Genomic DNA, 115,343 nt, shown 5'->3' with positions numbered 1-115,343 from the left:
TTCCAATTGGTACAATAAAAAGAATAGCTTATCATGATAAAGGTCCAATTTACTGGATATAGGGAAATAGCTTACTGGATATTCCGTATTGTGATCCTCTTTTCTGATGGAGCAATAAGGTTTCTGCATCAGGTGAAAATTGGATATTCTTTGTTCAGGCTGATTTGTTGGATCGGTAATGATAAAGTTTAAGCCTAAATTGGCATTTGCATCCTTATTTGCTTTTACAAAGCCGGTTGATTGAATTACTTTGACATCGCCATGCCATTGAGGTAAAATGGGTTTGAAACTTTTGAAACGTCTCTTCCCGTTTTTTCTGTCTTTTAAATTGTGAAGTATGATGGTGACACCAATTTCAAGGCCAATGGCTGCAACAAACCACCATATAAACTCTTCAAGTATTAATATGATTTTATGGCTGTATGAGCCATTGATTTGGATTAATTCCCAATTCAAAACAGAAAAAGAATTGTTTGGATTTATTCCCGCTGTTTCAGCTACCTGATAACGCCAGGTAAGAAGTACGGCAACAATGATAATATTTACAAGTGCCGCAATAAAGTATTCTCCGTATATCGAGAGCTTTAATCGTCTTAGGATAGAACGCTGAATCACAAGATGGGCAAAATTTAACCATTTGAGGGAGGCGATATCCATTTTGCCGGCACGGTAAACGTATTCTTTAATTTTATTTTCATCGCTAACCAGTTTTATTAGTTTAAACGGATTGCGTGTTGTTGGGAAAGGAACAAGAAGTAAATCATCCATTTCAAGGTATTTGTCCTGACCAGGATAAATTTGCAGCTGTTCAATGCTGATGCTTTTGGGCAATGTATACAAAGCACTAACGCCTATTTCACCATTAAAGGTTTCGATGGCAAAATCGTGGAATTCGATATTGGCATTTGAGATGTTTTTGGCACGATACCCAATTTCTTCTTCAATTCCACGTTTAACACAGGAATGCAAACAGTATAGGTTGTGATCTGACTCAGGTTCATAGTCGGTTATGGAAAAAGTTTCGTTTACAGGTACATGGATCAGGCCATTTTTCATCTCTTCTACTTTTCCAGATCTGGCACACAAAAGAAAATGGTGTTTTTTGTTGCTGTCATATCCGTGAATGCTGATATCCAGTCCAAATGATGAAAACAAATACTTTAAACACTTAAAGATATACCTGAATTTTTTCGACTTTTTATTGTATTGATCAAGCAGAAAGATCAGCTCATCGAACAATGCCTTGTTTTCCCTATAGATTTCTTTAAAAACCAGCCAGGTGAAATGATCTGTTTTGTACAAACCCAATTCAACTTTCCCATTCTTTTTTTCATAGCTGTAAACCCCCAGTTTGTCACCATTAAACTGGTAGTTGTTTTGCGATGATAAATTGCGGTTCAGTTTTTCGATATTTCTTTTTATGGCTTCGAAGGAGTAGGCCTCAATTAAGGATTCTACAATTCCTTTTTGGGTACTTTCCAATAGGATGGAATTGATTACATTCGCATTGAGAATATCATTGTAATAAGTTCTTATACAATTCACCTTTTCTTCCAGTATGTCATCTGGTAATTCAGTATTTCGATTCTCGTAATTCTGTTCATAATTGCCATTTGTCAGATAAAATTCCTCACTGTCACTAATGGATGAAGGAGCAAAATCGGTATCTTTTTCCAGGAGTTTTACAGCCTTTACTTTGCGTAACATTCGAGCCTGTAGCCAAAGAATAATCTGATTAGGTATGAAAAAGAACTTACGGTATAAATTAAAGTGTATCGCAATAATTAGTAGAATGGTAGGAATAGCTACACAAGCTATTCTGATTAAAATTTCGTTGTGCATAAAAAGGTTCTTAATTAGATGGACAGGTGTTTTTCAATTTATTAGCCCTGTAATTTCAAAAAAAATAAATAATTATGCAACTTAATATTTAAGATAATTATTTTATTTTTTTTAAGTTTTTGCCTGTCTGCACAAATTAATTCTTGCCAATGGATTTTGGTTTATAAAGTCTGAAAACTGAAATGGTTATCTTTGAGGTCCTCCCATTAATAAAATTGACAAAGAACCTCTTTGTACCAATATGAGTGGCACAAATTCGAGTGACTTATGCCGTTTCACGCCATTGAAGAAATATTTATGAATGCAGTTGTCTTTACTGCGAGGAGCTTGGAGGTGCATTGCAAATGGAGTGGTGAGACATAAGGAGGCTTGTATCTTTTTCATCTCAATAAATAGCTTAAATATTATCCAATATTAGTATTAATTTGTATATTTAGCTAAAATATTAGCTAAATGTATTCGGTTTCTACAACACCATACGAAATGAGTAAAGCTTTGGCAGAACGTCACAAAGCTTTGCGTAAAAGATTAAAATTGTCTCAGTCAGAAATGGCAGAACGCTCCGGAGTTTCTCTGGGAAGTTTGAAACGTTTTGAATCCACAGGAAAAATTTCTTTGGAATCACTATTAAAGTTGGCTCACCTACTCAACCACCTGGAGGATTTTAATAAGCTGTTTCAAGCCCAGGATGATCAATCCCATATAGAGAATTTATTTACCTCAAACTTATAGGTCATGCATGAGGTTAAAAACATTTTGGTGACTCTTTCCCTGGAAGGTAAAACATACAATGTAGGAGAGTTGGTGATGAACAATCGGGAAATCTATTTTCGATATCACCAGGAATTCTTACAATCGGGATTAAACATTTCACCAGTAAAACTTCCATTTACAAATGAAATTAGCATGGCAGGAAAAGATCCTTTTGAAGGACTTTATGGCGTATTTAATGACTCACTGCCCGATGGATGGGGAAGATTGCTCTTGGATCGTAACTTGAGTGGAAGAGGAATTGATATTTACAGCATAACACCAATGGATAGATTGGCTTATGTTGGAAGTTCAGGAATGGGAGCACTTTGTTATCATCCTCAATTGGATGGGAAACATGATTTCGACAAACAACTGGAGTTGGATGTAATTGCCAGGGAAATGAAGCATGTTTTAAAAGGACAAAGCACTGAGATGATAGAAGAGCTTTATGCACTGGGAGGGTCTTCTGGTGGGGCACGGCCGAAAATCTTGCTGGGATTCAATAGGGATACCAATGAATTAATACATGGATACGAGCAAATGCCGGATGGATTTGAAGATTGGTTGATTAAATTTCCTTCATCTCAGGACAATTCAGAAATTGCGAAGATTGAATATGCCTATTACCAAATGGCATTAAAGGCAGGAATTGAAATGAGTGAGTGCAGATTGTTCCTTGGAGAGTCCGGTCAGGCTTATTTTGGAACCAAACGATTTGACCGAACAGAAAAGGGAAGGCTTCATGTACATACAGCTTGTGGGCTAATGCACGATAATTTCAGAATGAGTACCATGGATTACGGACATTTGATGGATTGTGCATTTCGTTTGGAAAAACATGTAAAGGCCTATGAGAAAGTTTTTCGTTTGGCTGCTTTTAATGTATTTTCTCACAATAGAGATGACCACAGTAAAAATTTTTCTTTTTTAATGGATGGAAAGGGGAGTTGGAGAATGGCTCCTGCTTATGATCTTACATTTTCAAGCTCAGCTTATGGAATACATAGTACAATGGTGGCAGGTGAGAGCAGAAATCCAGGAGAAAAACACTTGCTCGAATTGGCCAGGCATTTTGGGATGAAAAGACCTGAATGGATTCTGGAGCAGGTAAGTGAATCAATTTCTCAATGGAGAAGTATTGCCAAAGACTGTGAGATTTCAAAACATTTGGTTTCGGAGATGGAAAATACTTTTAATAAGTTACATAAAAGCCTGAGGAAATAGGGGAACTCATGCTAGGTGATTGCTTCGAAAAATCACCGGACTGAAAATCTTTTGCATTCTTAATTTGTGATCTAAAAGCCAGACTTTCAATAGAAGTTATTTCCGATTTTTTTTTGAGCTAATCTTGGGCTCCAAAAAAATCAGAATAACTTTATTTTCACCCTTTATGGGATACTTCTTGATCTTAGGAGGTATATGTCTCAAAATCCAATTTCAAGAGATTCTGATATGGGGGAAATGAGCCATGGATTACTATTTTCTTCATTAAGGGATTGGTAGAGAAAAGAGATGTGGGTGAATGCTATCTGTTTTTCAAAGGAATATCATGCCAATAAGTTTATCGATAAAGAGAAGTGTCAGTTTTTTGCGCAAAAAATTTGACATTCCATAAAACTTCAAAATTTGATGAGACATTTATTTGTACAACTCATCAGAGATGTCTGTTCTGCTGAGGAAATCGCATAAAGAGATGTATTGTTGAATCTTTCTCCCTACTTAAAACTGGAAGATCATACAGAGCTCGGAAGCATATTTAATCTCTTTTTTTGTTGTAATAAATAAATCAGTTCTGCTTTTAAGCAAGATTCTATTTTAACAATCATTTATTTTATTCTGTATAATTTTAGATTACAGAGAATAATATTTATGTTATTTTGGTTAATTTTATAATGGATTGCCTTTTGTCAATCAGAATTAAATATAAAATAGGGGGAAATCAATGATTGTTGAAGAAAATTTCAATTGCTTAAAAAATGAATTACTAAAAACCATTAGCGAGTTAAACAAGGAGTTAAAAGCAGGGTACACTTATTCGAGTCCTGAAGAATATGAGAAATTTCTGAATGGACTCTTTTTTGATTTTATCAAGGAGGTAAGGGACAATCTGAATCAAATTAAGGAGGAGAAGCAGAGGCAAACCTACCTGGAAAGCTTATCCAAGGTATTTGCCCATTTGAATGAACAGGTCTGTTTTGGGCGGATGCTTTACAAAGAGAAGCAGTCTTGCATGAATGGGGGAGCAAGCCCTAAAGAAGCCAATTTTGAGGAGGAGCAGTTTGTAATACTGGTCTTAAAAATGGCACAAAAGCCCATTGTAAAGGATGCCCTGGATTTTTTGAAAGGACTTTCCAATGCTGCCAAACGGGAACATTATTTGGGGAATTCACATCCCAAATCCTGGCAGGAGGAAAGACAAGAATTTGCCCCTGTAATTTCTCGAATAAAAAGTGAATTGAGCGTGATCACAAGTATTCGCAAACAAATGTCCTACCTGAAGCAAGAGCGGAAAAGCCTTGCGGAAAATTACCGAAAGGAAGGGATAGACATTTACAACACACCACTGAATGAGTTTTTTGAAGCCAGGATAGAAAGCTTAAAGGATGCTTATTTTATATTGAAAGGAGAGGTGCAAGCTGAGCATGGGAAAATGGATTCTTTTGATCCGGAAAATGGAGTGAACCTTCAAACCCCAATGCATGAACATTTGCAATGGATAGCGACCAAATCTGATTTGGTTGAATTGGTGTATGGAATATATCATTCCGGAGCTGTCCGTAAAAATAGGATCAGCATACAGGATTTGGCCTTGGCCCTGGGGAATCTTTTTAAGGTGGACTTAAATGATGTGTATCGTACTTTTTTGGAAATTAGAAATAGAAAATTGGTTCAAATCAAGTTTTTGGACCAGATGAAAAGTTCCCTTCAAAATAAAATCCACGAATTGGACGAAAAAATGTGAGGGAAAGTCAATTGTAAAAATAAAAAAAATGGATAAAAATAAACACCCAACTTGGGTTATACTTGGGTGTTTATTTTGAAGAAAATCTGGAAATTGGATCAAAACTATACTTGGATTCACTAATTAAAACCAGAATATTATGCCTACAGAAATTGTTACCACTGACGATTTAAGGGAATTCAAAATTGAGTTGTTGGATGAAATGAAAAAGATGCTCAATGAACTTCAAGCTCACCCTAGCAAGAAATGGTTAAAATCCTATGAAGTAAGAGAACTTTTGGGAATATCCCAGGGTACACTTCAGAACCTCAGGTCCAACGGTACACTGGTCTATACCAAAATAGGAGGGGTCATGTTCTATGATATTGAAGACATCAAGAAAATGTTGGAAAAGAACATGGTGAAGAGTGGCATTCGTATCAATCACTCCTGAATGAACTATGTCCGACATCTGAATGGATTTTTCAAAATATTGGAGAAGGATGAGAGGATGTCTGCTTATCACATTTCCTTGTATTTGACCTGTTTCCAGATTTGGAATCAGAACCGATTTGTAAATCCTTTTCCGGTAAGTCGCATGGAGATGATGCGACTTTCCAGGATCGGATCGGTGAATACCTATGCCAAATGCATGAAAGAACTAAAGGAGTGGGGATATGTGAAGTACTCCCCCTCTTCCAATATGTATCAGGGGAGTCATCTTGCCTGTATCAGATTCGATACGGCAAGCAATACCACAACTGATACGGCAAGTGATACACTTTTAATAAACTCTTTAAACATTAAAAAGGGGAGTTCCTCCTTTAAAAAATCCCGAAACAAAAATGGAGAAGGAAAAAATCCATTGCAGGCTACAACAGAAAAAGACTATGCCGAGCCCTTATGAGTGGGCAGCGGAACTGAAAGATGGTGTCTATCATTTTTCATTTTCGGAATGCCTGTCCTGGTTGAAGGCCTCCGGGAAACATCATTTTGGAGAAGGATTTTCTCTTTTTTCGGAAGATCAAGCCCTGATTTATCGACTGATTGTTTATGCCATAGGAGATGAGGTGGCCTGCAGGAAATATGGGATCCAGATGGATAAAGGGATCTTGCTCACAGGACCAGTAGGATGTGGAAAAACCACACTGATGCTGCTGATCAACTCTTTTTTTCCACCGATGAAACAATTTCAAATGAAGTCGGCCAGAGAGCTCAGTTTTGAGTTTGAAAAGCAGGGCTATGACCTCATTGGCAGATATGGGAAGCCAATGGTGCATGCAAGCACAGGAAAATATAGAAATGGGATTTATTGCTTCGATGATTTGGGGGTAGAACAAAGCCAGAAGTTTTATGGGAATGAGTGCAATGTGATGGCTGAAATTCTTTTGAGTCGTTATGAACTGTATGCCCAAAAAAGAATATTGACTCATGCTACCACCAATTTGTCAGCCTCAGAGCTGGAATCCAGGTATGGGAATCGTGTCAGAAGCAGGATGAGAGAACTCTTTAACCTGATTGCTTTTGACAGCAATTCCAAAGACAAAAGAAAATAGGTATTTCCTACTTGAAACGGCCTGTTTACATTCTTCCAACAAGCCTTTTCAACCCACTACAAAACCATCCTTCCACTTTCTTTCAGTCCTGGATTTACTTTTTCCCATCGCATAATAGTAATCCATTAGATTGTTAATTTTTTTAATAGATACAAGAGCTGGTAGTGGATGATTCCCAGGCAAAAGGACTTCTGCTCACAGGACTTGATTCGCTTTTGTATGGGGCTTAAAAATAGCCCTGCAAAAACTTAAATCGACGTCCTGAAATCAGAATACCTTTTTGCCACCCACAGCAAGATCATCCTTCCACTTTGTTGCAGTCCTGAACTTGCCCACTGCCAGCGCTATGCCTCCCTTTGTTTGCAGTTAATACAAAAAAGCGCAAATAAGAGACAAAAGAAAGGCAATCTAGCCATTCTTCCCGCAAGGCTCTCACTCTTTCAAATCCAAGACCAAGCCGCTGTGCTTTTCTTTGTGGAGAAGCCATTGATAGGAAGTAAGGAGCTTTTGAGATGGGAAAACCAGTCTTGGATTTGATCCACGAATGGCAATGGGAAGCACTTTCTTTTCTTTTTTTGAGCCTTTTTTCTCTTCTTTTGAATCAAAAAACAGATCAAATGAAATCAAAGGGATACATCCTAACATCCAGCTTGGGTGAAATCGGAAAACATGGGTGTCAATTCAGTGCAAAAAGGTACAAATCATGCTAATTTCATGGTTTTTTATTGAATCATATAAAACACCCAAGTAGAACCCAACTTGGGTGTTTTTCTAAAAGTGAAGTTGGAGATTTGCCTTATGGAAAATCGCAAGTACACTGCTTTGATTTTTCAGATCAAAACCATGTTTAACTTTTAGAAATGATCACATGTTTGGATTAGATCAAATTGCCTGGACTGATTTTATCAGTTTGATACTTGTTCTGCTTCTTTGCTGGTACCTGGGGCTGATGCTGATCCTGTTTTTCAAAAGCAGGCAGAAGCAAAATCAGCTTCATTTTGAACAGGAAGCAGATGATGCACCCCTCAGCCACAGTCTTCAACCCATTCGGGTATCTGCTGGTGATTTTCCTTCAGAATTTATCCCAGCCTACCCGGCAGGAGAAAGAGTATTGACGCATTCTTTTTATGAGGATATGGGTTTGGATGAAGGTTACAGCCTACATGAGCTGGAGGAGGGAAAGATGCCTCTGATACCGACTATATGACCCATGACTACTGCTTGAACCATTAAAAAATGACTTATGAAATTACTTTTAAAACCTTTCGTTCAAAAAGGAGCACTACTGCTTCTGAGCCTTGTCTATTCTTTTTCCCTTTTGGCCCAGTCCGCCTCAGGGATTGATCAAGCCACCACGGAGATCAATTCCTATGTGGATCCGGTATCCAATCTGATCATTGCCATTGGAGCAGTGGTAGGACTGATCGGTGGGGTGCGGGTCTACATCAAATGGCAATCCGGAGACCAGGATACCCAAAAAGCCATCATGGGCTGGTTTGGTGCCTGTCTCTTTTTGATTTTGGTGGGGGTGGTGATCAAGGCTTTCTTTTCCTGATGGAAAGTTATCCCATTGGGAAGGTAGATACCAGTTTGTACGTGAAAGGATTTTCAGGCAGACTGGTCTATCTGGCACTCTACTGCATACTGGGCTCTTTCCTGTGTTTTGTTTTGCTCTACATCCTGATGGGTGTATTTCCAGCTTTGCTGATCTGCTGTCCTCTTTCTTTTGGATCCCTGTATGGAATCAGCAAGATCCAAAAGAAATATGGTCCCAAAGGCTGGGAGAAAAAAAAGCATGCCGGGAAATTGCCAGACTTTATCCTGGTCAAAAGAAGAATCTGTCAATCCTAAAGCCATGAAAGTAAATTCCATAGAAAAAACAATGTCCGTGCTGGGCTTCCAGGGAGATTTTCTGATCTCCAACAACCTGGACCTGAGCTTTGGCTTGAAGCTGGAATTGCCGGAGCTGCTTTCCTGTTCAAAGGAGAGATTGTTGGAACTGCATGAGTGCTTCCAAAGGATGATCAATCTATTGCCTGAAAATTCACTGTATCACAAGCAGGATTTTTATTTTCTATCGGTTTACAAGGGAAAAGAAGATCAAAAGGATTCTTTATTGAACCAATCCTACAGGAAGCACTTCAGGGGAAGAAAATACCTGAAACAATCCTCTTACCTCTACATCTCCCTTTTGAACAAGGGGCTTTTGAAAAACTATCTCTCTTCCTCGCTGATCTTTTCAAGAAATGTGAAGCACAAACAGATCCAGGGAATGGAAAAGGCAAGGGAATTGCAAGCCAACCTGCTGACACTTTTCGGGCAGGCAGGCATAGGCGCAAAACTGATCACAAGAGAGGAGGCTGTGGGAACAGAAGAAAACAAGGGGCTGATAGAATCCTACCTGACCCTGAATTTTCAAAAGGGCAGCCCAATGCTTGGAGGGATAGATTTCAGGGACAGACTCAAAGTCATGGATCAGTTCGTGGAGATTGTAAGCCTGAGTGATTACTCCCATCTGCCGGGACAGCTATCTCCTGCAGGCAAGCACCCGGGAAATGGACTGCCGGTCTCCTTTGTTTATCCATTGGGACATCACCTGCCTTTTTCCCACATCTGCAACCAGTTCATTTATTTGCCCGAGCAGCAGGAGATCAAAGCCATGTTGGAAAGCAACTACAAAAAAATCTACAGCCTTTCCAAATTTTCTTCAGAGAACAAGGTGAATGCAGGATTGATAGAAAACTTCCTGGACCGTGTTCAGGTAACGGGAGAGAAGATTGTCAAGACACATTTCAACCTGGTCCTGATGGATGCTTCCCTGAAACGCCTGAAGCAAAACAAGAGTGAATGCTCCTCTGCATTTTCCCTTTTGAACTGTTTTCCCTATCAGCACAGTTTTGATCTGCCCTTTCTGTTTTTTGCCTCTGTACCTTTTTCTACCCAATTGCCGGAATCGGAACTTTTTATTACTCAGGTTCCCCAGGCGTGCTGCCTGACAAACTTTGAGGGGGAGATCCAAAAGTCGGATTCAGACTTTTACATTCAACTGTCCAACAGGCAGGAAGGCTGTCCGGTGAGAATTGACATCTCCGATGAGCCTATGGAGGAGCATCTGATCCACAACCGAAACAAATTGATCATTGGAGGATCAGGATCAGGGAAATCTTTTTTTACCAATCACCTGCTGCGTCAATATGCAGAATCCGGCAATTGCCATGTGGTGCTTTTGGATGTGGGAAGAAGCTATGAGATGCTGACCCGCTACCTGAATGAAAGCCTGAAGGAGCAGGGAGGAGCCATGATGGTGGAGTTCACCGCAGAGAATCCCATCTCCTTTAACCCCTTTGTGATGGAAGGAGAGCTGAATGTGGAGAGAAAGCAGACCATACTCTCAGTCATCTACACCATCTACAAGGAGAAGCTCACGGACATGGAAAAGGATGTGATTGCCCATTCAGTCACTTGCTATCTGAAAAGCAATCCCAGGGAGAAATCTTTCAATGCCTATTACAGGTTCTGTAAAAGTTTCATTCCTGAACTGGTGGAAAACCAATCCTTGGAATTCAATACGCACGAGTACTTCTTTATTCTAAGCAAATACCATGAGGGGGGAGAGTATGACTACCTGCTCAACAAACCCATGAAGACGGATGAATTTTTCAACTGTCCCTTCCTGGTCTTTGAGCTAGACAACATCAAGGATCATCCGGTAATCTTTCCGGTGGCAACCCTTATCATCATGGACATTTTTTTGCAGAAAATGAGAAGACTCACAGGCGTGAGAAAGCTGATCTGCATAGAGGAAGCCTGGAAGGCCATTGCCACACCTCAAATGGCTGCCTACATGAAATACTTTTTCAAGACCATTCGAAAATTCTTTGGAGAGGCCATGGTGGTCACCCAGGAGGTGGATGATGTGATCTCATCACCCATCATTCGGGATGCCATCATCAATAATGCAGATACAAGGATTTTACTGGACATGAGCAAATTCAAAAACAAATTTACGCAGATCTCCCAGTTTCTGGGGCTAACGGAATTTCAAAAGGAGCAGATTCTTTCCATCAACAAGAAGCTTCCCGGAGACAGAAAACTCAAGGAAGTTTTCATCGCACTGGGACAGTACTCCCGGGTCTTTGCCCTGGAGGTGAGCCAAAAGGAGTACTTCTGTTACACCACGGAACAAAAGGAAAAGGAACTCATCCTCTCACAGATTTCATCAGAAAAATCCCTGATGGATGTACTACGGAAAATGTAATCTCAAAAAGAAAGCCAATGAAACGAGCAAGGTTAAAATAATGATTAGCCATTCACGGCAATGATTATTTTAATCTTGTGGCTTCCTCCCGACGGTTATCGGGATGGCAAAAAATAAAATTATAGACCAATGAAAAGATATATCAAAACAGGCCTTCTGATCCTGATTGCTTTTTGGATCAGCTACAGCCCAATATTGGCCCAGGCACCGGTTACGGATGTGGGGGCAGGCATACAAAGAGAAGCCCTTTGGAACAGGGAGAAGAAGATCCTTTCCAAAATCAACTGGTACAATGTGCTGATCAAAGCCTTGAATGGAGACATCAAGGGACTTACCGGTGAGATGCTGGGCATAGACCAGAAAATGTTGGAGAGCCTGGAGAAAGTTTCTGCCCTGATCAAAGACTACAAGAGGGTAAAGGAGACCAAACAGATGCTGGACAAGGTGATGGAGATCTATACCCAGAAACTGCCCAAGCTCATACAGGATGAGAACTTTACCAATGAACAAGCCGTGGCCATTGTGCAGTCCTTTGACCTGATTCTGGATGACAGCCGACAATTGGTGAACAGCATTCTAAAAAACATCATCAAGGACAATCTGCTGATGATGGATGACAAACAAAGGTATGACAGCATCAATGCGGTCTACCTCTCAGTCAAGCAGCATTATGGAACCATTTGCTACCTCTACAACAAGCTTTTGTATGCTTCCTATTTGAGAAGTTATGAAAATGACAAGCTGGAAGGCTTTGCCATGTATTACTCTTTGTACAAGTAAATTTTTAAAAACCATGAAACACCTACTGATTAAAATCTTGTTTCTACTGTTTCTGTTTTTTCTTGGTTTTGTGATCTCTGCAGATGCACAATCCATCGCCATAAAAAAATGGAAGGGCAGGTACCCAAGGATGAACAATGACTACCCGGCGGCCTTTATCTGTTTCAAAGGCTGGTTGCCTCCAGTTCCGCATCTTTTTATCAAAACTCCAGGAACTCATTATTACTGGAAAGTAAAATCAGGACTGGTAACGGACTCCAAGGAGATTAGCGGAAAGCTGAAAACAGGAGCCCTTAGATTGTTGGCAAAAACATTGGAAAAATCCCAGTTCGAAGGACGTTATAAGGAAACCAATCAAACCAAAGGCATGAATGAGATGCAAAACTCTATCTCCAATTTGATTTACAATGCCCAAAAGGATGAGCTGGCAGATCTTTACAATACTGCAGCAAGCCTTTACACACTTTATCATGAGCTTGATAATTTCAAAGCTTTGAAAGAAGGGAATCGCATTCGAAAAATCCTAAAGAAAGAAGCCGATCAACTGCTCTCCCGATTTTTGATGATCAATTTATTGGAAACCGATCATGGAGAAAAGTTCAGGGCCTTTAGTGAGCTTCAAAAATCTCTCACTCATCTCAAAGGAGAAGTAGATTATACCTACAACAAGTTATTCTACTTCCAGTCTTTTGGAGATGCTACAAATAGAAATCTTGCCTTTTTAAGCCAATAAGCCATGATCCTACAAGTATTGTCAACTAATGATTTTTTTGCTTTTACCGATGCACTGGTAAACAGTGGAGTGGATAATGCCGCCTTGCTGGTGGATATGGCAAGAGCCATAGGAGGGATAGCAGCTTTCTTTTACATCTCCAAAAGAATCTATGAGGAGCTGATTGCTGATAGTCCCATTTCCATTTTGCCCTTGCTCCGTCCCTTTGCCTTTGTTTTGGTTTTATCCTTCTGGGGTGTCTTTGTCAACCTTTTGATGGTTCCCACCAAGGGACTGGCCAATCTCTCAGATCAGATCTATGCAGATAAAAAGCACATTGTCGCTCAAAAACTGGAAGAGAAACAGGATGCCATGCTGGCAGCAGACCTGCCCATTTTCTATGAGAATGAGGAGAAGGAAGCTGATCTCTGGGACAAGGGCATCAACTTGCTATTAACAACCTACAACATCATGACAGGAAGGGCCATTCAAAACCAGATCAATTTTTACATCATGGATGCCCTGCGTCAGGTCTTCGAAGCCTTGTTTGAGGCCATTGTCTATCTGATTGCCTTTTTAAGAACCATCTTTTGTGTCTTGTTGGTGATCTTTGGACCACTGGTCTTTGCCCTTTCCATATTTGATGGATTTCAGGACAATTATTTGCAGTGGATTGCAAGGTTTATCAATGTGAATTTGTATTTGCCCATCGCATTGCTCATTCTCTCATTGATTCAGGAAGTACTCATCTTTACCCTGGAGTGGGAGATACAGATGATCAATTCCAGTTTGATTTACCAGCCTCAGATGTTCTATGTTTCGGGACTCATTGTCCCTGTATGTGGGATTGTCGGTATGGGCTTGGTGCCTAAAATATCATCATGGATTGTTCAGGCAACGGGAACCAATTCAGGGGGAGGAAGGCTGTTCAGAACGGCAGCTACCATGGCCATAACCAAAGGCATGTTGAAGTAAAGTCAGAAAGGAGAAATCATGAAAAAAATCTTCGACATCCAAAGAAAATTTCGCTTCACGGTTTACGTGCTTTTAACAGTCAGTTTGGTGATGATGGGGCTGAGCTCCTATGTCTTTACGCTCTCCATGGAACTGGTGGAAAGGTCCAGGCAGAAGATCTATGTGCTGGACAATGGCAAATCCCTGCTTATGGCACTGCGGGAAGACATTTCAGAGAATAGAAATGCAGAGGCCAGGGATCATGTGAAAAGATTCCATGAGCTCTTTTTTACCCTGGAACCTGATCGGGAGTATATTGAAAAGAACATCCGTGAAGCCTTGCATCTTTCGGATGCTTCAGCCATGAGTCAGTATCAGGCCTTCAAGGAGAACAACCTCTACAATCAGGTCATTGCTTCCAATATCAGCATGACCCTGCAGACAGATTCCATTGCATTGGATTTTTCTTCCTATCCATATGGATTTTCCTACTACGGGAAACAGAAGATTGTCAGGAAATCCAATATCACCATCCGGAGTTTGAGCTGCAGGGGCAGCCTTAGAAATACCTCCAGAACAGATAACAATCCCCATGGATTTTTGATGGAGAACTGGAGAATAGAGGAGAACAAAGACCTGGAAACCATACGCCGCAAAACTTTCTAAAAATTCTAAAATCATGAAGCAGAATCAATCAAATGCAAAAGTGAGTTGGAAAGAGAGCTTCCAAAATTGGATCCAAAAAAGGGAGGAGGAAGATGGAAAGCTGGATCCTGAGATTCGAAAAAGAAAATGGGGGATCATCCTGTTTTTCTTACTAATCATTTTTCTGAGCTCTTTTTTGTGGACACCCATTCTGGATTTTCACAACAGGAAAATCAGTATGCCAATTCCAATTCAAGAAGATCAGTCCACCTATAAAGCACCTTACAGAAACTACGAGATGCCGGTGGACTCATTTGAAATGCAACTAAAACAAAATATTCATGAAAGAACAAGTGATTAAACACAAAGCCCTTCTGATTCTACCCCTCATGCTACTGCCCTTTGTGGTGCTCATCTTTTACATATTGGGAGGAGGAGAACATGCCCTGGCTGAAGCAGGGGGAGAACAGAAAAACAGAGGGGTAGAAAATGGGATGAACTACCAGCTTCCTCAGGCTGAAAAGTCCATAGAGATCTATGACAAAATGGAAGCCTATGAGAAAAGGGAAGAGATCCCGGGTGAAGCTGGAATCCCGGCAGCCCAAAGAAGAGAGCTTATGGAAAATGAGGGCCTCCTTCTGGAAATGGAAACAGACAGTTTGCCTGAGATTCTAAAGGAAGAACCCGAGCAGGTTCCTGCAAAACTCCTGGCCCATATCCGTAAAAAAGAGTTAAAGGTACAGGAAGAAATGAAAGAAGGGAGAAAGCCTCAATCAAAGGCTGTCATTCGAAGAGCAGCTCCTCCAAAAAAGGAGAGCATGGCAATTTCGACTCATCAGCCAGTAAAGGCCAAAACTCAGAATCTGGAAAGCCTGGAAGACTTGGAAGGGATCTTTGAGAGCCATGCAGAGCTGGAAAGAAGGAATGATTCCCTGCAATACTTCCTATCTCATGCTCAGGATGAACTTCAAAAGATCCAAAAAAGCAAGAGAAATGTTTTTCAATTGGAATCCAGGTCAGAAAGGTCTTTTAATGGAGAACAGACAGGATCATCCCTGATCAAAGCTGAAATCTATGAGGATGCCGTGGTGCTGGATGGAAATCGTGTCAAACTGAGACTCCTGCAGGAGTACCGGATTGCAGGCAAGAAAGTGGAACAAAACACATTTGTTTACGGCATCTGCAAGCTCAACAAGGAGAGACTGTTCATACAGATCAGCCAATTTCCGGTAAGAGGAGAATTCCTGCCCGTGGATCTTCAAGTACATGATACGGATGGTCTGCCTGGTTTGTACATACCCGACAGGGCAGCAAGAAAAGTTACAAGGGAGGTGGGAGCACAGACCAGTATCTCTCCACTCTGGGGAAGTTCTCAGGATGCTCTGACCCATATTGGCATCACTACGGCAGACCGTACTGCACAGACTCTGATTCGAAGGGTAAGACTCAAAAAGGTCAGGCTCAGGAAAAACAGCATTGTATACATCATCAATCAAAACTAAAAATCATGAAATACTCCTTGATCATTATATTCCTTCTTTTTGCCCAATACATCAGGGCACAAAAGACATTGCAGGTGCATGAGAACAAAGTCACACACATCATCTCCAAGCAGAAGATCTCCTACCTGCAGGTGGGATCTCATGAGCTGATTATGGCAGAAATTGTAAAAGAGCATCCCAATCTTCTTCGAGTAAAAGCCCTGAAAGAATTTGAAGGGGAATCCACCCTCTCATTGGTAGCGGAAGGGAAGCTGTACAGCCTTTCCCTAAGCTATGGAGTGGAGGGGAAGAATTCCTATCTGTTGGAGGAATTCACATTCCAGCCAGCAGATCTGCTGCTTAGCCAATCGCTTCGCAAGTCAGAAATGGAAATGGCCTGCATGAAACTACTGGGACAGAAAAAAACAGGAGCAGGAGCTAGAATATCCAAACAGGGACTTCAGCTTCATTTTAAAAATATCGCCTTCAAAGAGGATCTCATTTTTGTGCTCCTGGAACTGAAAAATGCAAACCAAATGGAAATAGAGCTGGAGGGATATAGGTGGTGGATCAAAGACAAAAAACAGTTGAAGGCATCCAATCATCAGGAGTACCAAATCCATCCCCAATACCGCTATTTTGAGCTGAAATCCATTCCGGGAAAGAGCAGCAGAAAAGAAATTTTTGTCTTTCCACGCTTTCGAATACCGGAGCAGAAAATCCTGCAAATCCAAATGCTGGAAAAGGCAATGGGCAATACGGGAAGAAGAATTAGCCTGGAGCTAAAAGCATCCGATCTAAAAAATCCAATTCAACTCTAAACCAAAAGAGCAAAAATGAGCGCTGAATCCAAAGAATTGAGCAAAATGCATGAAGGATTTCGATTCTTTTCCTATCTGCTACTTATCCTGAGTTTGTATTTGGGAGAGCTGAACTATTTCAGGGCAAAAGGAATCTGGATTCCAGAGTTTGAAGGATTGTTTGAAAAGCTTTTACAGCTGATTTACCTGGTAGACCCTGTATGTTCAAAGGCCACTTGTATGGGATTTTTGATCATCACCTGCATAGGCACCAGGGCTAAAAAAGACAGGGAGCTGAAAGTATCTGCCCTTGTCGTTCAGCTGGGGGTGGGACTCTTTGTCTTCTGGGGAGCACTTTTTCTGAATCAAAAACTGGAACTGCTCTACCTGGTTTTTTCTTTTACGGGCTTTGTGATTTTAAACATCGCCTTTGACAATATTTCCAAACTGATCAATGTAAACCTGATGAAGGACAGATTCAATCTGGAAAATGAAAGCTTTTCCCAGGAGGAGAATTTCATGGAAAATGAATATTCCGTGAACCTGCCTTCCCTTTACCAGCACAAGGGAAGAGAAAGAGAGGGCTGGATCAATATTGTCAATCCCTTTCGGGCAAGCATGGTCATTGGAACACCGGGATCGGGAAAATCTTTCTCCCTGGTGCTTCCCTTTATCAAGCAGCATCTGGAAAAAGGATTTGCCATGTGTGTTTATGATTTCAAATTTCCAGACCTGACAAAGGTGGTGCATCATCATTTTTTAAAGGCCAAAAGAAGTGGGAATTTGCCGAAATCCGCCCAATTTTATTGCATCAACCTGGATGACATTACAAGATCCTACAGGTGCAATCCTTTGGCTCCTGAGTACATGGAGTCTCCCATTGATGCCTTTGAAGCTTCCAGAACCATACTCTACAATTTGAACCGGGAATGGATCCGAAAACAGGGAGAGTTTTTCTCAGAATCCTCCGTTTCCTTCTTTGCAGCCATCATCTGGTTTTTGAAACGATACCAAAAGGGGAAGTATTGCACCCTGCCTCATGCCATTGAGCTTTTGCAACTGGATTATGAGGAACTGTTTGAAGTACTGTCACAGGAAAAAGATGTACGCGGGATCATCAATCCCTTTGTCAATGCCCACCAAAGAGGTGCCTCTGAACAGTTGGAAGGACAATTGGGATCCTTGAAAATTGCCATCTCCAAAATCATTAGCAGGGAGATCTATTGGATCTGCTCGGGAGATGATTTTTCACTGGACATCAATGATCCTGCTCATCCAAAAATCCTTTGCCTGGCCAACAATCCCCTTCGAATCGAAATGTATGGAGCCGTTCTTTCCCTTTTTATCACCCGCATGCTCAAAATCATCAACCGAAAGGGACAGCACAAAACATCACTTATTTTCGATGAGCTGCCAACCATCTACTTCAGGGGACTGGACGCTTTGATTGCTACAGCAAGAAGCAATAAGATCTCAACCCTTCTTGGCATGCAAACCATAGATCAGCTCATCCGTGACTATGGAAAAGAACAGGCCAATGCCATCCTGACCAATATCGGAAATTTGTTTGCAGGTCAGTCGGTGGGAGATACCGCCAAATTCGTTCAAGCACGAATGGGAAAAATTCTGCAGGAAAGACAATCCATAAACATCAACAGAAATACACAGTCCACCTCCATCTCCACGCAAATGGATTTTTTGGTTCCCGAAGGTAAGATTGCCACCCTTCCGCAAGGACATATGGTGGGACAGGTAACGGACAATTTTGGAGAGAGCATCTACCAGAAGAATTTTAATGCCCTGATCAAAGTAGATATCCAGCAATTGGAAAGGGAAGAAAGAAAGTATCAGGACATTCCCAAAGTCTATGAATTTGATGATAAGGAACAGGTCTTGGAAAACAATCGAAATAGAATTTGCAATGATATACAACAAATGGTGAAAGAAATTTTTACAAAGAGTAGTTCAGAATAAGATTGTAAACCATTAAAAACAGAAAAATTATGGAACAAAGTAGCACAAGGTTAAGTAAGGAACAGATTCCATTTTCCCAATTGGAAAAAATAGGAATCAAAAAAGAATTTGCGGACAGAATGGATAGCCAGGAGATGAAGGATTTTTTGAATGGATTCAGATCTGCGAAGCTCTATACCATTACTGCTAAAATCAATGGAGAAGAGCACAGGATTCCTGCCAAAATCCGATTGCAATTGGCAGAGGATGGAAAGGTCAATGTGAAGATTCATCCGATTCAAAGACTTCATATTCCGGATGAATACCTGGGACACAAATTCAGCAAGGATGAGAAAGCTGCCTTGATGGAGCACAAGAAACTGGACAAGCTGGTGGAGCTGACCAACCAAAGGGGAGAGAAGGACAAGTACTTTTTAGGCATTGATCCAAAGACCAACGAATTGATCCCACTTCGAAGCAAACACATCCGGGTACCGGAAAAGATCAAGGGAGCCATCCTCTCGGAGGAGCAAAGACAAAAACTGGCAGCTGGAAAGAAAATCAGCTTGGATGGGATGACCGGGAAGAATGGCAAGAAATTTTCCGCCACCCTTCAGGTGGATGCCGCCAACCGAAATATTAGTTTCTCCGGTTTTAAAAATCAAAAAGATCTGGAAGAGAAAACCGAAAAGAAAAGAGTGTCAAAACAAAAAGTTGGATAGTTCATGCTTGATTTTAAGGTGGAGGGAAGATCTATCCATTTAGGTGGAAGATCTTCCCTTTTTCTTGAAAAAAATGAGCCCGATGAATTGAGGTGAAAATGAATCTTAAGAGGGGGATGCAAGTTGTGTTTTTGTGGAACAAAAACCTTGTGCCTTTCAGCAGGAACTTTTCATCCGGGATGAAAAGCTGGATTGTCCAAGGACAAAATTCAAATAGATATGAGACCCAAAACAGATGAACATGAAAAGCTAAATCATGGAGTTCGGGTTCGACTGACTGATGCAGAAAAAAGAATCCTGATTATGAGATGCCGTGAGGAAGGATACCGAAATTTAAGCGAGTTTTCTCGGGCCAAACTGGTCAAAAAAAGAGAGGTTCGCAAGGTGGAAGTCTCGGATGAATTCCTGGAGGCAGTCAAAAAACTGGACCATGACCTCTGTAAGATTGGAGCCAATCTCAACCAGTTGGCCAAGGCCATCAATACCAATGCGGTTTATGGATTCGATGAACATGACAGAAAACTTCTGGGGCAGATTTTAAGCAAATTAAAGGACTGCTTCAAGACCTTTGAGGGCTTGGTTCACCTGATGGAATAAGGGGGCTAAAAACCAAAAAAAAATGATTATCAAGATTCATCAATCTCAGTCTGTGGAAGAGGCCTTTTTGTACAATGAAAAGAAGGTGGAAAAAGGAGAGGCTTCTTTCTTTCAGGCTGGAAATACACGCTTTCAAAATCCATTTCTATACAGCAAGTCAGAACGCTTGAAAGAATTTTTGAAAGTTGAAAAGTTGAACTCCAGAATTAAAAACAAGTGCCTGCACATTTCAGTTAATCCCTCACAAACAGATTGTGTAATGCTTAACGATGAGATCTTCAGAAAGGAGATTCAAAATTTTATGGAGGAAATGGGCTATGGTGCACAGCCCTACTTTGTCTACAAACACCAGGATTTGGACAGGCTGCATTTTCATGTTGTGTCCAGTAGAATTGATAGAAAAAGTGGAAAAAAGATCAATGACAGCAATGAGAGACACAGGGTACAACAATTTGTCAAAAAACTCCATGAGAAATACCAATTGAATCAGAACAGTCAAGGGGAGAAAATAGACTTTCACTTTTCACCCCACAGCAGAAATATCAAACAAAGCCTGGAAAATCTGTTTTACCATTTGAATCATACTAAGGAAATTCAAAGCAAAGAAATGTACGAAAAGACCCTAAAGCTATTTAATGTAGAGGTTAGGAAATCAGGAAGGGGACACATTGTGCTGGTAACGGATGATCAGGGAGAAGCCATACGATATCCCATTCGTTTGTCCAGGTTTCAGGAAAAACCTCGTTTCTGGACAGAGGAGAAAAAGGAAATCGGGAAACAGTCTGTCAAAAAGAGTAAAGCCGGATCAAGGCATCATGGCTTATTGGAGGATTTCATCAAAGAACTGAACCGGAAATTAAGACATCAGAAACAGGGCCATCAAAAAGGCAGAATGAATAAACTGAAAAAGAAAGCTGGTAAAAAGAAATACAGGCTGAGACCTTAATTGTATGTAAAAGCATATAATGAAACAATTGTCAGAATTTGTAAAGAAGCGAAGAATGAAAAATTTTTCAATGATTGAAAGTAAATCAGCTTGGGTATTTTCCCCCGCTTATGATCTACTGAATGTAAGGATTGTGTTGCCAGATGATAAGGAAGAGCTGGCTTTAACCCTTGGTGGAAGGAAAAGAAAGTTAAAAAGGGGGTGTTTTGAGCAGTTTGGAGGAGGTATGGGACTGACGAAATAACAGGTTGAAGATGTTTTTGAATCAATGGTAAAAAACAAATCCAAAGCTTTAAAATTAATCAAACAATCATTTTTATCTGAAGAAATGAAACTGGCTGATCAGGAAGTTTTGGAAGCAAAATACAAACAGATGGAATTGTAAATAAATGGATGATTTACTGGGATCTCAATAGCATTGACCCATAAGAAGACCTCCCCGTCATATACAGGGAGGTCCTTACAACTATCAACTACGGTTAATATTAATTATTTACCAATATTAAAAGTAGTTAATGTTTTGTTGAATACCAAAGCTTTTGAGTCTTGTTTTCTAATGTAAAATACAGTTTTTTTTGATCAGCTCAAAATAATGCTGGCGATTCCCCAAATGATATACGGTCATGTGAAATTGTTTTCCAAATTTTTGAGTGATCACAACATAAAAGTCGGCACCCACAACCTCATAATTGAATTGCCAGTTTTGTTCATTGCTCCAGGAATAATCAGCATGTTGATCCAAGCCATAGATTTTATCAACATCGGATAAATAGTGCAACTCCTTTTTTTGAAAGCTTTTGTGGTTGGCAACAATGGTTTTTCCCCCATCTCGAATCTCAATCTGTGTATCTTTAAGCCACTTTACAGCACTTTGTTTTCCAGCTCTCATTTTGTCTTCATTCTTAAATTTCAGAACATAGGCTTTCTCAGCTTTGCCTTTGAACAACTCCTGTCCTTGTGCAAAACCAATGGCACAGCTTAAAATCAATAGTAAGAATATATTTTTCATATGCTTCAAATGAATGTTCATGGATCTAGTCTTCCTGAAAACAAAGGATTTGATACAATAAGATAAGAAAAATTATGCCCTGAAGGGATTAATCAAAATTAAACTTGACCAAATTCAAGTTTTGCTCCTTTAAAGAGTAAAATGACAGGAGTTAAGGGAAAAATGAAAATACCATCGGAATCCTATAAGAAACCCCTTATCCCAAAGAAATCAATAGAACTTCTCTGAGGATAAAGGGTGGAAGTAGTTGTCTATTAGAAATGCAAGGCTTTGAAAAGTTTGTACGATTGCTTTTCTTACCTTTCTGGTTTTACAGGATCTACAAATCACTTAGTTTTAATTGCGAACCGTCCCTAAATAGTACTACAAAAGCACCTTCAACACCACATATGTCTCTAAAGTTTGCTGCATCATGGTAATTGTTGAATTTTCCAATGGCATACTTGTGCCAGCCATTGATTTCATGATGCTCAATCAAACTTTTTCCTTGATAGACTTGATACAATTGCTCAGCACTGGCTTCTTTTTTACAAGCCAAAATCTGTACACGGTAAACCTGTTCAGGAACAATCTCATCGATCAGTTCCTGGGTGTATGTATGGATTTCCTTTCCATGTATTTTTTGCGGCATTGCATTTTCAGGCTCTGAAGTTTTGTTTTCGACAATTGGAGTTTCCATGATTTCCTCAATCTGGTAGATGTCAAATCCTCCCATACCTCCCTTGCGATCAGAAGCCAAATATTCTTTTCCGGTCTTTGATTTGAAATACTGGATTTCATGATATGCACTGTTTACTCCTGCACCTAAATTCTCCGGAATACTCCAGGAACCATTTCCCAATCGAGTACATTTGAAAATGTCATATCCTCCCATGCTGTTGTGTCCTTTGGAGGAAAAATAAAGCTCCTTACCATCCGGACTCACAAAAACATCAGCTTCATCATATTGGGTGTTGATGTCGCGTCCCATATTTCTGGCTTCTGTCCATGTTCCATCCTGCTTTTTGGTACAGTAATAAATGTCGCATTCGCCATATCCACCTTTGCGGTTACTTACAAAATACAATTCCTTGCCAGCAATGCAAGCTGAAGCCTCTCTGGAAGAGGGCTCGTTGATAAAACCAAGACTTTCCGTTGGCAAATACTTGCCAGCTTTTTTGTGAACCAAAATCACATCACCATCACCATCCAGTCCGGAATAAAAAATATAACTTTTTCTTTCGGGGATGGAAACAATGGCTTGGTTCATCTCCTTACCAAAGGAAAGGGAAAGTTGCTTTACTTTTTGGGTATTCATAGGCGAGTAATATGCCTTTTCCACTTTCTTGTTGCCAACTCTTTGTGAGCTGAAATAGAGCATGTCATCACTTTCGATTGGGTTCAGGTCATTGCAGTTTGAGTTAATCTCACCACCCAATGCTTGTAGTTTTTGTTTTACAGGCTGACTGGTTAGCAGCATAGCATTCTTACACTCGCTAATGTGTTTTTCGCACAATGCAATGAACTCTCTTTTTTTGTTTCCTTTGGCGGCGATGGCGATTTCTATGTTCTGCTTGAACATTTTGATTGCCTTTAGAAAATTGCCTTCGTATTGATGTGCCAATCCAATCAAGAAAAACAAATCTTCACTTACATTGGCATTCAATTGATAAGCCTTAATCAAATAATCTCTGGCCATATCCTTGCTATCTGACATCAGATGGCAAAGGCCCATATTGTAATTGAGTTCAGCATTCTCTTTGTTGATGGCATAGGCTTCCGAAAGCAATGCAAGACAAGCGCTTGCATTTTGAAAATCCTTCTCATACAAGCTCAATGCTTCTTTAATTTTGTCATAGGCTTGAATGGATTTTTCGCTTTGATTTACGAATTCATTTTTCTTAACCTGTAGTAGGTTTTGTGCATTGGACTGTGCAAAAATAAATAGGCTCAGTATCAATGCTGTGAGGGGATACTGTAATTTCATAGAACTTGGATTAGTAAATAGATAAACTAAAAATAATCAAAATAAATTTTAATAGTCCAAATTATTGATAAAACTTATCCAAATTATAGCTGGATATATGGTTTTGAAAGATAATTTGATGAAACAATTTAGTGCTGGAGGCTAATTAATTGATTGGAATTTTGTAACTTCTATCATCATTGCATGAAGACTATGGTCGTGTTTTTAAATTTAGGGTTAGTCTTCCAAGGAATAACTTCATTCAGGTGTGATAAGGTAGCGATATAGAGTGTTTGGTTCTGAACGATGAGGTTGTTCCTTGATTTTTCAATTTTTAACTGACAATTTTTCTTGATACGGATTCAGAGAAAGATTGAGATGGAATGGTTCATCTCGAAAAGGGATGGTAAGCACGCTATCCCTTCTCAACTTCACTTAAAAAACGAAATGCAAGAAAGTCTTGTTAGAAGTAAAGTAAATTTTTATAAAAATTAAGTAGATAATTGAAAATCTGAAAACTTGTCATTTATGGTTTTCAAAAGAAATAGATTTGCTTATCTTTGAATCGTAATTTTAAATATTACACAAGTAGTAGTTTTTGGGCAGGAGTCATTCCGAAAGGGATGGCTTCTCCTGTTATAGGATGATATGTAATCTAAATATAATCGTAATCTAGGGTCTTGATTTTATTTTTACCAAATGGATTGTCAAGAAGTTTGTAATGCATTAGAACTATAGTTAATCAATCAAGAGCTCTTCTATTGAAGAGCTTTCTTTTTTATGGCCTCTTTGCCTTATCTCGTCTGTTAATATTGAATGGACTTACCTGCAGTAAGGATAGGATTTGTTTTCTGGGATTCAAAATTCTCTTTTTACAATCTTAAAATGCATGAAAAATTTTCGTTCAATGACTCAAATCTGACGTTTTATTGAATAATATGAATAACAGATCGTTTAATCTGATATATAGGATTTTGCCGTTATATGTTAAAAATTGTTAAGAATTTACAATAAGTTAATGTATTGATAAATCTAGATAAGTTTTGATTTATATCGTTTTATGCTATTTTAAAATAAACATTAAATATGATTATTGATACAATGATTTTTTGCTTTTCAAGCTCTGCTTTGGTCCGAATCTCTTTATCAGGCATATCAAATACTTGACAGCTTTATAAAAGTTGTTGATCGTGTAAATTTCCTTATTAATCAATCGTAAAAATCAATTTATCCCATTTAATCTTGCTTTAGATATATTTGTGATACCTGAAAAGTAAGCACATGTTTTTTAGGAAATCATTTACTTGTGATTTATGAGCAAGTGGATTTTGTGCAAAAGACTTTAAACTTACTTAAACAGCCCAAGTGAAAATGGGACTGAAGGGGCGAAGCTGTATCAGGAGCTCAGATTTTCATGTAAATTGAGAATGAATACTTGAGACAAACTTGATGATTGCCTACTGTTAATTATATTGAAAATTGTTATCTGGAAGGGAACGGATACTGGAGATGAAAGATGAATGACTAACGACCAATTATTGAAGAAAATCAAGCATGAGTATTTTTGGTATGCCATATATACCAAGTCTCGTTCAGAAAAAAAACTATACGTAGAATTACAGGAAAAAGGAATTGAAAGCTATTTGCCGCTAAAAAAAGAGCTTCGTGTTTGGAGTGATCGAAAAAAATGGATAGAAACTCCCTTGTTTTCCTCTTATGTTTTTGTAAAAGTATCAAAGAAAGAATACCATCAGGCCATTGGTTCCAAATATGCCGTTTGCTATGTAAGTATAAGAGGAAGAGCAGTGCCGGTGCATGAATGCCAAATCAATGCCTTAAAAAGCTTCTTGGAAGATGAGGCAAGAAGTTTGGAGGTTACCAATGCCGATTTAAAACCAGGGAAACGAGTGGAAGTGCTGGCAGGTCCATTAAAGGGAGTGCAGGGAGAAATCCACGAAATACGTGGGAAACACAGATTGGTACTTCGATTTGAATCCCTCGGAGCTTGTGTTCATACCGAAATACAAACTGATGAAGTCAAATTGGCTGAGTCTTGCTGTTAAGATAGAAGGTTGATATTACCCCAAACCCCTAAAGGGGCTTATTTTGTGCGTTATTCCTTTTAGAGTACAAAGCGAAGCGTCTCATGACTAAAAGGAATAATTTAAGGGTGAACGTGGGGGGAAAGTGAGAGAGTGAAAAATTCTTGAATCCCGAGTCCCGAATGACGGGAGGGAACAGCAAAGCTAGAAGGACAAAGGTCAGAAATCGCACCTTTTATTATTCATTACTAATTATTAATTACTCATTGATGTAATTACTCACTGATCATTGTTCATTGCTAGCTGATCACTGTTCAAGGTATCAGCATAAATTCGTGTTTATTTGTGTTCATTTGTGGATAAACATTTTTTTTATGCTCTGAAAAACGATCAACACTGGATCAATCCTCGATCAAAATTGGTGATACTGTGGAAGCAATTGGACACTGACAAAGAAATTCTAATAGGATATGACAAAACTAAACAAAATCCTGTTGAGAGAAATGATGGATGAGCACATCATCTCGCACAGGAATGGAAAACCATACCTTAAAAGAAGACCTAAGAAAGTTCACAATCCCCAAACGGAACAGCAGACCAATCAACGAGGAAAGTTTCGTGCGGCATCTGCTTTTGTAAGCAGAAATCTGGATGAGTTAATTCGTCCCTACTGGAATCCCGAAGCCAAACGCAGGGGAATGACAGGTCAGAATCTCTTTTGCAAAATCAACACACAAGCTTTTGATGCGGAAGGAAAGCCAGATTTTGAAAAGCTGCAATTGGCAGTAGGTGATCTAAAAGGCATAGAGAGTTTACACATAGAACAAGAAGAAAGCAACATAAAACTCTCCTGGAAAAACAATGCAAAAGGAGAAGCTGGTTTGGAGCAAAACCAATTGAAAATTTTTGGAATTGATGACAACTTACATGTTGAAGAAATCCAGTGTTCTGCTACTCGACAAGACGAGTTCTTTTCAGGACACTTCCAATATCAAAAATACATTGGACTATTTTTATTCTTTTGGAATTCCGAACTAAGTAGATCAACAGTCTCCGAACTAATGATCTTATAACAGACTCTTTGACTGTTCGACTCTTTGACTCTTCGACTGTTTGACTGTTCGACTGTTTGACTGTTCGACTGTTTGACTGTTCGACTATTCGACTGTTAAATCGTTAGACTATATTATTAATAAATACCTAAAACACACAAAAATGAAATTTTTTAATCTTTCTCTATTAATGGTAGTACTTTGTACACTTATAGATGTTAATGCAAATGCACAAACGGTAATAAAATCTCGCTACATTTTAAAGGACCATATGTTTAGTAAAAGCATCTTGTCAGGGGGGGTAAGTACAGGCCCGGAATACGATGGTGGTTTTGGTCTGCAAGGCATGTTCGATTATCGACTTGCTGAAAGATTCTCAGTAGGTGTTCAAGGAAACCTATATTTTTTGGAATCAAGGCTAGATGAGTTTAGACAGTTGGCCGTAAATGCAAGAGCAAACTACCACTTGTTAAAGCAGCACAAAACAGATCCAAACTATTGGGATTGGTATGTTGGTATCGATTTGGGTGGTGATTTGGAAGGTTCTGGTAAAAAAATTAAAGAATTCAACGAATTTGCCGGAGTACACATGGGCTTGCGCTACAAAATGAATCACCGTTGGATTGTATTTGCCGAAGCAGGAAGCAGAAATGCTAGCATTGGTTTGGCATTAAATTTACGATAAATCGCTTTTAAAATTAAATGCCATTTAAAAACACTATTCTTAAGTAGGGAGAGCAACTTCATTGATGACTCCTGTACCACTAGAAAGAATAGTGTTCTTTTATATCATTTTTTCGATAGTAATTGCCAATTGAAAATCATGCCTCAACTACTAGTAAACAAAGCCGCCAAAGAACTGGAGAAAGGAAATGTACAGGCTGCAGCTCAATTGATAGGAGAACTTTTCGAAAAAGAAGAAAATCCGGAAAAGAAAAATAATACACAATCTCAAGCTACAAAAAAATAAAATGAGCAATACTAAAATTGCAGTAATCGGCCTTGGTTATGTAGGCCTACCATTGGCAGTTGAATTTGCAAAGAAATTCTCTGTTGTTGGTTTTGATATTAAACAGGATAGAGTGGATGAATTGAATGCTGGTACTGACTCTACTTTGGAAGTTGATGACAATAATCTGCAATCTGTTTTGGTTCAGAAAAAAGAGAACGTCAATGGTTTATTCCTGACTACCCAAAAAGAAGATCTGGCGGATTGCAACTATTACATTGTTACCGTTCCAACACCAACGGATAAAAACAACCGTCCGGTATTGACTCCATTGGTGAAAGCATCAGAAACGGTTGGTGCTGTGTTGAAGAAGGAAGATATTGTTATTTATGAGTCAACGGTTTATCCTGGAGCTACAGAGGAGGATTGTGTGCCTGTTTTGGAGCAAGTATCAGGAATGACTTTCAATAAAGATTTCTTTGTTGGCTATTCTCCTGAAAGAATTAACCCGGGCGATAAGGAGCATACCGTAACCAAAATCAAAAAGGTAACTTCGGGTTCTACTCCTGAAATCGGGAAGAAAGTTGATGAATTGTACCAATCGGTAATTGTGGCGGGTACTCACCTGGCTCCAAGCATTAAGGTAGCCGAAGCCGCTAAAGTAATTGAGAATTCTCAACGTGATATCAACATTGCCTTCGTAAACGAATTGGCGAAAATTTTCTCCAACATGAACATCGATACCCGTGCGGTATTGGAAGCTGCAGGAACCAAGTGGAACTTCCTTCCTTTTACACCAGGCTTGGTGGGTGGACACTGTATTGGTGTTGATCCTTACTATTTGGCTCAAAAGGCTCAGGAAACAGGTTACAATCCTGAGATCATCCTATCTGGTCGTCGTTTGAACGATGGTATGGGAGAATGGGTGGCATCTCAGGTGGTGAAGTTGATGATTAAAAAAGGACATGCGGTTAAAAATGCCAAATTATTGGTGTTGGGCATCACTTTTAAAGAAAATTGTCCTGATATTCGCAACACCAAAGCCATTGATGTCATCAATGAGTTAAAGGAATATGGTTCACAGGTGGATGTATATGATCCTTGGGCCGATCATGAAGAAGTGAAGGAAGAATATGGTTTGAATTTGGTTGATAGCTATACAAATGAAAAATACGATGGTGTTGTATTGGCTGTAGCTCATAACGAATTCAAAGAAATTGATTTATCAACGCTTCGCAATGGCCACAATGCTGTGATTTACGATATCAAGGGCATCTGGGATAGAGAAATGGTAGACGGACGCTTGTAAAATTGGGTCCACAAATAGACACAAAAAGATTTGTCCACACCCCGATAGCTATCGGGGGCATACAAATGAACACGAATTTCATTCAAGGGTGTCATTGCGAGGAGGCGGTAGCCGACGTAGCCTGTCCCGACTTATTCGGGAGCAATCTGTTCGAATACGCATGCCAGAATAAAAGAAGCTTTCTACTAATTTTAACAGATTGCTTCTCCCCAAAAAAAACGGGATTGCAATGACAGCAATAATGAAAGCCTGTAATACAATTGCCTTAGGCAAGAAAAATACATTAGAGGAGAAAGGTCATTCAATTACACATACATGAATTAAAAAGCAAAGTAATTCGTGTTCATCTGTGTGTATTCGTGGATAATCTAAATTGCCGCAGGCAATCCTTTATAATTTGAGGAAAGAAAATGGAAAGAAAGATTAAAGATTCCAAGGTGCTGGTAACAGGCGGAGCTGGATTCATAGGCTCCAATCTATGCGAAGCACTTTTACAACAAAACAACCAGGTGGTATGTCTCGACAATTTTATGACAGGCCACCGACACAATATTGAGCCTTTTTTAAGCAACCCAAACTTTACATTGGTGGAAGGCGACATTCGCAATTACGAAGATTGCCAGAAGGCAGTGGTAGGATGCGATTATGTTCTTCACCAGGCAGCTTTGGGTTCTGTGCCTCGTTCCATTAAGGACCCAATGACCTCTACCGATGTGAACATTGGTGGCTTTGTGAAAATGTTGCATGCAGCAGCCGAGGCAAAGGTGAAACGATTTGTGTATGCAGCTTCTTCATCTACTTATGGCGATTCGAAAGCTTTGCCTAAGGTAGAACACAAGATAGGTAATGCATTGTCGCCTTACGCCATTACCAAGTATGTGGATGAGTTGTACGCTAAAAACTTTAGCGATTTATACGGCATTGAAACCATCGGTTTGCGCTACTTCAACGTATTTGGCCGCCGCCAGGATCCAAACGGAGCTTATGCAGCCGTAATTCCTTTATTCGTAAAGAAATTAATGGCTCACGAATCTCCTGTGATTAATGGTGACGGCACCTACTCCCGCGACTTTACCTATATAGAAAATGTAATTCAGGCCAACCAATTGGCTGCCATTACCCCAACAGACTTTATTCGTGAAAAAGCGAAGCTTTACAACAAAAAACATTCGTGTGATTTGTGTAATTCGTGGACAGAAAATAGTGGAGTGTTGAGTGACGTTTTTAATGTGGCTTATGGTCAAAGAACAGACTTAAATGAATTGACTCAAACATTAAAAGTAAATCTTTCGAAATTTGATCCTGAAATTGTCAAAGTGGAAATTCTTAACGGTCCAAATCGAGCCGGGGATATTCCTCATTCTTTGGCTTCTATTGAAAAAGGGAAAATGTTGTTGGGGTATGAGCCGGAGTATTCAATAAAAAGAGGTTTGGAAGAGGCTACGGAGTGGTATTGGGAGAGTTTATAAAGTTGTTGTAAATACAGAATATAGATGAAAGTTATATCTAAAATAATTGGAAGATTTAAGGCAATTTTAAATTGGTATTTGTTCAAAATAGCTAAGAATTGGGTGATTTTAAATTTTATTAGCAAAAGAATTAGACCATTTCTTTGGAAACTAACAGGTGTACAAGTAAAAGGTAAAATATCTATAGGCTATGATGTATATTATGATGTTGGAAATGCAACTAAAATTATTGTAGAAGAAGGTGTTTGGATTGCAAGTAGAACATTATTATTATGTCATAAAAGAGATTTAAGCAATTACCATATAGGAGACGATTACAATAAGTTACCAACTAATAAAAATCAAGTAATACTTAAAAAGGGGTGTTGCGTTGGAATGGGATCTATTGTAATGCCTGGTGTTACTATCGGAGAGGGAGCCATTGTTGGAGCAGGCTCAATAGTTGTAAAAGATGTTCCTGCATGGTCAATAGCAGTAGGTAATCCAGCTAAAGTTGTAAAAGAAATAAAATAGACTTATGTTTTTTTTGAATTTATTATATTATACTAAGTTGCTTTTTCGCTATTTAAGGGGGGCAATATTTAATCTATTATTGTTGAATTTTAAAGGAGGAAGGCTTAGAATTGGAAGAAATGCTCAATTGTATGGAGAAAAACTAATTTTTGGAAGCAATGTTAAAATTGCGACTAATGTGAGCATATTTAGAAATGTTACGGTTGGGAATAATGTTAATATTGGGGACAATGTAGAGATTAGATGTAATAAAAAAAATAGAATAACAATTGGGAACAATTGTACTATAAATAGAAATAGTATGATTATGGGAAATGTTGTTGTTGGAAATTATTGTTTGATTGCACCCAATTGTAAAATAATAGGATCTAATCATAACTTTTCGGATAGAAAAGAATTTATCAAAAAGCAAGGAATTTCTAGTAAAGGAATAGAAATAGAAGATGATGTTTGGCTAGGAGCAAATGTTGTAATTGTAGATGGAGTTACGATTGGAATGGGTAGTGTAATTGGAGCTTCCTCAGTTGTTACAAAAGATATACCACCATACAGTATTGCAGTTGGAAATCCTTGTCGAGTAATCAAAAAGAGAAATTAAGTGGGATTGAAGGAAAAATCCATTAATGGTTTTATTTGGTCGTTTACTGGTTCGATCGGAAGTGGAGCTATTAATTTTATTATTACAATAATATTAGCAAGAATACTAGGTGCTTACGAATTTGGTTTGCTCGAAATATTGTTGGTTTTTACATCTATTTCTACTGTATTTGTGGATAGTGGTTTTTCTCAAGCTATAATTAGAGATAAACAACCGACTCAAACAGATTTATCAAGTGTTTTTTATGTAAACATATTGATTGCCGCATTGATATATTTTATTCTTTTCATAAGTGCACCTTTAATAGCAGATTTTTTTAACTCTAAAGAGCTCATCTCTCTTGCTAGATTTGTATTTCTAATAATAATTTTTGACTCCTTTTCACTAGTTCAGAATGCTAATTTAAATAGACAGTTGATATTTAAACCATATGCAATTGCTTCAATAGTTGCAATTGTTTTATCGGGTATTTGTTCTATTATAATTGCATATAAAGGAGGTGGAATATGGGCTTTAGCTTTTAATGTAGTTTTTATTTCTTTTGTAAGAAGTTGTTTGTTATGGTTTCAAGTACAATGGAAGCCATCGTTAGTAATTGATTTGTTATCAGTTAGAAAATACTGGAAGTTTAGTGTTAATCTTTTATTACAGGGATTACTTGATAAGGTGATATCTAATCTTGAGTCGATTGTAATTGGTAGAGTACATACAAAACAAGCTCTAGGTTATTTTTCTCAAGCAAGAAAATTTAACGCATATATAAATCAAACAACAACAAATGTTATAAAGAAAGTAACTTACCCTTCACTGGCAAAAATAGAAAATGAGACTGAACGTTTAAAGAAGGCTTATACTAGGGTTATTGGTACAACAATGTTTTGCATAGTTCCTATTGCTTTATTTACAATTGTTTCGTCTGAAAATTTAATTGTATTTGTTTTTGGAGAGAAATGGTTGAGTTCTGCTTTATATTTGAAACTTTGGGCTATATGGGGCATGTTATATCCAATTAGTTCTATTTGTTCAAATATTTTTCTAGTTAAAGGGAAAAGTAAGTTACTTCTGAAATTATCTACCATTAAACAATTTTTACGGATAGTTGTAATAATATCACTTGTAAGTATTGGCATTACGCCTATGCTTATTGGAATAATTACTGTAGCTTTTATTAGTACGATAATTTACTGTTATTTTGGTGGTAAATTGATAGCTTATAATTTATGGGAAATGTTATATGATTTGAGGAAGACTCTACTAAACTCAATAGTATCTACTCTGATTGTATATGTTATCTCAGTTAATTTACTTGGAAATAATTATTGCTTCGATTTTATATTACAGTGTGTAATTATGGGTATTTCATATGTAATACTTAGTAGTTATCTATTTAGAAATATTTATTTTTTTGAACTTTTAGAGATTATAAATCCAATTTTGAATAAAATAATAAATGTTAAAAAGTTTTTTAAGAGTAATTAATAGATTATTTAAATATAATGCTGTTGAGTGGAATATAGGAGTTTTAGATTTCGATTCGATAGATTTGTTAAATACTAGAAATATCCATGATATTAAATGGGTAAAGCACAATTACAAGAATAGATGGTTTGCAGACCCATTTATTGTTTCTACTTCAACTAATGAAATTATTTTGTTGGTAGAGGAATTTGAGGAAAGTAAGAGGAAGGGAAAGATATCAAAAATGATAATTGATGCTAAAAACAATAAAGTGAAAAGTTTAACCACTATTCTTGAATTAAATACTCACCTGTCCTTTCCTGCTATTTATAGAAAAGACAATGAAATATACATATATCCGGAAAATTCACAAAGTGGAGAATTGCTTTTGTATAAGTATAATCCTGATGATGACTCAGTGGAAATAGCTACTACTTTAGTAAATGAAGATAGAGTAGTTGATTCAAGTTTAATTACAATCAATAATAGAAATTTTCTTTTTGCTACATGCAAGCCTAAGCAAAGCGAAGATATTGTGTCGGTTTACGAATCGTTAACATGGAATGGAAAGTATGAAAAGATTGAAGAAATTAGAGTTGAACCTAAAGTAGCAAGAGGAGCTGGCGATATTTTTTGTTTGAATAATGAGTGGATTAGACCTTCGCAAGATTGCAATGGAGGATATGGTAAAGGAATTGTTTTTTCTAGATTGTCAATAGAAAACAATAGGTTCAAGTTAGAAGAGCTTAATAGAATATATCCAAATAAATCAGAATTCTATAACGAGGGAATACATACATTTAACATCCTTGACAAAACAGTTGTAATTGATGGGTATCGTTATAAGCATGCTATTTTTGCTAAGCTTGTGAACACCTTTAGGTCTATTATTGGTATTTAAACAATGATGAAATGAAAAAGAGAATACTTTTAAGTTCATTTTTAATATTATTCTTAATATTGTTACTGGTAACAGGGCTAATACCATTCGATATTTACTTGTTACCAATGACTCTATGTGGACTTATTACGCTAATAAAAATTGGAGAGAAACTTGAAAAAAACAGTGTTTTAAGGGAAACTTTTTTTTATGTCTGGTGTGTGTTGTTCTTATCTTCATTTGTAGCACCACTCATACATTTTTCAAGAAACTATTGGATTGAAAATGTTTATTATTTACCTACAGAATGGAATGGGTTGGCATTTAAGGTTAGCTCAATTTATTTATTTGGAATAATTGTTTTTGCTGTCTTAGATAATGTAAATCTTTTTAAAGCAAAACAATTAACTTACATTCGACAGTTTAAAGCAAGTGCAAGTTACATTGTGTTGTTTTTAATGTCGGTTTCTTTTATTCTACAAACATACTTGTATATAAGAGTTGGCGGGATAAGTCAGTATATGTTAATTTTTACAGAAAAAAATGAGGAATCTGGTGGTTTTGCTGGAATGGGAGCATTTTTTATTATATCTGAGATATTTCCGTATTTATTGATGCTCTATTTTTTCATAAAAAATAGAGGCAAACAGGTTTCTTTCATTTATATTTTGTTATTTCTTGCATTAATGTTAATATCCTGCATATATTTTGGAGGTTTAAGGGGGAGTAGAAGTAATACTATTTTTACAATGTTGCAGGCTGTTATTGTAATTAATTTTACAATATATCGATTCTCCAAAATTCACTTTATGGGATTTTTGGCTGGTTTTTTTCTATTTATGGCAATAGGACGTTTATATAAAAATGATGGTATAAATTTAGTTAATAATATAGGTGAATATCAGAGTTTGAGTATTTCTGAAGATATGACATCAATGGAGAAAATAGTCACAGGAGATTTGGCTAGATTCAATATTATGTGTTACGAACTATTTATGTTGAAGAATAATTCAACCTACAAAAAAAAATACGGATCAACTTATTTATATAGTATTTTTACATTTATTCCCGGAGGAAAGAATATTAGAGAATATTTAAATTTGACTGGAAGATCTGAGGCGGCAGGAAATTTACAATTTGATTTTGATGGGCAAATTAGAAGTGCACACAGAAAAAATACAAGAATATTTGGATTTGTAGGGGAATTCATGCTCAATTTTGGTTCTTTATCATTTGTGTTTGCATTTTTGATTCTACTTGTTCTTTTAAAATATATTGAAAGTGTAGTAAATTCAGTATGGATTAGTGACCCTATGTTCATTTTAGTAGCTCTTTTACCTATTTTTATTTCAATACTTATAAATGCGGATTTTAATAACTTTGTTTTTTCATTGATTAAGAGAGTGATTCCGTTATATTTTATAATAATGCTTATTACAAAGAAAAGTAGTCGTCGAATATTAAGATAAAAATGAATGAATTTAGTTTTTGTTACTGAAGCAAGATTCCACAGGGGATCTGACGGTTTAATTTACTCTCAGAATGGTTCTTATGGTTTATCTTTGTGGGAAAGGTATTTGAGTGTTTTTGACAAAATTACAGTAGTAGCGAGGGTAGAACAAACCCAAAACGAATTTCCCAAAGAATATTTGGCTCAATCTGAAAACATATCTTTTATTGAACTGCCATACTTTGTTGGTCCTGTTCAATATCTAAAAAGAATAAGAAGCTTGCAAGCGGTTATACGAAATAGTATAACGAAAGAAAGTGTAGCATATATTCTTAGAGTTCCAGGTAAAATAGGAACATTGTATGGGAGAGAATTAAAAAAGAGAAATATACCTTATGCAGTTGAAGTTGTTGGTGATCCGTGGGATGTGTTTGCACCAGGTTCGGTAAAACATATATTATCTCCATTGTTTAGGGTTACAGGATATTTAAATTTAAAAAAAGTTGTTTCTAATGCGGCTGCTGCTTTATATGTAACAAAAATCCAACTACAAAAGCGCTATCCGGTTTCAAAAGAAGCATTCACAACTAATGCCTCAAATGTTTTTATTTCGGATTCTGCTTTTAAAGAAGAAGTAAAAAAGTTCGATAAAAATAAGAACGATAAAATTGAGATGATTGCAATTGGTTCTTTGGCTCAAATGTATAAAGCTCCTGATGTGGTTTTAAAAGCATTAAGCAAATTGAAACAAAATGGAGTGAATTTTCATTTAACATGGCTTGGGGATGGAATATATAAGGAGCAAATGATTCGTCTTTCAGAAGAATTAAATGTACAGGATTGTGTGAGTTTTCTCGGGAATATTCCTACAGGAGAACCTGTTAGAGAAGCTCTAAAACGATCTGATCTTTTTATTCATGTTTCAAGGACAGAAGGTTTGCCTCGTGCAATGGTAGAAGCCATGTCGGTTGGCTTGCCATGTATTGGCTCTAAAGTTGGAGGAATACCTGAATTATTAGAAGAAAAAGCTTTAATTCCATCTGATAATGTAGATGTTTTGGTAAATAAGATTCATGAATTTCTTGGAAGTAAGGAGCTGATGAATACACAAGGAATCAGGAATTACAATGAAGCCAAAGAATATAGCAATGAGATTCTAATGAAAAGAAGAAGAGAATTTTGTAATGAAATAATTAATCGTTTATAAAATGATTCTAACAGATAGCAAGCAAATTCTAAATAATATTGCGGATACTTTATTTATTTCTCCCCAAAACATAAATAGATTTAAAGACAATAATAAAATTCAAATTATTGTTGGTAGCAGAGCTTTAATTGGGCAGTGTCAAAATATTTCATTTCCTAACCTAAAGTTTATTCAGCTACTAAGTGTAGGTTTCGAAGGGATAGATATTGAAAAATTTAAGCAAAAAGGAGTGATTGTAAGCAATGCAGCTAATGTTTACAATGTTGGAATGGCAGAATTTATAGTTTATTCCTTGTTGATGGGAGCTAAAAGATATAATAAAGGCATACGCAATAGCTTTATTAGATATCAACGAGGCTATAAATACATTACAGAATTAGGGGGTAAAACGGTTGGCATAATGGGCGTTGGTGCCATAGGCAAAGAAGTAGCTAAGCGATTGCAAGGCTTCGATATGAATGTGATTGGTTATGATCTTACTTCAACGAATGTTCCAAACTTTGAAAAAGTATATGCTATAGAAGAAAAAAATGAGTTTTTACCTCAATGTGATTATTTGGTAGTAAGTATTCCTTTAAACGATAAAACCAAGGGAACATTAGATCAATCTGTATTCGAAAAATTAAAGCCTAATGTAACCATAGTAAATGTTGGGAGAAAAGACCTTTTTAATCAAAATGACTTTTTAAAGGCATTAAAAGGAAATAAAGAAATGACTGCAATATTAGATATGTTCGAGTTGATTCCAAATCCTTTTACCAATCCTTTCCGAAGATTATCCAATGTAAAAATATTACCAGGAGTTACTGCTATTTCTAAAGAGATAAATAGTAAGAGATTAAAGTTGGTAAGAGAGAATATAGAATTGGTTTTAATTGGTGAAACTCCAAAATTTGCTTTGTAATGAGTAGTTCTATAGTTCAACGAAAAACCTACACTACATTAGATCTTATGAAATTCGTAATGGCCTTAGCCATTATGTTTGCTCATATTTGTTCTGAAAATGTAACGGTACATCCTATTTTAAAATTGTTAACTTCGGTTTATAATTTTGGGGTGCCTTTTTTCTTTGCATGTAGTGGGTATTTGTTCTTTTTAAAATTGAAAAATACCGATGTAAAAGATTATACCAGTGTTTATAAAAAATTTACCAAGAGAATACTTCTGATGTATTTGGTTTGGAGCTGTATATATTTCTGTTTTGTGCTTACAAATTGGATTCAGGATGGTGCTTCCGTAGAAGATGTATTGCGCTATTTTCATAAAGCTATAGTTTTCACCACTTATGGAACAATCTGGTTTTTACCTTCTTTGTGGATAGGTGTTTCTATTACATTTTTTCTTTTGTATCGAAACATTAAGGTTGCAAAAATTGTTCTAATTGCTGTAGTTTTTTATATCATTGGCTCGTTTGGATTTTCATATCTTCCATTAAGTGAAGGAACATTTGCAGGTAAAATTTACCAGGTTTATAATGATATTTTTGTAACGAGTAGAAATGGAATATTTGCTGGTTTTCCATTTGTAGCAATTGGAGCATTGTTGGCTTTTAAAGGAGTAAAAAAGAAGAGTACGTTTAATTTAGTAATGACACTACTATTTGGCTCCTTATTCATTTTGGAAGCGGTATTTATAAAAAATAAAATGAATACAAATGTAGATATGGGATTTTTCCTAGTTCCCAGTATCTATTTTTTAATGAGTTGGCTGATCCAGTTTAATTTACCAACCAATCCTATTTACATTAGATTAAGGAATTTAAGTATGCTAATATTTTTAGGTCAAAGATTATTTATTACTGCGATTCCTTCGGTATTGCCTATTTCTTATATGGATGTGATTACAAAGAATAACTATGTTGGCTTATTTATTTTTGTTGGAGTAACTATCACTTTTGCTCTTTTGATTGAGCAATTTTCTAAAAAATACAAATGGTTAAACGTTCTATGGTAACAAAAAACATTTGCATTATCACCACAGTTGATATTACATTAAAGCAATTTGTTATTCCTTCGGCAAGAGAAATGCAAAAGAATGGTTTTGCAGTTACTTTTGTTTCTTCTATGAGCAAAGAATTTGTAGGGGAGTTTTCCAATGAGTTTACCCTGATTAATATTCCATTTGAACGGGGAGCAAAACCTTTGGGAATGTTGAAAGGGATTATTCAGTTGTATAAATTGTTCAGAAAGAACAAGTACGATTTAATTCAATATGCAACACCCAATGCAGCTTTTTATGCATCTATAGCAGGTAAATTGGCAGGTGTATGTAATCGCTTGTATTGCCAATGGGGAATTCGCTATGTTGGTTTCGATGGATTTGCAAGGAAATTATTCAGAAGAATTGAAAAAATCACCTGTTCATTATCAACTCAAATTCGTCCGGCAAGTTATAAGAACATGAAATTTGCTATTTCAGAAGGACTGTATCAACAGTCAAAGGCAAGTGTTGTTGGAGCAGGAGGAGCTGTCGGTATCGATTTAGGTGTATTTGATATTCTAGAAAAAGAAGAATACAGAAAGGAAATTTTTGAAAGACATCCAGAACTAAAAGACAAAACCGTTTTTGGTTTTGTGGGCAGGTTGGCTCGCGATAAGGGAGTAAATGAATTGATTCGTGCTTTCCTGAAATATTATTCGGAAGACTCAAATTCGGCTTTGGTAATAGTAGGTCCTAAAGAAGATAATGGAGAGTTGGAAGCTGAATTGGTAAAGCAATGTGAAGCTTGTCAAGATATTTTGTTTACAGGTTTTTCAAATGAAGTAAAAAAATACATCAGTGCATTTACTATTCATGTTCACCCTTCATATCGGGAAGGTTTTAGTTTGGTGATTCAGCAGGCCATGTCTATGGGGGTACCTGTGATTACGACGGATATACCAGGTCCATCAGAAGTTATAGTAGATGGAGTTTCAGGTATGTTGGTTCCAGCTAAGAATTCAAAAGCATTGTATTTAGCAATGAAGAATCTTTCTTTAGATAAGGAGAAACAAAAACTTTTCGCAGAAAATGGATTAGAGCGTGTGAAAATGCTATTTACCCAGGAAAGAATGTCACAATTAATTGTTGAAGATCGTCAACAAATTTGTGAATTGTAATTTAAACCTACCTACACTTAAAATATATAGACATGAAACGTCCATGAGTAAATAATTATTAACTCACACACTAGGTGATGATAATTGTCTCATGGTAAGTTCCATCTGACTTAAAACATAAAATTATAAACAGATGAAATTAATGATTTTAACGGCAGAGCCAGGCTTTGCAAAAGAAGCACAAGATGCTGGTATTGACCGTATATTTTTTGATTTGGAATACATTAATAAAGCAGAGCGTCAGAAAGGAAGAGATACTGTTTTGTCTGATAATAATATTGATGATATTCCCAAAGTTAGGAAGGTATTAACTGATTCTCAATTGTTGGTTCGTATCAATCCAATTCATCAGTATACAAAGGATGAAATAGAGAAAGTGATTCAATATGGTGCAGATGTAATCATGTTACCAATGGTTTTTGATGAAGCAGATGCAAAAACTTTTGTTGAGTTTGTTGGAGGGAGAGCGAAAACTTGTGTGATGATTGAAACTGCTCAAGCCATGTCTCGAATTGATGATATTCTAGAAGTAGAAGGAATTGATGAGCTTTTCTTCGGATTAAATGATTTACACATTGGACTTGGTTTATCTTTCTTGTTCGAAGTGTTGAGTGGTGGATTAGTGGAGTACATGGCAGAGAAATGTAAAAAGAATAACATGCAATTTGGCTTTGGTGGTATAGCAAGAATTGGTGATGGCATGTTACCAGCTGAAAAAATATTGGGTGAACATGTTCGATTGGGTTCTGAGTCTGTTATCCTTTCACGTGCCTTTAAAAATGCAGCAAGTAATTTGCCATTAAAAGAAGAAATTCAGAAAATTAGAAAAGCAATAGATGAAATAAAATTGTGGAATGATGCATTATATAGTGAAAATAAAAAGGATGTTCGTTCTATTGTTAATAAAATTGTAAATCAGCAGTAAGCACTGGAATGTATAAGTTTTTTTTAAAGCCCCTTATAGATATGTTATTAGCATTAGGAGGCTTACTCTTGGCAAGCCCTTTATTGCTTTTTGTCATTCTTTTTTTAACCATTGCCAACAACGGTCATCCTTTCTTCTTCCAAACTCGTCCCGGAAAAAATGGCAAGCCTTTCCGCATCATCAAGTTCAAAACCATGAACGATAGACAGGATGCAGCAGGAAACTTATTGCCCGATGCTGATCGATTGACTCCAGTTGGTGCTTTTGTAAGAAAAACATCCTTAGATGAATTGCCACAGCTGATCAATGTTTTGAAAGGAGATATCTCCCTGGTGGGGCCTCGTCCGCTATTAGTGGAATATTTACCATTATACAACGAAGAACAAGCCCGTCGCCACGAAGTAAAACCCGGCATTACAGGCTGGGCACAGGTAAATGGCCGTAATGCCATTAGCTGGGAGGAGAAATTTCGATTGGATGTGGAATATGTGGATAACATTTCTTTTGCCATGGATTTGAAGATTCTAATGTTGACTGTGAAGAAGGTTTTTAAAAGTGAAGGGATCAATTCTGCAGAAAGTGTGACGATGGAGAAATTTACTGGTCGATAGTCTGTGACGAATCTTACCCCAATCCCCTAAAGGGGCATAATTGGTGCAGTTTGAAAAGTCCCCTTTAGGGGATTTAGGGGTGTTTTTTCGGAAATTCCCTTTTTAATAGTCAATCGTCTGCAGTCAAATAAACAACAAATGAATAAGCAAATGTATATATACGGTGCTAGTGGTCACGGAAAGGTGATTTTGGATTGTCTGGAAGCTAATGGAATAGAAGTGAAAGCCTTTGTGGATGATGATCCTGATAAAGAGGAATTTCTCGGTTTTTCGGTTGTTCGCTCGAATGAATTAAATGGTAGTGCTGAACAGGTTGTAATGGGTATTGGCAACAATGCTATCCGTAAGATGTTGGTGGAGAAATTCCTGTTTAAATCTCCTGTAGTATGTCACTCTTCGTCAGCAATTTCTTCAAGAGCAGAAGTGGAAGAGGGAACCGTTGTTTTCCACAACGCCGTAATTCAGTCAGGATCCAAAATTGGGAAACACTGCATCATTAACACAAGAGCGTCCATTGATCATGATTGTGAAATTGGAGATTACGTTCATATCTCTCCCGGATCAATTCTTTGTGGAAATGTAACAGTTGGAGAAGGAACCTGGGTAGGAGCAGGGAGCACCATTATACAAGGAGTTACAATAGGAAAAAATGTGATGGTGGGAGCTGGTTCTGTAATCCGTAAAAATGTTCCTGATAATGTGTTGGTTGTTGGAAATCCAGCACGCATACTCAGAAAATTATAATTACAAAATAATAGTTTGCTGTTTAGATTGGATTGGCCATTCAATTCCATACTACCTCTTACAGCAACTTTATCTCATATTGAATTAAAAATAACAAATACATCATACTGTGAGTAATCTAAATAAAATTTGGCTTTCCTCCCCGCATATGGGCGGTACAGAGATGAACTATGTGCAAGAAGCCTATGATACCAACTGGGTAGCGCCTTTGGGACCCAATGTAAACGGCTTTGAGCAGGATTTACAAAAATATACGGGAGCAGAGCATGCTTCGGCTTTGAGTGCAGGAACAGCAGCCATCCATCTGGCTTTGATCCTATTGGGCGTAGAAGCAGGAGATGAGGTAATTGCACAAAGCTTTACCTTTTCGGCAACTGTAAACCCAATTACCTATCTGGGCGCCAAGCCTATTTTGGTGGACTCTGAGAAAGATACCTGGAACATCTGTCCGAAGGCTTTGAAGCAAGCCATTGAAGATAGGATAGAGCAGACCGGGAAAAAGCCAAAAGCCATTTTACCCGTTCACCTCTATGGCATGCCAGCCAAGATGAAAGAGATCAATGAGATTGCTAGGTTTTATGATATTCCTGTAGTGGAAGATGCAGCGGAAGCTTTGGGAAGTCATTTGTCAGGCAAAAAGCTGGGCACCTGGGGTGATTTTGGAGTGTTGTCTTTTAATGGGAACAAAATTATTACCACATCTGGCGGAGGTGCCTTGTTGTCGAATGATGGAGAACTGATTGAAAAGTCAAGATTTTTGGCTACCCAGGCAAGAGATGTTGCCCCTCACTATCAGCATTCTCATGTAGGCTACAATTACCGCATGAGTAATATTGTGGCAGGCATTGGGCGTGGACAAATGGAAGTATTGGAGGATAGAGTGAATCGTCGCAGAGAGATCAATGCCTGGTATGTGGATTTATTAAAAGATGTACCTGGAATCACTTTCCAAACCGAACCCAACTCCAACTACTATTCAAACTATTGGCTGACCTCCGTTTTGGTTGATCCGGAACAAACAGGAGGAATCACCCGCGAGGACCTCCGTTTGGCCCTGGAAAAAGAGAACATTGAGTGCCGTCCCCTTTGGAAACCCATGCACATGCAACCGGTTTTTGCCGATTGTCCATTCTACAGCACGGGAGTTTCTGAAAAACTATTCAAGCAAGGTCTTTGTTTGCCATCTGGCAGTAACATGAACCAAGAAGATTTGGATCGTATTGAAAAAGCCCTTAAAGACATTTTAATTAAAAATTAATTTACCCCAAACCCCTAGGGCTTAAAGGTGCAGTGCTGTTTACAAAGTCCCCTTTAGGGGATTTAGGGGTGATTTGTAGTAAAAGTCTCTTTTGTAACTTACCTCGACATTTCAGAATTACACTTTAGACCTTAGGCTTTTCGATCTTTGACTTCGATCTTTGACCTTCGATCTTTGACTTCGATCTTTGACCTTCGATCTTTGACCTTCGATCTTTGACTTCGATCTTTGACTTCGATCTTTGACCTTCGATCTTTGACCTTCGATCTTTGACCTTCGATCTTTGACCTTCGATCTTTGACCTTCGATCTTCGACTTTATATCTTTCACTCCAGTCCTGCTGGAAATACCTTATAACTTTTTTTACTTTCAACCTGTTTTAATCATGAAAAAACGCGCCCTAAAAGCTGTGCAAAGAAGAATATTATCCCCTTGGTGGATCTTCTTCATCGACCTGTTATTAACCTCATTGGCATTCAGTATAGCCTATGTAGTTCGGATGAATTTTAGTTTGCCTGACATTTCTGTTGTGCAATTTATGAAAATTGGAGGAGCAAGTTTATTGGCTTACATTATTTCTTACACGATATTTAAGTCTTATCGTGGGGTAATTCGCCATACCGATTTTGGAGAGTTGATCAAGCTGTTGTATTCTACAGCATCGGGCATGCTGATTCTTTTTATTTTCGATCAAATAAACCATTGGATAGGAGGTAGTCTGGTACATGTGCCTCACCTGGTTGTGGTATTGCATTTTATCCTGTCTTTCTTTTTTCTTGGTGGATTTAGAATGTTGGTACGTGAAACCTATGCTTTTTTAACCCAACAAAAAAATGAGAAAAGAGTATTTATTTATGGAGCTGGCGATTTGGGCGTTTTGGCTTTAGAGGCCATTAAAAAGGAACGAAAAGAGAACTACCAGGTAGTTGGTTTTATTGATGATGATGCTCGCAAATGGAAAACCAAGTTGAGGGATGTTCCAATATTTAGTTTTCCGAAAGCCATGGAAAGGAAGGAAGAGCTAGGAGTGGAAACTTTAATCCTGGCCATTGCCGATTTGCCAAAGGAAAAGACAAGAATCATTACGGAGCTGTGCTTAGAGAATGGTTTGGAAATTAAAATCCTTCCTGCCTTCAATAATTGGATTCATGAAAAAATACCTGCAAAAAAAATCAGGCGATTAAAAATTGAGGATTTGCTGGGACGAGATGAAATTTTGCTGGACATGGAACGCATTAGCAAAGGATTAACTGATAAAGTGGTTTTGGTATCGGGAGCAGCCGGATCCATTGGTTCCGAAATGGTTCGTCAATTGGTAAGATATCCTTTGCGAAAACTGGTACTGCTTGATCAGGCTGAATCTGCATTATACGATTTGCAGCAGGAATTAATCGCCCGAGGCATCAATTGTGATTATGAGTTGGTGATTGCTGACATTTCCAATAAGCAACGCATGCAGAAGGTTTTTGAACACTTTCATCCAAAAATAGTATATAATGCTGCTGCCTACAAGCATGTTCCTTTGATGGAAGAAAACCCTTATGAGGCTCTCAATGTGAATGTAAAGGGAACAAAAATCCTGGCAGATTTATCAGTAAGGTTTGGGGTGGAAAAGTTTATAATGGTCTCTACCGATAAAGCTGTTAACCCAACCAATGTAATGGGAGCTTCGAAGCGATTGTGTGAGATTTACATTCAGGCTTTATCGCAAAATATGGCGACCAATACTTCATTTGTAACTACACGTTTTGGAAATGTATTGGGCTCGAATGGATCGGTTGTACCATTGTTTAAACGACAGATTGAAAAAGGTGGTCCGGTAACCGTAACCCATCCAGAAATCACTCGTTATTTTATGACCATACCCGAAGCTTGTCAATTGGTTTTGGAAGCTGGATTCATGGGTAAAGGTGGAGAAATTTATGTATTTGACATGGGAGATCCTGTTAAGATTGCTGATTTGGCCAAACGAATGATAAGACTATCTGGTTTAACAGTAGGAGAAGACATCGACATTAAATATACAGGCCTTAGGGCTGGAGAAAAACTCTATGAAGAATTGCTGGCTACCAAGGAAAATACCAAGCCAACACACAACAAGAAAATCATGATTGGAAAGGTGCGGAAACATGATTATATGGAGGTAAACCATAAAATCTCTGATTTGTTGTCAAACTTGAACCACGAGAGCAATTTGGAAATAGTGGCTCGCATGAAAGATTTGGTACCCGAATTTATTTCAAAAAATTCAGATTACGAAAAGCTGGACCAAAATCAAATGGAAAAACAAGTACTCTAAATTAACTCTTCAACTTTCCTTGTCCGCCATATCTTTATACGAAGGAGAATTGATCTTAGACATTGGACTTTTTGACATTTCGACTATTTATTAATAATTGTTTTTCTACTTTTTATATTTTTGCATTCAAATTATATCCTATAATTTATGAACAAACATTTACTTTTAATTCTACTTGTGGTGGGATTATTTTTCTCTTCCTGCAAAACCAGCAAAGACCTGGTTTATTTGAACAATACCAGTGATGAAGAATTGTTGGAAGGAATTCCTGGCGCAATTGCAGAATATGTGATCAAAACCAACGACAATTTGTATGTGGATATCCAGTCGATGAGTCCCGAAGTGGATGCCATGTTTAATCCCACAAAATCAGCAGGAAGCACTGGCGGCACTCAGCAGAATTTCGGACAGCCTTCTTCACAGTATTTAAACGGTTTCCTTGTTGATTTATCGGGAGATATCAGTTTGCCAATTATTGGTAAAGTAGGAGTAGCAGGAAAAACTTTACATCAGGCACAAACTGCCATTGAAGAAAAAGCAGCCGAATACCTTAAGGATGCAACAGTAAAAGTGAAATTGCTGAGCTTTAAAGTGACTGTACTGGGAGAGGTAAAATCTCCGGGAGTATATTACAATTACAACAACAACATGACGGTTCTGGATGGAATATCCATGGCCAATGGAATTACCGACTATGGTAGAATTCAAAAAGTATTGGTAATGCGCACAACCGATAAAGGAGCTAAAACCTACAGACTGGATTTGACCAATAAGAAATTTTTATCGTCGGGAGCTTTTTTCTTACAACCCAATGATGTGGTATATGTGGAACCAGACAAATACAAAAATGTGAAATTGAACTCACCTATGTATTCGCTATTTCTATCAACATTATCAACCCTAATATTACTCTTAAACGTATTGTAGAATTAAGTTCAAAGGTCGATGACCTTTAGTTCAAACTTTAAAACATTTGAAGTTATGGGGACAATTAAGCAATTTGAGGATTTGGACATTTGGAATGAGAGTAAAGGTTTATCAGTTCTTGTCTACAAAAATTTCAGAGCTTTGAGTGACTATGGCTTTCGGGATCAAATTTGTCGAGCTGCTGTTTCTGTAATGAATAATATCGCAGAGGGCTTTGAAAGAAACTTAGATAAGGAATTTCAAAGATTCTTGAAAATAGCTAAGGGATCGTCAGGAGAAGTGAGAAGTATGTTAAGACTTGCGCTTGAATTGGAATATATCAATAAAAATGTATGTGACGAATTGATCACAAGATATACATCACTTTCATCCAGAATTGCAGGCTTTATCAAATATCTAAATCAGTCATAGGTCCAGGATCTTAGATCTTTGATCTTCGACTTTTGACTTTTCTTTTTCAATTACAATCTACCTCTCAATGAGGTAAAAATATTATACAAGTTATCTCTATGAATAACAACATGAACGAAATGATGGAATTCTTCGAAATGGAAGAAGGAACCAATATAAAAGAATTTTTATTCCGATTATTATCCAAGTGGCACTGGTTTGTGTTGTGTGGATTTTTGGGAGTTGCACTGGGTTTTACCATTAGTAAATATTCGAAAGCGGTTTATGATGTGCAATCGGTGGTGTTGGTGGAAGAAGAATCCAAGGGAATGGGGGTGGAGAACCTATTTGAAGGAATGGATTTGGGAAGCAAGACCAACATTCAAAATCATGTTGGAATCTTGAAATCTTATACCATTAATCTACAAACTTTAAAAAACCTGGATTGGAATACTACCTGGTATAAGGAAGGAACATTAGTGGATACTGATTTGTACAAAGATGCTCCTTTTGAAATTGAAAGCCCGGTTGGGATTATGAATCCAACAGGATTACACATTTATGTTACTCCAGAGAATGAAAGTACTTATGCAATTAGTGCCAAGGGAGAAGCGTATTCGAAAGGAGTGCTAAAAGAGATTGAGTTCTCGGGTAGTGGACAATTCGGAAAATTGTTTGAGAATGAATATTTCTCTTTTACCATCAATAAGAAGAAGCAAAATGCATCGGGGAAGTATTACTTTGTTTTTAATGATGCAGAGGGTATGGCTTTGGACTATGTAAGACGTTTGAATGTAGGTCTTGTGGATAAAAAGTCGGAATTGATCCAACTGAAAATACAGGGAAATACACCGGCACGTCAGGTAGATTATTTGAATGAGTTGACCAAGGTATACATGCAGTTTGGTTTGCAACAAAAGAACCAGACATCTTTAAATACAGTACGTTTTATTGACGAGCAATTGGATGGAATTGTTGATTCCTTGAAAACTGCAGGGAAAAACTTTACAGATTTCCGTACCAAGAACAAGACCATTGATTTGAGCAAGGAAGCTGAGATGGTTTCGGAGAAGATTGGTGAGCTGGATGCACAGGAGACTGCTTTGAAGCTGAGATTGGAATATTACAAGAACTTGCTGACCTACATGAAAGATGCGGAGAACATGAATAAGATTGCTGCTCCTTCCTTTATGGGAATTGCTGATGCGGCATTGAATGCTCAGATTGTAAAGCTGGGAGAATTGTACGCTCGTAAATCAACACTTTCGCATATTGCCAAAGAAAAGAATCCGAGTTTGATTTTGTTGAATGAGGAAATTAAAAATGCGATTTCAGTATTGGAAGAGAATGTGAATAACTTGCTTCACAATACGCAAATTGAATTCAAGGCCTTAAAGAGAAAGATTGATGAAGTGAGCATGCAGTTGGCGGCATTGCCAGAAACTCAGCAGCAGATGGTGAACATTAAACGTAGTTTTGATTTGAACAATGAATTGTACACCTTTTTGTTGAAGAAGAGAGCAGAAGCGGCCATTACTACGGCATCAAATGTATCGGATGCAAGAGTTTTGGATCCTGCACGTGTGAGAACTGCAAAGAAGGTAGGACCTAAGACGGCTTTGAATTTAATGGTTGGTTTGATTTTAGGTTTAGCACTTCCTTTTCTAATTATTGTGATCGGAGATTACTTTAATGATTCGATAAAATCCAAAGAAGACATCGAAAAGGAGAGCAAATTGCCGATCATGGGGGAAATTGCTCACAACAATTACAAATCGGAACTTGCTATTGTGGCGCATCCAAGATCAGGTATTGCAGAATCATTCCGTGGTTTGCGTACCAATTTGCAGTATATGTTTAAACAACAGGAGGATTGTAAAGTGCTGGCACTTCATTCCATGATTCCTGGAGAAGGAAAGACATTCAATTCTGTAAACCTGGCAACCATTATTGCCATGGACAGTAAAAAAGTATTGTTGGTGGGCTGTGACCTTCGTAAGCCTCGTTTGCACAAAATTTTTAATGTGAACAACAAATCGGGTTTGTCTACTTACTTAATTGGTTCTCATTCCATAAAAGAGATTGTACATCCTACAGATATCAAAAATCTTTCTTTTGTAAATTCAGGTCCGATTCCACCAAATCCTGCTGAATTGTTGGGAACAGAGGAGTTTGCCAAATTTATTGAGGAAGCCAAAAATGATTTCGATTATATCGTATTGGACAATGCTCCGGTGACCTTGGTAACCGATGGGATATTAACCGGTAAGCATGCCGATGCCAACCTGTTTGTATTGCGCCAGGGCTATTCCAATAAGAGTCAAATCAAGTTCATCAACCAGGTGGCCGAGAAAGAAAGCATCTCACAAATCGGTATTGTATTGAACGATGCGGTTTACAATGGTTATGGATACGGCAATAACTATGGTAGCTATGGCTATGGCAATGGTTATTACGACGAAGATCATGCAAACCACAACTGGCGCAAAAGATTACTATCAAAATTCTCCAAAAACTAATTTAATTTTGGATTTGTAGTTTGGGATTTGAAACTTTTTACTTCATCCTTTATCCTTGAATCATGTAGTTGGATCTCAGATTTTCGACCTTCGACAATTCGACTCTTCGACTATTTGACTCTTCGACTATTTGACTATTTGACTCTTCGATTATTTGACTCTTCGACTATTTGACTCTTCGACTTTTTAGACTTTATATCATGATTATAGCAGTAGATTTCGACGGAACCATCGTAGAACAGAAATACCCCAAACTAGGGCAGGAGATTCCATTTGCCACATCAACCCTAAAAATGTTACAGGAAGATGGGCATCGATTGATTCTGTGGACCTATCGTGCAGGTAAAGAACTGGAGGATGCCGTAGAGTTTTGCCGTTCTAAGGGTTTGGAATTCTATGCCATCAACAAGAACTATCCTGAAGAGGTTTTCGACGAATCCATCAGCCGTAAAATCAAGGCCGATATGTACATCGATGACATGAACTATGGCGGTTTACCCGATTGGGGTGAAATCTATGAAGGAATACAGGGAAGAAGCAAAAATAGTAAGTCGAAGAAAAAAAAAGGCTTCAGGCTATTTGGATAACATACACAACTGATATAGGTTCTGTTGAACCATGAAAAGCGAGAGTGTCCAAAAAGTTCAATTATTATTGTCATTCTGAGTTTATCGAAGAATCTGTTCATTTGATGTACAGATGTTTTTACTTCGGTCATCATGACAAAATATTTGATTGAACTTACTTTTTGGACACCCTTGTTTTTTTGTAAGGAATACTCCTAATTACTAGAAGAAAATTCCAATAGGTTTGGGTTTGGGATTAATTTGGATGCGTACAGGATTAGAGTTGGCAATGCATCCATTTCCCTTTTTGGCTTCTCGATAGTAAGTAGTAGTTTTTGTTATGATATTGGGATCAAAAGTATTGTTGTTGGCACCCGAAATTGCTGTCCATGTTGGAACATTGGGATCTGTGCTATTTGTAGAATAATACCATTGATAGCTTACAGGATCACTCGAAGGGAAGTTTGGATCTTCTAGGATAACCAGCGGATTACCCGAATCACAAAAAGAGTTGGATTGGCTAATGATCTTTCCGGGATCAATTCCTGAACCGCAAATAATCTCTTTGTATTCCTCCCAAACATCGGGTTGTTCATTGCTTAAATCGGTAATGTTTCCGTAATTGTGGTTGGATGATTCATGAGAACCTGTATCCTCATCCAACACAGGATAATTGGTATCGGTATTTGGAGCATTTACATCCCCTCCTATAAATACTTGGGCCTTATCTTCATCTCCACTGTATATTAATGATCCTTTCCCCGCTTCACCACTTATTGTGAAATTTCCTTGGACAATAAAAATACCCCCTGAGGTGATGTTTACCTGGTTGGCTGCTTTAAAATCTCCTGACACAATGATCACTCCTGTTGATCCTAAAATCAATTTGGATTGACTTTTCATCTCAAATGTACCATTAATAATCAGAGTGCCATTTACAATTAAATCCTCTTTGCTGTTGTATGTATAGTAACCTTCATGACTTATAGTTTCGCCTTTATTTATGGTTTCTCCATAAGCTTGAGAAAATAGTAATAGTAGGATTAAGTTGAGGAAGCCTTGGGTCAAATGTTTCTTCATAGAATGTTTATTTAACTTATTTGTTATTCAAATCGAAGTTAGCTTGTTTTACAATAGATACAATGATAGTTAAGCTTTCATTTATTAACATAGATTTACTGTTTGTCAGGATGTATATCGGTGTTGTCAACCGGGAGTATTTGTTTGTCAAGTAGATTTGATTTTCGCATTAGGTAATGAGTTTGGATTCTCACTCTAATAATGTTTATAACATGAATTGTAAATCCAGGATCATAATACCATTGAATTTCTAGCTTTTAATTTGAAAAAAAGATTGAGCTTTTGTAAATTTGAACAAAGATGAAATGGGTGGTAAAAGTGCCTTGTTAATTTAGAGGGACAAAATCGAGACCGTTGAAATAGTATTTGTTTTAATTGGCTGGAAATGAGCTAATAATATAAAGGTGGAATGTTCCCGCCTTGGGCACAAAAGCTTTGTCATTGGCAAAGCTTTTTGTAATTCTATACCTGGCTTTCATTAATTTATTTAAATTAGTTGTTTTGATATCAAAATGAAGATTTATGATAGGAACGCTGATCAACGTAGGTGCTATAATTCTTGGAGGAAGCATCGGACTTTTATTTCGAGCAAAAATTCCTGAACGTTTGTTTAAAATTGTATTCCATGCAATTGGTGTATTTACCCTTTACCTGGGAATTAGTATGGCGCTAAAAGCAAACGAATTGCTTATTATGGTATTTAGCTTGGTTTTGGGGTCTTTGCTGGGAGAATTGCTTCGGTTGGAGGAACGAGTAGAGAAGTTAAGTGAACGCTTGAAGAGAAGAGTAGGCAGCGGAGATGCAAACTTTTCAACTGGTTTGCTTACTGCTTTTATGCTTTTTTGTATGGGTGCAATGACCATTGTTGGGAGTTTAGAGGAAGGAATGGGCAAAGAACCAACCTTGTTGCTAACCAAATCTTTAATGGATGGCATATCCTCTGTTGCCTTGGCTGCAGTAATGGGAATTGGAGTTCTATTTTCAGTTATTCCTCTTTTAATTTATCAAGGTGGATTAACCCTTTTGGCAGCATTGTTTGGCGATATTATTCCCCAAGTTGTAATCCATGAAATAACTGGAATTGGTGGAGTTTTGATAATTGCTTTAGGGATAAGCATTTTGGAACTTAAAAAAATTAAAGTTTTGAATATGTTACCAGCAATTCTAATTGAAATACTTCTGTGTTATATCTTTTTATAAATTTGTAAATCCGCATGTCAGGGTAACCTCTAAAAAATATAGAATTGAAACAAGAAATTAAAAACGCGTTAATCAGATTGTTTGAAAAATGGGCTCAGGATAAAGTAATTGAAACAGAGCTTCTCCCACAGTCTGGTTCGTACAGAGAATATATACGAATCATTGGTGAAAAGAGAACAGTACTTGGAGCCTATAATGCCGACTTAAAAGAAAATCATGCTTTCATAAGTTTTAGCAAGCATTTTTTATCTAAAAATTTACCAGTTCCTGAAATCTATCATCAAGATGATGAAAATGGATTGTACCTATTACAGGATTTAGGAAAAACAACCTTGTTTGATTACATATTGAACCTTCGTGTTGGTGAAGGATTCGCTACCGATTTGGTTTTGATTTACAAGAAAATCATTAGTCAATTGGTGCGTTTTCAAGTTGAAGGTGGAGAAGGATTGGATTTCTCGGCATGTTATCCACGTGATAGCTTCGATAAACAGTCGATGATTTGGGATTTACATTATTTTAAATACTACTTCCTAAAATTGGCTAAGATTCCTTTTGATGAACAATTACTGGAAAATGATTTTCAAAAGTTCTCAGATTATCTTCTGGATGCGCCAAGAGATTATTTTTTGTATCGCGATTTTCAGTCAAGAAATATCATGTTGGTGAATGGTGAGCCATGGTTTATCGATTATCAGGGAGGTAGAAGAGGAGCTTTGCAATACGATTTGGCATCATTGCTTTATGATGCAAAGGCCGATTTGCCGCAAGAAGTAAGAGATGAATTGTTTGATCATTACCTTCAGGAGATTAAGAAAGTACAAGAAGTCGATTTGAAAGCATTCGAATCATTCTTCCAGGGATACGTGTTGATTCGCATTATGCAGGCCATGGGAGCTTATGGTTTTCGTGGATTTTACGAGAGAAAGGAACATTTCCTAAAATCGATTCCATATGCACTAAAGAACCTGAAAACCATATTAGGTCGATTGGATATGCCTGTGGAACTACCAGAGTTAACCAAAGCGTTAAATGAAGTGGTAGATTCTGAATTTTTACAGCAAGTAGGCCAGGAAGAAGAGGTAAAACTACATGTAGAAATCAACAGTTTCTCCTATCGCAGGGGAATCCCCTTGGATAAGTCAACCAATGGGGGAGGATTCGTATTTGATTGTCGTGCCATTCATAATCCGGGAAGGTATCAGGAATATGTGGAAATGACAGGAAAAGATCAGCCGGTAATTGACTTTTTCAAGAAAAAAAGTGAAATGGATGAATTCCTTACATCGGTTTGCGCTATTGTAGATATGAGTGTTGACAAGTACATCAAACGAAAATTTACCAATTTGCAGGTGAGTTTTGGTTGTACAGGAGGTCGACATCGTTCTGTGTTTTCAGCAGAAAGTTTAGCTAAGCATTTACGTGAAAAATTTGATGTGAATATTAGTTTGCGACATATTGAAAGAGAAATAGAGGGGAATTAAAATGAGTAAGAAGCGTTGTAAATTGTCACCAGAGGAGTATGCGGAGAAGGTTTGTAAAACGGAACAATTTGTTTGTCCGAAATGCAATAGAGTAGCGAAAAGTGCCAAGAAACTTTGCAAGGCGAAAAAGATAGAAGTAGATAAAGACAGAATATTTTACAAGTAACTGTTCACTGATAATTGTTTACTGATCACTGTTAACTGAAAAGAATGTTGAATGCAATGATATTTGCCGCAGGATTGGGCACAAGGTTAAAGCCTTATACCAATACCAAACCAAAGGCTTTGGTTAAACTTGCAGGCAAACCTCTGCTTGAAAGAGCGATTATAAAATTAATAGATTTAGGCGTTGATCGTATTGTGATAAACGTACATCATTTTGCAGATTTGATTGAGAATTTCCTGAAGGAGAAGAATTATTTTGGAGCAGACATTCGCATTTCAGATGAAAGAGAAGAGCTTTTAGACACAGGTGGAGGATTAAAGAAGGCAAAAGGTTTATTTATCCCTGATGTTCCTGTGTTAATTTATAATGTGGATATTCTTTCTTCAATTGATTTGAATGAATTGATTCAACAACACGAATCAGCAAAAGCTTTGGTTAGCATGGTGATGCGAAAGCGTGAAAGCAGTCGGTATTTGTTTTTTAACAAAGAGAAGCAGCTAACAGGGTGGAAGAATTGTAAGACCGGAGAGGTAAAGCAAGCTAGAGCTGATATGAATGAATCAGAGCCATTGGCGTTTAGTGGTATCCATTTAGTTGATCCCAAACTTTTTGATTTGATAGAGGAGGATGGAAAATTCTCCATTATCGATTTGTATCTGCGATTGGCAAAAACTGAAAAAATGTTGGCCTACAAAGATCAATCAGATTTGTGGTTCGATTTGGGAAAACCGGAGCAACTGCAAAAAGCAGAGACATTAATTAAGAATAACGAACAATAAAAATTGAACTTTCTAACGGTTCGACTATTAGACTTTAAGACTTAAAAAATATAGACAGATGAATTTAAAACCAATTATTTTTGCTGCAGTTAGGGTGATTCTATATGCCATTCCTGTAGTAGCATCGGCATTAATAATTAAAAGCGATGCAGGTATTCTTATCGATGGGGGAAAATTTGGTGAAGGTTCCCAAACCGAATGGATGCAGCAATTGTACTTGTTGCTAACCAGTCTCGTGTTTATTTTGGCAGGGATTCGTTCCAGAGGACATCAAGCCATTTCCTATCTATTTGGTGGTGGTGCTTTGGTAGCCTTAATTCGCGAGTTCGATGTTTATTTCGATAAAATATATCATGGAGCGTGGTTCCCATTTGCAATGTTTGTATTGTTGCTTTCCATCTTTTTGGTATATCGCAAACGTCAGCAAATTTGGGAAAACCTTGAGGAGTTTTTTACAACACCAGCTTTCGGAACTTTCATTGCTGGTTTTTTAAGTGTATTTGTTTTCTCGCGTTTGTTTGGAACCAAGAAAGTATGGCGCGCCTTGTTCGACGTTGAGAAATTAGAACCAGTGCAACGTTGGGTAAAAAATGCAGTTGAAGAGGGAAGTGAGTTGTTTGGATATACCTTGCTTTTTATTGCAGCAATTGAGTTTTTTGTGTATGTTTCGAAAAAGCTGAAAGAATAAATTTTAACCACAAATTACACGAATTAACACAGATTGATTTATATAAATTATTGTGAATTGCAAAGCAATTTACCATTTGAGAAATTTGTGTAATTCGTGGTTAAAATCACTAAAGAATATAATTTAAAGTGCACTTTATGGTGTGCTTTTTTTATGATATAGATTTTGATTTAGTACTTTTGATATTAGTTTGTGCATGAATGATTGTGAGAGGTTTATTTTCTCAAAAAATAAGCTCCTGAATTGATTCAGCAGATTATTTCCATAAAAAAAGCCACTCAAAAAATGAATGGCTTTAAAATATTGTAGTAGAATTTAATCAATCACACCCGAACCAATCAATTCGCCTTTATCGTACCAGGCAGCAAACTGCCCTGAAACAACGGCACGTTGTGGCTCATCGAAATGGATGTACAATCCTTCTTCTTTAAAATGAATAGTCCCACCTTGTAAAGGTTGGCGATAACGAATTCTGATATTGTATCTTCTTTCACAGTTTTCGGTCGGACGCAAATCTTCGCGAATAAAGTGAATGTCTTCGTTCGGAATAAACAAAGCCTTGCGCATAAGTAGTGGATGTTCGTGTCCCATTCCCACGTAAACAATGTTTTCCTTTACATCGGTACCAATTACAAATAGAGGTTCTGCTTTTCCACCAACATTTAGTCCTTTACGCTGACCTACGGTAAAAAAGTGAGCTCCATTGTGAGTTCCCACTTCTTCTCCCATTTCAGGAGAAAATTGATAGGGTTGAGCAATGTCTTTTAAATCCTCTGACTGAGGAATGATATCTTTTGCCTTGTCGGCAGATATTTCGATAATTCTTCCTTTTTTCGCCTTTAGTTTTTGCTGAAGAAATACCGGCAAATCAACCTTACCCACAAAGCAGATTCCCTGTGAATCTTTCTTCTCGGCCGATGCCAATTTCTCTCTTCGGGCAATTTCTCTTACCTCAGGTTTTTCGATATGTCCGATTGGAAACATCGCCTTCGACAATTGTTCTTGCGATAGTTGACACAAGAAGTAAGACTGATCTTTGTTGTTGTCTTCACCAGCAATTAAACGATAAACTTCTTTGCCATCTTTAACAATGGTTTCTTTCTGGCAATAATGTCCCGTTGCAACGTAATCGGCACCCAATTCCAATGCCTTCTTTAAGAAAACATCGAATTTAATTTCACGATTACACAATACATCAGGATTAGGAGTTTTCCCTTTTTCGTATTCGGCAAACATGTAATCAATTACTTGTGCGCGATATTCGGTACTCAAATCCACAAAGTGGAAAGGAATATCCAGTTTTTTTGCTACCATTTGAGCAAACAAAACATCCTCTTCAAAAGGGCATTCTTCTGATTTTAATCCGACTGTATCATTCCAGTTTTGCATAAAAAGTGCTTCCACTTCATAACCTTGCTCTTTAAGCAAATAAGCAGCAACACTTGAATCTACTCCTCCCGACAGTCCGATTACAACTTTTTTCTTCATTAAATAAAATCTCCTTGTTTTTTCAAGGAGCAAAAGTATTCATTTTTTACAGATGTGGCAAACAATCAAATTTTAAGGAGTTGTTAATATGCAATAACTAGTTTTAAATCGATCATAGATATTCTTTAATAAGCAATTGTAAATTTCGATGATAAAATTTCTTATGAATTTTTTTTGATCCACAAATTGCGTTAAATTCGTTTATAAATTAAAATAACTCTCTATTGACTAACTAATAAACAAAGCTAAAATTTAATACATGAAGAAACTAGGTTTAACACTTATTGTTGCAATGATTTGTTTTGTTGCAATATCTCAGGAAAAACAAGATACGTCTTACTGGAAAAAAGGTGGGATGATTTCGATATCATTTTCGCAAACATCTTTAACCAATTGGTCTGGTGGTGGTGATAATGCGATTTCAACAAACTCGCAGTTAAATTTATTCGCCAATTATAACAAAGGGAAAAACAGTTGGGAGAACAAATTGAACCTGGAATATGGTTTGGTAAAGCAAGGCGACGAAGGAGTTCGTAAGAGTATAGATAAACTGGAATACTTCACCAAGTACGGTTATAAAAATGGCGGACATTGGTATTATACAGCTCTTTTTGATTTTAAGACTCAGTTTGCCAAAGGTTACAATTACAGTAGTGAGGAAGGAGTGGATGATGTGAAAATTTCGAATTTTCTTGCTCCTGCCTACATGAACTTATCAATTGGTATGGATTACAAACCAAGTGATGTATTTTCTGCATACATTTCACCAGTTACTGGAAAAATGACTGTGGTAAATGATGATGATCTTTCAGACAAAGGTGCTTTTGGTGTTGACCCTGGTGATAAATTTAGAAGTGAGTTTGGTGCGTTTTCCAAATTGTCATTGAATAAAGACATCATGGAAAATGTAAATTTAAAAAGTACTCTGGATTTATTCACCAGCTATTCGGATAGTTTTGGGAATATTGATGTGACTTGGGAAGTATTGTTGAATATGAAAGTTAATAGTTTCCTTACTGCAACGGTAAACACTTCGCTAGTTTACGATGATGATATTGATTATTACGATGTAGGAGGAAACAATAGAGGTCCTAGAATTCAATTTAAAGAGATTATCGGAGTAGGTTTAGCTTACAAGTTTTAATCACCGAATTGATACAAAATACAAGCGGGAGACGATCAGTCTTCCGCTTTTTTGTACACTTATTTGCCCCTTTGAACTAAAATAACGCCAGTTTTTTCTTCAACAAACTGAAAATAGTGATACAACTTGTAATTGATATCAAAACCATAATCCTCAAAAGGATCGTAGTAAATGTGATTCTCGAAATATGGATGTCCTTGTGAATGTTTTATATTCCATTCTATAACATACCTTTGATTCCAATTTTTATAATAGCTATTGGAATGCGCTGTAGCAGGCATATTTCGTGTTGCAAACCAGTTCTCGAAACCAATATCTAAAATTAATAACTCGTATTCTGTACTATCTGTAGATTCTTTTGTTGTAAGCTCAGTTGTATCGTCATTTACAATTTCAGGTTGATTGAATGAAGTGTATGAACTGCAAGCCGCTAATGTAAAGAAAGCAACTAGAATAAATAATAAATGTTTCATAATTCATTCGTTTTAATGTTAAAAGAACATCTATAGTATTGATTGAATCAATATTGACAGAGACTGTATTGTAGAAACGTTGTGAAAAGCAAAAAGTTACGAATAATAAAATGTAGTTGCCATGAGAATTTACAATACCTGATTATTTTACTGAAAAGATTATTTGTATTTTCGGCATAAAGCAATTTTGAATGTCACAACTTAATATATATAGAGCTTCAGCAGGCTCGGGAAAAACGTATACTCTTACTGGTGAGTTTTTAAGCATCGTATTCAGCGATCCTTTAAGTTATAAGAATATTTTAGCGGTTACTTTTACCAATAAGGCCACCGATGAAATGAAATCACGGATCTTAAAAGAGATTCATATCATTTCATCAGGAAAAAAATCGCCATACGAGCAGCAACTGTGTGAGGCAAATCAACTTAATTCTGAAGAGTTGAAGAGGAGAGCAAATGAGATTTTGAATCGAATGCTTCATGATTATTCAAGATTTTCAATAACTACAATTGATAGTTTTTTTCAAAAGGTTGTGCGTTCATTTACCCGCGAGATTGGTTTACAAATGGGGTACAATATCGAGCTGGATCAAAACTCTGTTTTGAGTGATGTTGTGGATCTTTTGTTGCAAGATGTTGATAAGGATTCACAGTTGAGAAACTGGCTATCGTCCTTTGCGGAATCGAAAATCAGAGATGGAAAAACCTGGAATTTTAAGCAGGATATTTTAACGCTAGGAAGTGAAGTATTCAAGGAGGATTTTCAAAATTTCTCGGGCAACTTGATTGATAAATTATCAGATAAAAAGTTTTTAAGCTCTTACCGAAAAATCCTGAATGAGATTAAGGAGGAGTTTGAACAATTTTTTGCTTCAAAAGGTGAAGAGGCAGCAAGAATTATGGAGAGTCATACTTTAAGTGTTGCCGATTTTTCATATGGCAAAACAGGAGTAGCTGGCTATTTGGAACGATTGGGAAAAGGAGGAAAGTATGAACCTGGCGCAAGAGCCAGAGCAGCCATTGATACACCTAATAAATGGGTTGCTGGTAAAGCTGGAAGAGAAATCAAGATGGCTGTTGAAACAGCTGTTTCAGCAGGCCTAAATGATATTCTTAAAGCTGTAGTAAGTTATTACGATGAGCAATCGATGTTGTACAATTCAACAGAAAAGACACTAAGTTACATCTATACTTTGGGAATTCTTACAGACCTTTCGAAGAAAGTTCGTGAGTACTCCGAAGAGGAGAATATTTTTCTCTTATCAGATGCAAGTAGGTTGTTAAGAGATATTATCGGAAACAATGATTCTCCTTTTATTTACGAGAAAATTGGTAATGTCTACAAGCACTTCATGATTGATGAGTTTCAGGATACATCGTCTATGCAGTGGGATAATTTCAGACCATTGGTTGGAAATTCTTTGGCTGAAGATCAACATTCACTTGTAGTAGGTGATGTAAAGCAGTCGATTTACCGATGGAGAAATGGAGATTGGAAATTGCTGGCAAATCAGTTGGATACAGACTTTAGCGGTTATGGAGTAAATGGCCTAAGTTTAAATTACAATTGGAGAAGTAGCAAGAATGTGATTGATTTTAACAATGCCACTTTCGCATTGGGAGCTCAAATCATTCAAAATCACTACAATGAATCGATTCCTGCCGAGATTTCTGATCGAATGGAGGATGAGAAGCAAAAAATTGTGAGTGCCTACCGCGATGTATATCAGCATATCCCTGATAAGGGGGAAGGAGCCTCGGGATATGTTAAAGCACATTTTCTTGAAAAGGAAAATGAATTGGATTGGATTGAGCAAGTGTTGGAAGATTTGCCCCTTAAAATAGAAGAATTACAATCTAGTGGTTACAAAGCAAGAGACATTTCAATTTTGGTAAGAAATGGAAAAGAAGGAGGTTTGGTAGCCGATACCTTAATGGCTTATCGTGCAAGCGAAAATGCAAAGGAAAATGTCAATTACGATGTTATTTCCAACGACTCCCTTTATCTAAAGAACTCATCAGTGGTTAATTTTCTAGTTCATCTGCTTCATTATTTGGTTTATCCTGATGACAAAATTAACATTGGTTTCTTAAAGCAAGAGTATAGTTTGTATGTTCAGGAATCTGAGAAAACAAGTACTGATGATTTGTATGTTATTACCGATGAGGATCAGTTTAATTCTATTTTCCCACAGGAATTTCAAGATCATATTAGAGAGTTAAAACGCCAACCATTATACGATTTAACTGAGAAGTTGATTAAGATATTTGGCTTGAATCAAAACTCGGATGATTACCCTTTCCTGGAAGCATTTCAAGATTTGGTTTTAGGCTTTACAAAAAGTGATTCTCCGGATTTGAATTCCTTTGTACAATATTGGGAGGAGAGAAAAGACAAAGAAGTAATTTCGGTGTCCGATGAACAAGATGCCATCCGAATCATGACGATTCATAAGTCTAAAGGTTTGGAATTTAAAGCTGTAATATTGCCTTTTGCAAATTGGGATTTAGATAATACCCGACATACAAATATTTTATGGTGTCAGCCTAAAGTTGAAGGTTTTGATATTTTAGATGTATTGCCAGTTCGCTACAGCAGTTCGTTACGCGAAACGATATATTATCAGGAATACTTCGAGGAGAAGCTGCAGTCATACATTGATAATCTGAATTTATTGTATGTGGCTCAAACCAGGGCAGAAGAGGTATTTATTAGCTACTCGCCAATAAATAAAAACAAAGAGCTAAAAACAGTAGCAGATTTGTTACATTTTGTTTTTAAGGAAGCAAATGAGTTTTCAACTGATTTTTATGGCGAAAAAATAGTATCTCTTGCTGAGTTTTGGAACGAAGAGGATCAATGTTTTGGGATGGGGAATTTGCCAAGTCTGGAGAATAAAAGTATTCCTACTCCAAAAGAAAAGTCGATGGAATATCCTGCTTCGCTATTGGATGATAGGTTAAAATTGAGATCTCATTCTGCCGATTATTTTGATTTTTCCGAAGCTGAATCAGTGGAGTCTTTTTCTCCGGTAAGTAGGGGTAATATTTTGCATCAGCTTTTCCAATTAATAGAGTATGCCGAAGATTTGGACCAAGCAGTTTCACAACTTCAATTTGAAGGAAAGTTAGATGAAAAACAGGCTGAAGAGGTCTTGGCATTTGCAAAAACATTGTTGGCTGATGATCAGGTTTCAAAATGGTTTTCCAAAGATTGGGAAGTTGTGAATGAAAGAGATATTCTAAAAGGGAATGGTGAAGTCTACCGTCCTGATAGGGTGATCCGAAAAGGAAAAAATGCCATTGTGATTGATTACAAGTTTGGAAAAAAGAAATTAAAATCTCACGTAAAGCAAGTTGCGGTATATAAAAAACTGGTTGAATCCTTAGGTTTCAATCAGGTTGAAGGATATGTATTGTATGGAAAATTATCTGAAATAGTAAGTGTTTAGTTTTATTTATGATAATTTTAGTTAACTTGTGAAGCCAACTAACCAACTAACATTTAAATGAGAAAAATAATTCTTTTGTCCCTTGTGGTCATCATGTTTAGCTCATGTGATCTAATTGTTTCGGCAGTAGATTCAATTAAGACCATTAATCGGGAAACAAAAAAGCAAGAAGAAGTAAAAAAGGAAAACGAAGTTATTTACAAGCAACCTAAAAATGGTGTCAAGAAATACAAGTACGATAATGGAAATATCAAATCCATTGTCACTTTTAAGGATGGTAAAAAAGTGGGGGTAAGTAATACGTTTTACAAGAGTGGAGAAAAACAATACGATATCCCTTATCAGGAAGGAAAAAAGCATGGTAAGGTGATTTGGTATTACAAAAGTGGAAAAGTTTATAGAGAAACAGATTATAAATTTGGTAAGAAGGATGGATATCAAAGGAAATATTGGGAATCTGGAAACTTAAAATCCGAGATGGTATATAAGGATAATATGCTTTCGACAGGATTAAAAGAAATCAACAATTCCAATAAGGTTAAATCAACGCCAAAAATCCTTGTTGATAAGGTTGATAGAGTAAGAACAACCAGTGAGTATATTTTAAAATTTAGATTAAGTAACGGCAGAAAAAGAGTAGTTTACTATGTTGGAGAACTAATAGAGGGAAAATATTTTCCTGCAGATGGAAAGGGGTTTATGGAGCTGCCGTCTAAAAATGGCATAGCAGAATGCAAATTTAAAATTGGTAAAGGAACTCAGCTGATAAAGGACGTGAATCTTATTGCCATAGAATCTACATCCTATAAAAACAAAAGAGTATTATCGGTAAGCGTGCCAATTTCGGTTCGGAATCCACAATAGAAAAATTGTAATAATAAGCTCCTCAATTGGGAGCTTTTTTTATTTCTATCAGATTATTTTTTTAAGATTGCTCCAACACTACTTACATATTCGGGAATGACATTTTCTGCTGACCATTTTAATTCATGTTGAAACAATTCAGCTAATATTTTTCCTACGTTAAATCCGAAAGCAACCAAATTATAGCGCATTTGTTCAGGGAAATAGCATGGTTTTCCCTTGATTATTGAACAGGTAGCACAAATTTCACAACTGTTGGCTGCTATCATTTTACCATCAATGGGTTCATTTATGCGTAAATAATTTTGTAGCTCTTCTTTGGTAAAATTATACGTTTCAAGTGAGCATTCTTCTTGAGGCAGAAAATCAAATTGTTTTGTTGAAGTAACGAATAAAAGCAATTGGACTTTTGAATAAGGTTTGGAGTAATCATCAAAATTTGGACAATTGGGCGGACAAGTCCATTTGCCATTATGGTTTGGGCAAGAACTTCTACAATGCGAATTGAACTCTTCTTTGTTCAGGAAATGTAATATTTCAGATTTTTGAATTTCCAATACCTTTCTTTCAATTTGGATTTTCCGATTTTTAAAATGCTTAACAATTGTATCTGTCTTTACCTCTATCATTGTAATATTCAATTTATCACAAAAGTATAATAATTGCTTTCATAAAAATAGCTTGTATAACATTTATGCAAAGGTGTGAGAAAGACATCCGTACCTGAAGGTATTTTTGTATATTCGTATCTTGAATTGTACCCAAAAATTTATCTATGCTCTCACTTGATGCGATCATTGTATTAATCGTATTGGTTTTTATTCTTATCTCCTTCTATAAAGAATGGATTGGTCCTGCCTTTACATTCTTAATAGGTGTGGTGATTTTAGGGATAAGTGGGATTTTAACACCATCAGAAATTCTTAGTGGTTTTGCCAACGATCAGGTTGTTGTAATTCTAATGTTATTACTTATTGGTGACATTATTAGAGATTTGGGGATTGTTGAAACTCTCTTTGATAAAGTGTTTCAACGGGCGAATGGCTACAAAGCATTTATGGCCCGAATGATGCTTTTGGTTGGTGGATTTTCGGCATTTTTAAACAATACACCTTTGGTTGCTGTAATGATGCCATATGTGCATTCCTGGAGCAAGCGAAACAATATTTCTCCATCAAAATTACTAATTCCTCTTTCGTATGCAGCCATTTTGGGTGGTTGTATAACTCTTATCGGAACATCAACAAATCTAATTGTAAACGGTATGGTGAAAGACCAAACCATTGTTACCGGTTTGGAATCCTTAAGCATGTTTAGTTTTGCTTATGTGGGTGTGCCAATGATGTTTATTGGGTCAGCTTATTTATTGTTTGTAAGTAAAAAATTACTTCCTGATAAGGAGGATATTTTAGGAGATTTTTCGGAAAATACCAGGAAATATATTGTAGAGGCACACGTTAAACCCAATTCCGATTTAATTGGGAAATCAATTGAAGAAGCCGATCTTAGAAACTTAAAAGGGCTTTATCTCTTCCAAATTAATAGAGGTGGAGTAAGAGTTGCAGCGGTTTCGCATGAATTTAGATTGGAAGAAGGAGATAGACTATTATTTGCTGGCGATACGGAAACCATTGCAGATTTGGTGCTGCCAAATTCTGGATTAACGCTTCCAACGGTAGGCATGCTTACCCATAAAAAGCATATCGAGGTTGTTGAAATTGTAATCTCTCACAATTCAACCCTGATTTCAAAAACGGTGAAAGAGGCTAACTTTAGAGGTCAATTTGATGCTGCGGTTATTGGAATCCACAGAAATGGAGGCAGGGTAAGTGGAAAAATAGGAGAAGTGAAGCTACGTGCTGGTGACGTATTGTTATTGCTTGGAGGTGATGATTTTGTGGAAAGAACGCATCGCATTCAAGATTTTTACTTTATCTCGAAAGTAAAAGAATTCAGAAAGCAAGAAGGATATAAAATTGGCTTATTGCTGGGAGGTACAGTAGTGGCAGTAATATTATCCGCTTTAAATATTGTACCACTCTTTATGACACTGATTGTAATGATCATTGTAATTTTGGGCTTGAAGATATCCAATCCTAAGGATATTGCCAGAATGGTAGATTTTAATTTGGCACTTATCATTTCCCTCTCACTGGCTTTTGGCACTGCCATGATAAAATCAGGATTGGCGGAGATTATTGCGGATTTATTGATATCCGTATTTCTTCCATTGGGTAAGGTGGGTGTTCTATTTGGAATTTACTTGATTACTTCTGTTTTGGCTGCTTACATTACCAATAAAGCAGCTGTGGCAATTGTTTTCCCTATTTCGTTAACAATGGCCTTAAGCTTGCATTTGGATCCCGAACCATTTGTACTAATTGTGGCTTTTGCGGCTGCAGCTAATTTTATGACACCTATTGGATATCAAACGAATATTATGGTCTACGGCCCAGGTGGGTATTCGTTTAAAGATTTCTTCAAAATAGGGTTCCCCCTAACAATCATTTACATGATTTTTACAGTTTTGATTCTATCATACATTTATTTTTATTAATAGATAAGCGCATAGAATAAAGTAATATTTCGACAATCTATTCATGAATTTTAGTAGAAGAAAAAAGCTTTTGGTTGATGCAATTTCGGCATCTTTATTGGCAGGAAAAGAAATTCTGGATGTGTACGAATCCGAAGATTTTCAGGTACAATTAAAATCGGATAATACACCTTTAACCATAGCTGATCAGAGGGCTCATAATGCCATTGTTTCTGTTATCGATAATTTGGGAATTCCTATTTTAAGCGAGGAAGGTGAACATTTGAATTATGAAGAGAGGCAGAAATGGGAACAATGCTGGATTGTTGATCCGCTTGATGGAACCAAAGAATTCATAAAACGAAATGATGAGTTCACGGTAAATATTGCACTGGTAGATAAAGAAACACCAGTTTCAGGTGTGATTTACGTTCCCGTATATGAGCAGCTGTATTTTGCCGATGTGGAATTAGGAGCTTATCGAATAGATAAAATAAGTGAATGGGATAAAGATTTAGATGCGTTGGTTCACAAAGCCGATAGACTACCTTTGAAGAATGAACGCAATGAAACGCTTATTGTTGGTTCCCGATCGCATATGAACGAAGAAACCAAACAGTTTATCGAGAAATGGAAGCAAGATAAAAACGAGGTGAAGCTGATTTCGAAAGGAAGTTCGCTGAAACTTTGCATGATTGCTGAAAATAAAGCAGATGTTTATCCTAGGTTTGGTCCGATAATGGAATGGGATACAGCTGCTGGTCATGCTATCGTTAAAGCTTCGGGAGGTAAAGTATTGCAGTACAATACCAATTTAGAATTAAAATATAACAAAAAGGACTTGATGAATCCGAGTTTTATTTGCACTCGCTAGATTCATTGGAAATTAACCTATAAATCAACCTACAACTAAGAAGAAATGAGAAATTTATTAAAAGCCGTATTGGTCTGTTTGCTTATGATTCAAGTAACAGCCTATGCGCAAAAAGTACCATTGAAGCATACTGATTATGATGGATGGAAAAATTTAAAGAATCAGAAGATTTCTGCCAATGGAGAATGGATAACCTATGAAGTAAATCCACAAAAGGGGGATGGATTTCTTTATCTGTACCAGGTAAAAACGAAAAAATTGGACTCAATAGCCAGAGGATTTCAGGCTGAATTTTCACCAAAATCAGAAATCTTAACTTTTAAAATTAAAGCTCAATATGACACAGTTCGTCAGGCCAAATTAGATAAAGTTGATAAGAAGGATATGCCAAAAGATTCTATTGGGATTTGGAATTTAAGCAATAAGGAATTGGTGAAATTACCGGAGTTAAAATCTTTCCAAATGCCAGAGGAAAAAGGGGAATGGATGGCTTACTATTTGGAAATGCCAAAGGAAGAAAAAGATAGTTTGGCAAAGGATTCGGTAGAAGTTAAAAAGCCTAAGAAAAAGAATGGGAAAGACAAGATTAAAAAGGGTAAGCTTGTTGTCAAGAACTTTGTAAATGGTAAGGAATTTAACTTTGAAGATGTAACCGATTATGCACTATCCATAAATGGAAATGCTGTAAATTTTATTCAGTCGGTTGGAGATAGCACACAAACTGCAATGGTTAAAACCTTTGATGGAAAAGCAGAGGAAATAAACCAGGTTTTCGAGAAAGTGGGAGAGGCAGATAAAGCGACCATTTCGGCGAACGGAGATCAGATTTCTTTTATTTTTACTGCCGATACAACTAAAAACAAATGTTACGAATTGTATTATGGCAATCTAGCTAGCAATAGCAAACGTATTGTTGATACTTTGTCTCGTGAAATTCAGGAGAATTGGACAGTAAGCAAAAATGGAAGAATTTCTTTCTCGAGAGATGGCGAGAAACTGTACTTTGGCGTTGCTCCAAAGCCAGAAAAAGAGGTGAAAGATAGCTTGTTGGATGAGGAAAAATACCATGTTGATGTATGGAACTGGAAAGATCCATTGTTGCAGCCACAACAAAAAGTGCAGGCCGAGAAAGAGAAAAAGCGAACTTGGATGGCTGTATATCACACTAAAAACAATAAACTGGTTCAGCTGGCAGATAAAGATATGCGTAGTGTTGAATTGTATGATCATGGAAACTCTGAATTGGCATTGGGTAATTCACCTCTTCCATATCAGCAATTAACTTCGTGGGACGATTGGTATTCCGATTATTATCTTGTAAATACCAGTACGGGTAAGAGAGAATTGATTCTGGAAAAGAAAAATTCAGATGTTCGTATTTCTCCAGCTCAGAAATATTTATTGTGGTACGAAACTCAAGATAGCATCTGGTATTCTTACCAGATTGAAAGCAAAAAAACAGTTGCTTTAACCAAAAAAATCAATGCGAATTTCTACAGCGAAACTCACGATACTCCAAACGATCCAAATCCATATGGAATAGTAGGGTGGACCAAAGGCGATAAGAATGTAATCATTCAAGACCGTTACGATTTTTGGATGATTGATCCGGCGGGGATGAAACCGGCAGTGAATTTGACTAATGGTTTTGGTCGCAGAAACAATATCTGTTTTGATTACGTGAAATTGGATGATGAGGAATTGTTTATTGATTTGAAAAAGCCAGTTCTTTTAAGTGCATTTCATGAGTTCAATAAAAAATCGGGCTATTATCAACTGAAAAGAGAGGATGATCCGAAACAAATTGTGTTCGAAGATGCCAAGTTATATGGTGTGGAAAAGGCAAAAACTGCTGAACAAATCATGTTCAAACGATCAACTTTCGTTGATTATCCAAACCTTTGGACCAGTAAATTGAATTTTTCGAATCAAACTAAAGTGTCTGATGCGAATCCACAGCAAAAGAATATCAACTGGGGTAATGTTGAATTGGTTGATTGGACATCAGGAGATGGGGAGAAATTACAAGGTTTATTGTACAAGCCAGAAGATTTCGATCCCAACAAAAAATACCCGATGTTAGTGTATTTCTACGAAAGAACATCTGATCGATTACACAATTATCATGTGCCACAGCCAAATTGGTCTATCATTAATCCAAGTTATTGTGTAAGCAATGGCTATCTTATTTTCATGCCAGATATCACTTATCACAAGGTTGGATATCCTGGAGAATCGGCTTATAGCTCAATTGTTACAGGAACATTGGCAATGATGGATCGTTATGATTTTATCGATAAAGAAAATGTTGCCTTGCAAGGACAAAGCTGGGGTGGATATCAAATTGCTTACCTGGTAACCAGAACCGATTTGTACAAATGTGCAATGGCGGGAGCTCCTGTAAGTAATATGACATCAGCATATGGTGGAATCCGTTGGGGGAGCGGTATGAGCCGTATGTTCCAGTACGAACGTACTCAAAGTAGAATTGGAGGAACGCTTTGGAACAGTACTTTGCAGTACATCGAAAATTCGCCGGTTTTCTTCGCGCCAAAAATTAAAACTCCGCTTTTAATTATGCACAACGATAACGATGGTGCGGTACCATGGTATCAGGGAATCGAGTTGTTTGTAGCAATGCGCCGTTTGCAAAAACCATGTTGGATGCTAACCTATAACAACGAGGAGCATAACTTAAGAAAACGTCCTAACCGAATGGACTTATCGATTAGAACCATGCAATTCTTCGATTATTATTTGAAGGGAAAACCTGCTCCGGTTTGGATGACTGATGGGATTCCTGCAGTTAAAAAAGGAAAAATGGATGGTTATGAATTAAAGAAATAGAACCTGAAATTAATATAGAAGGATGCGTCACAGTTTTGAGGCGCATTTTTTTATGCAGTGATTTTTTTTGGAAAAAAAGACAAGTTTTGGATTTTGGGGAAGTCAATTTTGAAAAAAAACGCCTTCCCCAAGTTGGGGAAAGCCCGTTTAAAAAAAAGAGACCTTCCCCAGCTTGGGGAAACTCGAACTGAAAAAAGAAAGGCTTCCCCAGTTTGGGAAAAGGAGAAAACGAAAAAAGAGAGCCCTTCCCAGCTTGGGGAAGCTCCAATTGAAAATAAAAAGCCTTCCCCAGCTTGGGGAAATGCAAAATGAAAAAAAAGAGTCCTTCCCCAGACTGGGGAAGTTTAAAATGGAAAAATATAGCCTTTCCCAAATTGGAAGTGCATAAAAAAACACCTTTATCCTGAGAGAATAAAGGTGTTTATATTAACCCTAATTGTTAGTTAAGTGTGTTGTGTTTGTTTAGCTATTAAATAGCTGACATTATATGAGTATTTGTTGTTGTTTCCAGTGTTATATACTGACAAAGTAAAGGTCTTTCCGATAAAAAACATAGTGTTTTTGTTCAAATGAGTAAAATTTACCGATATTGTGACACTTTATAGATAAAACTACTTTTACGTTTCCGCAAACGTTATAAATCAGAGTAAAAATTTCTTTTATGGATAAGCTTGATCAGACTGATAAAACCATTCTTAGAATATTGCAAACCGACTCAAAGAAAACAGCAAAAGAGATTGCTAGTATGTTGAATCTAACTCCTTCGCCAGTGTATGAAAGAATCAGAAGGTTGGAGAATCAGGGATTCATTAAAAAGTACGTGGCCATTCTCGATAAGAAAAGAATTGAACGAAGTGTAACAGCCATTTGTCAGGTTTCCATGCGCTATCATGATGAGACTTTTATTGATGAATTTGAGGAGCAAATTCAGGATTTAAAGGAAGTTCAGGAGTGTTACCACATGGCAGGTCAAGTCGATTTTATTTTAAAAATTCACGTAAAGAGTCTTGAAGAATATCACGAATTTGTTCGTTATAAACTGTCTAAAATAAAGAATATTGGTGTACTGAATAGTACATTTGTAATTAAAGAGATAAAGCATACTTCTGAATATTACATTTAATTTAATTTAATTTCAGAATTCTTTTGCCGATTAGATTAAATACTTGATGTGATTTTTATTAACTTAGTATGGATTGCGAATTTGGTATTTAATGTAAGATCAGGAATGACGGAAAGTTTTGAGAATATATCGCCGGATGAATTTGAAAAGCGACTGTTTGAGTATCAGGAACAGATAGAGCAATTGCAAAAGCAGATATCTGCTCTAGATTCTGAAAATACTTATTTGGCAAATGAGCTTAAAAATACCAGAACCAGCGACGAATACAATCTGCTTTTTAAATCTACAGGACAGGGTATAATTATTAGAGATGCGGATGGGAAAATAAGCTATGCAAATCCAGCAGCATCGAAAATATTGGGTCAACCTATTAAAGATTTACTTGGGATAGACAGCTTTGAACCCAGAATGAAGAATATTTTGCCCGATGGTACATTAATGGATGTAAATACCCATCCTGCAAAAGTAGCATTAGATACAAGAAAGGAAGTTTCAAATTCTACTTTAGGAGTGTTTAACCTTGAAAAGCAGGATTACATTTGGCTAAGTGTAACTGCAACGCCAATGTTGGACAAACAGACCGACAAACCCACAAAGGTTTTTACCATTTTTGAAGACATTACGGCTAAAATTGAAGCGGATCAACAGATAAAAAATGGAGAAGCAAAAGCCAAAGCACTACTTGAAACCATACCTGATTTAATCATTCGAGTTACACGTGATGGTAAGATCATTGACCTACACGAAAAACCCAATGGACTATTTGTATATCCTCAAGGCATGGATAATGTTAATATTAGGAATTTGTTTGACCAGGAATTGCGAGAAAAATTTTCGGATGCAATGGAAGAGGCTTTTGATTCAAGGCAAGTTCAAATATTTGATTATCGAAAAAATGTAGAGAATAAAGGTGTTTGTTTCTACGAATTTCGCCTAAGTTCGATTGGAGAAAAAGAAGTTACTGTAATTATTCGTGATGTAACAGAGCAAAAGCGTTCGCAGCGAAAAGTAATTGAAGCTACAAGAAGATTAACTACTTTAATTGGAAACCTCAAAGGTATGGCCTACCGCTGCCTGGCTGATGAATACTGGACAATGCTATTTGTTAGTGAGGGGGTAAATGAGCTTACTGGCTATACTGCAGAAGAACTAAATTACAATGCCAGTTTGGCTTTTAATGATATTATTCATCCCGATGATAGAGATTATGTAGCCCAGGAGGTTTTTACAGCAAGTGATAAGGATGAAAGATTTTCTATAGAATACAGAATTGTCACCAAATCAGGCAAGCAGAGGTGGGTGTTTGAGCAAGGTCTTACCATAAAAGACAGGATGGATAAACCACTTTTTATTGAAGGTTACATCACAGACATTACTGAAAGAAAGCATGCGGAACAGAAGCTTGCATTAAGTGAAAGTAAGTTTCGATTGCTATTCAATTCTCTAAACGAAGCGGTTTTTGTGTATCCTTGGAAAGGTGAGGATTTACAGAACTTTATTGAGGTGAATGATACTGCTGTTGATCGGTATGGATATACAAAAGAGGAGTTCAGAAATCTTAATCCAAAGGATATTGCTCGCAAAGGTGTACTAAACAAAGAGAAAGTTGACGAGATAAAAGAAATTATCGAAGAGTTGGGTAGTTTCTTTATGCGCACATGGCATCGTACGAAGGAAGGTGTAGAGTTTCCTGTTGAGTTGACGGCGAACTTAATCAACCTCAAAGGAGAAAAATACATTCAAACCGTGGTTCGAGACATTAGCAAACAGAAAAAAGCAGAAACTGAATTGGCCCGAAAAGCGAGGATTGAGAAACTACTCAGTAAAATATCTGCCGATTTGGTGAGTGCTCCAGTTGAGGATATTGATAGTGCGATTGATTCCGCATTAGAGAAAATTGCCAGACATACAAAGGCCGATAGGGCCTATATGTTTTTGGTAAGCAATAATCAAAAATACCTTGAAAGGACTCATGAGTGGTTTGCTAATGAGAAAGTCGCTCGATTTGATAATCCAAAACTAATGCTAAGTGAAGGGTTTTCTTGGTGGATTGAAAGGTTTAAGAAGCATAAAAGCGTTGTAGTGGATGATATTAAAAAACTACCAGCTCATGCTTTTGGCAATTTCGAATATGATCCAAGGAAAGTGGTGAAATCCCTTTTGGTATTTCCATTAATTACCCAAGAAAATATACTTGGTTGTGTTGTTTTTGATGCCGTAACTAATTTTAAAAAATGGAATAAGACCGATGTGATTCACATCAAAACTTTTACAGATATGTTGGCTGGTGTTCTCAGCCGAAAGCGATATGAACAGGAACTGATTTTTGCAAAAGAAAAGGCGGAAGAGAGTGATCAGCTAAAATCAACATTTTTGGCGTCCATGTCTCATGAGTTAAGAACACCTTTAAATGCAATAATTGGCTTTAGTACATTGTTAAAGCCAGAATCACCACCCGGTAAAATAGAAAAGTGGAATGGTATTGTGAAAGCAAGTGGAAAGCATCTGTTAAGAATTATTGAATCCATTTTCGAAGTTTCGTTACTGCAAGCCAAGGAGGTGAAATTAAATGTTAATCAGTTCTCGTTGCTCGAAATGTTTAATACTATCCAGCAGTATGTAAAAGCTGAGGTAAAAAAGTATAATAAAAAAGAAGTAGAAACCAACTTTAAATCCTGCAGCGAATGCGATATTTTCATCACTTCAGACAGGACCAAAGTAATGCAGTTGATAACTAATCTTTTAAATAATGCCATCAAGTACACAGATGCAGGACAAATTGATTACGGATGCAAAATTCATGATAATAATATTGTATTCTTTGTTTCGGATACTGGGATTGGTATTTCTAACGAGCATAAAGAAGTGATATTTGATATTTTCCGCCAGGTGGAAGAGCCGTATTGGGGATTGCAGTCTGGTGTTGGTCTTGGTTTGGCAATTTGTAAAGAGATAGCAAATTTGCTGGATGGCGAACTTTGGCTGGAATCTGAAAAAGGCAAGGGATCGTGTTTCTATTTCAAATTAAATGATGTAGTAACTATACCTGATTCTAAGGAATGTGAAATGCTAAGCTCTATACAAACACCGAATTTGAAGGGGAAAAGTATTTTGATAGTTGAGGATGTTGAGATAAATTACGATTTACTGGAAGAGATTTTAATGCCTACTAATGCAAATGTATTCTGGGCAAAGAATGGTGTTTCTGCTGTGGACATGGTGCAATCACATCCAGAAATTGATTTGGTCTTAATGGATGTTAAAATACCTCATTTGGATGGCTATCATGCTACTAAAAAGATATTGGAACAAAAACCAAGCTTGCCAATTATTGCACAAACGGCATATGCATTAAAAGGAGATAGGCAGAAAGCTATAGATTCAGGTTGTGTTGCATATATTACAAAGCCTATCGATAGAATTAAGTTGTTTGAGTTGTTGCAAAGCCATATAGCCGATAATTAGTGGACTTATTCTAAATATTTTTAATATTCATTTAAATTTCACAGATTTGTTTCTCACTAAAAACAATATATTGTGAAACACTATACCTACACATTAAGCCTGTTAGTTATTCTACTAATCTCTTGTCGTCACTCTTCTCAAGTAAATAAGGAGGAATTCATCAGTAGTGAACGAGAAAATTACAACTTGGTAAAATACGATCCAATTTTAATTTCGGACCAATTGCCAAATCAGGTGGATGAACAATCGGGAATGATTTGGCACAACGATTTGATTTGGGTAAATAATGATAGTGGAGGAGCTGCCACTTTATATGCTTACAATAAAAATGGAGAGTTAAAACAGCAACTGAATATCGAGGGGATTTCGAATCAGGATTGGGAGGCATTGGCTGAAGACCAGAAGTATTTTTACATTGGTGAATTTGGAAATAACAATGGAACTCGCAAGGATCTAAAACTTTTCAGGGTAGACAAATCTGAAATTGATGATAGAGCAGAGGTAAGTGTTTCAGCTGATGTGATTAGTTTTGCATGGGCTGACCAAAGGGAGTTCAAGCGTAAAAAGCACAATCATAATTTTGATTGTGAAGCTTTCTTATCCTATGGAGATTCTCTGTATTTCTTTACTAAAAATTGGAAAAATCAGAAAACCAGAATGTATGTGATGGAAAAATCTGTAAAGCATCACGATTTGAGTCCAAAAGCTGAATTTGATACCGATTTTATGGTTACGGGAGCGGATATTAGTCAGGATGGTAAGATTGTAGCTTTGATAGGCTATAAAAACTATAGGACCTACATGATTCTTTATTTCAACTTTATCGATTCTGACTTCTTTGGAGGAGAACATGTTCGATTGGATTTGAGTTCGTTGGGAGGAGCTCAAACAGAAGGTGTTGTTTTTACTGATACCAATGAATTGCTTATTAATACAGAAGCAACCAAGCAGGCACAAGCTGTATATAAAATTGAATGGAAGAAATGGATTAAGAACTAACCTTTGGGTTGATGTATCAAATAATCTCTTGCTTTGATTTTGAATTCCTTAAAAAGCTTCTAATTTTGTAGCCCAATTTGCTAAACAACCACAGTTTTAAGATTGTTTTATAAGAAAGGAAGAAGGTTTTGAAAGATAAATACAAAGAAATATTCGACAAAGGAACAGATTTGCCTCTGGTTGAGGATTTCTATACCATCCAAGGTGAGGGGTATCATACTGGTAAGCCTGCATATTTTATTCGAATTGGTGGTTGTGATATTGGATGTCGTTGGTGTGATAGTAAAATCTCATGGAATCCTGCCGAGCATAGACTAATTTCAGTTGAAGAGGTGGTAAGAAAAGCCGTTGAATCTCCTGCTAAATCGGTAGTTGTAACTGGTGGAGAACCATCTTTATATAACTTGGAGCCTTTATGCACGGAACTGAAGAAACACAATATTGAGAATTTCCTTGAAACTTCAGGGGCATACGAAATTAGTGGAGAATGGGATTGGATTTGTTTATCGCCAAAGAGAAATAAATTGCCGGTACCATCGTCTTATCAAAAGGCTAATGAGCTTAAAGTCATTATTTACGATTTGGAAAAAGATTTCGAATGGGCAGAAGAGTTGGCTAAAAATGTAGGTGATGATTGCTTATTGTATCTACAGTCCGAATGGAGTCAGTATGTTCACAATGTGAAACCAATAGTTGAGTACGTGAAGAATAATCCGAGATGGAATATTTCTTTACAGTCTCATAAGTTTATGAGAATACCATAAAGGATATATAGAAGAACAAGAAAGAAGGGCATTCAAAATTTTGAATGCCCTTCTTTGTCCTAAGCTAATCAATTAAATAATTGGAAGAATATTGCGATTAAAATGATACTCCAAACACTAAAAATAGATTTTCGGCCATTGGGTTAGCAATAACGGAAGCTGAAAGTGGAAGTGAAAACTTTTCTGTAATTGCTACTTCCTTTGATGCTGTAAATCCTAAGTTTACAAAGCCAGCTGTATCCCCGTAAAAACCGGATTCTCCTTCGTCCTCATCTGCATCGAAAGTAGTGAGACCCGCAAATAAGTCAATATTAACATCTTTATAGATAAAGCTATGTCCTAGTTCAATGTATAAGGAATATTGCTGATCACCATTTACATCTTGATCTGCTCCCCAAAAGTTCATTGCTGCCATAATGCTAATGGGAAAGCTTTTGGTGCCATTAAAGACAATACTTCCTTCAAGAATATGACCTGTTGATTCTTTTTTGAAATCGAAATAAGAGTTGTTTGCTGCAATTTGATCATTTGGGAAGAAATAATCGGTAAGGCTTACAGTAAATAAATTGTCTGCAAAACGATACGAAATGTACATGTCTGCTTCTGCTCCGTCATTATCACCGTTGAAGGAATACGACCCCCATGCGCCAATTGCAAATGCTCCCTTACTGTATTCAATTCCTGGTTGAATTACAGGACCAGTTGAAAATTGAGTACCTCTCCAAATGTATCTGCTCATAAGGTCAGCCCCCAAGGAAATTTCACCTTTTTTATTTTGAGCGAATAAGGAGCTTGTGCTTATAGTAACTCCAATAAGTAATGTAATTAACTTTTTAGTTCTCATCATAATAATGGGTTTTAGATTAATAATTAAGGTAAATAGTAATATCTCGATTAAATAAATTGTGGTTTTTACTAAAAAAATAACACTTACCCCTTTTGTAAAGGGGTAAGTGCTGGTGCAAATCAACTAATTTCTAATTCTAACCCTAACGAACTGGGGGTGCGAATCAAAAATAATCAAAAAATATTCAAAATGACAAATAAAAACAGGGGTGTTTTTAATAAAAACACTAAAAAAAACTGCGTAAAGGTTTTAAATTTAGGGGGTGTTTGGGTAAAAGTGATTTTTTTTGTGGAAAGTGTCTTTATTTTTGAAAGACTTAATAATAATATCTTGCGTGTTTCCGTGCTAACTTTGCTTCAAATTAAGCTTGATTTGAATGTTAACCTATTTTGTAATCAGTATAAATTGTTTGATTAGTATTAGATTGCTTTTATGTTGTGGTAAAAAATCAAGATATTTGTATATCAAAAATCAAAATCAATAAATAATAATTATGAGCATAAAAGGAACACAAACCGAGAAGAATTTATTGAAAGCGTTTGCTGGAGAATCTCAGGCAAGAAGCAGATATACTTACTTTGCAAAGCAAGCTAAAAAAGAAGGTTATGAGCAAATTTCTGCAATCTTTATGGAAACAGCTGAGCAAGAAATGCAGCATGCAAAAAGATTCTTCAAATTTTTAGAAGGGGGAGAAGTTGAAATTACTGCAGCATTTCCAGCGGGAGTTATTGGAACCACTGCCGAAAACTTAAAAGCAGCTGCTAGCGGAGAAAATGAAGAGTATACTGAATTGTATCCAGAGTTCGCACGAATCGCTGAAGAAGAAGGTTTTAAAAAAGTTGCTACTGCTTTTAAATTGATTTCAAAGGTTGAAAAAATGCATGAAGAAAGATACTTAAAGCTTTTAAGTAATCTTGAAGCTGAAAAAGTATTTGAATCAGAAGAAAAGGAAGAATGGTATTGTCGTAACTGTGGTTATGTTCATGAAGGTACTAAAGCTCCAAATATGTGTCCTGCTTGTGAACATCCTCAAGCATATTTCGAGAAAAAAGCGAAAAACTATTAATAAAAAGAAAAGGCTCCTTTAAGGAGCCTTTCTTATTCATCCAATAAATCAGGACGTAATTTTTTAGTTCTTAAATAGGCTTGTTCTTCTTGCCATTGCTCAATTTTTTTATGGTCTCCCGAAAGTAAAATTTCCGGTACTTTCCATCCTCTAAACTCAGCAGGTCTGGTATAGATTGGTGGTGACAACAAATTATCCTGGAAAGAGTCGGTAAGAGCAGACGTTTCATCGTTCATTGCTCCGGGAATCAAACGAACAACACTGTCCGTAATTACTGCAGCTGCAAGTTCACCTCCGGTAAGAACAAAGTCTCCTATCGAAATTTCTTTGGTAATAAAATGATCTCTGATTCTTTGATCAATTCCTTTGTAGTGACCACAAAGTATTATAATATTTTCCTTTAGCGATAGCGTATTTGCAGTTTTTTGTTCGAACTGTTCACCATCTGGAGTTGTGAAAATGATTTCATCATACTCTCTTTGATCGGTTAAATGTTCAATTGCCTTAACAACTGGCTCTAATCGCATTACCATGCCAGCTCCGCCACTAAATGCGTAATCATCAACTTTATTGTGTTTGTCTTCCGAAAAATCACGGATGTTATGAATGTGTATTTCAACTACGCCTTTATCTTTTGCTCGTTGAATTATTGAATGATTCAAAGGACTTTCCAATAATTCTGGAACAACAGTTAATATATCGATTCTCATTAATTCTAAATTTTGTGTAAAAGTATATATCACTTGCAAGTGATGCAAGAAAATAGAAAATGAAGATGATAAATCATTCAATGTGGACAATATGACAGGTGGTTTTGTGTAAATAAAGACAATGTGACATGAGATAATAAGAGGAAAGCTGACGATTTGAATTGTTTTTAGTGATGGTATGCCGTTTGAAGATTAGTCATCGAATTTGAAAAAGTAAGGAATCGGAATCCGGAACCGAAGAATTAATAAAAAGTATAGGAGATTAGAGTTATGACATTATTAAGATATGGAAAAAGACAAAATGATTTTTTTACAAATCAATTAATGAATCAATTGTTTAAAGAAACTCAGGATAGTTTTAAATCTGCTGTTGAAAGAGAAAGTGGTTTTCGTCCGGCAACTAACGTTATCGAAGAGGAAGATTACTATCTGATAGAGGTTGCTATTCCGGGTTTTGCAAAAGAAGATGTGAGTATTAAGGTAGAAAATGGTTCAATTAAAATCTCGGCAGAAAAGAAAGAGACAAAAGAAGATAAAAAGTACTTAAGAAGAGAATTTGGAGTATACAAATTCGAGCGTAGTTTCAAGTTGGCTGATACAATCAATCAACAGAATATTTCTGCTGAAGTAGTAAATGGGATGTTAAATATTGTGCTTCCAAAAATTGAAGAAAATAAGCCTGAAGTTCATAATATCGAGATCAAATAGAGGAAGTGATAAATGGCTAGAGTAGGTAATATTCATAATAAATAGTAAGGTTTAAAGAAGAAGAATTTTTCCGAATAAGAGGAGAAATTTAGCTCGGTTAATTAGTTTGTTTTGGTTGAGAGGTTCATGTATTGCATGAACCTCTTTATTTTAAAAGGATAAGAAAATATTTAAAATCTTTGAGGATTAGCACTTAATTAGTTAAATTCGTAAGAGTAGGCTTAAAAGTTTTCTTTTAGGTGGTATTGTTAACGCGAGTTTTGCCTTGTGCGAAACTTAATCTAACTCAATTTACATGAAAGCACCAGACCTGTCAAATCCCTCACATGAGAATGAATTGAATGAAAATTTAGAAGCGAAAGATAATGTTGCAGATTCTCATGAAACCGAAAATTTAAAAGAAGATAATGTTAGTGGAGAATCTTCGCAATCGAAACTAGACAGCGATACAGATGATAATTCTGAATCTGCTTCAAAAAAGGGTTCTGAACTTCAAAAAGAACCTGACTACACATTAATGGAGAAAGGTGAATTGAAGAATCGCTTGACATTACTTCTCGAAAATGAATCCCTATCAGCAATAAAAGAAAAAGTAGAGGCAATAAAACGAAACTTTTATAAAAAGCACAAAGAAGAGGTTGAAGCTGCAAAGCAAAAGTTTATTGCAGATGGCGGTGTTGAAGAGGAATTTGATTTTGGCACGGATGAGTTAGAAGTTCAGGTTCGTGAAATGTTGCAAAAGTTTAAAGAGAAAAAGTCAGAATTAAACCGCAATATAGAACAGGAAAAGGAAGATAACCTAAAAAAGAAATACCAGATAATTGAGGATATAAAAGAGCTGGTAAACAGAAAAGAATCATTCGATAAAACTTTCCATGAATTTAGGGCTTTACAAAAGAAATGGCATGAAATTGGAATGGTACCACAACAAGCATTAAAAAACTTGTGGGATAATTACCACCATCATGTAGAGAACTTCTACGATTACATTAAAATCAACAAAGAACTTCGTGACTTGGATCTCAAAAAGAACATGGCTTCCAAAATTAAACTTTGCGAAGAAGCGGAGAAGTTATTGAATGAATCCTCAGCGGTGAAGGCATTTAACACACTTCAAAAGTACCATGGACAGTGGAGGGAGATTGGGCCGGTGCCACGTGAAGAGAAAGAAAAATTATGGGCAAGGTTTAAAGAAGCCACAACAGTTATCAATCGTAAGCATCAAGAGTATTACGAAGGCTTAAAATCTGAGCAGAAAAATAATTTGGCCAAAAAGACAGTTCTTTGCGAAAAAGCGGAAGAAATAGCCAATCGAGCGATTGGTTCTCATAAAGAGTGGAATTCCAGTTCGAAAGAAATTATTGATCTCCAAAAAGAATGGAGAACCATTGGTTTCGCTCCTAAGAAAGATAACAACAGAATTTATCAAAGATTTAGAGCGGCCTGTGATCTATATTTCGACAGGAAGCGCGACTTTTACATGGTTTTGAAAGAGAAGTTAAATGCGAATTTGGTGAAAAAGAAGGAGCTTTGTGCCATTGCGGAAAATTTACAGGATAGTCAGGATTGGAAAGAGACTACAAATAAATTGATTGCCATACAGAAAGAATGGAAACATATTGGTCCTGTGCCAAGAAAAGTTTCCGAGGATCTTTGGGTTCGTTTCCGTGCTGCTTGCGATAAGTTTTTTAATAACAAATCGGAACATTTCGATAATGCAGATGCCGGGCAAGTAGAGAACTTGAAACTGAAAGAAGCATTAATCGAAAAAGTAAAAGCTTTCGAACTTGGAGAGGATAACGATAGCAATTTAAATGCTTTGCGTCAGTTCCAAAAAGAATGGTCGAAAATTGGTCATGTGCCATACAAGAAGAAGGATAAGGTGCAAGAAGCTTTCAGAAAAGCCATTAATGGTTTGTATGATAGAATGAATATGGATAGTGACAACAAGGAGGTTCAGAAATTTAAATCGAAGATTGATACTTTCTTGACTATGAGTAATTCCGAGGATAAGATCATTATCGAGAGAAATAAGATTGTAAATAAAATTAGGCAATTGGAGAGTGATATTGCCCTTTGGGAAAACAATGTTGGATTTTTCTCTTCATCAAAGAATTCGAGTGTTGTAAACGAAATTGAAGAGAAGATTGAGAGAGGAAAACAAAACCTTGCTATCCTGAATGAAAAGCTAAAAGTTATTGACGGTTTGGTTTCTTAAATTTGTATTACATATGTACGTTTAAAAGCATTTCTCGAAGCGGGAATGCTTTTTTCATGTTTGAGAATTTATTATTTACGCAAAGAAATCAACAAATGATAGTTTGAAACATTGAATTTGTTTCCTAAAAACCTATAATTTGACTACTTTTGCAGCTTTAATAAATCAACTAAAAAAGTTTATAAAGTGTCAACAACCAAATACATCTTCGTTACAGGTGGGGTAACCTCATCATTGGGAAAGGGAATTATAGCATCGTCGTTAGCTAAATTATTGCAGGCTAGAGGATACTCTGTAACTAACCAAAAGTTAGATCCATATTTGAATGTAGATCCAGGAACATTAAATCCATATGAGCATGGTGAGTGTTTCGTTACCGATGATGGTGCAGAAACTGATTTGGATTTGGGACACTACGAACGTTTTACAAATGCTCCTACATCTCAGGCGAACAACGTTACTACAGGTAGAATTTATCGTAACGTAATCAATAAAGAGAGAAAAGGGGATTTCTTAGGAAAAACGGTTCAGATTATTCCTCATATTACTGATGAAATTAAAAGAAACATCAAACTGCTGGGAACCAAACACAAGTATGATGTTGTAATTACAGAGATTGGTGGTACTGTGGGGGATATTGAATCATTACCATATATCGAGGCAGTTCGTCAATTAAAGTGGGAGCTTGGACGCGATGCCTTGGTAATTCATTTGACTTTGGTGCCATATCTTGCTGCTTCAGGTGAGTTGAAAACCAAACCAACCCAGCACTCCGTAAAGTCTTTGTTGGAAACAGGAGTTCAACCAGAGGTATTGGTGTTAAGAACAGAGCATGAATTGCCTACTGATGTTCGTAGAAAAGTAGCATTGTTTTGTAATGTTGATCCAAAAGCTGTAGTTCAGTCTATTGATGTATCAACCATTTACGAAGTGCCATTGAAAATGCGCGAAGAAAAGCTTGACCAAACCGTTTGTGAAAAGCTTGGGCTGGATTTGAAGAAAGAGCCAAAATTAAAAGAATGGACTAAATTCTTAACTCGTCTTCAGAATCCTAAATCGGAAGTGAAAATTGGTTTGGTTGGTAAGTATGTTGAGTTACACGATGCATACAAATCAATTGCAGAATCATTTGTTCATGCAGGTTCGGTTAACGAGTGTAAAGTGAAAATTGAGTGGATTCACTCTGAAAAATTGAACGATGCAAATTACCAGGAAGAGTTGAAAGACTTGAAAGGTATTTTGGTTGCACCGGGATTTGGTCACCGCGGATTAGAAGGAAAGATTTTAGCTGTAAAATATGCTCGCGAAAACAACATCCCATTCATGGGTATTTGTTTAGGTATGCAGGTTGCAGTAATCGAGTTTGCACGTAACGTTCTAAAACTAGAAGGTGCAGATTCTTTGGAAATGAATCCAAAAACTCCACATCCGGTTATCAACCTAATGGAGGAGCAGAAGAATGTAACCGAAAAAGGTGGTACCATGCGTTTGGGAGCTTACGATTGTATCTTAAAAGAAGATTCGAAAGCATTCACTGCATACAAGCAGAAAGAAATTTCGGAACGTCACCGTCACCGTTATGAGTTCAACAACGAATATTTGGAGCAATTCGAAGCTGCAGGTATGAAAGCTGTAGGTATGAACCCAGATACTGGTTTGGTTGAAGCGGTAGAGCTGGAAGGCCACAAATGGTTTGTTGGTGTACAGTTCCACCCAGAATACAAGAGTACGGTTATCAAACCTCAACCATTGTTTGTTGAGTTTGTAAAAGTAGCAATAGAAAAGTAATCTTTAGACTACAATACATTACTTAGAAAAGATTAAATAATAGAATATGGATAGAAATTCGATTTGGGGCTTGGTGATCATCGGTGCGATTTTGATCGGGTATACATACCTGACAAAACCATCAGATGAAGAAATCAAAGCCATGAAGACCAGAGATTCGATTGCCCGTGTTGAAAGATTGCGTAATGAGCAATTGGAAGCAGAAAGAGTCGAGGCCTTGAAAAAGCAGTACGCAGAAAAGAAACAAGATACTGCAGCACTTCAAAGTGAATATGGAGCATTTGCCGGAGCAGTTCAGCAAAAAGAGGAAATTATTACCCTGGAAAACAAATTGGTGAAATTAAGCATCAATACTTTAGGGGGTAAGATCGCTAATGTTGAGTTGAAAGATTACAAAACTCACGATGCAGAGAAGTTGATGCTTTGGGGTGAGAAAAATTCCAAATTCGGATTGACTTTCTATGCTGAAAACAAGCCAATGAATACTCAGGACTTGTTTTTTACTCCGGTAAACTCGGTAAAAACTGTTGATGCTTCAACTGCTCAGCAGATGGTTAGCATGCGTTTAATGGCAGGCGAAGGAAAGTATATCGAGTACAAGTATACATTAGAGCCAGATTCTTACATGGTATCATTCGATATCAATGTAGTAGGTATGCAGGATGTAATTTCTTTGAATCAAAGAGATTTGACTTTCAACTGGGCAGCTGATATTCCTAGCCAGGAAAAGGGTCGCAAGTTCGAAAATCAGTATACCAATATCTACTATAAGTTTTTCGAAGATGATGTAGATAACATGTCTCCTTCAGGAGAAGATGAGGAAAGCTTATCTACAAAAGTAAAGTGGGTTGGCTTTAAGCAACAATTCTTCTCATCTGTGCTGATTGCTGATGATTCATTCAAAGGGATTGAATTAAAATCTGTTGACATGGGAGAAGATGATCCTATCTTGAAGAATTTTGATGCTGCAATTTCATTACCATACCAGGGATCTCAATTAGAGAACTACCCAATGGAATTCTACTTTGGTCCGAACAAGTACAAGACCATGAGAAAGTATGGTAAAGACATTGAATTGCACGCATTGGTTGATTTGGGATGGAAAATGTTTGCTTGGGTAAACAAGTGGTTTGTAATTCCAATTTTCAACTTCTTGGAAAATCACATTGCAAACTATGGTATCATCATTCTGATTTTAACAATCATTATCAAGCTGATTTTAGCACCATTAACTTACAAGTCGTACATGTCGACTGCTAAGATGAAGGTATTAAAACCACAAATCGATGAAATCAACGAAAGAATCCCTAAGGATAAAGCAATGGAGCGCCAGCAGGCAACCATGGCATTGTACAAAAAGGCAGGAGTAAACCCAATGGGTGGATGTTTGCCAATGTTGGTACAGTTTCCAATCCTGATTGCACTGTTCCGATTCTTCCCATCGTCTATCGAGCTTCGCCAGAAGAGCTTCTTATGGGCTGAGGATTTATCATCATACGATTCAATTCTTGATTTACCATTCAACATTCCATTCTATGGAGATCACATCAGTTTATTCTGTTTGCTGATGGCAATTACCAACTTGGTATACACTCGTATGAACAGCCAAATGCAGTCATCGCAGCAAATGCCGGGTATGCAAACCATGATGTACTTAATGCCGCTAATGTTCCTATTCTGGTTTAACGGTTATGCATCAGGTCTTTCGTATTACTACTTTATTGCAACATTATTTACTGTAGCTCAAACTTGGGCAATCCGTAAGTACATGGTTGACGAAGACAAAGTATTGGCAACTATCGAGGCAAACAAGAAGAAGCCAGTTAAGAAATCGAAATTCCAACAGCGTTTGGAAGAAGCTGCAAAGCAAAGAGGTTACAAGCCTCCTAAAAAATAAGATCATTAGATTCTATATACAGCCCCGCATTTTATGTGGGGCTTTTTTGTGCTTATACCTCATCCTCCAGCCGTCTCCTTGAGAAGCTACTCTTTATACACATTTATTTTCGTGAATATAACTTGACAAAGAATGAGATATACAATCACCTAATTACCATGCTCTCCCCTTTTAGGGGAGATGGCGACAGCCAGAGGGGTGCATTTTGGATAAAATTATTCTTTTCTCACCCTTTAGTCCGTCGACAGTTTGTTCACATTAAACTCAATTTTCAATTGTGTTCACGAGCTTCGCTCCGCTACGGTTCCCTAAAAGGGAAACATTCAACATGCAAATGCTATAAATGATTCATCATTACCTAATCAAAATATTTATTCACAATTTGTATATAAAGAATAGCTCAAGAAGAGGGGTAGGGTGAGGTTTAGATGTGAGGACTTAACCCAATTTATCACTATCTTTCACCTACCTTAACACAAACCTCATAAAATGAAGACAAAACTTGTTGCTTTAAGGCACCAATTGCATTCACAACCCGAATTATCGAACAAAGAATACAAAACTGCTCAAACCATTGTCGATTTTATGGACGAATATCAACCTCATGAAGTCATCCATTTGGGAGATACGGGAAGAGCATTTGTATTTAAAGGAGCCAAGGCGGGCAAGACTACCGTTTTTCGTGCAGAATTGGATGCATTGCCAATAGAGGAAAAAACGAGGGTAAAGTATGCCTCAATTTACAACGGAGTGGCACATGCCTGCGGACATGATGGACATATGGCCATACTGGCTGGATTGGCACAGCAGCTGGCAGAAAATCCACCACAAAAGGGCAAGGTAATTCTGCTCTTTCAACCTGCCGAGGAGGTAGAACAGGGAGCAAAAGATGTACTGTTTCATCCTAAATTTGCCGATCTGAATCCCGATTACATGTTTGCCCTGCACAACGTACCTGGGCAGGAAACCAATACCATATTGTTGCGACGCGGAAGTTTTTCTGCGGCATCGAAAGGAATGACCATTCGATTGAAAGGAAAAACATCGCATGCTGCAGAGCCTGAGAAGGGAAGAAACCCGGCCATAGCCATCTCAAAAATCAGTCGTGAGTTAAACGATTTGCTTAACAACAAAGCCCTGTTTTCCGATCTTACCCTACTTACTTTTATCTACATCCGTATGGGGGAGCAGTCCTTTGGAACCTCGGCAGGGAGTGGCGAAATGGGCATTACCCTGCGTTCTTTCGAGAATGCCGATATGAAGGTTCTAACTCAAAAATCGGAGGAGATTGTAAATCGAATTGCTGCCGAAGAAAATCTGGAATGCGGCATTGCCTACCACGAAGAATTTCCGGCAACGGTAAATCAAGATGAATGTGTGGACATGCTACAAACTTTGGCCGAAGAGCACAATCTATCGTATCAATACCTGGATAAACCCTTCAAGTGGTCCGAAGATTTTGGCTATTTCTCTCAGAAATACACTTGCGGATTTTTTGGCCTAGGAGCTGGCCTCGATCAGGCAGCCCTGCACCATCCCGATTACGATTTTCCCGACGAAATTATCGAAACAGGACTCACGATCTTTACAGGTCTGTACCAAAAAATAAATGGAAAATGATATCAGATCAATGGGGCATTGGAAGGACAAGCTGCTTATCCGCAGAAAACCTTTAGAAAGAAGAGGAAGCTTCGTCCCGAAATAGAATTTGTAAGCATTTGGGAGCCAAATGCAACAAAATTCATAATCGGGAGAGATGATCACCCCGCCGCACTTAAGGTTTTCAAGTAGAAGAAGTTTGGGCTTACACGCCCTAGATTTTTTGCTGACTTTTTTATCAATGAAAAAAGTCAGAGCCTGTCCGGCTAGAGGACTATAAATAACTAAACCAACACAATAATGTTATCACAACTACTTAAAAACAATCAACACTTCTTTACCGATATTTTCCCATTCAACTTAAATCAAGAGAAGCATCACAAGCTCGATCTTTCCATCGATAATCAAGCCCTGTATTCCATCGATTTAAGTTCGGTGGAGGCTTTGCAGCAATACATTTCGGATTGCTTAAGGCAGACTGGCGCCAAATATGCCATTGGCGGATACAACGAGGACAGGCTGATTTATCGCAAGAGCAAACACTTTGGCGAGGGAGAAGATGCACGAAGCATTCACTTGGGAACCGACGTTTGGTTGGCAGCCAATACCAGCCTTTCTGCACCTTTGGATGGTAAAATCCATAGCTTTAAAAACAACGATGCTTTTGGCGATTACGGCCCAACCATCATACTCGAACATTGTATTGAGAATACTACATTCTATACTCTTTTCGGACATCTATCTGTAGATTCCTTAAAAGGGAAAAGTGTAGGGCAAGAGATAAAGCAAGGTGAGAAGTTTGCCGAACTGGGCAACGATCAGGAGAATGGCAATTGGCCAACGCATCTGCATTTTCAAATCATGGCCGATATGAATGGACGAGAGGGAGATTTTCCAGGCGTATCCAACCAGGCCGATCGCGAAAATTACCTTAACACCTGTCCTGATCCCAATTTGATTTTGAAACTGAAGTGATTGTTTTATAGATAGAAAGCTTTAGCAAGACAAAAGCCTACATCAACAAGACAGGCAGTCAGTTGCTCCAAGACACAAAAAAAGAGCTCCAAGACTGCCGTAAGGCGCTCCAAGACATAGAAGAACCTTCTCCAAGACAGGAGGCAGGTGCAAAAAGACAGGTGGGTGAAGCCTCCAAGACAGGTTTGACACTTTCCAAGACCGAAGACTGGAAACTACTTTTGTCTTTTTCATCTTATTTCCTGTCTTGCCGCCATAAAAAAGAGGGAATCCGCAGATTCCCTCTCAAGTGTAAAACTCAAAACCCGTATTTATGAATATTAACTTACTGTTTCTTCTTGTGTATTTTCTTCTTCTTTTTTCTTACGGCGGTATTCAGCTTTCTTGTTTCTCAGGTACTTACTAGAATAAAGCATTGCATGTTCCTCTTCGTCTCTAAATACAAATTGTCCGTATTCCTTCAAATCATCGGCATATTGCTTCACCAAAGAGTATGCTTTGTCGCGGATTACCTTTCTGTCATCGTCAACATACAACGAGCCGTTTACTTCAGCCAAGAGAGCTCCCATGCGTTCCGATTCGCTAATTGCAGTATTACATTTTTCGATATCGAATCCAATACCTGTTAATGGTTCTTGATTATTATTTCCTAGTGTCCCTAGCCTTAATAGGTCCATTACAGCATCTGCGTTGGAGTCACCTTCGTTTATTTCATCAAGAATTTCTTGTAATTCATCGTTCTTGCGATATGCAAAACGCATATTATCATTTAAATCACGAATTAGTTCAAACATGGCAGGTGCATCCTTTTGCCATTTTTTCTGAGCATCTTTCTGCGCCGTTAATTGGGTATCCCAAATGGCCTGAGCAATAGAAAGTGCTCCTGTTAGAACTTCAAGTTTGGTAAGGTTTTCTGCTGTATAACCAACAGGGGTCAACAAAGGCAAGTCTTCTTTTGCCACATGAATCATTGCTTTAATCTCTTGAATGTATATTCCAACAGGCATACTGCAATGTTTTACATTTTCGTTTTTCACAGCTTTAATTTCTACCAAGCTGTCGTCATAGTTTTGTTGTTCAGACATTTTAATAATGTTTAAAGGTTAATAATTTCCTCCGCACTAATCCTTCTACATTAATTTCTGCTCTGATTATTTTGCTTTCATGGTTGACAAATCGATAATGAATTTATGAAACAATATCGAAAATTAAAAACAATATGATGATTAATTGATAAGGAATTAAGTTTATACTGCGTATTGAATTCCACCTCTTCCTGCGAATTTAAAGGCGTAGAGAGAATTTGAATTTCTTTGAAAAAAATGTTATTGATATGGTAAAGTTCATGATTGGAGTTAATATGTATTGAAGTGGAGTAAATGATTCTTAATAAATGATAAATAATTTATAATTCCTGATTAAAGTGTTTTGTAGTGTTTGTATTTTATGGATTTATCTGTAAAGTGCGAATTGGTGGGTTGCTTTCAGAATGGACTTATTTGGAATGAGGATGGATTGATAAATGGTATTGGGTGTTTTTGTTTATATGGTTAACTTAGGGATGGTTTATTAAAAGCGTAAATATTAGAATATGAAAGCTAACGAAATAAATTTAAATCGATTTTTATCTCAAAGTGATACACAGTTCATTATACCAGTGTATCAAAGAAATTATGATTGGACTTCAGCTCAATGTCTTCAGTTATTTGAGGATATTATTGAAGTGGGGACAAAGAATGAAATGAACGCTCACTTTATCGGTAGTATTGTATATGTACATGATGATGTATATCATGCATCAGGTATAAGGGAGTTATCCATAATTGATGGACAGCAAAGATTAACAACTGTTACTTTATTATATGTGGCATTATTTGCATTTGCTGAGGAGTTAGGAAATGAAGCGTTAAAGAATAGAATAAACGAAACGTATTTAATAAATAAATTTGCTCAAAATGAGGAGAAGTTAAAGCTTAGGCCTACAGAAAACAATGATTTAGCACTTAAATTTTTATTAAGGAATGATAAGAATGAGGAGTTTAAAAGCTATTCAAGATTAATTGAAAATTACGATTTTTTTAAAAAAAGAATTGATTCAGAAAATTTGGATGTTATTCTTAAAGGTTTAAGTAAACTAATGTTTGTTGAAATATCTTTGGATCGAGATAAAGATGATCCACAACGAATTTTTGAAAGTTTAAATTCAACAGGATTAGAATTATCTCAGGCTGACTTAATTCGTAATTATATATTAATGAGTTTAAGTAGAGTTAATCAAATCAAGATATATGAAAAATATTGGGAAGTAATAGAGAATAATGCTAAAATTATTTCTACAAATACAAGTGAAGTATCCAGCTTTGTTCGAGATTTTTTGACCTTGGAAAACAAAAAGATACCAAATAAAAGTAAAGTTTATCAGGAGTTTAAGTTAAAATATCCTACCTCCACACTTTTATCCTTAGAAGAGAATTTAGCAAAACTAAAAAAGTTAGTTAAGCATTATAATAAAATTCTGAATCCGATTAATGAACCTAATAAACTAATAAGAAAACATCTTGAATATATAAATAGGCTTGAAGTAAATGTTTCATATCCTTTTTTAATGCAAGTCTATGATGATTATGAAAATGATATTGTAACTAAGGAGGAATTTATAGAAGTCTTAGAAATTATTCAGTCATTTGCGTGGAGAAGGTTTATAATTGGGCTTGGAACTAATGCTTTGAATAAAATTTTTATGACATTGTACTCAGATATTGATACAACAGATTATATTAAATCTCTTGAGTTTGCATTATTGAAGAAAAGAGGAAGTCAAAGATTCCCTTCAAATAATGAAGTTCTTAATACGTTGAAAGAAAAAGATATTTACAGTATAAAATCGAAGAATAGACTATATTTTCTTGAAAAGTTAGAAAATCATAATAATAAGGAGTATGTTCAGGTTGATGGTAATTCTAATATTACTATTGAGCATATATTTCCCCAAAATCCCGATGATTCTTGGTTTAATGACTTGACAGCAGAAGAGATGCAAGAATTAAAAGAGAATTATTTGAATACAATGGCAAACCTTACTCTTTCTGGAAATAATGGATCATTAGGTAATCAAAGGTTTCTTAATAAGAAGAATATGAATAAGGATGGAGGTGAACAGGGATATAGATACAGTAGACTTTGGTTGAATCGATATCTTTCTGAAATAGATGTTTGGAATGTGGATAAACTAATGGAACGTCATAAAATATTGTCTAAAAGATTTATTGAAATTTGGAGATACCCAGAATTACCAACTGTTAAAAATAAAGAGGATGAAATTAATATTTTTGAAGTTCAGGATTCTACAGGGAAAAAGTTAGATTACGCTATCCTTTTTGATCAAAAATTAGTTTTCCATACTATTAGTGACTTATATCTTCACTTGTTAAAAACATTATTAGAATTACAACCTGAAACTTTCTTTAGTTCAGATTTACACCAGAAACTCCAATTGTCAAAATCAAATGAAGGTATGAGACGAGGCATTGAATTGAATGATACTTATTTTGTTGAAACAAATCTTAGTAATGAAAATAAAATAGGTAGGATGAAGTTAGCTTTGGAACAATTTGGTTTCGATGATGAGTTGTATATAAAATGGCGTGAAGATATTTGTGAGAAGACTTTATTTAGTGTCAATTGACATTAATAAGCATTTAATTTATGTATCAACTTAAACCTAATCATCAATCAATAAAGGTTCAATTACTATAATTTTTTAATGAAATCAACAACCCTAACAATTCTTATATCTATACTGCTATTTCAATCCGCAATAGCCCAAAAATACAAACCCACTTACTTTCAAATGGCAGAACTGATAGAAGATCTGTATTTTATGCAGGAGAAAGTGGAAACAATGCATCCCATGTTATTGGATGAGGCTTTCGCTTTACAATGGAGTTTGTATGGCAATATTGTGGAAAAACAAATGCCCGATAGTATGTCGATTAACCAATTCTATGTGCACATGGCAAAGTTGTTGGGCGAATTGGAGGATACTCATACTGGCATCTCATTCCCATACAGCGAAAGAAAAAAGTACATGATTGATGGAGGAGGTGTAGGCATGCCTTTTTCCATAACAGTCAAGGATCATAGGTTGTATGTAAACGAATATTTTGCTGAAGATCGTTCGCATGACATTGCAGGCAAGCAAATATTGGCCATTAATAACATTGATTCTGATCAAATCCTGCAGGACATGAGAAATGTGGTTGGAATAAAAAATCGGGAATGTGGAGATCGATCTGTGGAGATGTTATTTGCCATGTCTTTTTGGGCTTTGTATGGCGAAACCAATGTTTATCGCTTAAAGTTAATGGGAGAGGATACGCCGCTTGTCATAAATGGAGTTAGCAATGCCAAATACTTCGAATTGAAGAAAAAATACGGCTCTCGGCAAAATCCAGAGAAGTATCGCTTGGCTTTTTCTGATGATCAACAACTGGCAAAAATGAGCATTGCCTCTTTTTATGGGGATGAGCAATACAATCAATTTTTGAAAGATGCTTTCCAAGAGATCAAAAGCAAAGGCAGCAAGCAGTTGATTATTGATGTTAGAAATAATCCGGGGGGAAGAAGTCGTGCAGTAGATAGTTTGCTGAATTATTTAACGGATAAATCTTACTCCCAATACAAAAGCATAGGAATTAGGGTAAGCGAGGAACTGAAAGCAAACTACAAGCAAAAGCGCCCTGAATTATATGCTCGTATCGATAAACTGCCTAATGATACTTTATTTTACATGGATAGCACTGCCTACACATACAAACCCAACTACAAGGAATCAGCCTTTACCGGGGAGGTATATGTTCTAATTAATGAGCGGTCGAATAGTGCTGCAGCAACCTTTGCAGGAGTGGTTAAAGAGAATCATTTGGGAACCATTGTAGGCAACAAAGCTACAGGTGAAAACATACGCTACTATGGTGATTTTCTGATGTACAAACTGCCCAACACCAAAATCACTTTCTATGTTTCTCCAAAAGAATTTATACAATATGGTGGTACAAACCTGAACCAGGGAGTTGAGCCTGATGTATTGATTCAAGATTTTGCGTATAAAGATATCCTTTAGTATAGGGACATGCCAAGCTTCTCAAAGATGCTAGGCATGTTTTTATGATATTGCTCTAAGAAACCGCCACAAGATTTGATGCTTTGGCGGTTTTTTTTGTTTGCACTCACCTTATTCCCTACCTCCTTCTCCTGCAGGAGAAGGGGAGTATACTGCAAAAACGTGGCAGTTCTAGCTCTTCTTTTTAATATCTATTGCCTCTGTCTAAATTTTTAAATGCACCCTTAATTTTAGTAGTTTTCGGCATCAGCTACGCAGGTGAGGTCCCATAGGTGAAGAAAGCGTAAAATAGAAATGCTGTCGAGCGAGGAAGGAGTGAGACTATCTATTTCTATTCGCTTTTGAGCCGTTATGGGTCACCGAGTAGGTGCGCCGTAGATTCTTTGCTTACTTTCTCATCAATGGAGAAAGTAAGAGCCCATGTGGCTTGAGCGGTATTACAGAAGAAAGTATAATGATTAACTGGTTTTATAAACCATGTTGAACAACATGAATTTACATCTTTCCATTGATGGCAGAATGTCGGAATTTTAATAGAGTAAAACCCACCTAAGAAAGGACCGTGAAGTTGAGTCGTTTTACGAGTGTACCTCATAGCTTCGTCTATTAGTCCTCTAAAAGGGTATTCCACCCAAAAGCAAAAAACAACTAACAAACAACAATTGGTCTACGATCAATTGCCCCTAACTAACACTTATCATGGCAAAATTTACCAAAGAGGATGCGCTTCGTTATCACGAAGGCAAACGTCCCGGGAAAATCGAGGTGATCCCAACCAAACCACATTCCACACAATTGGATTTATCGCTTGCTTACTCTCCAGGGGTGGCAGAGCCTTGTTTGGAAATCGAGGCAAATCCAAACGATGTTTACAAGTACACTGCAAAAGGTAACCTGGTAGCTGTAATATCGAATGGTACAGCCGTTTTGGGCTTGGGTGATATTGGTGCCGAAGCCGGCAAGCCAGTGATGGAAGGGAAGGGCTTGCTGTTTAAAATTTTTGCAGATATTGATGTATTCGATATTGAGGTTGACAGCAAGGATGTAGATGAGTTCGTGAAAATTGTAAAAGGAATTGCTCCTACTTTTGGAGGAATTAACCTGGAAGATATTAAAGCACCAGAATGTTTCGCCATTGAGGATAGGTTGAAAAAGGAGTTGGATATTCCGATCATGCACGACGATCAGCATGGTACGGCTATCATATCGGCAGCCGGATTGTTGAATGCGGTTGAGATACAAAAGAAAAAGCTAAGTGATATAAAAATTGTAGTGAATGGAGCAGGAGCATCGGCTGTTGCCTGCACTCGCCTTTATATTGCATTGGGTGTGAAAAAAAAGAACATCATCATGCTCGATAGCAAAGGGGTAATTCACAAATCGCGCACTGATTTAAGTGATATCAAAAAGGAATTTGCTACATCGGTTAATGTGAAAACCCTGGAAGATGCCATGGATGGAGCCGATATGTTTTTGGGATTATCGGTAGCCAATGTGCTTAAACCAAGTATGGTGCAAAAAATGGCTGATAGACCCATTGTATTTGCACTGGCCAATCCTAATCCTGAAATCGCCTACGAACTGGCAATGAAAACACGCAAGGATTTGGTAATGGCAACCGGTCGATCGGATCATCCAAACCAGGTAAACAATGTGCTGGGATTCCCATTCATTTTCCGTGGCGCATTAGATGTTAAAGCAACGGGTATCAATGAGGAAATGAAGATTGCTGCCGTTAAAGCATTGGCAAAACTGGCCAAAGAGGATGTTCCTGATATTGTAAACACGGCTTATCACGAAATGAATCTTAGCTATGGTAAGGATTACATTATTCCAAAACCTCTGGATCCACGATTGCTGACTGTGGTTGCTCCTGCTGTGGCCAAGGCTGCTATGGATTCTGGTATTGCAAAATCTCCAATTCACAATTGGGAGGAGTACAAAACTCTGCTGGAACAAAGATTGGGTAGGGACAACAAGTTGCTGCGAGCTTTAACTGATAAAGCCAAACGAAATCCGAAACGTGTTGTATTTGCCGAAGGGGCTAATTTTAAAGTGCTAAAAGCTGCACAAACAGTGCTTCAAGAGGGTATTGCAGTGCCAATACTTTTGGGTAATCCTGAGCACATCCACAAAGTAATTCGAGAGAATGATTTGGATCTGGATGGTGTACCAATTATCAATTGGAGAGGGGCGGAAGAGCGATCAAGAAGAGAAGAGTATGCTAAAATATTGTTCCGAAAGCGCAACCGAAAAGGACTTACTTACAACGAGGCGGTTGATAAAATGACCAATCGTAATTATTTTGGTGCCATGATGGTAGAAACTGGTGAGGCCGATGCCTTTATTAGTGGCTCAACATCCAAATATGCCGATACCATAAAACCTGCAATTCAAACGGTTGGTATTAAGGCTGATATCAATCATATTGCTGGTATGTATTTATTGATGACCAGGCAAGGTCCAATATTCTTCTCGGATACAACGGTAAATCCACGTCCTGATGCTAAAACTTTGGTGGATACCACATTGCTTACCGCAGAGGCAGTCCGTAAGTTTAATATTGAGCCAGTAATTGCAATGGTTTCTTATTCCAATTTTGGTTCAATTCGTGATGGCAGTCCCGTTCGAGTGCAAAAAGCAGTTGAGATGCTGCATCACGAACATCCAGAGTTGATTGTAGATGGTGATATTCAAATGAATTTTGCTTTAAATTCTGAGTTAAGAACCAAAATGTTTCCTTTCTCAAAATTGGGATTGCGTAGGGTGAATACGGTTATTTTTCCAAATCTGAGTTCTGGTAATATTGCCTATAAGATGATGCAGGAAATCGGTGGTGCCGAGGCCATTGGTCCAATTCTTTTGGGCATGAATAAATCCATTCATATTGTACCATTGGAAAGTTCGGTTCGCGAGATTGTAAATATGGTAACCATTGCGGTGGTAGATGCACAGTAAAGTGATTTGGCCCATTAATATTATTTAAACCTGTTGGAATATCCATTTCTAACAGGTTTTTATTTTCAAACCGTTTGAATCTTATTTGAAAAATATTATGGATAAACGGTCTAAAGTCGTGATAAATAGTGGGTTTAAGAATTGTTAATACACATATAGTTTAAGAAAAAATAAAACAACATAGTGTGTTTAATTTTTCTTATCTATTGATAGTCAGGTGAAAGTGTAGGTTGATCATGCGAGAATGTACTCTTACCAAAATTACTTAGACTCAATCTAAGTAATAGAGGAGTATATTTGTTCAACTCAGAAAATCTTACGAAATTTTATTTACCGTTTCGAAAATGTGAGAAGGAAAAGTCTGGTGTTTTTGCGGTTTACATGAAGATACGACCCAGCTTTATGTAATAAAATGAATTACTACCCAAATAACTATCATCCGCCCAGAAAAAGCTTTGAGCTTTTTCGAATTTTAATGCTTAAAAAATGAATCGGCATAAATGTTTCTGTGACCGAGGAAGCGAAGCTGTGCCGAGACATCATATGATATAAACCAGAGCGCTATACGCTGATAAAATGATTTTAGGGCTTCAACCACCCTTCAACCAGAATCATATTAGAGGCAAGATCTTTTAATTCACGAGTATAAACCTTAAACTCAATCAACCATGCAAGCTTTAAAAAGGCCTTATCTTTGGCACGCGATTTATACCAAATCGCGTGCAGAAAAGAGGCTGTACAAAGAATTGTGCTCAAAGAATATTGAGTGCTACCTTCCTTTAAAAAAAGAGCTTCGTCAGTGGAGCGATCGAACCAAGTGGGTTGAAGAGCCATTGATTCGATCTTATTTGTTTGTGAAAGTCAGTGAAAGGGAGTATTACAACGTAATCAATTCTGTTTACGCTGTTGGATATGTAACTTTTGGTGGCAAAGCTGTGCCCATACCTGAACATCAGATTCAGGCCCTTCGAATTTTTCTGGATGATGAAAATCGCAAAGTAGATTTAAGTCATGAGAATCTGGAAAAAGGAGAATTGGTAGAGATAATGGGTGGTCCTTTCAAAGGAATTAAGGGCGAGATCATACAAATAAAAGGCAAGGATCGTATTGTTATTCGATTCGATTCTTTGGGAACTTGTGTTTATACTGATATTTCGTTAGACAAGATTAAACAAGTTCAACCCGTCGCTTGATACTGGTTACAGTATCGCATAAATCAGAAAATTTATGAGTAAGTTTAAAGTAGTTACCACAATTGGATTGGGGTATATCGGGCTTCCTACGGCCTCACTTATTGCTAGAAGTGGGATTCGTGTTCAAGGAGTAGATGTAAATCCAAAAGTAGTAGAGGCAGTAAATTTGGGTGAAATTATTATTGTAGAACCCGATTTAGATGAGTTGGTGCATCAGGTTGTAGAAGATAATTTACTTTCCGCTCATACAGAAGTTCAGGAGGCAGATGTTTATACCATTGCGGTTCCAACTCCTTTTAAAGGCAACCACGAACCAGATATTTCCTATGTGTTGGATGCTACCAATGCGGCAATTCCATTGCTTAAAGAAGGAGATTTATTCATTATAGAATCCACTTCACCGGTTGGAACTACCGAGAAGGTGCGAGATCTAATATATGTCAAGCGCCCTGATTTGAAAGATAGATTATTTATCGCCTATTGTCCGGAGCGTGTACTTCCAGGGAATATCATTTATGAGTTGGAGCATAACGATAGGGTAATTGGTGGGATTGATGAAATGTCAACAGAAATGGCATGCGAATTCTTCCGAAACTTTGTGGTAGGTGAACTTCACAAAACAAACTCTCGAACCGCCGAAATGTGTAAGTTGGTTGAGAATTCTTCTCGAGACGTTCAAATCGCATTTGCCAACGAACTCTCAGTGATTTGTGATAAAGCGGGGATCAATGTTTGGGAATTAATTGAATTGGCCAACAAGCATCCGAGGGTGAATATTTTAAGTCCGGGGTGCGGAGTAGGTGGTCATTGCATTGCTGTTGATCCTTACTTTATTGTTTCTGAGTATCCTTTGGAGAGTCAAATCATTGGAAAAGCACGAGAAATAAATAATTACAAGGCATTTTGGTGTGTAGAGAAAATTAAAAATGTACGATTGCAATTCCAATTGGATCGCGGATATGAGCCAAAAATAGCAATAATGGGATTGGCTTTTAAACCCAATATTGATGATTTAAGAGAATCGCCTGCAATGTATATCGCCAATAAAATTACGCAATCGCATCAGGATGATTATTTAATTGTTGAACCAAATATTGAAGAACATTCAAGTTTCCAGATTTGTGATTACCAGATTGCTTTCGATATGGCTGATATGATTGTTTATTTGGTGGCACACAATGAGTTCAAAAACCTTCCTTTTTCCGATGAGAAAGTAATTCTTGATTTCTGTGGAGTTACCAATCATCAGGAGAAAACCTTTAATGAAATTCCGATAGAGATTCTTAAGCCAAAGGAGAAAAAACGGAATAAGTAAGATTATACAACTTTAACTTTTCTACCATCTAATGATTAAGCATATGAGTGAGAATAATAAATATAGAGTACTGTTGGTTTTTGGAACTCGGCCAGAAGCCATTAAAATGGCTCCCCTGGTGAAGGAGTTTCAGAAATATCCGGAGCAGTTCGAAACCATAGTTTGCGTTACGGGTCAACACCGCGAGATGTTGGATCAGGTCTTGAATCTTTTCGAAATCGTACCTGAATATGATTTACAAATCATGAAATCAGGCCAGGATTTATATGATGTTACCAGTCGTGTATTAATTGGTATGAGAGATGTATTAAAAGTGGCTGATCCTGATTTGGTTCTGGTTCACGGCGATACTACCACATCCTCCACAACGGCCTTGGCGGCCTATTATCAGCAAATTCCTGTGGCTCATATCGAGGCAGGTTTGCGTACCAATAATTTATATTCTCCTTGGCCCGAAGAAGCAAATCGACAAATTACGGGTCGTTTGGCTCAATGGCACTTTGCACCAACCATAATGGCACAAAAGAATTTAATGGATGAAGGAATTTCAAAAAGCAGAATTGTAGTTACTGGCAATACTGTGATTGATGCGCTTCAGCTTACGCTAACAAAAATACATCGCTCTTCGAAAGTGGTTATGGATATTGTGAATGTTTTGCAAGCCAAAGGAATTTCTACAGGTCGAGTTGCAGAGTGGGTATATAGAACCCGTAAAATGGTACTGATAACTGGACATAGAAGAGAAAATTTTGGAAGAGGATTTCTAAATATATGTGAGTCAATTAAGTTTTTGGCTGAGAAACATCCTGAAGTGGATTTTGTGTATCCGGTTCATTTGAATCCAAATGTTCAAAAACCAGTTTATGATATTTTAGGACAAGGAGCAGATTCGGAAGGCAAGACAAATAACAATATTTTCTTGATTGATCCGATTGATTATCTGCCATTTGTTTACCTGATGGATTTATCATACTTGATACTTACAGATTCGGGAGGCATACAAGAAGAAGCTCCTTTCTTGGGCAAACCAGTTCTTGTAATGAGAGATACAACCGAAAGACCAGAAGCTTTAACCGCTGGCACAGTAAAGTTGGTTGGCACTGACTCTCAGAAAATCATAGAATCGGTTGACTTGTTGTTTCTTGAAGATGCAACTTATCGAAAAATGGCTCAGGCCATCAATCCATATGGTGATGGGAAAGCTTGCATCCGGATTGTACAGGAATTGAAAAAAGCATCATCCATTCGGGAACGTATTGTTGCCTAGCTTTACAAAAGCATGTCTGATTTAAAGAGCAAGACCATAAAAGGTGTTTTCTGGAGCTTTTTGGAAAAGTTTGGGAGTCAATTTATCCTTTTGATATCGCAAATTATTTTGGCCAGATTGTTAGAGCCCCGGGATTTTGGTTTACTTGGGATGCTTGCCATTTTTATCGCGGTATCGCAGGCTTTTATTGATAGTGGTTTTGACAATGCTTTGATTCAGAAAAAGAATGCAGATCAGACAGATTTTTCTACTGTGTTCTTCTTTAATATCAGCATTGGAATTGTTTTGTATCTGATATTGTTTTTTGCAGCTCCACTAATTGCTGATTTTTTTAGAACTCCGGAACTAGTAGATCTTACAAGAGTAGTTTGTTTGATTTTGGTGATCAACTCTTTTGGCTTGATTCAGTTTGTGAAATTCAAGATCGAAATGAATTTTAAAGCCATTGCACAAGTGGTTGTAGCAGCAAATATTCTGTCTGCAGTATTGGGAATTAGTTTGGCATTATTGAATTTTGGAGTATGGGCTTTGGCTGCACAGGTAATGGGTATATATGTATTTAGAACCCTATTGTTTTGGATCAGGAGTTCCTGGCGACCAAGTATGGTTTTTTCAATCAAATCATTTAAAGGTTTATTCAATTTTGGATCGAAATTGTTACTGTCTGGATTGATTAGTCAGACATTTGAAAACATTTATTTGTTGGTAATTGGTAGAATGTTTTCAGCAACAGCATTAGGCTTTTACCATCAAGCCAAAAAGTTTCAGCAAGTACCCGTTGCTACTTTAGCGCAGGTTGTTGGCAACGTCACATTTCCTGCTTTTTCTAAAATTCAGGATGAGAATGAACGCCTTCGAATGGGATTCAGAAAACTCATTAAGCTTTTGGTCTTTATCAATTTTCCTTTGATGATTGGACTGGCTGTAATGGCCGAACCGCTATTCTCAATTGTTTTGGGTGCAAAATGGATGCCTTCTGTTCCTTATTTTCAACTCTTGTGTATAGCTGGAATGATGTACACATTGCATTCTTCAAACTTGAACATTCTTAAGGTAAAAGGACGATCAGATTTATTTCTCTACCTGGAAATCATTAAAAAAGTATTTGTCGTATTGGCAATTGTTATTGGTTTGCAATGGGGTATTATGGGATTAGTTGTTGGACAAATTGTAACCTCTTTCATAAGCTTTTTTATCAATGCGTATTATACCGGGAAATTAATTTCCTACTCAACCATAGACCAAATTAAAGACGTAAGTCAAACCTTTTTAATCACACTTGTGACTGCTGCAGTTATGAGCATTGGTTGGTTGATACAAAATCAGATTCTTTCACTCTCTTTTCAGATACTAGCAGGTATCGGAACATACCTACTATTGGCTTGTGCTACAAAACAAGAAGCAGTTAGCGATGGTATTTTAATTCTTAAAGAAATTATACCGACACGAAGATGGAAAAACGTAAAATATTAGTAACAAGACCACAATTGCCACCTCTTAACGAGTTTATTCCTTTATTAGCAGATATTTGGGATAGCAGGTGGCTTACCAATAATGGAAAGTATCATCAGGAATTTGAAAAGGCATTGGCAAACTATCTGGGCGTTCCTTATGTTGTATTGTTTGCAAATGGCACTTTGGCTTTAATGGCTGCGCTTCAGTGTTTAAGAATAAAGGGAGAGGTAATTACCACGCCTTATAGCTTTGTGGCCACAACGCATTCCTTATGGTGGAACGATATCAAACCTGTTTTTGTAGATATTGAGCCTGATTACTGCAATTTGGACCCAGAGAGAATTGAGGCTGCTATAACACCGGCAACTACAGCCATTCTTCCGGTTCATGTATATGGTAATCCTTGTGAGGTAGACAAGATCCAGGATTTAGCAGATTACTATGGTTTAAAGGTGATTTATGATGCAGCTCATGCTTTTGGTGTTCGATTAAAGGGATCCAGTGTTCTCAATTATGGTGACTTATCAATTGTTAGTTTCCATGCTACCAAGGTATTCAATACCATTGAAGGTGGAGCGATAATCTGTCATGATATCAAGACCAAAAAGCGATTGGATTACCTTAAGAATTTTGGAATTGCAAACGAAACCACCGTAGTTGCTCCAGGAATTAACGCAAAAATGAACGAATTACAGGCGGCTTACGGATTGTTACAATTGAAATATTTTGATACGGTAATTGATGGGCGTAAGCATATTACAGAAAAATACAAGCAAGGATTGGAGAATATTCCTGGAGTAAGATATTTGGATGAACCACAGGATGTGGATTACAATTATTCCTATTTTCCAATATTCATAGATGAGTCGGAGTTTGGTAGGAGTAGAGATGATTTGTTTGAAGAATTAAAGAAACATGGAATTTATGGGCGTAGATATTTTTACCCATTAATAAGTGAGTTTCCAACCTATAGAGGATTGCCTTCGGCCAAAGGTTTAGATATTGCTTATGAAGTATCAAGACAGATTATTTGCTTGCCTTTGTATCCTGATTTGGCAGACGAGATCGTTGATTTGATCATTTCCATTATTTCCGAAATGGTACAAGTTGATACGGATAAACTATCAGTAAAAGTTCTGAAAAACCATAAGGAGAAGAGAAAATTCCCTAAAGAAAAATAAACGAGTCCTATGGATAAGCCCTTGGTAAGTGTAAAAACCATAACCTACAATCATGAGAAATACATTGCTCAGTGTATTGAAGGAATCTTGAATCAGAAAACAGATTTTGATTTCGAATATATTATTGGCGAAGATTGCAGTACGGATAAAACTATGGAGGTAATCCAGGAATATGCTGCAAAATATCCAAATATTATTCGAGTAATAACGAGTGAAGAAAATGTAGGAGCAACAGTTAACGATCAAAGAACCGATGATGCATGCCGTGGGAAATATGTTGCTTTTTGCGAAGGTGATGATTATTGGACTGACCCTTACAAACTTCAAAAACAGGTTGATTTTCTGGAAGCAAATCCGGATTATGGATTGGTTCACACCAATTTTTCGTGTCAAAAAGGAGATAAATTCTTAAAAGGCATTAGGGATGGTCAGATTCTGCCAAGTGGAAATATTCTTTTAGATTTGATAAGAGGGAATCATATTGCTACAGCATCGGTTTGTATGCGAAATGATTTGTTACAGTCCATTCGAATAGGAGAACCAATCAGGAAACACAACTGGAGAATGGGGGATTACCCTTTGTGGATAGAATCTGCAGCAAGAATGAAAGTTCACTATTTAGAGGATGATACCATTACCTATCGTATTCATGGAACTTCTGCTACTCATGGATTAGATGTAATGGGAGATTTCAGATTCTTTAGTGATCGATATGATATTAAGAGGCATTACATTAAGAAATTTGGATGTAAGGATTTAGAACCATTTATCAACAAGATGTATCATCGTGAATTGCTAAAGTTTGCAATATTTTTGAAGGATGGAGATTTAAGAGAAAAATGTTTTCAGTATTTTAAGGATTCATCGATTGGTGAAAACTTTCCATACCTTATGCTTTCGCAATATCCAATATTTGATTCACTGTACTGCTTTGTATATAATACCCGTAGAAAACTTAAAATGGTAGTTTGATTCCTTATGAGACCAAGTTCGTATCAAAGATTGGAGAAGCAGGTAAGAAACTGTGAATTTCCCATTCCTGGTAGTGTTGCAATCATACAACCATATGTATTTCCTTATTTGGGATATTTTCAATTGCTCTACTCTGTTGAGAATGTAGTTTTTTATGATGATGTAAGTTATATTAAGAGAGGTTGGATCAACAGAAACAAAATACTCTTGAATGGAAAGGAATTCATGTTTACCATTCCATTACAAAAAGCAAGTCAAAACAAATTAATCAATGAAATTAGGCTGGTAGAAAAGCAATTGTTTATTCAAAAATTTCGTCAGCAATTAGAAGCAGCCTACAAAAAAGCACCTTATTATGCAGAGGTTAAAGATGTAATTGAATCTGTTTTTGTAGATGAGTATTCAAGCATAGGAGACCTTGCCATTGCAAGTATTCTTGCTATTTTCAGGTATATAAATTTGGATTTGAACTGGGTGAAATCATCCGAAGAGTTTTGCCAAACAAAAGGTCAGGCAAAAGCTGATAGATTGATTTGTATAAGTAAAATGCTAGAATGTGATACTTATATCAATCCGGTTGGAGGAAAATCTCTTTACCACAAAGATTACTTTGCAAAACATGGGATCGAATTGGGGTTTATAGAATCGGGAATAGTGAATTATAAGCAATTTGAAAATGATTTTGTTCCATACCTTTCAATTATTGATGTGTTGATGTTTAATGATAAATCTTCGGTAATTGAATTGTTGAATAATTTCGATATCGGATGAATAAATTTCTGATGACATCATGCAAAATCAAAAAAAGAAAATACTAATTCTTGGAGGAACATCCTTTCAAATTCCGTGCATAAAATATGCAAAGTCAAAGGGGTATCATGTGATTACTTGTGATTATAATCCAGATAATCCTGGACACAAATATTCCGATGAGTTTTATAATGTTAGCACCACGGATCTGAAGGCAGTTTTAAAATTGGGACGAAAGTTAGAAATAGATGGGATTTTGGCTTATGCATCAGATCCGGCAGCACCTACCGCAGCTTTTGTAGCAGAGAAAATGGGTTTGCCAGGAAATTCTTACAAATCGGTTAAAACGCTATCGGAAAAGGATTTGTATAAAAGTTTTTTAAGATTAAAGAATTTTAATACTCCATCGTATGGAGCATATGGAAGCTTGAAAGATTTTGCAGGTTCCAGCGATGAGTTCAAATATCCTATAATTGTAAAGCCAGTTGATTCTAGTGGGAGTAAAGGCATAAGTGCAGTAAAAGATTTTTGGCAAATGGATAAGGCAATTGATTATGCCATGAAATTTTCCCGATGTAAAAGGTTTATTGTAGAAGAGTTTATAGAGAAGAAATATCCGCAATTGGATGGAGATGTTTTTGTGTATGATGGTAAAATTATTGCCTATTACCTGGGAGATCAGAGGAATGATGTTGAGGTAAACCCATTTGTTCCTTCCAGTATAAATTATCCATCCTTGTTACCAGAACACATTCATGCTAAAATTCAATCGGAGTTGCAGCGAGCTATTGATTTGCTGAAAATAAAGTTTGGCGGCTTTAATATTGAGGTAATTGTTGATGAAAGTGATGAGGTGTATTTAATTGAGATTGGCGCAAGAAACGGTGGCAATTGCATACCGGACATCATCAAGTGTGCCAGTAATGTAGATATGATTAAAATGAGTGTGGATGCTTGTATGGGAGAAGAACCAAAAATACACAACCGTAAGGATATTGATAAGTTTTACACGACATATGTGATTCATTCCAATAAGGATGGAAAATTTAAATCGATTAAAGTTCATGAAAATATAAGCGACTATGTTCTTGACATCAGGTTGATGGTTAAAAAGGGAGAAGATGTCTTCAAATTCAAGGGTTCGAACTGTACAGTAGGAATTGGTCTGCTCGAATTTCCGAACCTTGAGATACGCAACAAGATGATGGATAAGATTGAAGAATTTATATCAGTTGAACTCGAATAAGTTATGGTTAGGGCGATTGGTGGATATTTCGAGTTGGAGAACCGATTCGAATCGGAGTACTATCCGAATTTAATTCGTTTGAATACCGGACGAAACTGCTTGGAATACATCTTAAGAGCTCGTTCCTATAAAAAAATCTATTTGCCGGAATATTCTTGTGATGCAATTATGGAACCCATTTTAAAATTGGGGTTGGAATATGAGAAGTATCCAATTAATATGCAGTTAGAATCCGATCAACGCATTTATCCTGATAAGGATGAAGCCTTTTTGGTAATCAATTACTTTGGGTTAAAAGGGAGATATGTTAACTTTTTGACAAGGGGCATGCACAATTTAATAGTGGACAATTCTCAGGCTTTTTTTGAAGCCCCAGTGCAAGGTTTTGATACCTTTTATTCGGCAAGAAAGTTTTTTGGTGTAAGTGATGGAGCTTATTTGAGTACCGATAGTGCACCATACATGGATTTTAAGCAAGAAGTATCCTGGAAAAGAAGTGAGCACTTGCTACGAAGACTGGAGAATGGTCCTAATGATGGATATCCGGCATTTAAGAGAAATGAAGAATATTTGTGTGGACAAGAGATAAAGTTGATGTCGGATTTGACCTACAGAATTCTTTCCAGCATTGACTATGCTGCAGTTAAAAGTAGAAGGAATCGTAATTTTCAATATCTACACTTAAAGTTGAAAGCTTATAATGGATTAAGCATTAATGATACGGATATTGATGGACCAATGGTTTATCCTTTTTATCTGGAACATGATGATTTGCGAAAAGAGTTGATGCTACAGGAAATATATACTGCAAGTTGTTGGCCAAGTGTAATCCAAAATATAAAATCAGATAAGCTGGAATACAAATTAGCCAAATATCTGATTCCACTTCCTGTTGATCAGCGCTATGGATTATTAGATATGGATAGGATTTGTAAACTGATCATACAATTGTTGAAACAATGAAGTATATCGAAATCGCATTCTGGTTTCTCATCTTTTTTGTAGCTTTTTACCTAAAAGGATATACAGTAGGTGGACAGGAGTTGGTTTATTTATGGAAACTACCTTTACTATTGTTCTTGATATCAAGAGTAGTGGGTCAAAAAACAGGATATGCATTCTTGATTTTGGCTTATTTGTTTGCAGCTAAGAATTTGGTGAATGTATCATTCTTTAAGTTTCCAGTAGACTCAATTATCAATTTTATAAAGTACCTAACCATTCCAGTATTTATTCATTGGATTTACCTAAACATTAATAGCGCAACTGCTTTAAAAAAGTTAAGGTTGGTTCCAGTTTACATGGCAGCCTTTTTTATAGTGTGCAATATACCATATTATTTTGGTGTGTTTGCAGCGCCAGTAACCACTATGTTGTGGATGGAAGACACACAAATTGACGGATTGATTGGAATGCTGGGAGCACCACATTATTCGTCTGCAGTATTGGCAGTTGCAAGTGTTGTTCTTCTTGACTTTGTGGCTAACAAAAGAGGGAATTTTAGAGTGAACCTTGTTGTGATTCCCATACTGATTATAGGTGTATTTTTTCTTTTTAAAACCTATACAAGAACAGGTTGGATGATGTTTTTGGTTGGTGTTATCGTATTGTTTGCCAGAAAAGTATCTTTTAAAAATTTAGGGAAAATTGCAGCTTTTGGAGTGCTGATGGCAATCGGCTTGTCGGTATTGTTTCAAACCAATGAAGGATTCCGAAGAAGGATCATGGACGATAGAGCAGGACAGGAGGACAAGTCGGCCTATGAAACAGTTGGATCAGGGCGATTGCAAATTGCTGAGATTTACCTTACCAATCTGTATCAGAGTAATTTTGTGACCTATTTATTTGGTATGGGAATGGAAGAGTCGCAGCGGCGATACGAAAAGAAGGATGGCATGCCTTTGTTTGCTCACAATGGATTTATTCAAACCTTAGTTGATAATGGAATTATTGGTTTCGTTTTGTATATGTTATTTTTAATAACACTCTACAGGGCCATTGCAGGGGCAGAAAGTAGTCACAATCAATTAACCATGGCGATGTTTTTTATGTTTCTATCTTGTTTGGCTACTCAACAAGCCAATTATTTTCTGGTGGATGTATTTCTTTCCATCTACATTGGAATTGTTTTGATTGAATCAAGAGTAAATCGTTATATCGATTTTAAAAGGAAATCTGACATTTTCAAAAACATGAAGCCCTCATATCCTTTTTATAAAAGATAAGATCACATAAATGTATAGCTTTAGTTTAATTACATTAGAAGACCTTCAGAAGATTGAGTACATCAGTAAGTTTCCTGGAACTCAGACATCTTGGATAGCAGATTGGTATCATACATTCGAAAAGCACAACGATAACCATTTTGGAGCTGATAAAAAAGCTTACATCGTTACTGCTTATGTGGGAAATAAGTTGGTTGCCATTGTACCCTTAATGAGGTTAACGCGAACCTATTTAAAATATTTTAAATTGCAGTTTCTTGAATTTCTTGGACAGCAATGGTCAGGAATGGGGCATGATATTATTGCAATCAGGAAGCTTGATGATAGTTTTGTTGATGAGTTGTACAAATGGATCAAAGAAAATATTTCCTATCATTTTTTATTCCTTAAATATCTTCCAGCGAGCAGTAGGTTAAAATCAAAGTTTCGTTTTTATCGATATGCTGGAGCTCCGTTTATTCATGTTTCTTCTTTCTCTGATTACGAAACGTTTCGATTGAATGTGTACTCAAGAAAATTCAGAGAAGATCTTCGCAGAACCAACAGAAGAATTAAAAGGGATGGCCTTAAAATGGAGGTAGAACAACATGAAATTGATGAATACAGTTTAGCCGCGATAAGGAATATATCGGCAAGTAAAACAACCGATGGAAAAATCGACATGTACGAGAACAAACTCAAAGAAGATTTTCATTTAAAGATCTACAGGCAAAATCCATCCAAAGTTGTTTTTATAAAATTTAATGGTAAAGCCGTAGCATATGGCACATTGATAGATGTTAATGGACAAAGGATTGGAGTTGATGCTGCTTTTGATAGACAATACAGAAAATATAGGGTAGGGATTCATTGTGTTGACCAAGTGATTCGTAGTGGTTTTGAGAACAATGTTCAAAAATTATCATTCGGATTGGGAATGGATACTTATAAATTTCAGTTTACCAATTGTGTAGAAGAGTTTTTCATGTGTTATGACTTTAAAATCAGACTGAAATCGTTATTGGTATTGCCTTATTTCCATTATCGAATAAAAAAAATGCATCAGGATGTTTCTTCAGTTATGCAGAATAAAAAGCAGCTAATAAAAATTGAGGACGAGAAAAATAAAACCTCTAATAACAATCTAAATTTTGTTCAAAGTATTAAAATGTAGGTTTTTATCAAACAAAGAAGTTTAAACCCTTAAGATCTAATGTATTGTTTCAAAACTATTTCAATTGAAGAGCTTGAGAACCTAGAATACAAAGCAAATTTTCCTAGCAATCGATTTGAATGGATTTATAGCTGGTATGAGGTTTTTGAGAAAGTGGAGAACAATGTAATAGGCTTCCAGAAACAGGCCTATATTGTTACTGCTTATGAGAATAATCAACTGGTTGCCATCATTCCTCTTGTTAAGCTAATTCGTAAGTTTTGTAAATGCATAAAGCTTGAATTTGTTGAGTTCCTTGGACAGCAATGGTCTTGTATTGGACATGATTTAATTGTACTAAAGGAGTTAGATTCTAGTTTTATTGAGCAACTTTTGGGCTGGATCAAAAAGAATATTCGTTATCATTTCATCTTTTTCAAGTATGTTCCGAAAGCTTCAATCTTGACAAAAGTATTTAAAATGTATAGATACTCTGGAGCTCCCATGATTTGTATATCGGATTATAAGGATTACAATGAGTTTGCCCAAAAGGTTTATGCCAAGAAGTTTAGGAAGAAGTTAGATAGAACCTTACGCAAAATGGAAAAGGATGGATTTCATTTGAGCCTTTCCTATGAGGAAATCACCCCATCTAATTTTGAGACCATTAAGAGAATTTCGAAAACCAAAATGCTGGATGGGAAGAGCTTTGTATACGATGATGTAAACAAGGAAAAGTTTCATAAAAGTCTGTACAGTAAGTTTCCATCGCATGTTATGTTTGCCAAGTTTAATGATTATCCGGTTGCCTATGTGGCAAATATAGATTGTGATAATGCCAGGATTGCCATTGATTGTGCTTTCGATCGCGATTATAGAATTTATGGAGTAGGCGTTCAGTGCATGGATTGTAACATTCGAAAGTCATTTTCGCTGAACAAGGAGAAATACTCTTTCGGAGTTGGCATGGATGTTTATAAATTTCAGTTCACAAAGACTGCAATGCCTTTTTACATGTGTTTCGGACTACAGAATCGACTGAAGTCATTTTTAGCTAAGCCTTTTGTTTTGTATAAAGCAAGGCAATCAGATCAAAAATCCAAGCAAGAATTTGAAGGAGTAGAAGAATACGTATGAAGAAACTAATTGCCAACATACTCGGATACCTATTGCTATTGATATTTGGAAAGTCAGCTTTAAAGCAGTTCGATAAGCAAGTGTTATCTATCTATTTTCACGACCCTTCTCTTTTCCTTTTTAAAGGAATCATCGGTTTTTTGCTTTCGAAAGGCTTTAGGTTTATTTCGGAGGAAGAATATTTCCAGATCATAAATGGAGAGAAAGATGTAGAAGGAAGAACTGCCTTTGTTTCTTTTGATGACGGTTGGAAGGGCAATTTAAAATTGATACCGATTCTTGAAAAATATCAGATACCAGCCACTTTCTTTATTCCCGTTCGACCTGTAATGACAGGAAACTTTTGGTGGGAGTATGTAGCTAAAGTAGTAGAGGAAAATAAGGAATTAAAATCTGTTGAAGAACTGAAGAAATTGCCAAACGCTAGAAGGATGCAGTTAATCCGAGGTGCGGCTGTAAGATATGATTTAAAGCGATCTTGCATCGAACTGTCAGAATTAAAACGCTTAAACGAGAATCCATTAATTACAATTGGGTCTCATACCTATCATCATCCGATTACCATAAAATGTTCGGATGAGGAATTGGATTTCGAGTATCGAGAATCTAAAAAAACATTGGAAGAGTGGTTGTCGGTAGAAATTAATTCGTTTTCCTTTCCTAATGGCGACTATAACCAAAGAGATTTGGCTTTACTAAAGAAGTACAATTACAAGATGGCTTTTACTGTGAATCCTGAATTGAATTCGAACTTCATTTCTGAGTTCCAGATACCAAGAGTATCCATCAATTCGAATGGAGGAAAATATGAGAACATTGCACGTATGCTTCGGGTTTGGCACAAATTTGTTCAGCCGTTGCAGCAAAAGCAATCAATGCTATTCAATCCAAAATTATCAGGAAGTTAAAATCATTTAAGTGGATGAAAGAGGTTCTTTACATAGCACCTGGGAATCAGAATTCAAAAGGAGGCATTGGACTGTGTGTCAACAATTATTCGAAGCACATGTCCGATTTCAAAGTTTTGGTTACACATCGGTTTACATCCAAATTCATGAACACTTTATGGTTCCCAATTTGTATTGTGGAGTTGTTGTGGATCCTGATTAAAGATCGGGACATTAAAATTCTTCACATTCATGGAGCTTCGAAAGGCAGTTTTTATAGAAAGTATATTTTGTACGCATTTGCGAGAGCCTTGTCCAATAAGAAAATCATTTACCACATACATGGAGGAGGGTTTCGGGACTTCTATCTGGGATCATCAAAGTTTATTCAGCGTAGAATTCGATATGTGATCAACTCTGCCGATTTGGTAATATGCTTGTCGGAAAAATGGAAGCACTTTTATACCAGTGCCTTTAATCCGAAACAGATCAGAATCTTAAATAATATGATTCTTCCGCCGCTTAACACGGAAAGAAAGCCATCCAATGATAAATTTAGATTGTTATTCCTGGGGTTGATAGGCGACAACAAAGGCGTTTTTGACTTGATTAAAATAATCGCCAAAAGCAGGAGACAATTTGAAGGTAAACTGGAGCTTGTGATTGCCGGAAATGGTGAAGTGGATCGATTAACCAATACCATTTCGAAATGGAAGGTGCAGAAAATCGTTCATTTTAATGGTTGGGCCAACGAAGAAATGAAAGAAGAGTTGTTTCGGTCATCGGATGCATTTATTCTACCATCCTATAAAGAAGGTTTGCCATTGTCAATTCTGGAGGCCATGAGTTATGGTTTGCCTATTATCTCCACTAAAGTTGGAGGCATTCCAGATCTAATTCACAAAGGGAAAAATGGAATACTTGTAGTTCCCGGAAATCAAAGAGCTATAAAAAATGCAATCGTCAAGTTGATGACAAACCAAGGTCTTTGCAAAAATTACTCACAAAATTCAACAAGAGCAGTTGTTGATTTTTATCCAGATCGTGTATTAAAAACATTATTCTCAATCTACCATGAATTACAGGGGAATAAGGGATTACTTTTTGAGCAAAATTAAATTCGGTATCGGGTTTGAGAAGGAATTGAAACGAATAAATAAGCTGTACTCAATTAGTGAATCCCAACTGTCAGAATTAAAAAACAAAGAATTTGTAAAGCAATATCGAAACGCTTACCTAAACTCCAGGTTTTACAATGAGTTGTATCGAAAACACGGATTAGGAGTTAATTCGGTAAAATCGATTGATGATGCAGAGAAAATACCAATCATTACAAAAGATGATATTAGGCATCGTGTTGATGATTTGTTGACGACAAACCGTTTGTTTGTTTACAAGGCCTTCACAAGTGGAACTACCGGTTCTCCATTAAAATTGTATCGCGATTATCAGTCCGTTTGCAAGGAATATTCTTACGGATACTATTTTCAGAATATTCATGGATACAATCTTGGCGATAAGGTGATTTCAATTAAGGGAGATTTGGATAAGGATGAAATTTCAAGGTTTGACAAGTCTTTGAATACATTACATTTATCAAGTTATAATCTGAACGAGAAGAATATTTTAAAGTATTATGAATTGATTAAGGAGTTTGAACCCAAAGTGGTTAAGGCTTATCCAAGTTCGTTGCAGATCTTATCGACAGAATTGTACAAAAAAGGATTGGATTTGCACATTCCGATTGCTTTTACTTCATCAGAAGTATTGCACGATTGGCAAAGACGAATCATTGAAAGGATACTACATTCTAAAGTGATTGATTGGTATGGAAATTCGGAGCAAACCATTGCTTTGGGACAGGTAAAAGAAAAATTGTATCAGGATGTTCCATTGTATGGACATATTGAGGTAAAAGAGAATCACATCATCACAACGGGGTTCATCAACAAATCATTCCCATTGATTCGTTACCAGGTTGATGATATCATCAAGTTAAAGTGTGATGCAAGTTGTATTCGTTGTTGTACTGAAAGAATCATAGGTCGCGACAACCAATATGTAAGATTAAAGAATGGACAGCAGATTGGCTTGTTGGATCATGCATTTAATTTCAATAACATTAAAAATATTCTGGCTGCCCAAATTGTACAGAAAGTACCTGGTGAAATCGATTTGAACATCATACCTGATTACAATTTTACAGAGCAAGATAAAGCAGAATTGCTAAAGAATCTTACGCAGTTGGTAACAGAAGAATGTAAGATTCATTACAACGAGATAACCGAAGATCAGATCATAAAAACAAAGGCTGGAAAGTTTAATTTGATGGTTTCCTATTTGGATACCAAGGATAAGGATGCTACGGCAAAGGAAATTTTGAAGGAGATCGATACAGCTTAAAAGATTTATAAACCACGAATTTCACAGGTTACACGAATGGATTCATATTTTGGTTTATGTGAATTGTTTGATGATTTATTGTTTGTGAAAATTGGTGAAATTCGTGGTTAGTTTATAGAGGATATGCCAGTACAGTTAATTAAGGATTTGATTGCCTATAAAATAAAATATGGCAGAGCATTCGAGCGTGAATTGCGACGGATTATTGAGCTGGATCAAATGTCTAAAGCTGAGATTTTAGAATTGAAAAGCCGGCAGTTCGTCAAGCAATATCAAAATGCTTTTACCAATACCGAGTTTTACAAACAATTCTACAAAAAGCATGGATTGCACCTTCATTCGGTAAAGGATTTGTCTGATAAGAACAAACTGCCAATTATTTCGAAAACGGATGTCCGTAATCATGCCAAGGCAATGTTGGCTAAACCAGGATTGTGCGTGTTTAAAGCTTATTCGAGTGGAACAACAGGTACACCATTGCAGGTTTACAGAGATTTTTCCTCTACAATAAAAGAGTATGCCTACGGTCATTTTTTTCAGCAAATGCATGGCTATCATTTGGGTGATCCGGTTGTATCCTTGAGGGGAACTTTAAACCGAAATACATTTTCTTATTACGATAAGAGCAATAATGTATTGTATTTGTCATCCTATCATTTAAAGTCGGAAAGAATTGATGAATACTACAAGCTGATAAAGGATTTTAATCCCAAGGTAATTAAAGCCTATCCGAGTTCCATGCACATTCTGGCGACAGAATTACACAAGAAAGATTTGAGTTTAGATATTCCGATTGCATTTACATCATCGGAGGTGTTGCATGGATTTCAGAAAGAAATTGTTGAGAAAACCCTGAATACAAAAATATACGATTGGTATGGCAATGCAGAGCAAACAGTTGCACTGGGGCAGTTCGAAGATGAATTGTATCGTGAGTTTCCCTTGTATTCTTATACCGAGTTCAAAGATGATCATTTAATAACCACAAGTTTTATCAACTCAGCTTTTCCTTTGATTCGTTATCGTGTTGATGATGTGGTACAATTGGCTGAATGCAGCAATGGAATATGTGTTATCAAAAAGATTGAAGGCAGAGATGATGATTACATTGTTTTAAAGGATGGACAACGAATTGGTAGGCTTGATTTGGCCTTTAAAAAAGCTAAGAATTTGTTAGCTGCTCAAATTGTGCAAGATGAACCTGGTGTTATTCGGGTAAACCTGATTCCGGATAAGAGATTTGATAAAAGTGATTTGGACGTTATAGAATCGAACTTGCGTGATTTGCTTGGGGATGAATGCATGATTCGCTTTGACAAGATAGAAACAGATCAGTTGATTAGAACAGCGAAAGGGAAATTTAATCTTGTGGTTTCTCAACTTATATAATTTTAGTTACGGTGCTCTGCACCTTTAAGATGCTATATAAATTAAGCTATAAATATTGCGTAGCGCTGCTGCTTAACGCATTATAAAAGGCCAACTGAATTGTTATAGGTGCAGAGCACCGTAATATTTATAGGAAGCAGATTTTTTAGAAGAGATAGGTACAGCGTACCGTTATATTCCGCCATCGATACCAATGAAAAATTATTTAGAGAAAATACTAGTTGTAGGTGCAGGACCTCAGGCCTTATTTTTGGTGCGTGAGTTTAGTCGCCTGAATTACCATGTAATTTTGGTTGGCAGAAAAAACGAAATTGCCATGCATTCAAAATATGCTGAGAAAAAAGTGATTCACAGCGAGGAACATTTGATGTTGGAATTGAATTCTTTGGCAAATACTTACCCCAAGTTAAAAGCTTATGTCGCTAGTGGATTTTATTTGGCTTTTCTAATGAATCACTTTCCACGCTTCTTTCAGTTGTATCAGGTGATGCCAGGACATAAAGTATCAATAGAACAATTAATGACAAAGAGCAAAACTTACGAACTGGCAAAAAATGTTGAGGTGCTGTTTCCCCATACCCAAATATTGATGGATGTAGAAAATCATAAATTGGTGAATCAGCTAAATTATCCTCAGATTGTGAAATGGAACAAAGATATTTTTCTGTATACAAAGCCAAGGTTTAAAACTCAATTGATTGAGAATGTAGCTGAAATGATTGATTTGCTTAAAATATTAACAGAACAGGAAAAGGCATCGCTTATTACGCAGGACTTTTTAGGTGCGGATTTAAAAAACAATTTTTCCTATGGCGCTTATGTAGACAAGGGTAAGGTGAAGCTGGACATCTGTGTAAACGAGGTTCGTCATTTCCGATCGGGAGTTTCATCGGTGGTTGAGGAATATGTTGGAGGCTATGCCAAGGAAATAAAAAAACAAGCTGAGGAGGTTCTGAACCAAACAAAGTTTACAGGATTTTTAGATGTCGAGTTTAAAATTAGAGATGGACAATTGTATTTACTCGAAGTGAATCCTCGACCTTTTGGTTTCATTAAAATCATGAAGAAGAAATATCCCGAGCTGATTCCTTATGTGATGGGAAATAAGCTGGTAGCTTATAAAAATCCGAAACCCGTAAAATGGATTAATGTGCTTCGTGATTTGGTATTGATATTTAAGAATCCGAGTGAGGCAGTTCACATGCTAAAAGTTCTGTTCGACTTTAACAAGAGAACCTTTGATGTTTGGGACATATACGATCCATTGCCATTCTTTTATCAGATGAAACGATGATTAATGTACACTAAGATAAGGCTTT

The 115,343-nt window shown here is 36.8% G+C and carries 99 protein-coding genes and 1 pseudogene (1 of these 100 only partly in view); 89 read left to right on the top strand and 11 right to left on the bottom strand.

The window, feature by feature from the left end; all coding sequences use genetic code 11:
* On the bottom strand, positions 1-1,842 hold the 5' portion of the coding sequence (locus tag M0051_RS07810; protein WP_306740978.1) for a hypothetical protein. 567 nt of this gene lie to the left of the window's left edge; the window shows 1,842 of its 2,409 coding nt (coding positions 1-1,842); the start codon lies at positions 1,840-1,842; its stop codon lies beyond the left edge, outside the window.
* Between the two features lie 453 nt (positions 1,843-2,295).
* Here M0051_RS07810 and M0051_RS07805 point away from each other — a divergent pair, with 453 nt between their 5' ends.
* The 8 genes from M0051_RS07805 to M0051_RS07770 all read left to right on the top strand — a co-directional run bounded on the left by M0051_RS07805 (position 2,296) and on the right by M0051_RS07770 (position 8,647).
* Positions 2,296-2,574: a helix-turn-helix domain-containing protein gene (locus tag M0051_RS07805; protein WP_306740977.1), complete on the top strand. Its 279-nt coding sequence runs from the start codon at positions 2,296-2,298 to the stop codon at positions 2,572-2,574.
* Positions 2,575-2,577: 3 nt separating this feature from the next.
* The gene (locus M0051_RS07800; protein WP_306740976.1) at positions 2,578-3,819 is read left to right on the top strand and encodes a type II toxin-antitoxin system HipA family toxin; all 1,242 of its coding nucleotides are present in this window, start codon (positions 2,578-2,580) and stop codon (positions 3,817-3,819) included.
* 718 nt (positions 3,820-4,537) lie between these two features.
* Complete coding sequence (locus M0051_RS07795; protein ID WP_306740975.1) at positions 4,538-5,557, top strand: RteC domain-containing protein; 1,020 nt, start codon at positions 4,538-4,540, stop codon at positions 5,555-5,557.
* Positions 5,558-5,696: 139 nt separating this feature from the next.
* Positions 5,697-5,990 carry a helix-turn-helix domain-containing protein gene (locus M0051_RS07790; protein ID WP_306740974.1) on the top strand — a complete coding sequence of 98 codons (294 nt, stop codon included), beginning with the start codon at positions 5,697-5,699 and terminating at the stop codon, positions 5,988-5,990.
* Positions 5,991-6,443: a hypothetical protein gene (locus tag M0051_RS07785; RefSeq protein WP_306740973.1), complete on the top strand. Its 453-nt coding sequence runs from the start codon at positions 5,991-5,993 to the stop codon at positions 6,441-6,443.
* Positions 6,382-7,092 (top strand): ATPase, encoded by a 711-nt coding sequence (locus M0051_RS07780; protein ID WP_306740972.1) that lies wholly within the window; start codon positions 6,382-6,384, stop codon positions 7,090-7,092. The genes M0051_RS07785 and M0051_RS07780 overlap by 62 nt, the downstream gene beginning before the upstream one ends.
* An 868-nt stretch (positions 7,093-7,960) precedes the next feature.
* Positions 7,961-8,299 (top strand): hypothetical protein, encoded by a 339-nt coding sequence (locus tag M0051_RS07775; RefSeq protein ID WP_306740971.1) that lies wholly within the window; start codon positions 7,961-7,963, stop codon positions 8,297-8,299.
* A gap of 36 nt (positions 8,300-8,335) precedes the next feature.
* Positions 8,336-8,647 (top strand): DUF4134 domain-containing protein, encoded by a 312-nt coding sequence (locus M0051_RS07770; RefSeq protein ID WP_306740970.1) that lies wholly within the window; start codon positions 8,336-8,338, stop codon positions 8,645-8,647.
* Positions 8,648-8,700: 53 nt separating this feature from the next.
* On the opposite strand, the gene M0051_RS07765 is transcribed toward M0051_RS07770, so the two are convergent.
* Positions 8,701-8,949 carry a hypothetical protein gene (locus tag M0051_RS07765; RefSeq protein WP_306740969.1) on the bottom strand — a complete coding sequence of 83 codons (249 nt, stop codon included), beginning with the start codon at positions 8,947-8,949 and terminating at the stop codon, positions 8,701-8,703.
* On the opposite strand from M0051_RS07765, the gene M0051_RS07760 reads away from it, so the two are divergent.
* From M0051_RS07760 to M0051_RS07700, 13 genes are all read left to right on the top strand, one after another.
* Positions 8,948-11,350: a TraG family conjugative transposon ATPase gene (locus tag M0051_RS07760; RefSeq protein WP_306740968.1), complete on the top strand. Its 2,403-nt coding sequence runs from the start codon at positions 8,948-8,950 to the stop codon at positions 11,348-11,350. The two genes, M0051_RS07765 and M0051_RS07760, sit on opposite strands and share 2 nt — an antisense overlap.
* Before the next feature lie 129 nt (positions 11,351-11,479).
* Positions 11,480-12,130 carry a hypothetical protein gene (locus M0051_RS07755; protein WP_306740967.1) on the top strand — a complete coding sequence of 217 codons (651 nt, stop codon included), beginning with the start codon at positions 11,480-11,482 and terminating at the stop codon, positions 12,128-12,130.
* Between the two features lie 13 nt (positions 12,131-12,143).
* Positions 12,144-12,863 (top strand): hypothetical protein, encoded by a 720-nt coding sequence (locus M0051_RS07750; protein WP_306740966.1) that lies wholly within the window; start codon positions 12,144-12,146, stop codon positions 12,861-12,863.
* Between the two features lie 3 nt (positions 12,864-12,866).
* Positions 12,867-13,817 carry a hypothetical protein gene (locus M0051_RS07745; protein ID WP_306740965.1) on the top strand — a complete coding sequence of 317 codons (951 nt, stop codon included), beginning with the start codon at positions 12,867-12,869 and terminating at the stop codon, positions 13,815-13,817.
* Positions 13,818-13,835: 18 nt separating this feature from the next.
* Entirely contained in the window at positions 13,836-14,462 is a 627-nt protein-coding gene (gene traK, locus M0051_RS07740; RefSeq protein ID WP_306740964.1) for a conjugative transposon protein TraK, read from the top strand.
* Between the two features lie 13 nt (positions 14,463-14,475).
* Positions 14,476-14,802: a hypothetical protein gene (locus tag M0051_RS07735; protein ID WP_306740963.1), complete on the top strand. Its 327-nt coding sequence runs from the start codon at positions 14,476-14,478 to the stop codon at positions 14,800-14,802.
* Positions 14,783-15,943 (top strand): conjugative transposon protein TraM, encoded by a 1,161-nt coding sequence (gene traM, locus M0051_RS07730; protein WP_306740962.1) that lies wholly within the window; start codon positions 14,783-14,785, stop codon positions 15,941-15,943. Before M0051_RS07735 ends, traM begins: the two co-directional genes overlap by 20 nt.
* Positions 15,944-15,948: 5 nt before the next feature.
* Positions 15,949-16,743, top strand: a complete 795-nt coding sequence (locus M0051_RS07725) for a DUF4138 domain-containing protein (RefSeq protein ID WP_306740961.1) — start codon at positions 15,949-15,951, stop codon at positions 16,741-16,743.
* A gap of 15 nt (positions 16,744-16,758) precedes the next feature.
* The gene (locus tag M0051_RS07720; RefSeq protein ID WP_306740960.1) at positions 16,759-18,696 is read left to right on the top strand and encodes a type IV secretory system conjugative DNA transfer family protein; all 1,938 of its coding nucleotides are present in this window, start codon (positions 16,759-16,761) and stop codon (positions 18,694-18,696) included.
* Between the two features lie 29 nt (positions 18,697-18,725).
* Positions 18,726-19,397, top strand: coding sequence for a DUF3945 domain-containing protein (locus tag M0051_RS07715; RefSeq protein WP_306740959.1), 672 nt, complete (start codon positions 18,726-18,728; stop codon positions 19,395-19,397).
* 219 nt (positions 19,398-19,616) lie between these two features.
* Positions 19,617-19,994: a plasmid mobilization relaxosome protein MobC gene (gene mobC, locus M0051_RS07710; protein ID WP_306740958.1), complete on the top strand. Its 378-nt coding sequence runs from the start codon at positions 19,617-19,619 to the stop codon at positions 19,992-19,994.
* A gap of 22 nt (positions 19,995-20,016) precedes the next feature.
* Positions 20,017-20,940 (top strand): relaxase/mobilization nuclease domain-containing protein, encoded by a 924-nt coding sequence (locus M0051_RS07705; RefSeq protein ID WP_306740957.1) that lies wholly within the window; start codon positions 20,017-20,019, stop codon positions 20,938-20,940.
* Between the two features lie 19 nt (positions 20,941-20,959).
* Positions 20,960-21,184, top strand: coding sequence for a HipA domain-containing protein (locus M0051_RS07700; RefSeq protein WP_306740956.1), 225 nt, complete (start codon positions 20,960-20,962; stop codon positions 21,182-21,184).
* A 309-nt stretch (positions 21,185-21,493) separates the two neighbouring features.
* Here M0051_RS07700 and M0051_RS07695 read toward each other — a convergent pair whose 3' ends face one another.
* Complete coding sequence (locus M0051_RS07695) at positions 21,494-21,949, bottom strand: hypothetical protein (RefSeq protein ID WP_306740955.1); 456 nt, start codon at positions 21,947-21,949, stop codon at positions 21,494-21,496.
* Between the two features lie 319 nt (positions 21,950-22,268).
* Complete coding sequence (locus tag M0051_RS07690; RefSeq protein WP_306740954.1) at positions 22,269-23,915, bottom strand: hypothetical protein; 1,647 nt, start codon at positions 23,913-23,915, stop codon at positions 22,269-22,271.
* A gap of 1,499 nt (positions 23,916-25,414) precedes the next feature.
* Between M0051_RS07690 and M0051_RS07685 the strand changes: the two genes are divergently transcribed.
* The 24 genes from M0051_RS07685 (at position 25,415) to M0051_RS07570 (ending at position 50,179) form a co-directional block, all read left to right on the top strand.
* Positions 25,415-25,957, top strand: coding sequence for a UpxY family transcription antiterminator (locus tag M0051_RS07685; protein WP_306740953.1), 543 nt, complete (start codon positions 25,415-25,417; stop codon positions 25,955-25,957).
* Between the two features lie 449 nt (positions 25,958-26,406).
* The gene (locus M0051_RS07680; RefSeq protein WP_306740952.1) at positions 26,407-27,009 is read left to right on the top strand and encodes a DUF6266 family protein; all 603 of its coding nucleotides are present in this window, start codon (positions 26,407-26,409) and stop codon (positions 27,007-27,009) included.
* A 142-nt stretch (positions 27,010-27,151) separates the two neighbouring features.
* Entirely contained in the window at positions 27,152-27,673 is a 522-nt protein-coding gene (locus M0051_RS07675) for a hypothetical protein (RefSeq protein WP_306740951.1), read from the top strand.
* 138 nt (positions 27,674-27,811) lie between these two features.
* Positions 27,812-27,958 (top strand): hypothetical protein, encoded by a 147-nt coding sequence (locus tag M0051_RS07670; RefSeq protein ID WP_306740950.1) that lies wholly within the window; start codon positions 27,812-27,814, stop codon positions 27,956-27,958.
* A gap of 1 nt (position 27,959) precedes the next feature.
* Positions 27,960-29,246, top strand: coding sequence for a nucleotide sugar dehydrogenase (locus M0051_RS07665; protein ID WP_306740949.1), 1,287 nt, complete (start codon positions 27,960-27,962; stop codon positions 29,244-29,246).
* A 410-nt stretch (positions 29,247-29,656) separates the two neighbouring features.
* A complete protein-coding gene (locus M0051_RS07660) occupies positions 29,657-30,715 on the top strand; it encodes an SDR family oxidoreductase (protein WP_306740948.1) in 1,059 nt (352 codons plus the stop codon).
* Positions 30,716-30,739: 24 nt separating this feature from the next.
* A complete protein-coding gene (locus M0051_RS07655; RefSeq protein WP_306740947.1) occupies positions 30,740-31,228 on the top strand; it encodes an acyltransferase in 489 nt (162 codons plus the stop codon).
* A gap of 82 nt (positions 31,229-31,310) precedes the next feature.
* Entirely contained in the window at positions 31,311-31,826 is a 516-nt protein-coding gene (locus M0051_RS07650) for a DapH/DapD/GlmU-related protein (protein ID WP_306740946.1), read from the top strand.
* A complete protein-coding gene (locus M0051_RS07645) occupies positions 31,827-33,305 on the top strand; it encodes a lipopolysaccharide biosynthesis protein (RefSeq protein WP_306740945.1) in 1,479 nt (492 codons plus the stop codon).
* Positions 33,277-34,185 carry a hypothetical protein gene (locus tag M0051_RS07640; RefSeq protein ID WP_306740944.1) on the top strand — a complete coding sequence of 303 codons (909 nt, stop codon included), beginning with the start codon at positions 33,277-33,279 and terminating at the stop codon, positions 34,183-34,185. Before M0051_RS07645 ends, M0051_RS07640 begins: the two co-directional genes overlap by 29 nt.
* A gap of 11 nt (positions 34,186-34,196) precedes the next feature.
* Complete coding sequence (locus M0051_RS07635) at positions 34,197-35,633, top strand: hypothetical protein (protein ID WP_306740943.1); 1,437 nt, start codon at positions 34,197-34,199, stop codon at positions 35,631-35,633.
* A gap of 6 nt (positions 35,634-35,639) precedes the next feature.
* Positions 35,640-36,821 carry a glycosyltransferase gene (locus M0051_RS07630; RefSeq protein WP_306740942.1) on the top strand — a complete coding sequence of 394 codons (1,182 nt, stop codon included), beginning with the start codon at positions 35,640-35,642 and terminating at the stop codon, positions 36,819-36,821.
* Position 36,822: 1 nt separating this feature from the next.
* Positions 36,823-37,725, top strand: a complete 903-nt coding sequence (locus M0051_RS07625) for a D-isomer specific 2-hydroxyacid dehydrogenase family protein (RefSeq protein ID WP_306740941.1) — start codon at positions 36,823-36,825, stop codon at positions 37,723-37,725.
* A complete protein-coding gene (locus M0051_RS07620; RefSeq protein ID WP_306740940.1) occupies positions 37,725-38,774 on the top strand; it encodes an acyltransferase in 1,050 nt (349 codons plus the stop codon). The genes M0051_RS07625 and M0051_RS07620 overlap by 1 nt, the downstream gene beginning before the upstream one ends.
* Positions 38,753-39,919, top strand: coding sequence for a glycosyltransferase family 4 protein (locus tag M0051_RS07615; protein ID WP_306740939.1), 1,167 nt, complete (start codon positions 38,753-38,755; stop codon positions 39,917-39,919). Before M0051_RS07620 ends, M0051_RS07615 begins: the two co-directional genes overlap by 22 nt.
* Before the next feature lie 133 nt (positions 39,920-40,052).
* A complete protein-coding gene (locus M0051_RS07610; protein WP_306740938.1) occupies positions 40,053-40,844 on the top strand; it encodes an aldolase/citrate lyase family protein in 792 nt (263 codons plus the stop codon).
* 8 nt (positions 40,845-40,852) lie between these two features.
* On the top strand, positions 40,853-41,455 hold the full coding sequence (locus M0051_RS07605) for a sugar transferase (RefSeq protein WP_306740937.1): 603 nt from the start codon (positions 40,853-40,855) through the stop codon (positions 41,453-41,455).
* Positions 41,456-41,593: 138 nt separating this feature from the next.
* On the top strand, positions 41,594-42,199 hold the full coding sequence (locus tag M0051_RS07600; protein ID WP_306740936.1) for an acetyltransferase: 606 nt from the start codon (positions 41,594-41,596) through the stop codon (positions 42,197-42,199).
* A gap of 109 nt (positions 42,200-42,308) precedes the next feature.
* Positions 42,309-43,457: a DegT/DnrJ/EryC1/StrS aminotransferase family protein gene (locus tag M0051_RS07595; RefSeq protein WP_306740935.1), complete on the top strand. Its 1,149-nt coding sequence runs from the start codon at positions 42,309-42,311 to the stop codon at positions 43,455-43,457.
* A 385-nt stretch (positions 43,458-43,842) separates the two neighbouring features.
* Positions 43,843-45,756 carry a nucleoside-diphosphate sugar epimerase/dehydratase gene (locus M0051_RS07590; RefSeq protein ID WP_306740934.1) on the top strand — a complete coding sequence of 638 codons (1,914 nt, stop codon included), beginning with the start codon at positions 43,843-43,845 and terminating at the stop codon, positions 45,754-45,756.
* A 147-nt stretch (positions 45,757-45,903) separates the two neighbouring features.
* On the top strand, positions 45,904-46,683 hold the full coding sequence (locus tag M0051_RS07585; RefSeq protein ID WP_306740933.1) for a polysaccharide biosynthesis/export family protein: 780 nt from the start codon (positions 45,904-45,906) through the stop codon (positions 46,681-46,683).
* Between the two features lie 54 nt (positions 46,684-46,737).
* Complete coding sequence (locus tag M0051_RS07580; RefSeq protein WP_306740932.1) at positions 46,738-47,094, top strand: four helix bundle protein; 357 nt, start codon at positions 46,738-46,740, stop codon at positions 47,092-47,094.
* A 98-nt stretch (positions 47,095-47,192) separates the two neighbouring features.
* Positions 47,193-49,592, top strand: a complete 2,400-nt coding sequence (locus tag M0051_RS07575; RefSeq protein WP_306740931.1) for a polysaccharide biosynthesis tyrosine autokinase — start codon at positions 47,193-47,195, stop codon at positions 49,590-49,592.
* A gap of 200 nt (positions 49,593-49,792) precedes the next feature.
* The gene (locus M0051_RS07570; RefSeq protein ID WP_306740930.1) at positions 49,793-50,179 is read left to right on the top strand and encodes a BT0820 family HAD-type phosphatase; all 387 of its coding nucleotides are present in this window, start codon (positions 49,793-49,795) and stop codon (positions 50,177-50,179) included.
* 201 nt (positions 50,180-50,380) lie between these two features.
* Here M0051_RS07570 and M0051_RS07565 read toward each other — a convergent pair whose 3' ends face one another.
* Entirely contained in the window at positions 50,381-51,238 is an 858-nt protein-coding gene (locus tag M0051_RS07565; protein WP_306740929.1) for a hypothetical protein, read from the bottom strand.
* 522 nt (positions 51,239-51,760) lie between these two features.
* Here M0051_RS07565 and M0051_RS07560 point away from each other — a divergent pair.
* The 4 genes from M0051_RS07560 (at position 51,761) to M0051_RS07545 (ending at position 55,555) form a co-directional block, all read left to right on the top strand.
* On the top strand, positions 51,761-52,438 hold the full coding sequence (locus M0051_RS07560; protein WP_306740928.1) for a DUF554 domain-containing protein: 678 nt from the start codon (positions 51,761-51,763) through the stop codon (positions 52,436-52,438).
* Between the two features lie 44 nt (positions 52,439-52,482).
* A complete protein-coding gene (locus M0051_RS07555) occupies positions 52,483-53,922 on the top strand; it encodes a phosphotransferase (RefSeq protein ID WP_306740927.1) in 1,440 nt (479 codons plus the stop codon).
* Between the two features lie 222 nt (positions 53,923-54,144).
* Positions 54,145-54,867 carry a nucleotidyltransferase family protein gene (locus M0051_RS07550; RefSeq protein WP_306740926.1) on the top strand — a complete coding sequence of 241 codons (723 nt, stop codon included), beginning with the start codon at positions 54,145-54,147 and terminating at the stop codon, positions 54,865-54,867.
* A gap of 58 nt (positions 54,868-54,925) precedes the next feature.
* Positions 54,926-55,555: a hypothetical protein gene (locus M0051_RS07545; protein ID WP_306740925.1), complete on the top strand. Its 630-nt coding sequence runs from the start codon at positions 54,926-54,928 to the stop codon at positions 55,553-55,555.
* A gap of 315 nt (positions 55,556-55,870) precedes the next feature.
* Here M0051_RS07545 and mnmA read toward each other — a convergent pair whose 3' ends face one another.
* On the bottom strand, positions 55,871-57,043 hold the full coding sequence (mnmA, locus tag M0051_RS07540; RefSeq protein WP_306740924.1) for a tRNA 2-thiouridine(34) synthase MnmA: 1,173 nt from the start codon (positions 57,041-57,043) through the stop codon (positions 55,871-55,873).
* A gap of 259 nt (positions 57,044-57,302) precedes the next feature.
* On the opposite strand from mnmA, the gene M0051_RS07535 reads away from it, so the two are divergent.
* Positions 57,303-58,187 (top strand): DUF3078 domain-containing protein, encoded by an 885-nt coding sequence (locus M0051_RS07535; protein WP_306740923.1) that lies wholly within the window; start codon positions 57,303-57,305, stop codon positions 58,185-58,187.
* 59 nt (positions 58,188-58,246) lie between these two features.
* Here the strand turns inward: M0051_RS07535 and M0051_RS07530 are convergent, their stop codons facing one another.
* The gene (locus M0051_RS07530) at positions 58,247-58,660 is read right to left on the bottom strand and encodes a DUF6146 family protein (RefSeq protein ID WP_306740922.1); all 414 of its coding nucleotides are present in this window, start codon (positions 58,658-58,660) and stop codon (positions 58,247-58,249) included.
* Between the two features lie 191 nt (positions 58,661-58,851).
* Between M0051_RS07530 and M0051_RS07525 the strand changes: the two genes are divergently transcribed.
* The gene (locus tag M0051_RS07525; RefSeq protein WP_306740921.1) at positions 58,852-62,112 is read left to right on the top strand and encodes a UvrD-helicase domain-containing protein; all 3,261 of its coding nucleotides are present in this window, start codon (positions 58,852-58,854) and stop codon (positions 62,110-62,112) included.
* Positions 62,113-62,169: 57 nt separating this feature from the next.
* Positions 62,170-62,976: a toxin-antitoxin system YwqK family antitoxin gene (locus M0051_RS07520; protein WP_306740920.1), complete on the top strand. Its 807-nt coding sequence runs from the start codon at positions 62,170-62,172 to the stop codon at positions 62,974-62,976.
* Between the two features lie 53 nt (positions 62,977-63,029).
* Here M0051_RS07520 and M0051_RS07515 read toward each other — a convergent pair whose 3' ends face one another.
* Positions 63,030-63,605, bottom strand: coding sequence for a DUF2284 domain-containing protein (locus M0051_RS07515; RefSeq protein WP_306740919.1), 576 nt, complete (start codon positions 63,603-63,605; stop codon positions 63,030-63,032).
* 146 nt (positions 63,606-63,751) lie between these two features.
* Here M0051_RS07515 and M0051_RS07510 point away from each other — a divergent pair, with 146 nt between their 5' ends.
* The 8 genes from M0051_RS07510 to M0051_RS07475 all read left to right on the top strand — a co-directional run bounded on the left by M0051_RS07510 (position 63,752) and on the right by M0051_RS07475 (position 75,584).
* Positions 63,752-65,533, top strand: a complete 1,782-nt coding sequence (locus tag M0051_RS07510) for an SLC13 family permease (RefSeq protein ID WP_306740918.1) — start codon at positions 63,752-63,754, stop codon at positions 65,531-65,533.
* 43 nt (positions 65,534-65,576) lie between these two features.
* Positions 65,577-66,386 (top strand): 3'(2'),5'-bisphosphate nucleotidase CysQ, encoded by an 810-nt coding sequence (cysQ, locus tag M0051_RS07505; RefSeq protein WP_306740917.1) that lies wholly within the window; start codon positions 65,577-65,579, stop codon positions 66,384-66,386.
* A 45-nt stretch (positions 66,387-66,431) separates the two neighbouring features.
* Positions 66,432-69,233 (top strand): S9 family peptidase, encoded by a 2,802-nt coding sequence (locus tag M0051_RS07500; protein WP_306740916.1) that lies wholly within the window; start codon positions 66,432-66,434, stop codon positions 69,231-69,233.
* A 172-nt stretch (positions 69,234-69,405) separates the two neighbouring features.
* The gene (locus M0051_RS07495; protein WP_306740915.1) at positions 69,406-69,621 is read left to right on the top strand and encodes a hypothetical protein; all 216 of its coding nucleotides are present in this window, start codon (positions 69,406-69,408) and stop codon (positions 69,619-69,621) included.
* Positions 69,622-69,894: 273 nt separating this feature from the next.
* Positions 69,895-70,356, top strand: a complete 462-nt coding sequence (locus M0051_RS07490) for an Lrp/AsnC family transcriptional regulator (RefSeq protein WP_306740914.1) — start codon at positions 69,895-69,897, stop codon at positions 70,354-70,356.
* Between the two features lie 48 nt (positions 70,357-70,404).
* Positions 70,405-73,821 (top strand): PAS domain S-box protein, encoded by a 3,417-nt coding sequence (locus tag M0051_RS07485; RefSeq protein ID WP_306740913.1) that lies wholly within the window; start codon positions 70,405-70,407, stop codon positions 73,819-73,821.
* A 72-nt stretch (positions 73,822-73,893) separates the two neighbouring features.
* Positions 73,894-74,820, top strand: a complete 927-nt coding sequence (locus M0051_RS07480; protein WP_306740912.1) for a hypothetical protein — start codon at positions 73,894-73,896, stop codon at positions 74,818-74,820.
* A gap of 128 nt (positions 74,821-74,948) precedes the next feature.
* Positions 74,949-75,584 carry a 7-carboxy-7-deazaguanine synthase QueE gene (locus M0051_RS07475; RefSeq protein WP_306740911.1) on the top strand — a complete coding sequence of 212 codons (636 nt, stop codon included), beginning with the start codon at positions 74,949-74,951 and terminating at the stop codon, positions 75,582-75,584.
* Positions 75,585-75,681: 97 nt separating this feature from the next.
* Here M0051_RS07475 and M0051_RS07470 read toward each other — a convergent pair whose 3' ends face one another.
* On the bottom strand, positions 75,682-76,431 hold the full coding sequence (locus M0051_RS07470; RefSeq protein WP_306740910.1) for a hypothetical protein: 750 nt from the start codon (positions 76,429-76,431) through the stop codon (positions 75,682-75,684).
* Positions 76,432-76,620: 189 nt separating this feature from the next.
* On the opposite strand from M0051_RS07470, the gene M0051_RS07465 reads away from it, so the two are divergent.
* Both M0051_RS07465 and rbr read left to right on the top strand, forming a co-directional pair.
* Positions 76,621-76,848 (top strand): hypothetical protein, encoded by a 228-nt coding sequence (locus tag M0051_RS07465; RefSeq protein WP_306740909.1) that lies wholly within the window; start codon positions 76,621-76,623, stop codon positions 76,846-76,848.
* Positions 76,849-76,924: 76 nt separating this feature from the next.
* Positions 76,925-77,497 (top strand): rubrerythrin, encoded by a 573-nt coding sequence (gene rbr / locus M0051_RS07460; protein WP_306740908.1) that lies wholly within the window; start codon positions 76,925-76,927, stop codon positions 77,495-77,497.
* Positions 77,498-77,529: 32 nt separating this feature from the next.
* Here rbr and trmD read toward each other — a convergent pair whose 3' ends face one another.
* Positions 77,530-78,207, bottom strand: coding sequence for a tRNA (guanosine(37)-N1)-methyltransferase TrmD (trmD, locus tag M0051_RS07455; protein ID WP_120239071.1), 678 nt, complete (start codon positions 78,205-78,207; stop codon positions 77,530-77,532).
* Positions 78,208-78,477: 270 nt separating this feature from the next.
* Here trmD and M0051_RS07450 point away from each other — a divergent pair, with 270 nt between their 5' ends.
* The 6 genes from M0051_RS07450 to M0051_RS07425 all read left to right on the top strand — a co-directional run bounded on the left by M0051_RS07450 (position 78,478) and on the right by M0051_RS07425 (position 87,392).
* Positions 78,478-78,915, top strand: coding sequence for an Hsp20/alpha crystallin family protein (locus tag M0051_RS07450; protein ID WP_306740907.1), 438 nt, complete (start codon positions 78,478-78,480; stop codon positions 78,913-78,915).
* Between the two features lie 295 nt (positions 78,916-79,210).
* Positions 79,211-81,133: a DUF349 domain-containing protein gene (locus tag M0051_RS07445; RefSeq protein WP_306740906.1), complete on the top strand. Its 1,923-nt coding sequence runs from the start codon at positions 79,211-79,213 to the stop codon at positions 81,131-81,133.
* A gap of 186 nt (positions 81,134-81,319) precedes the next feature.
* Positions 81,320-82,921: a CTP synthase gene (locus M0051_RS07440; RefSeq protein ID WP_306740905.1), complete on the top strand. Its 1,602-nt coding sequence runs from the start codon at positions 81,320-81,322 to the stop codon at positions 82,919-82,921.
* A 46-nt stretch (positions 82,922-82,967) separates the two neighbouring features.
* A complete protein-coding gene (yidC, locus tag M0051_RS07435; RefSeq protein WP_306740904.1) occupies positions 82,968-84,818 on the top strand; it encodes a membrane protein insertase YidC in 1,851 nt (616 codons plus the stop codon).
* A gap of 489 nt (positions 84,819-85,307) precedes the next feature.
* On the top strand, positions 85,308-86,438 hold the full coding sequence (locus M0051_RS07430) for an amidohydrolase (RefSeq protein ID WP_306740903.1): 1,131 nt from the start codon (positions 85,308-85,310) through the stop codon (positions 86,436-86,438).
* A 279-nt stretch (positions 86,439-86,717) separates the two neighbouring features.
* Positions 86,718-87,392 (top strand): peptidoglycan DD-metalloendopeptidase family protein, encoded by a 675-nt coding sequence (locus M0051_RS07425; protein WP_306740902.1) that lies wholly within the window; start codon positions 86,718-86,720, stop codon positions 87,390-87,392.
* 320 nt (positions 87,393-87,712) lie between these two features.
* Here M0051_RS07425 and M0051_RS07420 read toward each other — a convergent pair whose 3' ends face one another.
* Entirely contained in the window at positions 87,713-88,477 is a 765-nt protein-coding gene (locus M0051_RS07420; RefSeq protein ID WP_306740901.1) for a hypothetical protein, read from the bottom strand.
* 506 nt (positions 88,478-88,983) lie between these two features.
* On the opposite strand from M0051_RS07420, the gene M0051_RS07415 reads away from it, so the two are divergent.
* The 21 genes and pseudogenes from M0051_RS07415 to M0051_RS07320 all read left to right on the top strand — a co-directional run bounded on the left by M0051_RS07415 (position 88,984) and on the right by M0051_RS07320 (position 115,318).
* Entirely contained in the window at positions 88,984-91,077 is a 2,094-nt protein-coding gene (locus M0051_RS07415) for a DUF262 domain-containing protein (RefSeq protein WP_306740900.1), read from the top strand.
* Positions 91,078-91,242: 165 nt separating this feature from the next.
* On the top strand, positions 91,243-92,514 hold the full coding sequence (locus tag M0051_RS07410) for a S41 family peptidase (protein WP_306740899.1): 1,272 nt from the start codon (positions 91,243-91,245) through the stop codon (positions 92,512-92,514).
* 699 nt (positions 92,515-93,213) lie between these two features.
* Positions 93,214-94,437: pseudogene (locus M0051_RS19765) on the top strand (malic enzyme-like NAD(P)-binding protein); the annotation flags it as partial.
* A gap of 39 nt (positions 94,438-94,476) precedes the next feature.
* Positions 94,477-95,472 (top strand): phosphate acyltransferase, encoded by a 996-nt coding sequence (locus tag M0051_RS19760; RefSeq protein WP_373568307.1) that lies wholly within the window; start codon positions 94,477-94,479, stop codon positions 95,470-95,472.
* A gap of 668 nt (positions 95,473-96,140) precedes the next feature.
* A complete protein-coding gene (locus M0051_RS07400; protein ID WP_306740897.1) occupies positions 96,141-96,665 on the top strand; it encodes a UpxY family transcription antiterminator in 525 nt (174 codons plus the stop codon).
* A 34-nt stretch (positions 96,666-96,699) separates the two neighbouring features.
* On the top strand, positions 96,700-97,980 hold the full coding sequence (wecC, locus tag M0051_RS07395; RefSeq protein ID WP_306740896.1) for a UDP-N-acetyl-D-mannosamine dehydrogenase: 1,281 nt from the start codon (positions 96,700-96,702) through the stop codon (positions 97,978-97,980).
* Positions 97,981-98,023: 43 nt separating this feature from the next.
* On the top strand, positions 98,024-99,247 hold the full coding sequence (gene wecB, locus M0051_RS07390; protein ID WP_306740895.1) for a non-hydrolyzing UDP-N-acetylglucosamine 2-epimerase: 1,224 nt from the start codon (positions 98,024-98,026) through the stop codon (positions 99,245-99,247).
* A gap of 12 nt (positions 99,248-99,259) precedes the next feature.
* On the top strand, positions 99,260-100,720 hold the full coding sequence (locus tag M0051_RS07385) for an MOP flippase family protein (RefSeq protein ID WP_306740894.1): 1,461 nt from the start codon (positions 99,260-99,262) through the stop codon (positions 100,718-100,720).
* Positions 100,699-101,883: a DegT/DnrJ/EryC1/StrS aminotransferase family protein gene (locus tag M0051_RS07380; RefSeq protein WP_306740893.1), complete on the top strand. Its 1,185-nt coding sequence runs from the start codon at positions 100,699-100,701 to the stop codon at positions 101,881-101,883. The genes M0051_RS07385 and M0051_RS07380 overlap by 22 nt, the downstream gene beginning before the upstream one ends.
* 9 nt (positions 101,884-101,892) lie before the next feature.
* Positions 101,893-102,855 (top strand): glycosyltransferase, encoded by a 963-nt coding sequence (locus M0051_RS07375; RefSeq protein ID WP_306740892.1) that lies wholly within the window; start codon positions 101,893-101,895, stop codon positions 102,853-102,855.
* 6 nt (positions 102,856-102,861) lie between these two features.
* Positions 102,862-103,626 carry a WbqC family protein gene (locus M0051_RS07370; protein WP_306740891.1) on the top strand — a complete coding sequence of 255 codons (765 nt, stop codon included), beginning with the start codon at positions 102,862-102,864 and terminating at the stop codon, positions 103,624-103,626.
* 19 nt (positions 103,627-103,645) lie between these two features.
* Positions 103,646-104,851, top strand: a complete 1,206-nt coding sequence (locus M0051_RS07365) for an acetyl-CoA carboxylase biotin carboxylase subunit family protein (protein ID WP_306740890.1) — start codon at positions 103,646-103,648, stop codon at positions 104,849-104,851.
* A 3-nt stretch (positions 104,852-104,854) separates the two neighbouring features.
* A complete protein-coding gene (locus tag M0051_RS07360; RefSeq protein ID WP_306740889.1) occupies positions 104,855-105,814 on the top strand; it encodes a hypothetical protein in 960 nt (319 codons plus the stop codon).
* Positions 105,811-107,076 (top strand): O-antigen ligase, encoded by a 1,266-nt coding sequence (locus tag M0051_RS07355; RefSeq protein ID WP_306740888.1) that lies wholly within the window; start codon positions 105,811-105,813, stop codon positions 107,074-107,076. Before M0051_RS07360 ends, M0051_RS07355 begins: the two co-directional genes overlap by 4 nt.
* 10 nt (positions 107,077-107,086) lie before the next feature.
* Positions 107,087-108,229: a GNAT family N-acetyltransferase gene (locus M0051_RS07350; protein WP_306740887.1), complete on the top strand. Its 1,143-nt coding sequence runs from the start codon at positions 107,087-107,089 to the stop codon at positions 108,227-108,229.
* A 39-nt stretch (positions 108,230-108,268) separates the two neighbouring features.
* Positions 108,269-109,345, top strand: coding sequence for a GNAT family N-acetyltransferase (locus M0051_RS07345; RefSeq protein WP_306740886.1), 1,077 nt, complete (start codon positions 108,269-108,271; stop codon positions 109,343-109,345).
* A complete protein-coding gene (locus tag M0051_RS07340) occupies positions 109,342-110,253 on the top strand; it encodes a polysaccharide deacetylase family protein (protein WP_306740885.1) in 912 nt (303 codons plus the stop codon). The genes M0051_RS07345 and M0051_RS07340 overlap by 4 nt, the downstream gene beginning before the upstream one ends.
* A gap of 14 nt (positions 110,254-110,267) precedes the next feature.
* Positions 110,268-111,350: a glycosyltransferase family 4 protein gene (locus M0051_RS07335; protein ID WP_306740884.1), complete on the top strand. Its 1,083-nt coding sequence runs from the start codon at positions 110,268-110,270 to the stop codon at positions 111,348-111,350.
* Positions 111,337-112,635, top strand: a complete 1,299-nt coding sequence (locus tag M0051_RS07330) for a hypothetical protein (protein WP_306740883.1) — start codon at positions 111,337-111,339, stop codon at positions 112,633-112,635. The genes M0051_RS07335 and M0051_RS07330 overlap by 14 nt, the downstream gene beginning before the upstream one ends.
* A 123-nt stretch (positions 112,636-112,758) precedes the next feature.
* Entirely contained in the window at positions 112,759-114,024 is a 1,266-nt protein-coding gene (locus M0051_RS07325) for a hypothetical protein (protein ID WP_306740882.1), read from the top strand.
* Between the two features lie 193 nt (positions 114,025-114,217).
* Positions 114,218-115,318, top strand: a complete 1,101-nt coding sequence (locus tag M0051_RS07320) for a hypothetical protein (protein ID WP_306740881.1) — start codon at positions 114,218-114,220, stop codon at positions 115,316-115,318.
* Positions 115,319-115,343: the final 25 nt, after the last annotated feature.

Source organism: Marinifilum sp. D714 (genome assembly GCF_030851345.1).
Taxonomy (GTDB): domain Bacteria; phylum Bacteroidota; class Bacteroidia; order Bacteroidales; family Marinifilaceae; genus Marinifilum.
This window is presented reverse-complemented; position numbering and strand designations above follow the sequence as displayed.

Coding starts and splice junctions, on each gene's coding strand:
- M0051_RS07805 (WP_306740977.1), top strand. CDS start 2,296: ATGTATTCGGTTTCTACAACACCATACGAAATGAGTAAAGCTTTGGCA.
- M0051_RS07800 (WP_306740976.1), top strand. CDS start 2,578: ATGCATGAGGTTAAAAACATTTTGGTGACTCTTTCCCTGGAAGGTAAA.
- M0051_RS07795 (WP_306740975.1), top strand. CDS start 4,538: ATGATTGTTGAAGAAAATTTCAATTGCTTAAAAAATGAATTACTAAAA.
- M0051_RS07790 (WP_306740974.1), top strand. CDS start 5,697: ATGCCTACAGAAATTGTTACCACTGACGATTTAAGGGAATTCAAAATT.
- M0051_RS07785 (WP_306740973.1), top strand. CDS start 5,991: ATGAACTATGTCCGACATCTGAATGGATTTTTCAAAATATTGGAGAAG.
- M0051_RS07780 (WP_306740972.1), top strand. CDS start 6,382: ATGGAGAAGGAAAAAATCCATTGCAGGCTACAACAGAAAAAGACTATG.
- M0051_RS07775 (WP_306740971.1), top strand. CDS start 7,961: ATGTTTGGATTAGATCAAATTGCCTGGACTGATTTTATCAGTTTGATA.
- M0051_RS07770 (WP_306740970.1), top strand. CDS start 8,336: ATGAAATTACTTTTAAAACCTTTCGTTCAAAAAGGAGCACTACTGCTT.
- M0051_RS07760 (WP_306740968.1), top strand. CDS start 8,948: ATGAAAGTAAATTCCATAGAAAAAACAATGTCCGTGCTGGGCTTCCAG.
- M0051_RS07765 (WP_306740969.1), bottom strand. CDS start 8,949: ATGGCTTTAGGATTGACAGATTCTTCTTTTGACCAGGATAAAGTCTGG.
- M0051_RS07755 (WP_306740967.1), top strand. CDS start 11,480: ATGAAAAGATATATCAAAACAGGCCTTCTGATCCTGATTGCTTTTTGG.
- M0051_RS07750 (WP_306740966.1), top strand. CDS start 12,144: ATGAAACACCTACTGATTAAAATCTTGTTTCTACTGTTTCTGTTTTTT.
- M0051_RS07745 (WP_306740965.1), top strand. CDS start 12,867: ATGATCCTACAAGTATTGTCAACTAATGATTTTTTTGCTTTTACCGAT.
- traK (WP_306740964.1), top strand. CDS start 13,836: ATGAAAAAAATCTTCGACATCCAAAGAAAATTTCGCTTCACGGTTTAC.
- M0051_RS07735 (WP_306740963.1), top strand. CDS start 14,476: ATGAAGCAGAATCAATCAAATGCAAAAGTGAGTTGGAAAGAGAGCTTC.
- traM (WP_306740962.1), top strand. CDS start 14,783: ATGAAAGAACAAGTGATTAAACACAAAGCCCTTCTGATTCTACCCCTC.
- M0051_RS07725 (WP_306740961.1), top strand. CDS start 15,949: ATGAAATACTCCTTGATCATTATATTCCTTCTTTTTGCCCAATACATC.
- M0051_RS07720 (WP_306740960.1), top strand. CDS start 16,759: ATGAGCGCTGAATCCAAAGAATTGAGCAAAATGCATGAAGGATTTCGA.
- M0051_RS07715 (WP_306740959.1), top strand. CDS start 18,726: ATGGAACAAAGTAGCACAAGGTTAAGTAAGGAACAGATTCCATTTTCC.
- mobC (WP_306740958.1), top strand. CDS start 19,617: ATGAGACCCAAAACAGATGAACATGAAAAGCTAAATCATGGAGTTCGG.
- M0051_RS07705 (WP_306740957.1), top strand. CDS start 20,017: ATGATTATCAAGATTCATCAATCTCAGTCTGTGGAAGAGGCCTTTTTG.
- M0051_RS07700 (WP_306740956.1), top strand. CDS start 20,960: ATGAAACAATTGTCAGAATTTGTAAAGAAGCGAAGAATGAAAAATTTT.
- M0051_RS07695 (WP_306740955.1), bottom strand. CDS start 21,949: ATGAAAAATATATTCTTACTATTGATTTTAAGCTGTGCCATTGGTTTT.
- M0051_RS07690 (WP_306740954.1), bottom strand. CDS start 23,915: ATGAAATTACAGTATCCCCTCACAGCATTGATACTGAGCCTATTTATT.
- M0051_RS07685 (WP_306740953.1), top strand. CDS start 25,415: ATGACTAACGACCAATTATTGAAGAAAATCAAGCATGAGTATTTTTGG.
- M0051_RS07680 (WP_306740952.1), top strand. CDS start 26,407: ATGACAAAACTAAACAAAATCCTGTTGAGAGAAATGATGGATGAGCAC.
- M0051_RS07675 (WP_306740951.1), top strand. CDS start 27,152: ATGAAATTTTTTAATCTTTCTCTATTAATGGTAGTACTTTGTACACTT.
- M0051_RS07670 (WP_306740950.1), top strand. CDS start 27,812: ATGCCTCAACTACTAGTAAACAAAGCCGCCAAAGAACTGGAGAAAGGA.
- M0051_RS07665 (WP_306740949.1), top strand. CDS start 27,960: ATGAGCAATACTAAAATTGCAGTAATCGGCCTTGGTTATGTAGGCCTA.
- M0051_RS07660 (WP_306740948.1), top strand. CDS start 29,657: ATGGAAAGAAAGATTAAAGATTCCAAGGTGCTGGTAACAGGCGGAGCT.
- M0051_RS07655 (WP_306740947.1), top strand. CDS start 30,740: ATGAAAGTTATATCTAAAATAATTGGAAGATTTAAGGCAATTTTAAAT.
- M0051_RS07640 (WP_306740944.1), top strand. CDS start 33,277: ATGTTAAAAAGTTTTTTAAGAGTAATTAATAGATTATTTAAATATAAT.
- M0051_RS07635 (WP_306740943.1), top strand. CDS start 34,197: ATGAAAAAGAGAATACTTTTAAGTTCATTTTTAATATTATTCTTAATA.
- M0051_RS07630 (WP_306740942.1), top strand. CDS start 35,640: ATGAATTTAGTTTTTGTTACTGAAGCAAGATTCCACAGGGGATCTGAC.
- M0051_RS07625 (WP_306740941.1), top strand. CDS start 36,823: ATGATTCTAACAGATAGCAAGCAAATTCTAAATAATATTGCGGATACT.
- M0051_RS07620 (WP_306740940.1), top strand. CDS start 37,725: ATGAGTAGTTCTATAGTTCAACGAAAAACCTACACTACATTAGATCTT.
- M0051_RS07615 (WP_306740939.1), top strand. CDS start 38,753: ATGGTTAAACGTTCTATGGTAACAAAAAACATTTGCATTATCACCACA.
- M0051_RS07610 (WP_306740938.1), top strand. CDS start 40,053: ATGAAATTAATGATTTTAACGGCAGAGCCAGGCTTTGCAAAAGAAGCA.
- M0051_RS07605 (WP_306740937.1), top strand. CDS start 40,853: ATGTATAAGTTTTTTTTAAAGCCCCTTATAGATATGTTATTAGCATTA.
- M0051_RS07600 (WP_306740936.1), top strand. CDS start 41,594: ATGAATAAGCAAATGTATATATACGGTGCTAGTGGTCACGGAAAGGTG.
- M0051_RS07590 (WP_306740934.1), top strand. CDS start 43,843: ATGAAAAAACGCGCCCTAAAAGCTGTGCAAAGAAGAATATTATCCCCT.
- M0051_RS07585 (WP_306740933.1), top strand. CDS start 45,904: ATGAACAAACATTTACTTTTAATTCTACTTGTGGTGGGATTATTTTTC.
- M0051_RS07580 (WP_306740932.1), top strand. CDS start 46,738: ATGGGGACAATTAAGCAATTTGAGGATTTGGACATTTGGAATGAGAGT.
- M0051_RS07575 (WP_306740931.1), top strand. CDS start 47,193: ATGAATAACAACATGAACGAAATGATGGAATTCTTCGAAATGGAAGAA.
- M0051_RS07570 (WP_306740930.1), top strand. CDS start 49,793: ATGATTATAGCAGTAGATTTCGACGGAACCATCGTAGAACAGAAATAC.
- M0051_RS07565 (WP_306740929.1), bottom strand. CDS start 51,238: ATGAAGAAACATTTGACCCAAGGCTTCCTCAACTTAATCCTACTATTA.
- M0051_RS07560 (WP_306740928.1), top strand. CDS start 51,761: ATGATAGGAACGCTGATCAACGTAGGTGCTATAATTCTTGGAGGAAGC.
- M0051_RS07550 (WP_306740926.1), top strand. CDS start 54,145: ATGATATTTGCCGCAGGATTGGGCACAAGGTTAAAGCCTTATACCAAT.
- M0051_RS07545 (WP_306740925.1), top strand. CDS start 54,926: ATGAATTTAAAACCAATTATTTTTGCTGCAGTTAGGGTGATTCTATAT.
- mnmA (WP_306740924.1), bottom strand. CDS start 57,043: ATGAAGAAAAAAGTTGTAATCGGACTGTCGGGAGGAGTAGATTCAAGT.
- M0051_RS07535 (WP_306740923.1), top strand. CDS start 57,303: ATGAAGAAACTAGGTTTAACACTTATTGTTGCAATGATTTGTTTTGTT.
- M0051_RS07530 (WP_306740922.1), bottom strand. CDS start 58,660: ATGAAACATTTATTATTTATTCTAGTTGCTTTCTTTACATTAGCGGCT.
- M0051_RS07525 (WP_306740921.1), top strand. CDS start 58,852: ATGTCACAACTTAATATATATAGAGCTTCAGCAGGCTCGGGAAAAACG.
- M0051_RS07520 (WP_306740920.1), top strand. CDS start 62,170: ATGAGAAAAATAATTCTTTTGTCCCTTGTGGTCATCATGTTTAGCTCA.
- M0051_RS07515 (WP_306740919.1), bottom strand. CDS start 63,605: ATGATAGAGGTAAAGACAGATACAATTGTTAAGCATTTTAAAAATCGG.
- M0051_RS07510 (WP_306740918.1), top strand. CDS start 63,752: ATGCTCTCACTTGATGCGATCATTGTATTAATCGTATTGGTTTTTATT.
- cysQ (WP_306740917.1), top strand. CDS start 65,577: ATGAATTTTAGTAGAAGAAAAAAGCTTTTGGTTGATGCAATTTCGGCA.
- M0051_RS07500 (WP_306740916.1), top strand. CDS start 66,432: ATGAGAAATTTATTAAAAGCCGTATTGGTCTGTTTGCTTATGATTCAA.
- M0051_RS07490 (WP_306740914.1), top strand. CDS start 69,895: ATGGATAAGCTTGATCAGACTGATAAAACCATTCTTAGAATATTGCAA.
- M0051_RS07470 (WP_306740910.1), bottom strand. CDS start 76,431: ATGATGAGAACTAAAAAGTTAATTACATTACTTATTGGAGTTACTATA.
- M0051_RS07465 (WP_306740909.1), top strand. CDS start 76,621: ATGACAAATAAAAACAGGGGTGTTTTTAATAAAAACACTAAAAAAAAC.
- rbr (WP_306740908.1), top strand. CDS start 76,925: ATGAGCATAAAAGGAACACAAACCGAGAAGAATTTATTGAAAGCGTTT.
- trmD (WP_120239071.1), bottom strand. CDS start 78,207: ATGAGAATCGATATATTAACTGTTGTTCCAGAATTATTGGAAAGTCCT.
- M0051_RS07450 (WP_306740907.1), top strand. CDS start 78,478: ATGACATTATTAAGATATGGAAAAAGACAAAATGATTTTTTTACAAAT.
- M0051_RS07445 (WP_306740906.1), top strand. CDS start 79,211: ATGAAAGCACCAGACCTGTCAAATCCCTCACATGAGAATGAATTGAAT.
- yidC (WP_306740904.1), top strand. CDS start 82,968: ATGGATAGAAATTCGATTTGGGGCTTGGTGATCATCGGTGCGATTTTG.
- M0051_RS07430 (WP_306740903.1), top strand. CDS start 85,308: ATGAAGACAAAACTTGTTGCTTTAAGGCACCAATTGCATTCACAACCC.
- M0051_RS07425 (WP_306740902.1), top strand. CDS start 86,718: ATGTTATCACAACTACTTAAAAACAATCAACACTTCTTTACCGATATT.
- M0051_RS07420 (WP_306740901.1), bottom strand. CDS start 88,477: ATGTCTGAACAACAAAACTATGACGACAGCTTGGTAGAAATTAAAGCT.
- M0051_RS07415 (WP_306740900.1), top strand. CDS start 88,984: ATGAAAGCTAACGAAATAAATTTAAATCGATTTTTATCTCAAAGTGAT.
- M0051_RS07410 (WP_306740899.1), top strand. CDS start 91,243: ATGGCAGAACTGATAGAAGATCTGTATTTTATGCAGGAGAAAGTGGAA.
- M0051_RS07400 (WP_306740897.1), top strand. CDS start 96,141: ATGCAAGCTTTAAAAAGGCCTTATCTTTGGCACGCGATTTATACCAAA.
- wecC (WP_306740896.1), top strand. CDS start 96,700: ATGAGTAAGTTTAAAGTAGTTACCACAATTGGATTGGGGTATATCGGG.
- wecB (WP_306740895.1), top strand. CDS start 98,024: ATGAGTGAGAATAATAAATATAGAGTACTGTTGGTTTTTGGAACTCGG.
- M0051_RS07385 (WP_306740894.1), top strand. CDS start 99,260: ATGTCTGATTTAAAGAGCAAGACCATAAAAGGTGTTTTCTGGAGCTTT.
- M0051_RS07380 (WP_306740893.1), top strand. CDS start 100,699: ATGGAAAAACGTAAAATATTAGTAACAAGACCACAATTGCCACCTCTT.
- M0051_RS07375 (WP_306740892.1), top strand. CDS start 101,893: ATGGATAAGCCCTTGGTAAGTGTAAAAACCATAACCTACAATCATGAG.
- M0051_RS07370 (WP_306740891.1), top strand. CDS start 102,862: ATGAGACCAAGTTCGTATCAAAGATTGGAGAAGCAGGTAAGAAACTGT.
- M0051_RS07365 (WP_306740890.1), top strand. CDS start 103,646: ATGCAAAATCAAAAAAAGAAAATACTAATTCTTGGAGGAACATCCTTT.
- M0051_RS07360 (WP_306740889.1), top strand. CDS start 104,855: ATGGTTAGGGCGATTGGTGGATATTTCGAGTTGGAGAACCGATTCGAA.
- M0051_RS07355 (WP_306740888.1), top strand. CDS start 105,811: ATGAAGTATATCGAAATCGCATTCTGGTTTCTCATCTTTTTTGTAGCT.
- M0051_RS07350 (WP_306740887.1), top strand. CDS start 107,087: ATGTATAGCTTTAGTTTAATTACATTAGAAGACCTTCAGAAGATTGAG.
- M0051_RS07345 (WP_306740886.1), top strand. CDS start 108,269: ATGTATTGTTTCAAAACTATTTCAATTGAAGAGCTTGAGAACCTAGAA.
- M0051_RS07340 (WP_306740885.1), top strand. CDS start 109,342: ATGAAGAAACTAATTGCCAACATACTCGGATACCTATTGCTATTGATA.
- M0051_RS07335 (WP_306740884.1), top strand. CDS start 110,268: ATGAAAGAGGTTCTTTACATAGCACCTGGGAATCAGAATTCAAAAGGA.
- M0051_RS07325 (WP_306740882.1), top strand. CDS start 112,759: ATGCCAGTACAGTTAATTAAGGATTTGATTGCCTATAAAATAAAATAT.
- M0051_RS07320 (WP_306740881.1), top strand. CDS start 114,218: ATGAAAAATTATTTAGAGAAAATACTAGTTGTAGGTGCAGGACCTCAG.